At 66.4% G+C, this 114,398-nt stretch carries 97 protein-coding genes, 1 tRNA gene and 1 pseudogene (1 of these 99 only partly in view); 55 read left to right on the top strand and 44 right to left on the bottom strand.

Annotated features, from left to right (window positions below; all coding sequences use genetic code 11):
- Positions 1-161 precede the first annotated feature (161 nt).
- From WFK98_RS24530 to WFK98_RS24510, 5 genes are all read left to right on the top strand, one after another.
- Positions 162-1,625 carry a methyl-accepting chemotaxis protein gene (locus tag WFK98_RS24530; protein ID WP_266337125.1) on the top strand — a complete coding sequence of 488 codons (1,464 nt, stop codon included), beginning with the start codon at positions 162-164 and terminating at the stop codon, positions 1,623-1,625.
- A gap of 56 nt (positions 1,626-1,681) precedes the next feature.
- The gene (locus WFK98_RS24525) at positions 1,682-2,512 is read left to right on the top strand and encodes an OmpA family protein (protein WP_336802118.1); all 831 of its coding nucleotides are present in this window, start codon (positions 1,682-1,684) and stop codon (positions 2,510-2,512) included.
- Between the two features lie 8 nt (positions 2,513-2,520).
- The gene (locus WFK98_RS24520; RefSeq protein WP_266337127.1) at positions 2,521-3,828 is read left to right on the top strand and encodes an EH signature domain-containing protein; all 1,308 of its coding nucleotides are present in this window, start codon (positions 2,521-2,523) and stop codon (positions 3,826-3,828) included.
- A complete protein-coding gene (locus tag WFK98_RS24515) occupies positions 3,825-7,028 on the top strand; it encodes a DEAD/DEAH box helicase (protein WP_336802117.1) in 3,204 nt (1,067 codons plus the stop codon). Before WFK98_RS24520 ends, WFK98_RS24515 begins: the two co-directional genes overlap by 4 nt.
- A 477-nt stretch (positions 7,029-7,505) precedes the next feature.
- Positions 7,506-8,138 carry a tyrosine-type recombinase/integrase gene (locus tag WFK98_RS24510; RefSeq protein WP_336802116.1) on the top strand — a complete coding sequence of 211 codons (633 nt, stop codon included), beginning with the start codon at positions 7,506-7,508 and terminating at the stop codon, positions 8,136-8,138.
- Positions 8,139-8,365: 227 nt separating this feature from the next.
- Here WFK98_RS24510 and WFK98_RS24505 read toward each other — a convergent pair whose 3' ends face one another.
- Together WFK98_RS24505 and WFK98_RS24500 are read right to left on the bottom strand one after the other, a co-directional pair.
- Positions 8,366-9,109 carry an SDR family oxidoreductase gene (locus WFK98_RS24505; RefSeq protein ID WP_336802115.1) on the bottom strand — a complete coding sequence of 248 codons (744 nt, stop codon included), beginning with the start codon at positions 9,107-9,109 and terminating at the stop codon, positions 8,366-8,368.
- Positions 9,110-9,165: 56 nt separating this feature from the next.
- A complete protein-coding gene (locus tag WFK98_RS24500) occupies positions 9,166-10,191 on the bottom strand; it encodes an alpha/beta hydrolase (RefSeq protein WP_336802114.1) in 1,026 nt (341 codons plus the stop codon).
- Positions 10,192-10,507: 316 nt separating this feature from the next.
- Between WFK98_RS24500 and WFK98_RS24495 the strand changes: the two genes are divergently transcribed.
- Positions 10,508-10,753, top strand: a complete 246-nt coding sequence (locus WFK98_RS24495; RefSeq protein WP_336802113.1) for a hypothetical protein — start codon at positions 10,508-10,510, stop codon at positions 10,751-10,753.
- Positions 10,754-11,170: 417 nt separating this feature from the next.
- Here WFK98_RS24495 and WFK98_RS24490 read toward each other — a convergent pair whose 3' ends face one another.
- Positions 11,171-11,482, bottom strand: coding sequence for a hypothetical protein (locus tag WFK98_RS24490; RefSeq protein WP_336802112.1), 312 nt, complete (start codon positions 11,480-11,482; stop codon positions 11,171-11,173).
- 605 nt (positions 11,483-12,087) lie between these two features.
- The gene (locus WFK98_RS24485) at positions 12,088-13,254 is read right to left on the bottom strand and encodes a tyrosine-type recombinase/integrase (protein WP_336802111.1); all 1,167 of its coding nucleotides are present in this window, start codon (positions 13,252-13,254) and stop codon (positions 12,088-12,090) included.
- A gap of 95 nt (positions 13,255-13,349) precedes the next feature.
- On the opposite strand from WFK98_RS24485, the gene WFK98_RS24480 reads away from it, so the two are divergent.
- Positions 13,350-13,438 (top strand) — tRNA-Ser (locus WFK98_RS24480).
- Between the two features lie 55 nt (positions 13,439-13,493).
- On the opposite strand, the gene WFK98_RS24475 is transcribed toward WFK98_RS24480, so the two are convergent.
- The gene (locus tag WFK98_RS24475) at positions 13,494-15,239 is read right to left on the bottom strand and encodes a BTAD domain-containing putative transcriptional regulator (protein WP_336802110.1); all 1,746 of its coding nucleotides are present in this window, start codon (positions 15,237-15,239) and stop codon (positions 13,494-13,496) included.
- 179 nt (positions 15,240-15,418) lie between these two features.
- Between WFK98_RS24475 and WFK98_RS24470 the strand changes: the two genes are divergently transcribed.
- From WFK98_RS24470 to ppk2, 3 genes are all read left to right on the top strand, one after another.
- Complete coding sequence (locus tag WFK98_RS24470) at positions 15,419-15,694, top strand: DUF4242 domain-containing protein (RefSeq protein WP_336802109.1); 276 nt, start codon at positions 15,419-15,421, stop codon at positions 15,692-15,694.
- Between the two features lie 156 nt (positions 15,695-15,850).
- Complete coding sequence (locus tag WFK98_RS24465; protein WP_266337155.1) at positions 15,851-16,306, top strand: hypothetical protein; 456 nt, start codon at positions 15,851-15,853, stop codon at positions 16,304-16,306.
- A gap of 47 nt (positions 16,307-16,353) precedes the next feature.
- Positions 16,354-17,154 (top strand): polyphosphate kinase 2, encoded by an 801-nt coding sequence (ppk2, locus tag WFK98_RS24460; protein WP_336802108.1) that lies wholly within the window; start codon positions 16,354-16,356, stop codon positions 17,152-17,154.
- Positions 17,155-17,176: 22 nt separating this feature from the next.
- Here the strand turns inward: ppk2 and WFK98_RS24455 are convergent, their stop codons facing one another.
- The gene (locus tag WFK98_RS24455) at positions 17,177-18,889 is read right to left on the bottom strand and encodes a SulP family inorganic anion transporter (RefSeq protein WP_336802107.1); all 1,713 of its coding nucleotides are present in this window, start codon (positions 18,887-18,889) and stop codon (positions 17,177-17,179) included.
- A 258-nt stretch (positions 18,890-19,147) separates the two neighbouring features.
- On the opposite strand from WFK98_RS24455, the gene WFK98_RS24450 reads away from it, so the two are divergent.
- Positions 19,148-19,825, top strand: a complete 678-nt coding sequence (locus tag WFK98_RS24450; RefSeq protein ID WP_266337158.1) for a helix-turn-helix domain-containing protein — start codon at positions 19,148-19,150, stop codon at positions 19,823-19,825.
- A gap of 16 nt (positions 19,826-19,841) precedes the next feature.
- Here WFK98_RS24450 and WFK98_RS24445 read toward each other — a convergent pair whose 3' ends face one another.
- From WFK98_RS24445 to WFK98_RS24435, 3 genes are all read right to left on the bottom strand, one after another.
- Positions 19,842-20,972 (bottom strand): AI-2E family transporter, encoded by a 1,131-nt coding sequence (locus WFK98_RS24445; protein ID WP_336802106.1) that lies wholly within the window; start codon positions 20,970-20,972, stop codon positions 19,842-19,844.
- A gap of 146 nt (positions 20,973-21,118) precedes the next feature.
- Positions 21,119-22,549: an aldehyde dehydrogenase family protein gene (locus WFK98_RS24440; protein ID WP_336802105.1), complete on the bottom strand. Its 1,431-nt coding sequence runs from the start codon at positions 22,547-22,549 to the stop codon at positions 21,119-21,121.
- Between the two features lie 97 nt (positions 22,550-22,646).
- Positions 22,647-23,417: a 2-keto-4-pentenoate hydratase gene (locus WFK98_RS24435; protein ID WP_266337161.1), complete on the bottom strand. Its 771-nt coding sequence runs from the start codon at positions 23,415-23,417 to the stop codon at positions 22,647-22,649.
- 264 nt (positions 23,418-23,681) lie between these two features.
- On the opposite strand from WFK98_RS24435, the gene WFK98_RS24430 reads away from it, so the two are divergent.
- From WFK98_RS24430 to ku (WFK98_RS24375), 12 genes are all read left to right on the top strand, one after another.
- Complete coding sequence (locus WFK98_RS24430; protein WP_336802104.1) at positions 23,682-23,903, top strand: hypothetical protein; 222 nt, start codon at positions 23,682-23,684, stop codon at positions 23,901-23,903.
- 373 nt (positions 23,904-24,276) lie between these two features.
- Positions 24,277-24,366, top strand: a complete 90-nt coding sequence (locus WFK98_RS24425; RefSeq protein ID WP_266337163.1) for a K(+)-transporting ATPase subunit F — start codon at positions 24,277-24,279, stop codon at positions 24,364-24,366.
- A gap of 49 nt (positions 24,367-24,415) precedes the next feature.
- A complete protein-coding gene (gene kdpA, locus WFK98_RS24420) occupies positions 24,416-26,119 on the top strand; it encodes a potassium-transporting ATPase subunit KdpA (RefSeq protein ID WP_336802103.1) in 1,704 nt (567 codons plus the stop codon).
- Between the two features lie 7 nt (positions 26,120-26,126).
- Complete coding sequence (locus tag WFK98_RS24415) at positions 26,127-26,315, top strand: hypothetical protein (protein WP_336802102.1); 189 nt, start codon at positions 26,127-26,129, stop codon at positions 26,313-26,315.
- Between the two features lie 43 nt (positions 26,316-26,358).
- Entirely contained in the window at positions 26,359-28,431 is a 2,073-nt protein-coding gene (gene kdpB / locus WFK98_RS24410; protein WP_336802101.1) for a potassium-transporting ATPase subunit KdpB, read from the top strand.
- 11 nt (positions 28,432-28,442) lie between these two features.
- Positions 28,443-29,012, top strand: a complete 570-nt coding sequence (gene kdpC, locus WFK98_RS24405; protein WP_336802100.1) for a potassium-transporting ATPase subunit KdpC — start codon at positions 28,443-28,445, stop codon at positions 29,010-29,012.
- 64 nt (positions 29,013-29,076) lie between these two features.
- Positions 29,077-31,779: a sensor histidine kinase KdpD gene (locus WFK98_RS24400; RefSeq protein ID WP_336802099.1), complete on the top strand. Its 2,703-nt coding sequence runs from the start codon at positions 29,077-29,079 to the stop codon at positions 31,777-31,779.
- On the top strand, positions 31,776-32,468 hold the full coding sequence (locus WFK98_RS24395) for a response regulator transcription factor (protein ID WP_336802098.1): 693 nt from the start codon (positions 31,776-31,778) through the stop codon (positions 32,466-32,468). The genes WFK98_RS24400 and WFK98_RS24395 overlap by 4 nt, the downstream gene beginning before the upstream one ends.
- 62 nt (positions 32,469-32,530) lie before the next feature.
- Entirely contained in the window at positions 32,531-32,983 is a 453-nt protein-coding gene (locus WFK98_RS24390) for a PTS sugar transporter subunit IIA (RefSeq protein WP_336802097.1), read from the top strand.
- Between the two features lie 73 nt (positions 32,984-33,056).
- On the top strand, positions 33,057-33,374 hold the full coding sequence (locus WFK98_RS24385; RefSeq protein ID WP_266337171.1) for a plasmid stabilization protein: 318 nt from the start codon (positions 33,057-33,059) through the stop codon (positions 33,372-33,374).
- 40 nt (positions 33,375-33,414) lie between these two features.
- Positions 33,415-33,564, top strand: a complete 150-nt coding sequence (locus tag WFK98_RS24380; RefSeq protein ID WP_336802096.1) for a hypothetical protein — start codon at positions 33,415-33,417, stop codon at positions 33,562-33,564.
- A gap of 20 nt (positions 33,565-33,584) precedes the next feature.
- Complete coding sequence (ku, locus tag WFK98_RS24375; protein WP_336802095.1) at positions 33,585-34,391, top strand: non-homologous end joining protein Ku; 807 nt, start codon at positions 33,585-33,587, stop codon at positions 34,389-34,391.
- A 69-nt stretch (positions 34,392-34,460) separates the two neighbouring features.
- On the opposite strand, the gene WFK98_RS24370 is transcribed toward ku (WFK98_RS24375), so the two are convergent.
- From WFK98_RS24370 to WFK98_RS24355, 4 genes are all read right to left on the bottom strand, one after another.
- Complete coding sequence (locus WFK98_RS24370) at positions 34,461-35,504, bottom strand: Gfo/Idh/MocA family protein (protein WP_336802094.1); 1,044 nt, start codon at positions 35,502-35,504, stop codon at positions 34,461-34,463.
- 7 nt (positions 35,505-35,511) lie between these two features.
- Complete coding sequence (locus WFK98_RS24365; RefSeq protein WP_266337175.1) at positions 35,512-36,345, bottom strand: carbohydrate ABC transporter permease; 834 nt, start codon at positions 36,343-36,345, stop codon at positions 35,512-35,514.
- A gap of 1 nt (position 36,346) precedes the next feature.
- Positions 36,347-37,261: a carbohydrate ABC transporter permease gene (locus WFK98_RS24360; RefSeq protein WP_266337176.1), complete on the bottom strand. Its 915-nt coding sequence runs from the start codon at positions 37,259-37,261 to the stop codon at positions 36,347-36,349.
- A 144-nt stretch (positions 37,262-37,405) separates the two neighbouring features.
- Entirely contained in the window at positions 37,406-38,845 is a 1,440-nt protein-coding gene (locus WFK98_RS24355; RefSeq protein ID WP_336802093.1) for an extracellular solute-binding protein, read from the bottom strand.
- Between the two features lie 298 nt (positions 38,846-39,143).
- On the opposite strand from WFK98_RS24355, the gene WFK98_RS24350 reads away from it, so the two are divergent.
- From WFK98_RS24350 to WFK98_RS24340, 3 genes are all read left to right on the top strand, one after another.
- Positions 39,144-40,397 (top strand): ROK family protein, encoded by a 1,254-nt coding sequence (locus WFK98_RS24350; protein WP_277614105.1) that lies wholly within the window; start codon positions 39,144-39,146, stop codon positions 40,395-40,397.
- 24 nt (positions 40,398-40,421) lie between these two features.
- Positions 40,422-40,742 (top strand): hypothetical protein, encoded by a 321-nt coding sequence (locus tag WFK98_RS24345; RefSeq protein ID WP_266337178.1) that lies wholly within the window; start codon positions 40,422-40,424, stop codon positions 40,740-40,742.
- A 70-nt stretch (positions 40,743-40,812) separates the two neighbouring features.
- A complete protein-coding gene (locus WFK98_RS24340) occupies positions 40,813-43,074 on the top strand; it encodes a N,N-dimethylformamidase beta subunit family domain-containing protein (protein WP_336802092.1) in 2,262 nt (753 codons plus the stop codon).
- 54 nt (positions 43,075-43,128) lie between these two features.
- On the opposite strand, the gene WFK98_RS24335 is transcribed toward WFK98_RS24340, so the two are convergent.
- The gene (locus tag WFK98_RS24335; protein ID WP_336802091.1) at positions 43,129-43,887 is read right to left on the bottom strand and encodes a hydroxypyruvate isomerase family protein; all 759 of its coding nucleotides are present in this window, start codon (positions 43,885-43,887) and stop codon (positions 43,129-43,131) included.
- A 213-nt stretch (positions 43,888-44,100) separates the two neighbouring features.
- Between WFK98_RS24335 and ku (WFK98_RS24330) the strand changes: the two genes are divergently transcribed.
- Positions 44,101-44,994: a non-homologous end joining protein Ku gene (ku, locus tag WFK98_RS24330; RefSeq protein ID WP_336802090.1), complete on the top strand. Its 894-nt coding sequence runs from the start codon at positions 44,101-44,103 to the stop codon at positions 44,992-44,994.
- A gap of 1 nt (position 44,995) precedes the next feature.
- Entirely contained in the window at positions 44,996-47,623 is a 2,628-nt protein-coding gene (gene ligD / locus WFK98_RS24325; RefSeq protein ID WP_336802089.1) for a DNA ligase D, read from the top strand.
- Positions 47,624-47,789: 166 nt separating this feature from the next.
- Here the strand turns inward: ligD and WFK98_RS24320 are convergent, their stop codons facing one another.
- The 6 genes from WFK98_RS24320 to WFK98_RS24295 all read right to left on the bottom strand — a co-directional run bounded on the left by WFK98_RS24320 (position 47,790) and on the right by WFK98_RS24295 (position 54,553).
- A complete protein-coding gene (locus tag WFK98_RS24320; RefSeq protein ID WP_266337183.1) occupies positions 47,790-48,731 on the bottom strand; it encodes a carbohydrate ABC transporter permease in 942 nt (313 codons plus the stop codon).
- 25 nt (positions 48,732-48,756) lie between these two features.
- Positions 48,757-49,872, bottom strand: coding sequence for a carbohydrate ABC transporter permease (locus WFK98_RS24315; protein WP_336802088.1), 1,116 nt, complete (start codon positions 49,870-49,872; stop codon positions 48,757-48,759).
- A 159-nt stretch (positions 49,873-50,031) separates the two neighbouring features.
- Positions 50,032-51,708, bottom strand: coding sequence for a sugar ABC transporter substrate-binding protein (locus tag WFK98_RS24310; RefSeq protein ID WP_266337185.1), 1,677 nt, complete (start codon positions 51,706-51,708; stop codon positions 50,032-50,034).
- A gap of 384 nt (positions 51,709-52,092) precedes the next feature.
- Positions 52,093-53,031 (bottom strand): ribokinase, encoded by a 939-nt coding sequence (gene rbsK / locus WFK98_RS24305; RefSeq protein WP_336802087.1) that lies wholly within the window; start codon positions 53,029-53,031, stop codon positions 52,093-52,095.
- Between the two features lie 13 nt (positions 53,032-53,044).
- Positions 53,045-53,500, bottom strand: a complete 456-nt coding sequence (locus tag WFK98_RS24300; protein WP_266337187.1) for an RbsD/FucU family protein — start codon at positions 53,498-53,500, stop codon at positions 53,045-53,047.
- Positions 53,501-53,755: 255 nt separating this feature from the next.
- Entirely contained in the window at positions 53,756-54,553 is a 798-nt protein-coding gene (locus tag WFK98_RS24295; protein WP_336802086.1) for an IclR family transcriptional regulator, read from the bottom strand.
- Positions 54,554-54,681: 128 nt separating this feature from the next.
- On the opposite strand from WFK98_RS24295, the gene WFK98_RS24290 reads away from it, so the two are divergent.
- The 6 genes from WFK98_RS24290 (at position 54,682) to WFK98_RS24265 (ending at position 60,313) form a co-directional block, all read left to right on the top strand.
- A complete protein-coding gene (locus tag WFK98_RS24290) occupies positions 54,682-56,043 on the top strand; it encodes an aspartate aminotransferase family protein (protein WP_336802085.1) in 1,362 nt (453 codons plus the stop codon).
- Positions 56,044-56,295: 252 nt separating this feature from the next.
- Positions 56,296-57,141, top strand: a complete 846-nt coding sequence (locus WFK98_RS24285; RefSeq protein ID WP_266337190.1) for a transporter substrate-binding domain-containing protein — start codon at positions 56,296-56,298, stop codon at positions 57,139-57,141.
- Positions 57,142-57,159: 18 nt separating this feature from the next.
- The gene (locus tag WFK98_RS24280) at positions 57,160-57,819 is read left to right on the top strand and encodes an amino acid ABC transporter permease (protein WP_336802084.1); all 660 of its coding nucleotides are present in this window, start codon (positions 57,160-57,162) and stop codon (positions 57,817-57,819) included.
- A 12-nt stretch (positions 57,820-57,831) separates the two neighbouring features.
- Positions 57,832-58,488 carry an amino acid ABC transporter permease gene (locus WFK98_RS24275; protein ID WP_336802083.1) on the top strand — a complete coding sequence of 219 codons (657 nt, stop codon included), beginning with the start codon at positions 57,832-57,834 and terminating at the stop codon, positions 58,486-58,488.
- Complete coding sequence (locus WFK98_RS24270) at positions 58,485-59,267, top strand: amino acid ABC transporter ATP-binding protein (protein WP_336802082.1); 783 nt, start codon at positions 58,485-58,487, stop codon at positions 59,265-59,267. The genes WFK98_RS24275 and WFK98_RS24270 overlap by 4 nt, the downstream gene beginning before the upstream one ends.
- Before the next feature lie 173 nt (positions 59,268-59,440).
- On the top strand, positions 59,441-60,313 hold the full coding sequence (locus WFK98_RS24265; protein WP_336802301.1) for an NAD(P)-dependent oxidoreductase: 873 nt from the start codon (positions 59,441-59,443) through the stop codon (positions 60,311-60,313).
- A gap of 271 nt (positions 60,314-60,584) precedes the next feature.
- Here WFK98_RS24265 and WFK98_RS24260 read toward each other — a convergent pair whose 3' ends face one another.
- Together WFK98_RS24260 and WFK98_RS24255 are read right to left on the bottom strand one after the other, a co-directional pair.
- Positions 60,585-62,015, bottom strand: a complete 1,431-nt coding sequence (locus WFK98_RS24260) for a mannose-1-phosphate guanylyltransferase/mannose-6-phosphate isomerase (RefSeq protein ID WP_336802081.1) — start codon at positions 62,013-62,015, stop codon at positions 60,585-60,587.
- 87 nt (positions 62,016-62,102) lie between these two features.
- Positions 62,103-64,358, bottom strand: coding sequence for a GumC family protein (locus tag WFK98_RS24255; RefSeq protein ID WP_336802080.1), 2,256 nt, complete (start codon positions 64,356-64,358; stop codon positions 62,103-62,105).
- 195 nt (positions 64,359-64,553) lie between these two features.
- Here WFK98_RS24255 and WFK98_RS24250 point away from each other — a divergent pair, with 195 nt between their 5' ends.
- A complete protein-coding gene (locus WFK98_RS24250; protein ID WP_336802079.1) occupies positions 64,554-66,611 on the top strand; it encodes an ATP-dependent helicase in 2,058 nt (685 codons plus the stop codon).
- Positions 66,612-66,923: 312 nt separating this feature from the next.
- Here the strand turns inward: WFK98_RS24250 and WFK98_RS24245 are convergent, their stop codons facing one another.
- From WFK98_RS24245 to WFK98_RS24235, 3 genes are all read right to left on the bottom strand, one after another.
- Positions 66,924-67,301 (bottom strand): VOC family protein, encoded by a 378-nt coding sequence (locus WFK98_RS24245; protein WP_266337197.1) that lies wholly within the window; start codon positions 67,299-67,301, stop codon positions 66,924-66,926.
- Positions 67,302-67,352: 51 nt separating this feature from the next.
- The gene (locus WFK98_RS24240; RefSeq protein ID WP_336802078.1) at positions 67,353-68,051 is read right to left on the bottom strand and encodes a helix-turn-helix transcriptional regulator; all 699 of its coding nucleotides are present in this window, start codon (positions 68,049-68,051) and stop codon (positions 67,353-67,355) included.
- A 197-nt stretch (positions 68,052-68,248) separates the two neighbouring features.
- Complete coding sequence (locus tag WFK98_RS24235) at positions 68,249-70,084, bottom strand: ABC transporter ATP-binding protein (RefSeq protein ID WP_266337199.1); 1,836 nt, start codon at positions 70,082-70,084, stop codon at positions 68,249-68,251.
- A gap of 394 nt (positions 70,085-70,478) precedes the next feature.
- Between WFK98_RS24235 and WFK98_RS24230 the strand changes: the two genes are divergently transcribed.
- The 3 genes from WFK98_RS24230 to WFK98_RS24220 all read left to right on the top strand — a co-directional run bounded on the left by WFK98_RS24230 (position 70,479) and on the right by WFK98_RS24220 (position 76,192).
- A complete protein-coding gene (locus tag WFK98_RS24230; RefSeq protein WP_266337200.1) occupies positions 70,479-71,324 on the top strand; it encodes an ImuA family protein in 846 nt (281 codons plus the stop codon).
- Positions 71,215-72,780 carry a Y-family DNA polymerase gene (locus WFK98_RS24225; protein WP_336802077.1) on the top strand — a complete coding sequence of 522 codons (1,566 nt, stop codon included), beginning with the start codon at positions 71,215-71,217 and terminating at the stop codon, positions 72,778-72,780. The genes WFK98_RS24230 and WFK98_RS24225 overlap by 110 nt, the downstream gene beginning before the upstream one ends.
- Before the next feature lie 157 nt (positions 72,781-72,937).
- Positions 72,938-76,192 (top strand): error-prone DNA polymerase, encoded by a 3,255-nt coding sequence (locus tag WFK98_RS24220; protein WP_336802076.1) that lies wholly within the window; start codon positions 72,938-72,940, stop codon positions 76,190-76,192.
- 265 nt (positions 76,193-76,457) lie between these two features.
- Here WFK98_RS24220 and WFK98_RS24215 read toward each other — a convergent pair whose 3' ends face one another.
- The 4 genes from WFK98_RS24215 to WFK98_RS24200 all read right to left on the bottom strand — a co-directional run bounded on the left by WFK98_RS24215 (position 76,458) and on the right by WFK98_RS24200 (position 82,373).
- The gene (locus WFK98_RS24215; protein ID WP_266337203.1) at positions 76,458-76,766 is read right to left on the bottom strand and encodes a Dabb family protein; all 309 of its coding nucleotides are present in this window, start codon (positions 76,764-76,766) and stop codon (positions 76,458-76,460) included.
- Positions 76,767-77,015: 249 nt separating this feature from the next.
- On the bottom strand, positions 77,016-80,423 hold the full coding sequence (locus WFK98_RS24210) for an efflux RND transporter permease subunit (protein ID WP_336802075.1): 3,408 nt from the start codon (positions 80,421-80,423) through the stop codon (positions 77,016-77,018).
- Complete coding sequence (locus tag WFK98_RS24205) at positions 80,420-81,670, bottom strand: efflux RND transporter periplasmic adaptor subunit (RefSeq protein WP_266337205.1); 1,251 nt, start codon at positions 81,668-81,670, stop codon at positions 80,420-80,422. Before WFK98_RS24205 ends, WFK98_RS24210 begins: the two co-directional genes overlap by 4 nt.
- A 73-nt stretch (positions 81,671-81,743) precedes the next feature.
- Entirely contained in the window at positions 81,744-82,373 is a 630-nt protein-coding gene (locus WFK98_RS24200) for a TetR/AcrR family transcriptional regulator (protein ID WP_336802074.1), read from the bottom strand.
- A 336-nt stretch (positions 82,374-82,709) separates the two neighbouring features.
- Between WFK98_RS24200 and WFK98_RS24195 the strand changes: the two genes are divergently transcribed.
- Together WFK98_RS24195 and eno are read left to right on the top strand one after the other, a co-directional pair.
- Positions 82,710-83,714, top strand: coding sequence for a phosphotransferase family protein (locus tag WFK98_RS24195; protein WP_336802073.1), 1,005 nt, complete (start codon positions 82,710-82,712; stop codon positions 83,712-83,714).
- Positions 83,711-85,003 carry a phosphopyruvate hydratase gene (gene eno / locus WFK98_RS24190; RefSeq protein WP_336802072.1) on the top strand — a complete coding sequence of 431 codons (1,293 nt, stop codon included), beginning with the start codon at positions 83,711-83,713 and terminating at the stop codon, positions 85,001-85,003. The genes WFK98_RS24195 and eno overlap by 4 nt, the downstream gene beginning before the upstream one ends.
- 223 nt (positions 85,004-85,226) lie before the next feature.
- Here the strand turns inward: eno and WFK98_RS24185 are convergent, their stop codons facing one another.
- On the bottom strand, positions 85,227-85,976 hold the full coding sequence (locus WFK98_RS24185; RefSeq protein ID WP_266337209.1) for an SDR family NAD(P)-dependent oxidoreductase: 750 nt from the start codon (positions 85,974-85,976) through the stop codon (positions 85,227-85,229).
- Positions 85,977-86,141: 165 nt separating this feature from the next.
- On the opposite strand from WFK98_RS24185, the gene ribB reads away from it, so the two are divergent.
- Together ribB and WFK98_RS24175 are read left to right on the top strand one after the other, a co-directional pair.
- Positions 86,142-87,245, top strand: coding sequence for a 3,4-dihydroxy-2-butanone-4-phosphate synthase (ribB, locus tag WFK98_RS24180; protein ID WP_266337210.1), 1,104 nt, complete (start codon positions 86,142-86,144; stop codon positions 87,243-87,245).
- Between the two features lie 132 nt (positions 87,246-87,377).
- Positions 87,378-87,542: a DUF1328 domain-containing protein gene (locus WFK98_RS24175; protein ID WP_266337211.1), complete on the top strand. Its 165-nt coding sequence runs from the start codon at positions 87,378-87,380 to the stop codon at positions 87,540-87,542.
- Between the two features lie 85 nt (positions 87,543-87,627).
- Here the strand turns inward: WFK98_RS24175 and WFK98_RS24170 are convergent, their stop codons facing one another.
- Both WFK98_RS24170 and WFK98_RS24165 read right to left on the bottom strand, forming a co-directional pair.
- A complete protein-coding gene (locus WFK98_RS24170; protein WP_336802071.1) occupies positions 87,628-88,173 on the bottom strand; it encodes a sigma-70 family RNA polymerase sigma factor in 546 nt (181 codons plus the stop codon).
- Positions 88,174-88,267: 94 nt separating this feature from the next.
- Positions 88,268-88,513 carry a NepR family anti-sigma factor gene (locus WFK98_RS24165; protein ID WP_266337213.1) on the bottom strand — a complete coding sequence of 82 codons (246 nt, stop codon included), beginning with the start codon at positions 88,511-88,513 and terminating at the stop codon, positions 88,268-88,270.
- Between the two features lie 190 nt (positions 88,514-88,703).
- Between WFK98_RS24165 and WFK98_RS24160 the strand changes: the two are divergent.
- A pseudogene (locus WFK98_RS24160) lies at positions 88,704-89,508 on the top strand (response regulator).
- 216 nt (positions 89,509-89,724) lie between these two features.
- Positions 89,725-91,539, top strand: coding sequence for a sensor histidine kinase (locus tag WFK98_RS24155; protein ID WP_336802070.1), 1,815 nt, complete (start codon positions 89,725-89,727; stop codon positions 91,537-91,539).
- A 78-nt stretch (positions 91,540-91,617) separates the two neighbouring features.
- On the opposite strand, the gene WFK98_RS24150 is transcribed toward WFK98_RS24155, so the two are convergent.
- The 7 genes from WFK98_RS24150 to WFK98_RS24120 all read right to left on the bottom strand — a co-directional run bounded on the left by WFK98_RS24150 (position 91,618) and on the right by WFK98_RS24120 (position 97,049).
- Positions 91,618-91,959 carry a hypothetical protein gene (locus tag WFK98_RS24150; protein WP_266337216.1) on the bottom strand — a complete coding sequence of 114 codons (342 nt, stop codon included), beginning with the start codon at positions 91,957-91,959 and terminating at the stop codon, positions 91,618-91,620.
- On the bottom strand, positions 91,956-92,264 hold the full coding sequence (locus WFK98_RS24145; protein WP_266337217.1) for a DUF883 family protein: 309 nt from the start codon (positions 92,262-92,264) through the stop codon (positions 91,956-91,958). Before WFK98_RS24145 ends, WFK98_RS24150 begins: the two co-directional genes overlap by 4 nt.
- A gap of 21 nt (positions 92,265-92,285) precedes the next feature.
- Positions 92,286-92,549 carry a hypothetical protein gene (locus WFK98_RS24140; protein WP_266337218.1) on the bottom strand — a complete coding sequence of 88 codons (264 nt, stop codon included), beginning with the start codon at positions 92,547-92,549 and terminating at the stop codon, positions 92,286-92,288.
- A gap of 185 nt (positions 92,550-92,734) precedes the next feature.
- Entirely contained in the window at positions 92,735-93,694 is a 960-nt protein-coding gene (locus WFK98_RS24135) for an ABC transporter permease (RefSeq protein WP_266337219.1), read from the bottom strand.
- 2 nt (positions 93,695-93,696) lie between these two features.
- On the bottom strand, positions 93,697-94,578 hold the full coding sequence (locus WFK98_RS24130) for an ABC transporter permease (protein WP_266337220.1): 882 nt from the start codon (positions 94,576-94,578) through the stop codon (positions 93,697-93,699).
- 154 nt (positions 94,579-94,732) lie between these two features.
- A complete protein-coding gene (locus tag WFK98_RS24125) occupies positions 94,733-96,022 on the bottom strand; it encodes an ABC transporter substrate-binding protein (protein ID WP_266337221.1) in 1,290 nt (429 codons plus the stop codon).
- A gap of 37 nt (positions 96,023-96,059) precedes the next feature.
- Positions 96,060-97,049, bottom strand: a complete 990-nt coding sequence (locus WFK98_RS24120) for an ABC transporter ATP-binding protein (RefSeq protein ID WP_266337222.1) — start codon at positions 97,047-97,049, stop codon at positions 96,060-96,062.
- Positions 97,050-97,508: 459 nt separating this feature from the next.
- Here WFK98_RS24120 and WFK98_RS24115 point away from each other — a divergent pair, with 459 nt between their 5' ends.
- Both WFK98_RS24115 and preA read left to right on the top strand, forming a co-directional pair.
- Positions 97,509-98,873: an NAD(P)-dependent oxidoreductase gene (locus WFK98_RS24115; RefSeq protein WP_336802069.1), complete on the top strand. Its 1,365-nt coding sequence runs from the start codon at positions 97,509-97,511 to the stop codon at positions 98,871-98,873.
- A gap of 9 nt (positions 98,874-98,882) precedes the next feature.
- The gene (preA, locus tag WFK98_RS24110) at positions 98,883-100,205 is read left to right on the top strand and encodes an NAD-dependent dihydropyrimidine dehydrogenase subunit PreA (protein WP_336802068.1); all 1,323 of its coding nucleotides are present in this window, start codon (positions 98,883-98,885) and stop codon (positions 100,203-100,205) included.
- Here the strand turns inward: preA and glsA are convergent, their stop codons facing one another.
- Together glsA and WFK98_RS24100 are read right to left on the bottom strand one after the other, a co-directional pair.
- The gene (glsA, locus tag WFK98_RS24105) at positions 100,206-102,074 is read right to left on the bottom strand and encodes a glutaminase A (RefSeq protein WP_336802067.1); all 1,869 of its coding nucleotides are present in this window, start codon (positions 102,072-102,074) and stop codon (positions 100,206-100,208) included.
- A gap of 130 nt (positions 102,075-102,204) precedes the next feature.
- Positions 102,205-103,098 carry a LysR family transcriptional regulator gene (locus WFK98_RS24100; protein WP_336802066.1) on the bottom strand — a complete coding sequence of 298 codons (894 nt, stop codon included), beginning with the start codon at positions 103,096-103,098 and terminating at the stop codon, positions 102,205-102,207.
- A 124-nt stretch (positions 103,099-103,222) separates the two neighbouring features.
- Here WFK98_RS24100 and WFK98_RS24095 point away from each other — a divergent pair, with 124 nt between their 5' ends.
- On the top strand, positions 103,223-103,780 hold the full coding sequence (locus WFK98_RS24095; protein ID WP_336802065.1) for an ester cyclase: 558 nt from the start codon (positions 103,223-103,225) through the stop codon (positions 103,778-103,780).
- Positions 103,781-103,840: 60 nt separating this feature from the next.
- The gene (locus WFK98_RS24090) at positions 103,841-104,494 is read left to right on the top strand and encodes a hypothetical protein (RefSeq protein ID WP_336802064.1); all 654 of its coding nucleotides are present in this window, start codon (positions 103,841-103,843) and stop codon (positions 104,492-104,494) included.
- A 10-nt stretch (positions 104,495-104,504) separates the two neighbouring features.
- Here the strand turns inward: WFK98_RS24090 and WFK98_RS24085 are convergent, their stop codons facing one another.
- Together WFK98_RS24085 and WFK98_RS24080 are read right to left on the bottom strand one after the other, a co-directional pair.
- Positions 104,505-105,155, bottom strand: a complete 651-nt coding sequence (locus WFK98_RS24085; RefSeq protein ID WP_336802063.1) for a TetR family transcriptional regulator C-terminal domain-containing protein — start codon at positions 105,153-105,155, stop codon at positions 104,505-104,507.
- A 123-nt stretch (positions 105,156-105,278) separates the two neighbouring features.
- Entirely contained in the window at positions 105,279-105,842 is a 564-nt protein-coding gene (locus tag WFK98_RS24080) for a cupin domain-containing protein (protein WP_336802062.1), read from the bottom strand.
- Between the two features lie 122 nt (positions 105,843-105,964).
- On the opposite strand from WFK98_RS24080, the gene WFK98_RS24075 reads away from it, so the two are divergent.
- From WFK98_RS24075 to WFK98_RS24055, 5 genes are all read left to right on the top strand, one after another.
- Complete coding sequence (locus WFK98_RS24075; protein WP_336802061.1) at positions 105,965-107,287, top strand: aspartate aminotransferase family protein; 1,323 nt, start codon at positions 105,965-105,967, stop codon at positions 107,285-107,287.
- Between the two features lie 18 nt (positions 107,288-107,305).
- Positions 107,306-108,814: a CoA-acylating methylmalonate-semialdehyde dehydrogenase gene (locus tag WFK98_RS24070; protein WP_277614109.1), complete on the top strand. Its 1,509-nt coding sequence runs from the start codon at positions 107,306-107,308 to the stop codon at positions 108,812-108,814.
- A gap of 158 nt (positions 108,815-108,972) precedes the next feature.
- Positions 108,973-110,223: a Zn-dependent hydrolase gene (locus tag WFK98_RS24065; protein WP_336802060.1), complete on the top strand. Its 1,251-nt coding sequence runs from the start codon at positions 108,973-108,975 to the stop codon at positions 110,221-110,223.
- Positions 110,224-110,282: 59 nt separating this feature from the next.
- Positions 110,283-111,740: a dihydropyrimidinase gene (gene hydA, locus WFK98_RS24060; protein WP_266337233.1), complete on the top strand. Its 1,458-nt coding sequence runs from the start codon at positions 110,283-110,285 to the stop codon at positions 111,738-111,740.
- A 7-nt stretch (positions 111,741-111,747) separates the two neighbouring features.
- Positions 111,748-112,587, top strand: coding sequence for an ABC transporter ATP-binding protein (locus tag WFK98_RS24055; protein WP_336802059.1), 840 nt, complete (start codon positions 111,748-111,750; stop codon positions 112,585-112,587).
- 67 nt (positions 112,588-112,654) lie between these two features.
- Here WFK98_RS24055 and WFK98_RS24050 read toward each other — a convergent pair whose 3' ends face one another.
- Entirely contained in the window at positions 112,655-113,080 is a 426-nt protein-coding gene (locus WFK98_RS24050; RefSeq protein ID WP_266337235.1) for a cupin domain-containing protein, read from the bottom strand.
- A 62-nt stretch (positions 113,081-113,142) separates the two neighbouring features.
- Here WFK98_RS24050 and WFK98_RS24045 point away from each other — a divergent pair, with 62 nt between their 5' ends.
- Together WFK98_RS24045 and WFK98_RS24040 are read left to right on the top strand one after the other, a co-directional pair.
- Entirely contained in the window at positions 113,143-114,078 is a 936-nt protein-coding gene (locus WFK98_RS24045) for an ABC transporter permease (protein ID WP_336802058.1), read from the top strand.
- On the top strand, positions 114,075-114,398 hold the 5' end (the start) of the coding sequence (locus WFK98_RS24040; RefSeq protein WP_266337237.1) for an ABC transporter permease. Its footprint extends 801 nt past the window's final position; 324 of the gene's 1,125 nt are visible here — the first part of the coding sequence; its start codon is at positions 114,075-114,077; its stop codon lies off the right edge, out of view. Before WFK98_RS24045 ends, WFK98_RS24040 begins: the two co-directional genes overlap by 4 nt.

The following is a 114,398-nucleotide window of genomic DNA, read 5'->3' as shown; positions in this document are numbered from 1 at the left end:
GGTAGCGTCTCTTCGTCAGATGCAAACGAAGGCGCGTCGGCCGGCGGAGAATACTAGACCTGCCTTGACGTCTGCCGATGAGCTGGCTGCGATTATAGCCCCTAGCTTGATTGCATCGATATAATCGTCCAATTTCTACGCGTGGACTGCGTGGGGGAGCTATGGACGGAGCCATCTGGGGGACTCGGGTCAAAGACGGCATTCTTTTCGTCGCGCAGCTCATCACCTGGGATTTTGTCCCCGGCCTTATCAGCCTCGTCCTGCTCGCGCTTCTGGTGGTGCTGCTCGGCTTCATGAGCATCGTTGCGTTGCGGCGCTTGAGACTGATTGGCCAAGCGAGGCGGCGTGTCGAGTACGCTGGCGATTCGGCTGGGTTCCAGAGGCAGCTAAATGAGATCCAGCGCGATATCCGGCGTGGCGGTGGGGCCGCCGGCAGGCATCTCGCCGAGAGCTTCGCTGAATATCGCGAGACGCTGATTGAGCCGGCGCATCACGGCGGAGGCCCAGTACGCAATTCCGTGCGGCCTTCCACGTACTTTAATCTGGATGATCTGCATATGGGCCTGGGCGGCTGGCGAATGTGGCCCGGCTTGTTCGTCTCGATAGGCCTGCTCTGCACCTTTCTCGGCCTGATTGCTGCACTTGCCCAGACCCAGGCCAGCTTGCAGGCTGGCGGCGGTGACCAAGCGCAGATGATGGCCGCCCTCGAAGGGTTGCTCCGCACAGCGTCGGCCAAATTCATCATGTCGGTGACAGGGCTGTTCTGCTCCATCCTCTTCACCTTTGCCTACCGCTCGTGGAGCGGTTTTCTCGAGCGGTCCGTTGCAGGTCTTGCACACGAGCTGGAAACGAAGATGGCATTCGTCAGCCTCGAGGCCCTGGCCGATGAGCAGCTGGCTGCAATCAAGGAGCAGACTGCCCAGCAGCAATTGCTGAATACCCAGCTCATCGCTGAATTGAGCAAGCCGCTGGAGCGCATGACGGCGACGGGGACGGAAGCTATCGGGGGTATGGTCCATGAACTCGGACAGACCCTTACCGCCCGCATCGGCGCTTCCCTCGACAAGGTGGCGGAGCGGATCGACGGCGCGGCGGACAAGCTGGCGGAGCTATCTTCCGCCCTTGGCGCGACATCCGAGCAGTTCCGCGCAACGCTTGATCGTTCGGCTTTGAGCCTCGATATGCTCATCCAGCGTGTCGAGGCTGCGGCGGGACAATTGGCGGCCTCGGCTGACAGCATGAACGAAGCGTCCACTCCTGTTCTAGAAAGTGCCCGCGCGACCGCGGACCAGGCCCGCGCGATGGCTGACGGAACACGAAGCCTCGTCGATGCGGCGAAGGGGGCAATCGATGCGGAACGGACAATCGTGGTTGCCTCCGCCCAGTCGATCGAGGAACTGATCCGCACGTTCGAGACCCGTGCCAAAGCCTATGATGGCCAGCTGGAGAAGGCGTTTTCGACTTACGTGGAACAAGTCCAGCGCACTCTAGGCGAGCTGCGGCAGCACAGCGATGGCGTGCACGACCGCTATGCCGACGCACTTCAGGTGCTGCAGGCTGTCATCGATAACGCCCGCACTTTCGTGCCCGAGAGCGATCCGCCGCGAGGACGATTGACGGCATGAGGGCCGCGCGGCGCCCGCGGCGGGCCGAGGAGGAGGAGGAATCCGCCTTCGTCTCGATGACCGACCTGATGGTGAGCTTCCTGTTCATCATCATCATCCTGCTCGCCTTCTTCGCCACCCAGATCGCTCCTAAGTCGCGCGAACGCTTTGAGATACAGGCCAGCAAGCTCACGGAATTGGAAAAGCAGGTGCAGGCGTTGGAGGCGGAAAACCAGCGGCTTCGGCGCCTGGTGAGCGCGCAGGATGGCAACCCGATCGAGCGATACAATTTCCAGTCCGCCGAACTGCGCGGCAAGATGCTCGACCGTATCCAGAAGCGCATCAAGGCGGCCGATACCTCCATCGACGTCTCCATCAGCCGCAACGGCGATGCCCTCGAATTCAAGGGCGACGGTCTGTTCGGATCGGGCAGCGACGCGCCGAGCGTAACGGGCCGCCGCAAGATGGAGATTATCGCCGGAATCCTGAGGGACGAGCTCCGGTGTTTCTCGCTGGGCGAACGCTCGACACTTACGTCCGCCTGCAATCCGGCGGTCGCCTTGATCGACGCTCTCCAGGTCGAAGGTCATACCGACAGCACCGGTACGGATGTCCTGAACATGGACCTCAGCTCGCGACGGGGAACCTCCATCTATGCCATCATGGTGACGGCAAGCCCGGACCTGCTCGGTTTCCGCAACCTCAGGAATCAGCCCATCGTCTCGGTTGCGGGATATGGCAAGGGGCGGCCAATCCGTGACAATGACTCCGACCTCTCTCGCGATGCCAATCGCCGCATCGACCTGCGCTTCATCATGTTCGCGCCGCCGGAGGAGCAGTTCGTGCCGCAGCGGATCGAGGATCTGCCCCGTCTGAGGCAACTCCTTGTTGCCGGTCCCGTGCCATAGGCCTGCCCATGAGCCTCATCGACCGCCTTGCACGCTTGCCCTCCGCACCGTCCTCGCCGGGCTTGCCCGAACGGCTGGTGAAGGCGGCAGAGCGCATCCGGCAGCGTTTCGGCGACCGGCGGCCGGTGAAGCCGGACGCCCTCGATGTGCTCGTCGACCGGTTGACGCAGGCGATCCGGCAGTGGGATTGGAGCCGGCTGACCGAAGGGGAGATCGCGCAGGTCGTGCGGGCCTGGGCGAGCCGCCTTGTTCGTGTCGCGGCGGATGTGGAGGACTTTCTCCTGCGCGAGCTTGGCCGCAGCACGCGTCGGTCCCTACTCGGCGCACTGTGTGACGGCTATTTTATCGGGTGGGTCACGCAAAACGCCCGGACCGCGGAGCTTGCCCATATCATTCAGGACCGCGCGGCCTGGCTGCCGAAATCCTGGCAGATCGTGTTTCGAGCCACCCCTGAGAGCCTCGATACCAATGAGGGAGCTGTCCGCCTCGGCCGCTGGCTGGCCGTACAGTCCGCTCCCTATCGTGCCGTCATCGAACGCGGCATCGTCACCCCTCACGGTCCGGGCTTCATGTCGGAGGTTCACGGCGCCTGGCTGGCAGCGCTGCCGGAACCCAGGGACGAGACGACGATCAGGAGGATGCTGGCCTGGATACACCCGCCCGGCGTTCCCAAGCTGGAGGGGGATCGGGCGACAGCGGTGGTTGCGCGTCTCCTGCGTCCGTGGGCCAATACCATGCCCCCGAAGCCGCTTCGCACGCTTCTGCTCGATGAGCTTATCCGGAATCGCGGCGATCCCCGTCGCGAAAACGAACATTTCTGGGCGCAGGTGGGGGAGGACGGCAAACGGACCATGCTGCGCTGGCTGGCCGGCCAGCGCATGGAAGCCTTCCTCGACGTCGTGTCGCGTTCGGAAGAAAAGCTGGAGGCGGGTGACCAGTGGCCCGCCCGGCGGCGGTTCTGGATGGGGCTCTATGAAGAAGGACGGATCGACGAGGCGTGGCCCTCCTATGGCACCGACGCGCAGGCCATCGCGGACCAACTCGCGCGAACGACGGGCGACCTCACCTATTCGGCCTATGGCCGGCAGCTCTCGCGCAAGAACACGTCATTGCTGATCATGCGGGTTGGACCGCACATCGTGGTCGAGGGTTCGCACAACTTCCGTGTGCATGTCTTCCACCACCGTGAAAACATGCCGCTTGCGCTATACCAGCTCCGATATGACGTCGATAATTTCATGTTGCCCGATCCTCACCCCGATGCGCGACGGCACGTCGGCAACTGGATGAACTGGGTCCGCGAGAAGATACGATGAGCCTGAGCTTCACATGCCTCCCTGATGCGGAGGGCTGCATCCTGTCCGTCGTGCAGCCGAAGCGTGGTCTGCTGTCCTTTCTCGGGTCGCGGCGGCAGTATGACCTCGACGCCCTTCCGCGCGAGGAACGGTCGGTGGCCATGGCTCTGGCGCGGCTGCGCGTGCTCGATCGCGACCGACGCGAACATGCGATCGAGGGCGAGCGCATCCGCTTGTCGCATCGTCTCGTCGCCGCGCTGGACAGTGGCTCAGCGCGGACACTCGGCTTGCCGGGGCTGAATACGAGCTATGCCTTCAAGGCAGCGATGCGCGGATCCCTCGGAAGTTCGGATTTCCGCATCGACTGGTGGTGGGAAAAGGGCGGCCGCCGCGTGCCCCTGCAGAGGACTGGAGCCTTCCTCCGTGATGATACCGGCTTGCTCAGGATCGCGGCGCCGATCTTCGAGGCGATCGAGATTGCGGAGGGCTTCGACCCGGGTGCCTCGCTGCAGGCCCATTGGCTGGCGCTCGGCGCATTCCGTCGCGCACTAGGCGTTGAGGATGCCGGGAATGTGCCGATGGGTCTTGAGGGTGCGCTCGGTCAGATCGAGATCGTCACTTGCGATCGGGTCGGTCTCGATGTCGACGATGCGGACGATAGCCAATTCGTGCCGCTTCCTTTTGTCGGCGCCAGCCTGGCAACAGACTCTCCCGTCGAGGCGGCGCATTCCGCCGTGCAGGCCGGGGAACTGGCTGAATTCCAGCGGCAGGCCATGGCGCGCGGAGCCCAGCCGGCCTACCGGATCGGGGCGACGAAATTCCTTATTTTGGATCGCTCGGCCATGCCGGTGGTGGAAGCGATTGCCGCTGCCGGCCGGCAGGACGCAGAGGGCCGCCGCGCCTTCATTCGCGATGCCGAGCGTGTCATCACTGAAGCCGTCGAACGACAGGCACGAGATGACGGCCGACTGAACGAGTTGATGAGCCCTGCCGGCTATCAGGAGGCGCTGGAGCGGGCCGTATCCGGCGCGTGGACCGAGACCTCCACATGGACGTCACGGGTCATCGCCATCGCGGAATGGGCGCGCCCCGCTCCCGCCATGATGGACGGCTCAGGCACCAACTGGCTACCGGCCACGATGACCGAGGAACTCGGCGAGCGGCTCGGCATGCTGCTCGATGAGGAGGTCGAGCCCCTGCTGCGCGCCCTCGTCGAGGCGAGAGCCGCGAGCCTGGACATCGTGCCGCACCGGGTAGGCCCGATCCCCGCCATCGCCGAGGTGATCGAGGCGTTGGCGCGGCGGCTGGAGATGCTGCGCAACCGCAAGGATGCCCCCGCGCCGGGTGACCCCCAGACGGTGTTTCTGCCGCTCACGCACAGCAATTTCTGGGACAATGATTTCGGGGCCAAGATCACCCCGCGCCGGCCGATCGAGGCGTTCAGCCTCCCGCCGCAAGTCTCGACCACGCTTCGTCCTTATCAGGTTCAGGCCTTCGAATGGCAGGTGGAGGCATGGACGGCCGGATTGCCCGGCATCTTGAACGCGGATGAGCAGGGCCTCGGCAAGACCCTGCAGACATTGAGCTTCCTCACCTGGCTGCGTCAGAGGATGATTGAGGGCGCCATGCCCTCCCAGCCCTTCCTCATCGTCGCGCCGACCTCCCTGTTGCGAAACTGGGAGGCGGAATGTGCAACCCATGTCGATCCGGATTTCTGGGGCGAGCCGGTCCGGCTCTACGGCCAAGGCCTCCAGCGATGGAAGAGCCGGGCGCATCGTGGTCGGGACATCGACGACGGCGTGGCCCGGCTTGACCTCTCCCCGATCGAGAATACGCCCTGTCTCGTGATTGCCACCTACCAGACGGTCGCCAATTATGCCGTCTCCTTCTCGCAGACGCGTTTCGCTGTCGCCGTGTTCGACGAGATCCAGAACCTGAAGAACCCGTTCGCCATGCGCTCGGAGGCGGCTCGGGCGGTCCTTGCCGATTTCCGCATCGGCCTCACCGGGACGCCGGTGGAGAACGCCACCCGCGACATCTGGGCGATCATGGATCAGCTCTTCCCGCTGGCACTCGGCCCGCTCGCCGAATTTCGGCGGGTTTTCGACGAGCCGAGGGAAGAGCGCATGAAACAACTCCATGCCGCGCTTTTCTCGGGTCAATTCGGTCGTTCCCCGCTCGTCCTGCGCCGGCTAAAGAAGGACGCTGCCTCCGACCTGCCGCCCAAGGTTCGCATCCTTCACCCACGCATCATGCCCGAGGTACAGGCGATCCGGTATGACGAGATCCGCGGCAAGGGCGGCGGCATGTTCGCGCTCCTGCACCATATTCGCCGCACCTCGCTTCATCCCGGCCTCGTCGAGGGAGAGGTGCCGGAGACCTTCACGGCGGCATCGGCTCGTCTCGCCGCAGCGATGGATATTCTGGCGCACATCAAATCGCGCCGTGAGCGCGCGCTGGTCTTCCTCGAAAACCGTGATGTTCAGGCTTGGTTCGCTGAACTCATCAAGATCGAGTTCGGGCTGGAGCGGGTTCCCGTCATCAACGGTGACACGTCCATAGACCTGCGAAAGGACATTACGGATCGGTTTCAGCGGCATCTGATCGATGACCAGGGCTTCGATGTGCTCGTGATGGGGCCGCGTGCGGCTGGCACCGGACTTACCCTGACGGCGGCCAATCACGTCATCCACCTGACGCGCTGGTGGAACCCGGCGGTGGAGGAGCAGTGCAATGATCGCACCCATCGCATCGGTCAGGGCAAGCCGGTTACAATCCATATCCCGCTTGCCGTACACCCACGCCTCGGCCCGAACTCCTTCGATTGCCTGCTGCAGCGGCTGATGACCCGCAAGCGCGGAATTGCCGATGCCGTGCTCTGGCCACAGGAGAGCGAGGGACCGGAGCTTCTCGAACTCTATCAAGCCATTTTGTCCGGGAGAGGGGCTAGTGACGATGCTGATCCGCGCCCCTCCAGTCGTCCCGATCTCATTGCTACGGAGCTCGGGTCCAACGTGACGCGCATTGCCATCAAAGGCGGCGGAGCGAGCATCGTCGTGACCCGCGGCACCGGCCTTACGCGCGTCGAAGACAGCCTGACGGCTGGCGATGCGGCACTCATAGCGCTATCCGCGTCAGAGCATCCGCAGTCCGCGACATGGATACCGGTCTCCTTGCTCCCCGACGAGTCTCTTTGGCCGGACTTTATCCTCCCACACTGAGGGATCCATTTCTGGGGCCGTTGTCCACGCAGTTTCCCGAGTGGGTTGCCAGCGCTGAGTTTGGCAATACGCGAGTCAGCGGCATTTGCGTTGGCAACGGGCTATGGTGCGCACAAGTAGATCTTCGGGTCACCCTCTCACGCATGACTTCAAGATCTGGCTTTGAGTTGTGCCAACGAACACGGAGCTAGTTAGCCGCTTTGGTCAGACGTCCTCGCTAAGGTAAATAAGCGCCATGGACCAACACGGGTCGAGACCCGACACCGGGCAATAGCTCGCCGAACAAGAGCTATCATAATTGGGTGGCCAAGAGTGGATGGTCACCTACCGAGCCCGCTGCGTATATCGGCGACGCCTAAACTGCGATGTCAGCTTCTCTTGGGCGGATGCTAGACAGCCGCCATTCCGCTCCCGGCCCCCGAACGGTTGTGAGTCGTGCGTTTCATACTCGGCCAATCAAGGCCGAGGAGAACTCACATGGGCCATTCTCAATATGATGATGCCAGCCGCGAGCGCGCAGCGTGGAACGCTGGCAAGAAAGTGGGGACGAAACGTCCGCTCACGCAGAAGCAGATTTGGGCCGTTCGATTCTTTCTTGATCGTGAGCGCCGCATTCGTGACCGCGCTCTGTTCGATCTTGCGATAGACAGCAAGCTCCGCGGCTGCGACCTAGTCAAAATCACGATCCGTGACGTCGTCGCAGGATCGGAAATCAGAACCCGGGCTATTGTCATTCAGCAGAAGACGGGTCGTCCCGTCCAATTCGAGATCACAAGCGACGTGAGAGCCAGCCTCTTGGCCTGGCTGGAACGGCGAGGCGGCTCAGTCGATGACTATGTATTCCCGAGCCGAGTCGATCACGCAAAGCACATGAGTACGAGGCAGTATGCACGCCTCGTTGACGAGTGGGTGACTGCGATCGGTCTGCACCCTGAGGAATACGGAACTCACTCACTTCGCCGCACGAAGGCATCCATGATCTACAGGGCGACGGGTAATATCCGTGCGATCCAGATATTGCTCGGCCACTCCAAGATAGAGAACACGGTCCGATACCTTGGTGTCGACGTCGAGGATGCGCTGCTCCTGGCGGAGCGAACCGAAATCTGAATTCAAGCGGTTATCCGTCTCATCGCGGATGACCGCTTCGATGTGCAGGCTATACTGCCTGTCTGTCAGTCTTGGGGTGGAAGGCGGACAGTCAGCCTTCACGACGTTGGCTGGAAACAGCAGCCATTGTTGCGATTCACCCCTCGGGGGACCAGCGCGATCAAGGCCATTTGTCGGAAAGGGAGAGCGGCCCAATCCGCTCTCCCTCCCATACCATTGGTCAGGGTTTACCAGGGCTGGTTGGCGGGGCCGACGGTGAACTCATTGATGACAGTGTCTTCGGGCTGGTCGATCGCAAAGTCCACTACGGAAGCGATGCGCTCGGCAGAGATGCCATATTTGTCGTAGATGCCCTGCATCGTATCGGCGACAGCGTGGTCCGAGATGGTGGTGAGCAACTCGGTGTTGATGGCCGCAGGATAGATGGTCGTGGCGCGGATGTTCGTTCCTTCCATCGCAGACTCCATGCGCAGCACTTCCATGAAGTCACGCACGAACCACTTGGTGCCGCCATAGACGGCGCCACCCGGATAGGCCTTCAGGCCGGCCACGGAAGAGGTGGTAATCACATGGCCGGATTTCTGCGCCGTGAAGGTTGGCAAGACTGCGGCAACACCGTTGAGGACGCCTTTGATGTTGACGTCGACCATCTGGTGCCATTCGTCGGTCTTCATCGCCGAGAGCATGGCATTTGGCATGACTCCGGCATTTAGAAAGATGACGTCCACGCGACCGTAGGTGGCCTTGGCCAACTCGACGATCTCGTCGTTGTCCGACTGCTTGGTGACGTCCAGTTCCTGGAAGACGGCATAGCCGCCAGCGCGTTCGATATCGGCGGCGATCCGCTTGAGGTTATCAGTCCGGCGCGCGCCGAGCACGACCTTGGCGCCCTTGGCGGCGAGTGACTTGGCTGAGGCCTCGCCGATGCCCGAGGATGCGCCGGTGATGATGACTACTTTATCCTTGATCATTTCAGTTCTCTCTCCAAAGGGGGATGCGCCCCGCTAGGGCGCATCGTGTCTTGGAATTAGGCGCTGAGGTGCTCTCCGAAGAACGACTGCAGGCGATCGAAGGGGATCTTGTCCATCTGGTCGTATAGGTCGACGTGGTCTGCGTCTGGGATGATCATGATCTCCTTCGGCTCGGCCGCTGCCTTGTAGGCATCTTCGGTGAAGTAGCGCGAATGGGCTTTCTCGCCGGCGATGACCAGCATCGGACGTGGGGAGATTTCCTTGATGTAGGTCAGGATCGGCATGTTCATCAGCGAGAGGGCACTGGTCCTTGCCCAACCCGTCGTCGAGTTCACCGAGCGCTCGTGAAAGCCCCGCTTGGTCCGATAGTAGTGCCAGTACATCTGGACGACCGGGTCATCGATCCCGTCGAGAGTTTCGGGAACACCACCCGCCAGGGCGGCAGTACCGGCTTCGGCATCGGCCCAGCGCTGACGGCTGAGATCCGTCAGCAGGGCGGTGCGCTGCTCAAGCGTCATGGCGTCGTAGTAGCCACGGGCATTCACACGGGACATGTCATACATGCTGGTCGTGGCCACGGCCTTGACGCGCTTGTCAGCGGCCACGGCATTCAGGGCCATGCCGGCAAAGCCGCAAATACCGATAATGCCGATGCGCTCGCGGTCGACGGCCGGGTGCAGACCGAGGAAATCGACGGCAGCACTGAAGTCCTCGGTATTGATGTCCGGCGATGCCACCTTGCGGACTTCGCCACCGCTTTCGCCAGTATAGGACGGGTCAAAGGCCAAGGCGATGAAGCCACGCTCGGCCATCGTCTGGGCATAGAGACCCGAAGACTGCTCCTTGACGGCACCAAAAGGACCGCACACCGCAATCGCGGGCATCCCACGGGCGGCTGCGCCCTCTGGCGTATAGAGGTCGCCGACCAGTGTGACCCCGTAGCGATTGGTGAAGCTGACCTTCTCATGGCCGATGGCGTCATTGCGCGGGAAGACTTTGTCCCATTCCGAAGAGGGCTGAGCGGAAGCGGATGTTCCGGAAACAGAGGCCAGGCCGAGCGCTGTCGCGCCGATCCCAGCCATTTTAAGGAGGTCGCGGCGGTTTGCGCCTGCCGTCGTGTCGTTTTGGTTCTAGTCGCTCATGACTTTTACCTCATGGTTGATGATGGCCATGAAGTAGGACGCAACCGGAGATGCGATTAGATCCACAATCCCGTATGCGCTTATGGAGATTCCGGCATAATATTCGCCCGAAAGCGCCAAGCAGAGCCCGGATTATGAGCAATACGCCATAAGTCCATGCGGATATTTTGCAAAGTCACCCCACACTCGACGGCTTAAGTTTCCCGTTCGCTGGCAGCGAGCATTCGCGCCGCAATCCCAATTGAAAGATCAGTTCATGGACTTCCCTGCAACCTCGGGAACCGGCACGCGTGCGCCAACTGGATCCAGCTGGAGCACCGTCTTCTGTCTCAGCCTCTTGTGCTTTGCCTTGGTGGCCTCAGAATTTATGCCGGTCATCCTGCTTGGACCGGCCGCAATTGGCTTCATTGCCCAGCATTCCAATATCGGCGTGGGTTTTGCGATCATCGCTGCAGGTCTTTTGCTCGTGGGGTTGGCTGGGCCATTGGTCTATCGGCGCTAGATCGAGCCAAGCCTTTCCGCCAGATTTATGGAGTTGGCGCCGCTGGTCACACATCAGCGGCGCTTCGTTTTGCAAGACTCATCCGAATGTGGCTGCTTGTCACCCGGGATATTTAGTGCCCAAAATTCGAGAACGGTCCTCGATAGGCATCGAAGACTCTTTCCCCCGGTGCAGCCCGGTCCGGCGAGACGAGGCATGCCGATCGGCTGGGCGCCTTGGCGCTAAGCTCGACGGAAAGGTATTGGTTCGTCTCCGCTGGTGTAGTCGACCTAGTCTAGGAGGCACGCCGAGCACTACCGCCGCCACCGGTAGCTAGGAGGTGGGCGGGTTGAACAACGGTGATACTGGTGTAGGTCCGATGCGAAGGCTCGCCGCCGTCTTTGGGCCGCGAGCCTCGCAAGTGGTGTCAGTAGCTGCTCACACTGTATGGTCGCCTGACCGGCCGGACCGCCAGCGGGGTAGGAGACCAAGAAGCAGAAACGCTGCTCCTAGCTGGAAGCCGTAGAGTTTCCACAGCGGACCACTCACCATGTAGCTCAACTCAAGCCATGGGGAGAGTAGCACCACAACGATCCAAGCAAGCAGAAATGCAGCAAGGCAGTGCTTCCAGCTGGCTCTCGGCTTTGGGAGAACGAGTGACGAGAGCCATGCGATAAAGAACGTCACGATCAGGCTCGGCAGCGAAAATGCGGCCATGCCGATAGCAAAGCGGAGTGATTGTTCATCCATGTCTTTCCCCATGCCAAAGCCCGGCTGGCGCCGGGCGGTTGATCACGCGCAGACACGGGGTTGCACGCCCCACCTGTTTCCCAAAGGGTATTGTATTCGGTAGGCCGCCCGACATAGCGGGGACCCGTGTCTTCGCGCGATTGCGCATCGCATCCAGTGATCAAGCCGAACTGCGACGACCGAATTATTGCATGCGCCCCTGCGTGGGGGCAATGCAGTGCCAAACCCGCCTACAGGAAAGGTTGGATTGAGGGTGGGGGCCGGAAGACCTAGAAGGGAGGCAGAATGTCGAGACCAGCTGAACACTTCTTCCGTGGATGGCGACGATACATCATGCGAAGCTCCTGCTCGTCCCGTACCGTCAGATTCGTCCGAACCAGCCCCTGCATTCGGGGTATTGGTGTCCGTGAAGATCGTTATGGACGAGACCAAACGCGGATCGCTCTGAGTGGGCAACGATGGAGAGGCTGTTGTCAGCAACGACCATCACGCGCGATTTCAATATCTTGGTGCGAGAGAATAGCGAATGGCGGAGGGTTCAGAATTTCCGTGAGGCGACGCCACGGCAAACCCGTCTTCTCGCTTTCGTAGGCAGGGATCGGCGGCTACAGAGCCAGTGCTGCCAACGCCTGCTCGGCGGCAGATTTGTTCAAGTGTCCATAGTGTCTTTCGATCATCTCCACGCTGGTGTCGCTCAGTTGTGCGACTGTCAGGATCGGGAGGCCGCTGTCCACTAGGTCCGTTAACACGGAGTGACGGAATACATAGGCTGTTACAGCAGGGTTGAGATCGGCGCCAATCGCGGCCTGACGGATTGGATCGTTCCAATCATTCTTGGTCCAGCGCTTGCCGTTTCCTCGCATGAACATGGGGCTCAATGGCAGCTTATTTCTGATTTGCTCGGCGAGGAACTCGGCCAATGCAAAGGGCACGGCAATGCGACGCGGCTTGCCCGTCTTGTCCTTTCCGATGGTCAATTCTCGCGTGCGCTTGTCGAAGTCACAGGCGTTGAGGCCCGCCACGGCCCCAGGGCGAAGAGGCATCATGGCAATCGCCTTCACGAATGGCATGGCCTCGGCCTCGATCTTGTCCAACAGTCTGCGACGCTCGCCGATGTCGAGATACAGTGTCCGTTGACGGTCTGCGTTCTTGAATGGCTTCAGCGCTTCTTGCCACGCGGCGGGTGTGTTTGGAGTACCGTGTGCAAGATGCTTGGAGAGTGCCGCGCGGAGTGGCACAAGATCGCGGTTAACCGTGGATGGTGCCCGAGCGCGCGTTACCTTTTTGCCCTCCTTGCGCCGACTCACCAAGGCTGGGACGGCCTCAATCCTAGCGCGCCACGCATCGAGGTGGTGCTTGCGGAGTTTGTCGAGCCTCACGTGAGCAATCGGGTCGCCATAGACTGTGCGCTTCAGGCGATCAGCTTCGTTGGCATGCGTTTTGGCATAGTCCTCGCACGCATCCTTCACGGTCACGATCTTCACTCTGGCCTTGGCGATGCCGCCAGACTCGACTTGGTCGGCGAACGCCTCCGCCTCTTTCTTTGCGGCGGCAAACTGCTCGTTTCCTGGCAGCGCACCAAAATCGCCCAGCGACCTCATTTTGTACTTGCCCGCATCGGGATCATAGGTGCGCGCAATCCACGTGCCTGGACCGCCACGTTGCGACGGACGGAAACCGAGAAAAGCCCCTGCCCGGAGTCGCTGCCAATGCGGTTCACGCTGGGGCTTTAGCTCCCCCCGCCTCCCGACCTTGCTCAAGTCGATCGCCAATAGGACACCTCTGCTCAAGTTCGTACGGAAAAAATACGGAAAACATCGGTGAACGTCAATGTGCAGTCATTGCCAAAAATATAATGATTTCAATGGCAGATGTGTTTGCTGGCGTTCGCTTGTGTACGTTATTTCTGCCCTCCGAAGGCAGAGGCCAGGGGTTCGAATCCCTTCGGGTGCGCCAATTTTCTCTTTCCGGACGATATCGCCGCACGGACGCTGTTTGGTCAGCCCGCGCTTCAGCCGTTCCGTGCTTCTGGTGGGCTCGATTCCCCAGCGGCGTTCGTCGCCAGCAGGGCTGTGGCGCGCTGGAGGTGGTGGTCCATGTGGGCACGGGCGGCGAGGCTGATCCATTCCCGCGTCAACGCGGCCGCCACCTCGGGAATGTCGAGCCTGCGGCTCATCTCGACCCGGGCCGCGACGATCTCCACCCGCAGCGCGACATAGGGGTCCGTCACACGGATGCAGCGCCGGTCGGCCTCTTCCAGCCATTGCGACGCCGCCACGAATTCGCGTTCGGCCATGTAGGTCAGGGCAAGCGAGCGCGCATTCGCCGCCTCCCAGCACGGGTCGCGCAGCTGGCAGCTGAGGGCGAAGCCTTCCTCGAGGGCGGCGCGCAGCGGCGCTGGCTTGTCTTGCTGGCGAAGCCGCGCCTCGCCGAGCAGGGCGATCGGCCAGGGGCGGAAGGCGACCCAGTGCAGCGTGTCGATCCGCTCGAGGCAGTCGCGCAGCCATGCCTCGGCCTCGTCGAGGCGGTCGGCGGCGAGCGGGCCCCAGGCGCCGAGGCCGAGCGACCAGATCTCGCTGCGCCGGTTGCCGGAGCTGCGCGCGTGCTCCAGCGCCGTCTCATAGTGTTCCAGGCCGCGCGTGAACTGCCCCCAGTCGACCAGGTTGAAGGCGATGACGGCATGGATTCCGGCCAGGTCGCTGCCGTCCTCGGCGAAGTGCAGCGCGTCGCGCAGATGCGCGTCGGCGCCGGGTCGGCGGCCGGCGAGGGCCTCGACATAGCCGAGTTCGCGATAGCCGGCGGCGGCGATGCGTGCATAGCCTTGCGACCGGGCGATCTCGACGCCTTGCTGCAACAGCACGGAGCCCTCGTCGTCGAAGCCGCGCACCGAATGGACGAGGCCCTTGCCGAGTTCCAGCAGCGCCTCGGCCTGGAGGCGCGGATCGCCTGCTTTCTCGGCCCGGGCGACAGCCTGGCGCAGCGTCTCGATGCCGGCATCCGTCGCCCCGGCGCCAAGCGCCGCCGTGCCGGAGCGGATCATCGATTTCACATGCGCCTCGAGCGAGACGCCGCCCGGCGGCGCCGCGACCGACAGCCGGGCGGCGCTGCGCAGGGCCAGTGACGGCGCCGCGCCCAGCTCGTCGTCGAACAGGCGCTCGGTCGCCTCGACATGGGCCAGCGCCGCCTCCGTCCGCCCCGCAAGCGCAAGCGCCTTGACGAGCAGGATGTGGGCACTTTCGTCATAGCCATCGCGGCCGACGGCCGTTTCGGCCAGGCGGATGGCGCGCGCGTAGTCGCCGACGGCGAGTGCCTGCATGGTCTCGCGCCGGATCCTTCCGTCGATTACGGCCCGGATCCGCTCGCGCTCGACGAGCAGCCAGGTCGCGAATTCGGGGCTGCTTTGCGGTTCGGTTCCCGCCAAGAGCGGCTCCATATCGGCGATTGGAAGCGTGTCGCGGTCGAGATGCCACAAATCGACTTCGGTCTCCGGCGGCAGCCGCAGTTCGATCGGGTCGCCGACGAGGCTGTCGGCGCTGTCGAGCGCCTTGCGGAGCGCCGCGAGGCACCAGCGCAGCGCCCCGAGCGGATCGCTGCTTTCGGCGAAGAGCTCCGCCGCAAGCGTCCGCCGTTCGAGCGGGCGCGGCGCCAGCACGACGCGCGCCAGCACCGCCCACGCCTGGTGGCCGCGCACGGCCTGGCTTTCGCCGGCCTCATTGAAGATGGCCGGCCTGCCGAGCAGTCTTATCCGTCCTGCCACAATCGGGAGCTCCTGCGAGGTTTCCGCCTCGGACCGGGTCTAGACCCGCGGCATTGCCGTACCGGACCGTGTGACCAGGCGTTGGATGCCGTTGCGGCAGTTTTCGGCCTGCTTCCGCTTCGCGTCAAACGGCATGGCTGCAGAAACGTGGCGCATCCTGCAAACGGAAGGAGAAAAGCATGAAGACCTTCGTGATCGAGCGCGAGATTCCAGGCGCCAGCAAGCTGACGGCGGACGAGCTCAAGGGCATCTCCTCGAAGTCCTGCGACGTGGTGGCGGGTCTGGGGGAGCCCTACAAATGGGTCCAGAGCTATGTCGCCGGCGACAAGATCTATTGCGTCCATGAGGCGGAGAGCGCCGACGTCATCTACCGGCATGCCCGCGAGGGCGGCTTTCCGGCCGACCGGGTGACCGAGGTCGCCGCGATTATCGGACCACAGACCGCGGCCGGCTGATCCGCCGCCAAGGCCCCGGCGGACGCGGATCCGCATCCGCCGGGACACCCGCCCGGACGCATCGCGCGCTGGATTTCCTTGATCTGAATCAAGCGCGAGCGGCCTTCCTCAGCGTAATATTCGGGACAGTGTGCGGGCCTTCTAGGAGCGTGGCAAATGTCCGGAAGCATCGACGACCTCATCCCCAGCGCGGCGCATATCCGTGAGGAAGCCGCCCGCAAGGAGGCCGAGAAGGCGGCGGAATATGCAAGCCTCGCCGCGGCAGCCCAGGCGGAGAAGAATGCGCTCGTCGAGCAGCTGAGCCGGCCTTCCGGCAAGACCGAGGATGAGAAGGTCCAGTTGGCCGCGACGGTGATCCAGCGCGCGGTGCGCAACGGCCTGACGGAAGTGCAGGTCTACCGCTTTCCCAATTCGATGTGCACGGATAATGGCCGCGCCATCAACCAGCAGGAGGAGGGTTGGGAGAAGACCCTGACCGGTATTCCGAAGGAGATCTTCCAGCTCTGGTCCGATTATCTGAAGCCGCGCGGCTATCACATCCGCTACCAGATCATCGATTTTCCCGGCGGCATGCCGGGTGACATCGCCATCACGATCTCCTGGAGCAATTGAGGGTTGAGGGCGCCGCCTGACCGGCGGCGAAGCCGGGGACGACGATCATGGCACGCGATGAGCCGGACGGACGGATGAAGCGCAGGGACTATGAGGCGGAGCTGGAAAAGCTCCAGGTCGAGCTCTGCCATTTGCAGCAATGGGTGCAGGAATACGGGGCGCGCGTGATCATCCTGTTCGAGGGGCGCGACGCGGCCGGCAAGGGCGGCACGATCAAGGCGATCACCGAGAAGGTCAGCTCGCGCGTTTTCCGCGTGGTGGCGCTGCCGGCGCCGTCGGATCGCGAGCGGACGCAGCTCTTCATGCAGCGCTACATGCAGAATTTCCCGGCCGGCGGCGAGATCGTGATTTTCGATCGCAGCTGGTACAACCGCGCCGGCGTCGAATATGTGATGGGCTTTTGCAGCCCCGATGAGCACCAGCGCTTTCTGTCGCTCTGCCCGCAGATCGAGAAATACATCATCGATGGCGGCATTATCCTGATCAAGCTCTGGCTCGAGGTCGGGATGGAGGAGCAGGAGCGCCGCTTCAAGGCGCGCATCCATGATCCGCTGCGGCAATGGAAGCTGAGCCCGATGGATACGGAGTCCTACCGGCGCTGGTACGAATATTCGCGGGCGCGCGACATGATGTTCGCGGCGACCAGCACGGAGCATGCGCCGTGGCGGATCGTCCGCTCCGACGACAAGCGCCGGGCGCGGCTGAACTGCATCGCGCATATCCTGGAGCGGATTCCCTATGCCCGCGTGAAGCGGGAAGAGGTCAAGCTGCCAAAGCGCTCCGGCAAGGGCCATTACGACGATCAGGAGTCGCTGCGCGGCATGGAGTTCGTGGCGGAGCGCTACTGACGGCCGGCACAGGTCGCTGGGGTCACGGCTCGCCAGCCGGCGCAGGGCGCGGCCACTCCTTCCCCAGTACGCCGTCGAGCGTCTGCGGCCATTCGCTGCTGTCCGTCTTCTCGGCCAGCCCCTCCGCCTGCAGCAGGTCGCGCACCTGCGCATGCGCGCCGACGATGTGGAAGGCGATGCGGCGGGTTTCGAGCATCTCCTGGAGATCCAGCAGCATACGCGCGCCGGCCAGGTCGATATAGGGCGAGGCGGAGAGGTCGCAGGCGACAGCCCGGATGTCCTTCGCGTCGTCGAGTGAGCCCGCGACTGTCGAAAACACCTTCTCGGAATTGATGTAGAGCAGCGAGGCCTCGGGCCGGAAGGCGATGATGCCGCCGAGCGCCTCGATATCGGCGTGGCGGGCGCGGTCGGCGTAGCGTCCGGAGCCGGGGAGCCGGCCGAGGAAGGCGACGTTGGGCCGTGACGCGCGCGCCAGGAGCAGCAGGACCGAGGCGATCGCCGCCAGCAACACGCCCTGCAGGATCCCGAGCAGCAGCACGGCGAAAAGGGCGATCGCCGCCGCATAGAAATCGAGCCGGCTCACCTGCCACATCCGCGCCAGCGAGGCGATGTCGACCAGCTTGTAGACGGCGGTGAAGACGATGGCGGCTAGAACCGCCTTCGGCAGGTTGGTCAGCAAGCCGGTGAAGAAGAGCAGGCATAGCGCGAGCGCCACGGAGCAGAAGACGAGGGCGAGCGGCGTGCGCGCGCCGGCATTGTCGTTGACGGCGGATTGCGACAGGCCGCCGGCGACGGGATAGGCGCCTCCGAACGCCGCGGCGAGGTTGGCGGCGCCGAGCCCCAGGAACTCCCGTCGCACGTCGAGGCTGTAGCCGTGCTTGGCGGCGAAGCCGCGGGCGGCCGAGACGCCTTCGATATAGGCGAGCAGCAGGCAGCCGGCCGCGATCGGGAAGAGATCGTCCGCCGCGAGCAGGCCGAACGCCGGCACAGCAATGGCCGGCAGTCCCTCGGGGATCGTGCCGGTGACCGGAACGCCGAGCGCTGGCAAACCGAACAGCGTGGCGACGACGATGGCGACCGCCATCACCGTGAGGCCGACCGGCCGGCCGGGCAGCAGCCTTTCGCCGGCGAGAAGGAGCGCCATCGCCGCGAGACCGATGAGGAGGACGAGCCACTGCGTTCCGCCGAGTTCGCCGGCGAAGCGGATGGCGCGATCGAAGAAATTGTGGCCACCGCCGGCGATGCCGAACAGGCTCGGCAGCTGGCTCATGATGATCGTCAGCCCGGCGCCGGCCTTGAAGCCGACGAGGATGCTGTCGCTGACCAGGCGGACGAGGATGCTGAGCCGGAAGAGCCAGGCGATCAGGCAGAGCAGCGCGACGGCGCAGGCGGCGAGGCTGGCGATCGCCGCGTAGCGGGCGGCGTCGCCGCCGGCCAGCGCGCCGACGGAGCCGGCGATCATCAGCGAGATCGCCGATGTCGGGCCGACCGCCAGCTGTCGCGACGAGCCGAGCAGGGCGTAGCCGATACCGCCGAGCATGTAGCCGTATATGCCGACCTGCGGCGGCAGCCCGGCCAGCGCCGCATAGGCGAGCGACACGGGAATCGCGTAGGCGGCGAGCGTCACGCCCGCGACGAGGTCGACCGGAAGCCAGGCGCCGTGATAGGCGCCGAGCCAGCGGGCCGGGGGAAAGAGGTCTTTCCAGCCTGTCTGGAGCAAGGAGCGGATCTGCATGACCGTCGCCGTCGTTCCGCCGTCGCCCCGACAATTCCGCGGCATGCCGGCTGTTCCGATCTTCCGCCCATTGGCAGCCCCCATGGCGGGGCCGGATTGATCTGGATCAAGTCCCGGAAGCCGACTGGAAGCTGCGCTGCGCGCCGCGCGCCGGCGGGGCCGTCAAATTCCCCTTTGCTGCAATCGACAAATGTGGAAAATCGGCGATATGCCTGAAGGTCAGTACGTCGTGTCCATGTCCAGTTCGGGAGTGGGTCCATGTTCGTCCGCGCCAGCACCGATCCGGTGTTTCGCCTGAGTTCGCTCGGCGTGCTGGGAATGGAGAGCGACTCCAACCCGGTCGTCAGCCTGAACGAGTTCACCTATCGAAAGGGCATGGAGATCTACGGCGAGAAAGAGCCGGCGGACTATGTCTACCGGGTCAAGAGCGGCGCAGTGCGAAGCTACAAGCTGCTTTCGGACGGGCGACGCCAGATCGGCGCCTTCCACCTGCTCGGCGACATTTTCGGACTCGAAAGCGGCGGCGAGCACCAGTTTACCACCGAGGCGATCGTCGATACCACCGTGCGGCTGATCAAGCGGCACAGCCTCGACAGCCTCGCCGCGAACGATGCGCTGGTCGCGCGGAACCTGCTCAGCATGACGATGGACAATCTACGGCACGCCGAGAACCACATGCTGCTGCTCGGCCGCAAGACCTCGCAGGAGCGCGTCGCCGCCTTCCTGCTCGAGATGGACAAGCGGCTGACGGCGGCCGGCGTCATGGTGCTGCCGATGTCGCGGCGCGATATCGCCGACTATCTCGGCCTGACGCTGGAGACCGTGTCCCGGGTGCTGTCGCGGTTGCACGAGCTCGGCATTCTCGGCTTCGTCGGGCACAACCAGCGCCAGATCGCGCTGCTGGATCGGCGGCAACTGGCCGGCCTTGACCGCTAGGGTCCGCAGTCCATCGTCATGGCGGCCCCTGGTCGGGCTCGGCATCCTGGGATCTCTGCCGGCGCGCGTGGCCGGAGCGGATCCAGGCCCCCGTCAGCTCCCAGACGACCGCCAGGATGACCGGTCCGATGAAGAGGCCGAGCATGCCATGCGCCAGCGTTCCGCCGATCACGCCGATGAGGATGACCAGCGTCGGGGTCGTCAGGCCGCGCCCCATCATCAGCGGCTTCAGCACGTTGTCGAGCAGCCCGACGATGGTGAGATAGATGGTGAGCAGCAGCGCCGTCGTGACGTCCTTGGTCATCCAGATCCAGACGAACACGGGCAGAAGCACGAGGAAGGCGCCGATCTGGACGATCGACAGCAGCAGAACCGCGAAGGCGAGCAGGCCGGCGGCCGGCAGGCCCGCCAGCTTGAAGCCGATGCCGGCCAGGAGCGCCTGGATGATCGCGACGCCGATGATGCCCTGCGAGACCGCGCGGATGGTGGCGCCGGTCAGCTCGACGAAATGCTCGCTCTGGTCGGGGACCAGCTTGAACAGGAAATCCCGGCTCGCCGAGACGAGTTGCGGTCCGTGCAGCAGGAGGAAGCCGACCAGCGTCACGGAGACCAGGAACTGGAGCGTCGCGAGGCCGGCGTCGCCGGCCAGGCCGAGGATCGTGGTGGCGATCGGCTTCAGGCTCGGCAGCACTTCTTGCAGGATGGCGCTGAAGTTGACGGAGGCCTTGTCCCACCATTCATAGAGTTGCACCCCGAACAGCGGCCAGTCCTTGATGCTCTGGGGCGGCGACGGGATGACCAGGCCGCCCGAGCTGACCCAGTTCGATAGATCCCTGAAGCCGTCCACCGCGCTCAGGCCGAGCCAGGCGGCCGGGCCGATGACGATCCCGAAGCCGATCGCGGTCAGGATCACCGCCGCGAGTTTCCGCCGTCCGCCGAGGAGCCGGGCGAGTTCGCGGTAGAGCGGATTGAAGGCGACCGCGAGCACGACGCTCCAGGTCAGGATCGGGATGAAGGGCTGGATCAGCACCAGCGTCCAGTAAAGGAGGAGGGCGAGCAATCCGAGGCGGATCGCAAGCTGAATGACGTCCTCGCCGGACAGCGACGATCGGGAAAGCTTCAAAGGCGCGCCTTCATCCTGAAACATGCCGGACGATCAGGATAGAAACCGGCCCGGGCCCGATCTTGATCCAGATCAAGCGGCTTCGATGGCGCCTCGGGCGGTGGCTCGGGCGATCGGGGCCGCGCGGATGGAAGGGCGGGAGCCGGTCGAGCCGCCTCCCGCCGCGAAAATCAGGCGGCCTCGTAGCCGAGGATGCCCTTCATCTCCAGGAAGTCCTCGAGGCCGTATTCGGCATATTCGCGGCCATTGCCGGACTGCTTGTAGCCGCCGAACGGGATGCTCGAATCCCAGGCCGGATAGTTGATGTGGACGGCGCCGGCCCGCATCTTCGTGGCGGCGTCGCGCGCCGTCTGCAGATCGGCCGACTGGATGTAGGCGGCGAGGCCGTAGACGGTGTTGTTCGCCTCCTCGATCGCTTCCTCGACGCTGTCATAGGGCAGGATCGAGAGCACCGGCCCGAAGATCTCTTCCTTGGCGATGCGCATGTCCGGCGTCACGTTGGCGAAGACGGTCGGGCGGATGTAGTAGCCGCGGTTCAGATCGGCCGGGCGGCCCGGGCCGCCGGCGACCAGTGTGGCGCCCTCGGCGATGCCGCTCTCGATCAGGCCCTGGATCTTGTCGTACTGCACCTGGCTGACGACCGGACCCAGCTTGGTGTTCGGCGCATCGGCCGGGCCGACGACGAAGCTGTCGGCGGCGGCGCGGGCATAGCCGATCACTTCGTCCTGGCGCTCGCGCGGCACGAACATGCGGGTGGGCGCATTGCAGGACTGGCCGCTATTGCCGAAGCAGTTGGCGACGCCCTTCGGCACGGCGACGGAGAAGTCGACGTCCGGGAACAGGATGTTGGCCGACTTGCCGCCCAGTTCCTGCGCAACGCGCTTCACCGTGTCGGCGGCCGCCTTTGCCACCAGGATGCCGGCGCGGGTCGAGCCGGTGAACGACATCATGTCGATGTCGGGATGGCTCGAAAGCGCCTCGCCGACGGTCGGGCCGTCGCCATTGACGAGGTTGAAAACGCCGGCCGGGACGCCGGCCTCGTCGAGGATCTCGGCGAAGATGACGGCGTCGAGCGGCGCGATCTCGCTCGGCTTCAGCACCATGGTGCAGCCGGCGGCAAGCGCGGGGCCGACCTTGCAGGTGATCTGGTTCAGCGGCCAGTTCCACGGCGTGATCAGGCCGACGACGCCGATCGGCTCCTTGACCACCAGCGAGGTGCCCTTGGCGTGCTGGAACTGAAAGTCCTTCAGCACCTCGATGATCTTCTCGAGATGGGCGCGGCCGATGCCGATCTGGCTGTCGAGCGCGAACGGAAGCGGCGCCCCCATCTCGCGCGAGACGGCATAGGCGAGGTCGTCGGCGCGCTTGTTGTAGACGCTGAGGATGCTGCGCAGCAGTTCGAGCCGCTCGGCCGGCTTGGTGAAGCCGAAGGTCGCGAAGGCGCGCTTGGCGGCGGCAACCGCCTTGTCGACATCGGCCTTCGAGCCCAGCGAGATCTGCGCGAAGGCGTCCTCGGTCGACGGGTCGATCACGTCGATGACTTTCGGCACGACCGGGTCGACCCAGGCGCCGTCGATGTAGAATTGCAGATTGTGCGACATGAAATCCTCCCGTCGATCCGTTTCCCCTAGATTGGCGTCGGATTGCCGGATGTTCAACCGCGATCCGCAGCGATGGCGTCGGAGGCGGGGTTGACGGTCAGAGGAAGCCGGCGCGGGCCTGGCCGAGCGGGCCGAAATCGGCTTCCAGATGCTGTCCCGGCAGCACCTGCAGGATCGGCGTGCAGGCCCCCGTGGCGACGAGATCGCCGGCATTGAGCCGCTCTCCCTGCGCGGCGAGCTCGCCGGCCAGCCAGGCGACGGCGTCGAGCGGATGGCCGAGGGTCGCCGCCGCCGTCGCGCGCGCGACCTCCTGGCCGTCGATCCGCGCCACGACGGGGACGCGGTCGAGGGCGGCGAGATCCGGCGCGGCGGCGTGCGGACCGCACAGCGTGAAGACATGCAGCGCGAAATCGGCCAAGGCGCCGAGATCGTTGCGGGGAGGATGGATCGTGCGCCGGCCGAGCAGGCCGATCGCCGGCTGCACGGCAACGATCGCGTCGGCGGCTGCCGCCCGGTCGATCGCCTCGCCATCGGCGGGAAAGACGCGCCCGAGCCGGAAGACGAGCTCGCATTGCGCGCCGAGGATGCCCTTTGGCAGGGGGAACAGGCCGCGATCCGGCCCATGCGCGCTGTCGGCGATCGGCCCGAAGATCGGCCGTTCGAGCCCGAGGTTGCGGCGGCAGGCCGGGTTGGCGCCGACCAGCGCATAGCCGTCGAGGTCGCTGCAGAAGGCTTCGAGCGCGGCGCGCTGCACCGCCCGCGCCTCGGCGGCGTCGCCGAGCCCGTCGAGCGGGATGTCCTGCACGATTCCGAGCGCCCGATTGGCCGCGAGCGCGGCGGCCAGCTTTCCGAGTTCGCCTGACTTCATGATTTCACCTCTCCCAAGGTGTGATCAGGCAGACATGCACTCCATTTCAAGTCGAATCCGTCTGGATCGATGTAATTTTCCAAAAGCGAATCACTTTTAATATGATATTTTAATACCGTTGCTGTGCTCTCTCCATCGAGAACCTATACGGCTCGGCCTACCTTGCCGTGTCGCAGCGACGCGCCGCCGATTTCCGGTACGGGTCATCCCGGCCGCATTCGGCGCGAAGCGCTTCCGCGTGCCGACCGGACAAGGATTGGAACCATGCCGCTTCGCAGCCCCTTCGATGCCATCGCCGCCGCCGCCCGGGACGGGCGCGGCGCTTCCGCCGCGGGATCGCCTTATGCCCGGAGTAGCCGGGACCGCTACCGGGCCGTGGCGATGGCGCGCAAGCATCCGGAAGAACTCGGCGTCGTCCTGCGCCTGGTCGCCGTGATGGCCTTCTTCGCTGCCATGGCGACGCTGCTGTTCTGGCTCGCCCGCTGATCCCGACGGCCTTGGCCGCACTGCCCGGCGCGGCGGCGCGGAAGGCTCGGGGGCAGGCCGCGAGCGACAGCAGCGGCGTCCTTTTCCTATAGGATTTTTATATCTTTCCCTCCCGGCCTCTCTCGAACGCCTATGCGGTTCGGGGCCATATTCCCTGCAGATTTTCAATCGGATCCGGCGAACGGCGCGTCTTCGACGCAGGGCCGAACGATCTCATTCGCGGTCTTGTCGCCGACACTCGCAACGTTGGATCGCCCAGATTTCAAGGAGTGATGCAAATGGACTTCATCGTCGTCGGAATAGGCGTTCTGTTCTTCGCCTTTTCATGGGCCTACATCGAAATATGCCAGAAACTATAGGGCGGGGGCGGATCATGCTGGTCGATTATCTTCTGGGCGGCGCCGTGACGGCGTTCCTCCTCGTTTACCTGACCTACGCGCTGGTGCGCCCGGAGCGGTTCTGATCGCCACGGCGATCCCCGTCCGCGCCACCTTTCCTGGAAAGCACGTCACATGACCGTCAACGGTTGGATACAGATCCTCGTCTTCTGCGGGATCATCCTTGCGCTGGTGAAGCCGCTCGGGGGCTACATGACCCGCGTCTTCAACGGCGAGCGCACGATCCTGTCCCTTATCTTCGGGCCGCTGGAGCGCGGGCTCTACCGGCTCGCCGGCACCAGCGACCGAGAGGAGCAGCACTGGACGACCTATGCGGGAGCCATGCTGCTGTTCAATCTCGCGGGCTTCCTGCTGCTCTACGTCCTGCAGCGCGTGCAGGGATCGCTGCCCTATAACCCTGCCGGCATGGGCGCCGTCCCGCCCGAGCTCGCCTTCAACACCGCCGCCAGCTTCGTCACCAACACCAACTGGCAGAACTACGGCGGCGAAAGCACGATGTCCTATCTCACGCAGATGGCGGGCATGAACGTGCAGAACTTCGTCTCGGCCGCGACGGGAATCGCCATCGCCATCGTGCTGATCCGCGCCTTCGCGCGGAAATCGGCGCGGACGCTCGGCAATTTCTGGGTCGATATCGTCCGCGCCACGCTCTACGTGCTGCTGCCGATCTGCGTCGTCGGCACGCTGGTGCTCGTCTGGCAGGGCGTGCCGCAGAACCTGAACCCCTACACCGTCGCGACCACGCTGGAAGGCGCGCAGCAGACGATCGCCCAGGGGCCGGTCGCCTCGCAGATGATGATCAAGCATCTCGGCACAAACGGCGGCGGCTTCTTCAACGCCAACGCCGCGCATCCGTTCGAGAACCCGACCGCGCTGGTCAACCTGATCCACATGGTGATGATCTTCGCCATCGGCGCGGCGCTGACCAATGTTTTCGGCCGCATGGTCGGCAGCGAGAAGCAGGGCTGGGCTATCCTGGCCGCCATGGGCGTGCTGTTCCTGGCCGGCGTGGTCGTCTGCTACTGGGCGGAAGCGCAGGGCAATCCGCTCGTGCATGCGCTCGGCATCGACGGCGGCAACATGGAGGGCAAGGAGACCCGCTTCGGCATCGTGCTGTCGGCGCTGTTCGCCGTGGTGACGACGGCCGCCTCCTGCGGCGCGGTCAACGCCATGCATGACAGCTTCATGGCGCTCGGCGGCATGATCCCGATGATCAACATGATGCTCGGCGAGATCATCGTCGGCGGCGTCGGCGCCGGCTTCTACGGCATCCTGCTCTTCATCGTCATCGCCATCTTCGTCGCCGGGCTGATGGTCGGCCGCACGCCGGAATATCTCGGCAAGAAGATCGAGGCCAAGGAGGTCAAGATGGCGATGCTCGCCGTGCTTTGCCTGCCCCTGACCATGCTCGGCTTCACGGCGATCGCCATCGTGCTGCCGACCGGCCTGTCGTCGATCGCCAATCCCGGCCCGCACGGCTTCTCCGAGGTGCTCTACGCCTATACCTCGGCCGCCGCCAACAACGGCTCGGCCTTCGGCGGCCTGTCCGGCAACACGCCCTGGTACAACCTGACCATCGGCCTCGCCATGCTGATGGGCCGCTTCCTGGTCATCATCCCGGCCATGGCGATCGCCGGCTCGCTGGTGACGAAGAAGGTGGTGCCGGCTTCGGCGGGCACCTTCCCGACGCACGGGCCGCTCTTCGTCGGCCTTCTGGTCGGCGTCATCGTGATCGTCGGCGGCCTGACCTTCTTCCCGGCGCTGGCGCTCGGCCCGATCGTCGAGCACCTCGCCATGGTCCAGGCGCCGGGGCTGTGAGGCGATCATGAGCTACCGATCCTGGCTGGGCTGCCCGCATATCGCCCTCTCGACCCTTCGTCCCCGCGCCGGATCGGCGCGGGGAGAGGCGGGACCTGTGCCGCGTGCGTCGACCCTCATCCTCGGCCTGACCGTGGCGATATCGGCCCTCGTGCTGGCCGTCGATCTTCTCATCCGGCTGGCCGCGGCGACCTGAAGGTCGGACCGCCCGTCACCCGAGTTTCACGCTGGAGTCTCTGATGAGCCAGTCCAAATCCGCGAGCATCCTGGACGCTCGCATCCTCGTCCCCGCCATCGGCGGCGCGTTCAAAAAGCTCGATCCGCGCAGCCTGGCGCGCAATCCGGTGATGTTCGTCGTCGCGGTCGTCTCGGCCCTGACCACCGTCCTGTTCCTGCGCGACCTCCTCACCGGCGGCGCCAATCTCGGCTTCTCGCTGCAGATCGTCATCTGGCTGTGGTTCACGGTGCTGTTCGCCAATTTCGCCGAGGCCGTCGCCGAGGGGCGCGGCAAGGCGCAGGCGGAATCGCTCCGCCGCACCCGCACCGAGACGCAGGCGAAGCTGCTTGCCGACGGCGACCGCGACGATTTCCGGCTTGTGCCCGGCACCAGCCTGAAGGTTGGAGACGTCGTCCTGGTCGAGGCCGGCGACATCATTCCCTCCGATGGCGAGGTCATCGAGGGCGTCGCCTCGGTCAACGAGGCGGCGATCACGGGCGAATCCGCGCCGGTGATCCGTGAATCCGGCGGCGACCGCTCGGCCGTTACCGGCGGCACGCAGGTGCTGTCGGACTGGATCCGGGTTCGCATCACTGCCGCGGCCGGCTCGACCTTCATCGATCGCATGATCGCTCTGGTCGAGGGCGCCGAGCGGCAGAAGACGCCGAACGAGATCGCCCTCAACATCCTGCTCGCCGGCATGACGCTGATCTTCGTGCTGGCCGTCGTCACCATTCCGAGCTTCGCCAGCTATGCCGGCGGCTATATCCCGGTCGTCGTGCTGGTGGCTCTGTTCGTGACGCTGATCCCGACGACTATCGGCGCGCTGCTTTCGGCGATCGGCATCGCCGGCATGGACCGGCTGGTGCGCTTCAACGTGCTCGCCATGTCGGGCCGCGCCGTCGAGGCGGCAGGCGACGTCGACACGCTGCTGCTCGACAAGACCGGCACGATCACGCTCGGCAACCGCCAGGCGACCGAGCTTCGCCCGGTGCGCGGCGTCAGCGAGCAGGAACTGGCCGACGCGGCGCAGCTCGCCTCGCTCGCCGACGAGACGCCGGAGGGCCGCTCGATCGTCGTGCTCGCCAAGGAGAAATACGGCATCCGCGCCCGCGACATGCAGACCCTGCACGCGACCTTCGTGCCGTTCACGGCGCAGACCCGCATGAGCGGCGTCGATTTCGACGGCGCCTCTATCCGCAAGGGCGCCGTCGACGCGGTGCTCCGATATGTCGACCAGGCCGGCTCCGCGACCGCCGCCGACCGGCCCGGCGCCGGCACGGTGCGCGAGCTGCAGGCGATCGCCGACGAGATCGCCAAGGCGGGCGGCACGCCGCTCGCCGTGGTCAAGGATGGCCGCCTGCTCGGCGTCGTCCACCTGAAGGACATCGTCAAGGGCGGCATCCAGGAACGCTTCGCCGAACTCCGCCGCATGGGCATCCGCACGGTGATGATCACCGGCGACAACCCGATGACGGCGGCGGCGATCGCGGCCGAGGCCGGCGTCGACGACTTCCTCGCCCAGGCGACGCCGGAGATGAAGCTGGCGCTGATCCGCGAGGAGCAGGCCAAGGGCAAGCTGGTGGCGATGTGCGGCGACGGCACTAACGACGCCCCGGCGCTGGCGCAATCCGATGTCGGCGTGGCGATGAATACGGGTACCGTCGCGGCGCGAGAAGCCGGCAACATGGTCGACCTCGACAGCGATCCGACCAAGCTCATCGAGATCGTCGAGATCGGCAAGCAGTTGCTGATGACGCGCGGCGCGCTGACGACGTTCTCGATCGCCAACGACGTCGCCAAGTATTTCGCCATCATCCCGGCGATGTTCCTGGCCTTCTACCCGCAGCTCGGCGCGCTCAACGTCATGAACCTCTCGACCCCGCAGAGCGCGATCCTGTCGGCGATCATCTTCAACGCGCTGATCATCGTCGCCCTGATCCCGCTGTCGCTCCGGGGCGTCAAGTACCGGGCCGTCGGCGCCGGCGCGCTGCTGTCGCGCAACCTGCTGATCTATGGCGTCGGCGGCCTGATCGTGCCGTTCGCCGGCATCAAGGCCATCGACATGGCCATCACGGCCCTTGGCCTCGCCTGAAGGATAGTCCCATGCTGAAACAGCTTCGCCCCGCAATCTTCATGATCGTCGCGCTCACCGTGATCACAGGCCTGGTCTATCCGCTCGGCATGACCGGCATCGCCCAGGCGCTGTTCCCGCGCCAGGCCAATGGCAGCCTGGTCGAGCGCGACGGCAAGGTGGTCGGCTCCGAGCTCATCGGCCAGGCCTTCGCCTCCGACCGCTATTTCCACGGCCGTCCTTCGGCCGCCGGCAAGGGCTATGACGCATCGGCGTCCGGCGGTTCCAATCTCGGCCCGAGCAATCCGGCCCTGATCGAACGCATCACGGCCGATGCGGAAAGGCTGAAGGCGGAGAACCCCGGCGCCGCCGTGCCGATCGACCTCGTCACCACCTCGGGCAGCGGCCTCGACCCCGACATCTCGCCGGAGGCGGCCTATTTCCAGGTGCCGCGCGTCGCCAAGGCGCGCGGGCTCGACGAGGTCACGGTGAAGGCGCTGGTGACGGCGCATGTCGAGGACCGGCAGCTCGGCTTCCTGGGTGAGCCGGTCGTCAACGTGCTCGCCTTGAACCTTGCGCTGGACGCGGCCGGCGCGCAATGACAGGAAGTGCCGGAACCTGCGCCCTGGCGCCGGTTCCGGCCGTTTGGACAGAGGTCACGATTGGATGCCTGACGACAGTCGAGACGCACCGGGCCGGCCATCGCCGGACGCGCTGCTGGAGCGGGCGACGCGCGAGACGCGCGGCCGGCTGAAGATCTTCCTCGGCGCGGCGCCCGGCGTCGGCAAGACCTACGAGATGCTGATGTCCGGCCGCGCCCGCAAGGCCGACGGCGTCGACGTCGTCATCGGCGTGGTCGAGACGCATGGCCGCGAGGAGACGGCGGCGCTGGTCGAGGGTTTTGAAGTCGTCCCGCGCAGAATCGTCGACTATCGCGGCCGGGTGCTGGAGGAGATGGACCTCGACGCCATCCTCGCCCGGCGGCCGGCGCTGGTTCTCGTCGACGAACTGGCGCACACCAATGCCGAAGGCAGCCGCCATCCGAAGCGCTATCTCGACGTCGAGGAGATCCTGGCGCGCGGCATCGACGTCTACACCACGCTCAACATCCAGCATGTCGAAAGCCTGAACGACGTCGTCGCCCAGATCACCAGGATCCGGGTGCGCGAGACGGTGCCGGATTCGATCATCGACCGCGCCGACGATGTCGAGGTGATCGACCTGACGCCGGACGACCTGATCAAGCGCCTGCACGAGGGCAAGGTCTATTTCGCCGGCACCGCCAAGCGGGCGATCGAGAACTATTTTTCGCCAGGCAACCTGACCGCGCTGCGCGAGTTGGCGCTCAGGCGCACGGCGCAGCGGGTCGACGAGCAGCTCGTCAGCCACATGCAGGCGCACGCGATTTCCGGCCCGTGGGCGGCCGGCGACCGGGTGCTCGTCTGCATCGACGAGCAGCCGCGCAGCGCCTCGCTGGTGCGCTATGCAAGGCGGCAGGCGGACCGTCTGCGGGCGCCCTGGGCAGCGCTGCACATCGAGACGGCGCGTTCGGCCGGCCTGCCGGAGGCCGGCAAGGATCGGATCGCGGCGACGCTCCGCCTCGCCGAGCAGCTGGGCGGCGAGGCGATCACGCTGCCCGGCCAGGACGTCGCCCGCGACATCGTCCGCCACGCCATGGCGAACAACGTCACCCACGTCATCATCGGCAAGCCGGCGAAGCCGCGCTGGCGCGAGATGTTCGAAGGCTCCGTGTCGCACGAACTGATCCGGCTCGCCGGCGACATCAGTGTCCACGTCATCTCCGGCAATGACCGCGACGCGCCGCCGGCCCGCGAGGTGGCGCTGGCGACGCCGACCCGGCTGAAGCTGCGGCCCTATGCGCTCGGCGTCGCCTATACCGGCGTCGCGCTCGCCTTCGCCATGCTGCTGCTGCGCGTGCTCGACGTGCGCAATCTGGCGCTGGTGTTCCTGATGGCGGTGCTGACTTCGGCCGTCACCGCCGGGCTGTGGCCGGCGCTGTTCACCTCGGCGGTCGCCGCGCTCGCCTTCAATTTCTTCTTCCTGCCGCCGCTCTACACGCTCGATATCGGCGACCCGGAGAGCGCGCTCGCCTTCGTCTTCTTCCTCTGCGTGGCCGTGATCGCCAGCAATCTGACCGCGCGCGTCCAGCGCCAGGCGGCGGCGGCGCGCCAGCGCGCCCGCACCACCGAGGGGCTCTATCTGTTCAGCAGGAAGCTGGCCGGCGCCGGCACGCTCGAGGACGTGCTGTGGGCGACCGTCTACCAGATCGCCTCGATGCTGAAGGTCCGCGTCGTGGTGCTGCTGCCGGAGAACGGCACCATCGCGGTGCGCGCCGGCTATCCGCCGGACGACACGCTGGTCGACGCCGACATCGCCGCGGCGCGCTGGGCCTGGGAGCACAACCGCCCGGCCGGGCGCGGAGCCGATACGCTGCCCGGTGCCAGGCGGCTCTATCTGCCGCTGCGCACCGGCCGCACCGCGGTCGGCGTCGTTGGCCTCGACGATGACGGGCAGGGACCGCTTCTGACGCCGGAGGAGCAGCGCCTGTTCGACTCGCTCGCCGACCAGGCGGCGCTCGCCATCGAGCGGATCGAGCTGGTGGCGGATGTCGACCGGGCGCGGCTGGCGGCCGAGGCGGACCGACTGCGCTCGGCGCTCCTGACGTCGATATCGCACGACCTGCGCACCCCGCTTGCCGCCATCATGGGGGCGGCCGAGGCGCTGCGTGACTATCCCGACGCGATCGCTGCGGGCGACCGGGTCGAGCTGCTCTCGACCGTCATCGACGAGTCGGAGCGTCTGCATCGCTTCATCGCCAACCTGCTCGACATGACACGGATCGAATCCGGCGCCATGCAGCCGAATGCTTCGCTGCACTATGTCGGCGACGTCGTCGGCACCGCGCTGCGCCGGGCCGCCAAGATCCTTGCCGAGCACAGGGTCGAGGTCGGCATTCCGCCGGAGCTGCCGATGATCCGGCTCGATCCGGTGCTGTTCGAGCAGGTACTGTTCAACCTGCTCGACAACGCCGCCAAATACGCGCCGCAGGGCACGGCGATCCGGATCGAGGGATGGGCGGATGGCGGTTCCGTGGTGTTGCAGGTATTGGACGAGGGGCCAGGCATTCCGCCCGCCGACCTTGAACGCGTCTTCGATAGCTTCTATCGCGTGCGCAAGGCCGATCACGTGCGGGCCGGAACCGGGCTCGGGCTGTCGATCTGCCGCGGCTTCGTCGAGGCGATGGGCGGCACGATCCGGGCCGGCAACCGCACCGATCGGTCCGGCGCGGTCTTCACCATCAAGATGCCGGCCTCCGCCGACGTCGCCATGCTGGAAGATCTGCCATGACCAGTCCGACCGTGAAGATCCTGATCGTCGATGACGAGCCGCCGATCCGGCGCCTGCTGCGGGTGGGGCTGGCCTCGGAAGGTTTCGCCATCGACGAGGCGACCAATGCCCGCGACGCGATCGAGCATGTGGCGGCCGAGCGGCCGGATCTGATCCTGCTCGATCTTGGCCTGCCGGACATGCCGGGCCACGATCTTCTGGGGCGCTGGCGCGCCGAACTGCTGGAAGTGCCGATCATTGTCCTTTCCAGCCGCACCGACGAGGCCGGCATCGTCCGGGCGCTGGATCTCGGCGCCGACGACTATGTCACCAAGCCGTTCGGCATGAAGGAGCTGGTGGCGCGGATCCGCGTCGCGCTCCGCCACCGGCTGCAGCAGCAGGGCGAGAAGCCGGTCTTCCAGACGGGCGATCTGTCGGTCGACCTGGTCAAGCGGATCGTCAAGGTTGGGGGGCGCGAGATCAAGCTCTCGCCGAAGGAATACGACATCCTCCGGGTTCTGGTGCAGCACGCCGGCAAGGTGCTGACGCATCAGCATCTGTTGAACCAGGTCTGGGGCGGCTCGACGGATGTGCAATACCTGCGCGTCTATGTCCGCCAGCTCCGCCAGAAGATCGAGCGACAGCCCGATCAGCCGGAATACATCACCACGGAGACGGGGGTCGGCTATCGCTTGCGCGACGTCGAGTGATACAGAGCTGGCACGCCGCTGCCGAAATCCGATGCGCTGCAGGCGCCGATACGAGTGAGACCATGATCCTTTCTGAATTCATCAAGCCCGAAAGCGTGATGATCGACCTTGCCGCCCCTTCGAAAAACAAGCTGCTCGCCAGCTTGTCCGAGCAGGCGGGGCTGGCGCTCGGCCTGCCGGTCGAGGACATCTATCAGGCGATTCACAATCGCGAGAAGCTCGGCTCGACCGGCGTTGGCGACGGCATCGCCATTCCGCATGCGCCGGTGCCGGGCCTCGAGGTTCCGTTCGGCATGGTCGCGCGGCTGAAGAAGCCGGTCGATTTTGAATCTGTCGACGACGTCCCGGTCGATATCGTCTGTCTGCTGCTGATGCCGGGACAGGGCTCGTCGCCCTATCTCAACGTGCTCGCCTGCATGGCGCGCAAGCTGCGTTCGCCGAAGGTGGTGAAGTCGATCCGTGTCGCGGTCCTTCCCGACCAGGTCTACACGGCGCTGTGCGAGGAGCCGGCCTGACGCGGGGACCCGGGCCGGAACCCTCCGTCGCCATGGGACGTTGACCTCCCGTTGAAGCGAACGGAGGTGCATCATGCCCCGGGGCGACAAGTCGAAATATACTGACAAGCAGGAACGCAAGGCCGGCCACATCGCCGAGAGCTATGAGGAGCGCGGCGTTTCCGAGAAGGAGGCCGAGCGGCGCGCCTGGGCCACCGTCAACAAGGACGATGGCGGCGGCAAGAAATCCGGCTCCGGCCGCGGCGCCCATACCGGCCATCCGGCCGCCCACAAGGGCGGCGAACTGGGCGGCGCCGCGTCCGCGGCCCGTCCCGCCGCCGAGCGATCGGCCGCAGCGAAGAAGGCCGCCGCCACCCGCAAGCGTAACACGGAGCACCGGGCGCATGGCTGAAGCCAGGCGGCCCGAGTCTTCGACGGCAGAGGAGGCGATCATGGACCAGCGCGTGGAACTCTCCCGGCACGACCTGACGACCACCGAGGTGCGGCAGGCGATCGCGCCCCATCGGCTGCGCTACATGCTGCTGGCGGGCACCGTCGCTGTCGTTCTGGGCTTTGTCGCCGTTTATTTCCTGGTCCAGTAAACCGATGAAGGGCGATCGATATGGCGCCGCGTTCATTCTGGAAGGGCTATCTGAAGCTGTCGCTCGTCACCTGCCCCGTGGCGATGATGCCGGCGACGACCGACAACGAGAAGGTGCGCTTTCATACCCTGAACCGCGCCACCGGCCATCGGGTCCTCAGCCAGTATGTCGACGCCGAGACCGGGGAGGCGGTCGAGGACGACGAGCAGGTCAAGGGCTACGAGCGCGGCGAGGACGAGTATCTGATGCTCGAGGACGACGAGATCGCTTCCGTCGCGCTCGAAAGCACGCGGACCATCGACATCGAGATGTTCGTGCCCGCCGATGACATCGGCTGGATCTGGTACGACAAGCCCCACTACCTCGTGCCCGACGATCCGGTCGGCGAGGAGGCGTTCTCCGTCATCCGCGATGCCATGGCCGCCACCGGGACGGTCGGGATCTCCCGGCTGGTCCTTTATCGCCGCGAGCGCGCCGTCATGCTGAAGCCGCGCGAGAACGGGATCGAGCTCTGGACGCTGCGCTATGGCGACGAGATCCGCGACGAGGCCCTCTACTTCGAGGGTGTCGGCGACGCCAAGGCGGATCCGAAGCTCACCGAGATGATGGAGACGCTGATCCGCGAGCGGACCCGGCCATGGTCGCCGGCCCTTGTCACCGATCCGGTGCAGGAGCGCCTGCTCGAGATCATCGCCGCGAAGAAGAAGGGCCGGAAGCCGCCGGCACGGAAGGAAGCGCCGGCGAAGGAGGGCAACGTGGTCAGCATCATGGATGCGCTCCGGCGAAGCATTGCCTCGGAGAGCAAGCCGGCGTCCAAAGGCCGGTAAGCGAAGGGGCGGTGAGGGCTCGAAGAAGACGGCGCGGCTGCACCGCGCCGCCGTCTTGTTCGGGAATGGCTAGACGCCGTCGGCGAGCGTGATGATCTTGCCGGTGGCGGCGGCTTCCTCGATCGCCGTCAGCACCCGCGTCACGCGCAGGCCGTCCTGCGCGTCGGCGAGCAGCGGCGCGCCATCGGCGACGGAATCGATGAAGCGGGCGATCGCCTCCATGACGAAGCCGCCGATGCGGCCGCCCGCCGCCGGGGTCACTCCGAGCAGGTCATGCGCGCGCCGGCCGGCGCCGGTGTACTTGCTGAAGGCGCTGTTCTGCGCCGTGTCGGTCTGGATCGCGCCCTTCTCGCCGATGAATTCCATCCGGAAATCGACGACGCCCGGCATGTCGCGCGGCAGCACCCAGCTGTTCTCCATCTGGGCGATGGCGCCATTGTCGAATTCGAGGATGGAGAGATGCACATCGGCCGTGTCGACGCCGTTCGACTTCAGGTAGCCGCGCCGCACCATCGCCTGCACGCGCTTGACCTCGGCGCCCATGATGAAGCGGAGCGCATCGAGCGAATGGCTGCCGAGGAACCACAGCGCCGAGGAACGGCCGGCCCAGGACAGGAGGTCGTAGGGCACGAACACCGTGTTCGACAGCTTGGCCGAGGCATGCAGCGGCGTGCCGATCTCGCCGGCGGCGATCGCCTCACGGGCGGCGACGATGGCCGGGTTCACGCGGTTGTGGAAGTCGACCATCACCTTGACGCCGGCCTTGTCGGCCGCCGCGGCGATCGCCTCGACCTCGCGAAGCGTGGTCGCCAGCGGCTTCTCGCTCATCACATGCTTGCCGGCCTGGATCGCCGCCAGCACGATGTCGCCATGGGCGAAATCGGGCGTCGCCACGGTCACGGCGTCGATATCGGGATCGGCCAGAAGCTGCTTGTAGTCGGTGTAGGTCTTGCCGGCGCCGAACTGCTTCTGCATGTCGGCGACGCGGGCCGGGTCGAGATCGCACACGGCGGCGAGCTCGGCGCCCTCGATGGCGCTCAGCGTCTTGCAATGGAACGAGCCCCAGAGGCCCGCTCCGACCACGCCGAAGCGAACTTTGCGCGATGACGTCATTTCCAGTTCATCCTTTCACGGAACCAAAGGTCAGGCCTCGGACGACGTAGCGGTCGAGCACGAGGAAGATCAGCATGGGCGGGATCATGGCGGCGACGGCGGCCGAGGCGATGAAGCCCCAGGTGACGCCGGCGGTGCCGAAATATTGCAGCGTGCCGACCGGCAGCGTCGTCGTGCTGCGATTGGCGAGCACCAGCGGGAAGGCCGCGTTGTTCCACGAGAACACGAAGGCGAACATCGAGGTGACGATCAGGCCCGGCATCACCATCGGAAGGATGAACTTCAGCAGGATCGTCGTCGTGCCGGCGCCGTCGATGCGGGCTGCCTCCTCGATCTCGATCGGCACCTCGTCGATGAACGAGCGCATCAGCCAGACCGAGAACGGAATGGTCAGGGTCTGCGAGATCAGGATCATCGAGAAATAGGTCCCCTTCACGCCGGCCATGCTGGCGAGGATCGAATAGGGGATCAGGAAGGCTACCGGCGGCGCCATCAGCAGGCCGAGATACCAGAGCATGATGTTCTTGCGGCCGCGGATCTTGTAGCGCGACAGCGCATAGGCCGCCGGAAACGAGAACGGCAGGTTGAGGGCGACGGCGCCGATGGCGACGATCAGGCTGTTCGCCAGCTGCGGCGCGTTGTTGCCGGGATCGAAGAAGGTGTAGCGGATCGATTCCCAGTTGGGCGTGAACGACAGCACCGGTGGCATGGCGAAATAGGTTTCCGCCGGCCGGATCGCGAGCAGCACGAACCAGAGGATCGGGCCGATGAAAACCAGGAGCAGAAGCCCCATCGCGGCATAGCCGAACAGGCGGCCGGCGACGCTTTCCGAACCTTGCATCTCAATCCCAATCCTTGAACGCGAAGAAGACGAACAGGCCGATGATCGCGTTGACGATGATCACCATCATCCAGGTCATGGCGCTGGAGAGGCCGATGTTGAAGTCGACCATGCCGGCTTGATAGAGGCTGTAGCCGAGCGTGCGGCTGGAGGTTCCGGGGCCGCCCTTGGTCAGCACCACCACCAGGTCGAACGTGTTGAAGATCTGCATGAAGCGCAGCATGACCACGATCAGCGCTGTCTTGCGGATCAGCGGCAGCTTGATGTGCAGCAGCTGCTTCCAGGGCGAGACGCCGTCGATCTTCGCCGCCTCGACGATCTCGTCGGGCACGGCGAGCAGCGCGGCATAGAGCACGATCGCGAAGAACGGCGTCCACTGCCAGATATCGGCGAACAGCACCGCCCAGAGCGCCGTCGACGGCGAGCCGAGCAGGCCGGCGGCGGGAAGGGGAATGCCGGCCGAGGTCAGCAGCCACGGGATCAGGCCGCCATTCGGATCGTACATGTAGCGGAACAGGAAGCCGACGACGATCGGCGCGATGGTGGTCGGCATGATCAGCAGCACGCGGGTCATCTTGATGCCGCGGAGCCGGCGCATCAGCAGCAGCGCGATGGCAAGGCCGAGCGTGAATTCGACCGCCGTGCCGACGAGCGTCATCATCAGCGTCGTCTTCAGCGAGTCGAGGAACATGCCGTTCGACAACGCCATTCTGTAGTTGTCGAAGCCGATGAAGCCCATCGGCGAGGGGCCCATCTGCAGGTTCCAGAAATAGAAGCTGTTCTTGAGCGCGAAGAGGAGCGGGAAGGCGATCAGCGCGACCAAAAGCAGGATCGACGGGCTGATCAGGAGCCACGGCGTATAGTCGGGCAGGCGACGCCGCGCGCGCGGCGGCGCGGCGATGGAAACAGCGGACATGGACGCTCCAATCGAAAAGAGAGCGGACGGGGGCCGGGAGGTACACCCGCCCGCTCCAGTGGAGCAAAGATCTTGGGGCTCTTTGCTCGGATCGGGATCTGCTTGGGCGGGTCTTCGTCAGCGAAGACCCGCCGCGGGCCAGGCTCAGGCGAGCGACTTGAGCAGGCTCTTGGTGGCGTCGAGCGTGTCGTTGAACGACGCCTGCTGATACGGGATCAGGAAGTTGCCCTTGAGGATCGTCTCGAAAAAGGTCGAGGTCTCCGACAGGCAGGCTTCCGGCGTCAGCTGGCCGGTCAGGACCTTGTTGAGGTTCAGGCCGTAGATGCCTTCGAGCGTCGTGTAGACCGGCACCGGCGGACGGACGATCTTGCCGTTGCCGCGTTCCAGGTCGCCGAGCTGGGCGGTCAGGTGCGGGTAGATCTTCAGCAGCTCCGCGTCCTTGTAGAGCGACGGCCGGGCGAAGTCGGAGAACTGGTAGCCATACTTGTTGTAGAGGCCCATCGCCTTCTGCGTCTTGGCCGAGGTCGCCCATTTGACGAACTGCCAGGCGGCGTCGCGATTGGCGGTGTTGGCGGTGATGCCGAGGCTGTGGCCGCCGAGCGACACGACCTGCTCGCCGGGGCCCTTGGGCAGGCGGGCCATGCCGAGCTTGTCGGCGACGACCGAGTCCTTGCCGCTCATGTAGCCGTCCTTCTTGCAAAGGTAGGCATAGGGCGTCCACCAGTAGAACATGCCGACGTCGCCCTTGGCGAAGCGCATGCCGGCGTCGAACCAGTTGTAGCCGACCGATTCAGCCGGGGCGTTCTTGTAGAGCTCGGAGAAGATCTTCAGCGCGGCAAGGTTTTCCGGGCTGTTGATGGTCGGCTGGAAGTCCCAGGCGGACGAGGCCGGGAAGTCCTTGAACCAGCGCGTGCCCATGCTGGCGGCGAGCTGCGAATACATGTGCACGACGGGGGCGGGCTGCTGGCCGGCCAGCACGGTGCCGCTCATCTTCTTGCCGTCGAAGTCCTGGCCGTTCATCTTCTGGATGGCGGCGAGGTACTGCTCCCAGGTCCAGCTGCCGTCTTCCGGCACGGCGATGCCGGCCTTCTCGGCGAAGTCCTTGCGGTAGAGCACCATCTGGCCATAGGCGGCCACCGGCAGCGTGCCGATCTGCCCGCGCCAGGTGTTCAGCGAGTAGAGCACCTCGGGGATATAGTCCTCGATATGGGTGTCGCTGTCCGCCTTGATGAACTCGTTGAGCGGGGTGATCCACTTGCTCTCGAGATACTGGCCGAGCCACATCTGGTCGACCGAGATGACGTCGGCGTCCGGTTCGTTGCTGATGAAGGACGAGGTCAGTCGCGCCTGCAGCGCCTCGAGCGAGATCGCCTCGATCTGGACCTTGACGCCGGTCTCCTGCTCGAACTGGTCCTTCAGGCCCTCGATCGCATAGTAGAACGGGTCGCCCGCCAGCAGGATGCGCAAGGTCTTGTCGGCCGCCATCGCCCGGCGCGGCAGCATGCCGCCGCCGACGGCGGCCGTCCCGGCCAGCGCCGCGCCGCCCTTCAGCAGGCTGCGCCGTGACAGATTGAAATCAGTCATGTTCCCACTCTCCTCTTGGAAGCATCGTCTGGCGCCCGGTCCCCGCCGTGCGCTCCTTGATTACCGCTCACGCCGCTTGTTGCTGCATCGCACACTTCGGTTCCCATCGAAGTCTGTCGCGGCGTGTCGATCGTCTTGTTAGTATGAGGCTCGCACAAACATTTTAACTCGTCAACGACCCCTTGTTCCGCTAAGAATTAATTCGGAGGTCGGACTGGCGGCGCGCGCATCGGGCCGGGTTTCCGTATAGGAAGCGGGGCCTGGCCGACGGGTCGCCGGCGAGCAGCACGAGGACAGATTGGAGCGCGAACCTTCCCCCCAGCGTTGGCCGATCGACGAGGAGGAGCTGTCCGGCGACGTCCGGATCGTCCCGCCCGGCCGGACGCTGCTTTCCTCCTCGATGGTCGGTTCGGCCAATCGCGGTCGCGTGCTGCAGACGCTGTTCGACCTCGGGCCGACCAGCCGGGCGGAGCTGGCGCGGCTCGCCGGCGTCAACCGCACCACGATCTCCGGCATCGTCCAGCCGCTGCTCGACCAGCAGGTGCTGGTGGAGGGCGACCCGATCCGGCCGAGCGAGGCCGGCGGCAAGCCGGCGCGACCTTTGTGGTTCTCGCCCGAAGCGCGGCCGATCTGCGGCATGATGCTGATGCCCGACGCTGTCCATACCTGCCTTGTGACGCTCGCCGGCACGATCTCGGCCGAGCACAGCGTGGCGTTTCCTCCCGACAATCCGAAGATCGGCGAGATCGAGCGGGCGATTGAGCTCTGCACGTCGCGGACGCTCGCCTCAGCCCGGCGCGAGCCGCTTGGCATCGGCGTTGCCGTCGGCGGCATGGTCGATACCGACCGTCGCGCCATCATCGCCGTCAACCTGGCGCCGGTGCTGAACGGTTTCGAACTCGGCGACATGCTGACGAGGCGCTATGGCCTGCCGGCGCTGCTCGATCACCATCCGCGCGCGCTGCTCGTCGGCGACCGCTGGTTCGGCAAGGGGCGCGGCATGCAGAATTTCGCCGCCGTCTATACCGGCGAGGTGCTGGGTTGCGCGCTCTATCTCGGCGGCCACCTCTATCGCGGCCGCAACGGGGCCGGCGGCGAACTCGGCCACACCTTCGTGCAGGTCGACGGCGCGCTCTGCGCCTGCGGCCGGCGCGGCTGCTGGGAAACGATCGCGACCGTCGGCTGGCTGCGCCGCCAGGCGCGCGCGATCGGCATCGACGCGCCCGACGAGATCAATTCGCGCCGCCTGGTGGCGCTTGCCGGCGCCGGCGTCCCCGGTGCGCGCGACCTGCTCGATCTCTATGCCCGCAACGTCGCCGTTGGCATTGCCAATTTGCAGCAGACGGTGGCGCCGAATTTCTACGTTCTGCACGGCGACGTCGTCGGCGGCGGGGAAATCATGGCGGAAGCGATTGCGGGACATGTCCGCGCCCTCGTACCATCGCGCAGCGGGGGGGAGATCAGCTTCGCGATCGGAGAGACGGAAGACCGCGCGGCATTGCTGGGCGCGGCCGGTCTTGTCCTGTCGGAGCTGCTTCAGTTTCCATTGTAGGGTTCGACGCAGGGGGAGTGCTTCATGGTCTACAAGATCGATCCGGAGATTGATCGACACTACATCGAGGAGTTCCGGCAGAAGCCGATCGGGGCGCACAGCCCCGGCCTGCAGCGCCTCCTCAACACCATGCGCCATGATCCTTCGGGCCGGCAGGTGGTGCTGGTCTGCAAGCGCCCGTTCCAGGAATGGGTGCTCGGCCTGATGCCGGCCGACCGGCGCGAGCCGATCGCGATCGAGGACGGGCCCGTCTTCACCGACATCGAAGAGGCGGAATGGGAAGTCTTCCGTCGCCGCTGGCGCCTTTTGACAGGCGAAAGCATCAATCGGCCGCTGCGCGACTGATCCTCCCCGTTCGAACAGCCGGTCGCTGCCACAGCGATCCCGTTTCATGCGCCAATCTGGACTTCATTCCATGCTCAAGATCGTCGGCTATCCGGACCGTTACAGCGTCGCCCCGGGCGAGGAGATCGCTTTCAAGATTTCGCTCGAGGAGGGCGACACGTTCGAGGCCCGGCTGGTCCGCGTCGTCAATGGCGACTGCAATCCCGCCGGCCCCGGCCTGAAGTTTCCCCATATCCCGACCGAGATCGACGGTGTTCACGCCGGCAAGCCGCAGCGCATCGACGCCGGCTCCTACATGATCGCATCCGACCTGCCGGCGATTGCTTCGCGGACCTTCTCCTTTCTCGGCTTCGTCTGGCCGACGCTGCCGAAGCGCGGCGAGCAGGTGATCGCGGCGCAGTGGGACCCGGCGACGCAGGCCGGCTTCCAGATCGGCATCGGCGATGAAGGTCGGTTGTCGCTCACGGTCGGCGATGGCGCCGGCGGCACGGAAACGGTCCGCGTCGATCATCCGATGCTGGAGCGGCAGTGGTACCAGATCGCCGTCACCTTCGATCCCGCCAGCGGCGAGGTCACGCTCGACCAGCGTCCGCTCATCCCCTTCGCGGTGATCCGCGACCACGGCCAGTATCGTGGCCGCATCCGCCTCGCGGTGCAGGCGCCGGCGACAGCGTTCCTGCTCGCCGGACGGCCGGAGGCCGATGGCACCGTCGGCCATCATTTTGATGGCAAGATCGATGGGCCGATCCTGCTTTCCGGCATCCGCACCCATGCCGATCATGACGGCCTGCTCGCAGGCACCGCGCCGCACGACGTCGAGGTCGCGCGCATCGCGCATTGGGATTTCTCACGCGAGATCGAGAGCGTCACCGCCGTCGATGTCGGCCCGTTCGGCCGCCATGGCCGGCTGATGCAGATGCCGGCCCGCGCCATGAAGGGCCACAACTGGACCGGCGAGGAACAGGCATGGCCGAGGAAGCCCGAGCATTACGGTGCGGTGCATTTCCACCATGATGACGTCTATGACGCGGCCTGGGAGACCTCGGTCTCGCTGACGATCCCGGACGATCTGAGGAGCGGCGCCTATGCGCTGCACGCCTGGTCCGGCGACAGCGACGAGACCGCGACCCGCGAGGCCTATATTCCGTTCTTCGTCCGCCCACCGCGCGACAAGGCGAAGCGCGGCAAGCGTCCGCCCGTACTCGTGCTGGCGCCGACCATGTCCTACCTGTCCTATTGCAACCACGCCGAACACATTACCGCGCGGGGAGCTGAACGGCAGATGGGCCGGCTGCTCACCTTCGGCCATACCGACCTCTACATGTATGACCATCCCGAGCTCGGCGGCTCGCATTACGACACCCATGCCGATGGCTCGGGCGTCTGCTATTCGAGCCGTCTCCGGCCGAACCTCAACTTCTCGCCGCGCTATCATTCCTGGCTCGGCGGTCCCGGCTCGGCGCTCTACCAGTACAATGCCGACACGCACCTGTTCGACTGGCTCGAGCACAAGGGCGTCGACTACGACCTGATCACCGACGAGGACCTGCACGAAGAGGGCTACGACCTCCTCGCCGATTATCGCATCGTCATCACCGGCACCCACCCCGAATACCATTCGACGGCGATGTGGGACGGCATGAAGGCATGGATCGATCGCGGCGGCCGGCTCATGTATATGGGCGGCAATGGCTGGTACTGGCGTATCGGCTTCCACAAGACAGAGCCGGGCGTCATCGAGGTCCGCCGCGCCGAGGACGGCATCCGCACCTGGGCGGCCGAGCCCGGCGAATATTACCAGTCGTTCAATGGCGAGTTCGGCGGCCTCTGGCGGCGCATCGGCCGTGCGCCGAACGTCATGGCCGGCGTCGGCTTCATCGCCCAGGGCTTCGACATCTCGACCTTCTACCGGCGCGCGCCGGACGCGGACAATCCGCGCGCGGCCTTCATCTTCAAGGACGTTCCGGACGAGATCATCGGCGATTTCGGCCTGGTCGGCGGCGGTGCGGCCGGCATCGAGCTCGACTGCATCACCCCCAATCTCGGCGGTCCACCCAACATGCTGCGGCTCGCCTCGTCGGACGGCCACAGCGCCATGATGATGCTGGTGAACGAGGAGTTTGGCGTGGTGCCGCCCAATCTCGGCGGCGACCAGAACGAGCGCGTCCACGCCGACCTCGCCTTCGGCGAGACGCCCTCGGGCGGCGCGCTGTTCGCCACCTCGTCGATCGCCTGGTGCGGCTCGCTCTCGCACAATGACTATGACAACAACGTCTCGCGCATTACCTGGAACGTGTTGGAGCGCTTCCTCGACGAGACGCCGTTCGTCTAGGCGACACAGCGCGACGGCGGCGGAATATTGCCCCGCCGTCGCGCCGCATTCCGCTCAGCCGGCGAGCACCTGCTTCAGGCTGGCGAGCGTGTCGGTCGTCGGCTTGTATTCGAGGCCGACGAGGCCCGGATAGCCGTTCGCTTCAAGCCAGGCGACGCGGGCCTGCCAGTCGAGCTTGCCGGTGCCCGGCTCGTGCCGGCCCGGCGTGTCGGCGAGATGCACATGCGCCACCCGGTCGATCCGGCCGGCGAGCACCTCGGCGATTGCTTCCGACATCACGGCCGAATGGTAGATGTCGTAGAGGATCTTGATTTCGGGCCGGCCGATCTCGTCGACGATGTCGAGCCCTTCGACGGTCGAGGGCAGGAAATAGCCGACATGGTCGACCAGCGTGTTGAGCGGCTCGACCGCGAGCGTCACGCCGGAATCGGCGAGGATCTCGGCTGAACGGGCAAGTCCCTCCGTCAGCGCCACCCGCTGTTCGGCGCGCGTCCGGCCCGGCAGGTCGGCGCCCGCCTGCACGATCAGCACGGGCGCGCCGAGCCGCCTCGCGACATCGATCGACGCCTTCAGGCCTTCGAGGAATTCGCCATGCTTGGCCGGGTCCGTGAGCGGCACCATCGGTTCGGCGACGAAACCGGCGACCTTCATCCCGGTTTCGTCGAGCGCGGCGGCGATGGCGTCGATATCCTTGTTGCGCCAGTGCCAGAACTCGACGGCGGCAAGGCCGGCCTGGCTGGCGAGACGGATTCGGTCGGCGAAATCGGGCGCTTCGGCTTTGAAGAGCCATTCGAGGCAGGCTGAATATTTCATGGACCTGTCAATCGGGATGGAGAGGGCAGGGCGGGCCGGCTCTTGCCGGTTCGAACGCCGCCGACGATAGCCGCGCGGTCCTGCCGGCTCAATCGCCCTCCGGGCAAATCGCTGCCGTAGCGGAACGGAATCGCGCTCCCGTCGTTGGACTCCTCGTTCGTGCCCGCCCGGCCGCGGGCGCGATCGTGTCGGTGTGGCGTGGGAGTGCGGAAAATGGCTCCGAGGGCGGTATGGAAGGGCTATCTCAAGGTCTCCGAGATCATCTGCCCGGTGGCGCTGCACACCGCCGCCTCGACCTCGGAGCGCATCGCCTTCCACACGCTGAACCGCGCCACCGGAAACCGCATCCGCCGGCAGTTCGTCGACGAGGCGAGCGGCAAGCCGGTCGAGAGCGACGACCAGATCAAGGGCTATGAGATCGCGCCGGGCGACTATGTCGAGATCGACCCGGAGGAGATCGCCGCGGCGCAGCCGGACAGCGACAAGACGCTCGACGTCGAGGCCTTCGTCAGGCTGGACGACGTTGACGATGTCTATTTCGACCGGCCCTACTACCTGACACCCGGCGACCGGGCGGCGCTGGAGGCTTTCGTGCTGATCCGCGACGGTATGCGCGGGAGCGGCGCGGCGGCGATCGCCCGCGCGGTGCTGTTCCGGAAGATGCGTAGCGTGCTGATCCGGCCCGACGCGGAAGGGCTGGTCGCGACGACGCTCAGCTTCGACTACGCCATCCGCCCGGCGCGCGAGGCCTTCGACCCGATACCGAAGCTGAAGATCGAAGGCGAGATGCTGCAACTCGCCAAGCACATCATCGACACCAAGCGCGGAACCTTCGAACCCGCCGCCTTTCAGGACCGCTACGAGGCGGCGCTGGCCGAGCTTGTGAAGGCCAAGCTCGAGGGCAGGACCTTCGTGGCGCCACAGCCGCGCAAGGCCGCCAAGGTGGTCGATCTGATGGCGGCGCTGCGCGAGAGCGCCGGGGTGGCGAAGCCTGCCGCCAAGGTCGCTAAACCGGCCGCCAAATCGGATTCGACCAAGCCGGTGACCGCCCGGTCTGGCAAGCCGGCACGGGGCAAGGCGGCGGTGCCGCACCGCAAGGCGAGCTGAGATGGCCGCACCGCTCGAGGCCTATCGCAGCAAGCGCGATTTCAAGGTCACGCCGGAACCGGCCGGACGCAAGGCAACCGGGACGCCCGACAAGTCCAGGACCGCCAAGGCGGCGACGCCCGCGCTGAGCTTCGTCATCCAGAAGCACGACGCGACGCGGCTGCACTACGATTTCCGCCTGGAGATGGACGGAGTCCTGAAGAGCTGGGCCGTCACTCGGGGGCCGAGCCTCGACCCGGCCGAAAAGCGCCTCGCCGTGCATGTCGAGGACCATCCGCTCGAGTATGGCGGCTTCGAGGGCACGATCCCCAAGGGCGAGTATGGCGGCGGCACGGTCATTCTCTGGGATCGTGGCACCTGGGTGCCGGTCGGCGATCCACACCGGGGCTATGCCAAGGGCCATCTCGAATTCGAGCTGAAGGGCGAGAAGCTGCATGGCCGCTGGCATCTGGTGAAGATGCAGGGAAGGCCGCGCGAGAAGCGCGAGAACTGGCTGCTGATCAAGGCCGAGGACGACGCCGCCCGGCCGCCCGGCGCGCCGGATATTCTCGACGAGATGCCGGATTCGGTGAAGACCGGCCGCGCCATCGCCGATGTCGAGGACGAGGCGCCCGGCTGGTCGTCGAGAACCGGCAGGATCGACAGGAAGCGGGCGAAGCCCGCCGCCAGGACGAAACCGGAGCCTGTCGCCGAGGCGGCGCACCCGCCACCGCTGACCGATCCCGCGACGCTGAAGGGCGCGAAGAAGGCGGCGATGCCGGCTTTCGTCGAGCCGGCGCTGGCGTCGCCGGCCGATGTCCCGCCGGCCGGAAGGCGCTGGATCCATGAGATCAAGTTCGACGGCTACCGCCTGCAGGCGCATGTCGCGGCCGGCCGCGTCAAGCTCCTGACCCGGACGGGGCTCGACTGGACGAAGAAGTTCGGCAAGGAGATCGTCGCGGCCCTGCAGGCGCTCCCGATCGGCACGGCGCTGCTCGATGGCGAACTGGTGGTCGAGACGGCGAACGGCGCGTCGGACTTCTCCGCCCTGCAGGCCGATCTGAGCGAGGGGCGTTCCGATCGGTTCGTCTTCTACGCCTTCGACCTCCTCTATCTCGATGGCTATGACCTGCGTGAGCTGCCGCTTTCCGAGCGCAAGCAGCTTCTGGCGCAGGTCGTGGCGCAGGCGGCGCCGCTCATCCGCCTGAGCCAGCATTTCGAGGAGGACGGCGCGGTGGTGTTTCGCCATGCGAGCCGGCTCGGGCTGGAGGGCATCGTCTCGAAGGTCCTGGATTCCCCCTATCGCTCCGGTCGCGGCAAGAGCTGGCTCAAGGTGAAGGGTTCGGCGCGGCAGGAATTCGTCATCGGCGGCTATGTGCCGTCCACCACCTCGCGCCGCGCCATCGGTTCGCTGGTGCTCGGCGTGCAGGCGGATGGCGCGTTGCAGCCCGTCGGCCGCGTCGGCACCGGCTTTTCCGCCCGGGTGGCGGAGGATCTGTTCCAGACGCTCGAACGGATGCGGATTTCCGCCAGCCCGTTCGGACGCGCCCTGACGGCGGAGGAGGGGCGGCAGGTGCGCTTCGTCCGGCCCGAACTGGTGGCCGAGGTCGAGTTCCGCGCCTGGACGGCGGATGGTCATCTCCGCCATGCGTCGTTCCGCGGACTGCGCGAGGACAAGCCGGCCGGCGAGATCACCCGGGAGAGGGCTGATATGGACAAGAAGCCGGCAAGGAAGACGCCTGCGACGGCCGAGCCTCCGCCCGCAAGCGTCAAGCTTACCCACCCCGACCGGGTCTACTGGCCGGACGCCGGCGTCACCAAGCAGGGTCTCGCCGACTATTATGCCGAGGTCTGGCCGCACATCGCGCCCTTCATCACCCACCGGCCGCTGTCGCTGCTGCGCTGCCCGAGCGGCATCACCGGCGAGCAGTTCTTCCAGAAGAATGCCTGGAAGGGGCTGAACGAGGCGATCGTGCTGGTCGACGATCCCGCGACGAAGGCGGTCGAGCAGTTGATCAGCATCGAGACCCTCGACGGGCTGATCGCGCTGGTGCAATCGGCGGTGCTGGAAATCCACCCCTGGGGCTCGACCGTCGACGCCTGGGAAAAGCCGGACATGATCATCATGGACCTCGACCCGGGCGAGGGCGTCGGCTGGGAGCGGGTGATCGAGGCGGCGCAGGAGGTGCGGCAGCGGCTCGCCGATGCCGGGCTCGCCGCCTTCGTCAAGACATCCGGCGGCAAGGGGCTGCACGTGGTGGCGCCGCTGAAGCCGAAGGCGGAATGGCCGGAGATCAAGGCCTTCACCAAGGGGCTCGCCGACGCGATGGCTTCCGACAGTCCCGACCACTATGTCGCGACGATCACCAAGGCGAAGCGGCCGGGCAAGATCCTGATCGACTATCTGCGCAACCAGCGCGGCCAGACGGCGGTGGCGCCCTATTCGACGCGGGCCCGCGCCGGCGCGCCCGTCTCGGCGCCGCTTGCCTGGGAGGAACTGAGCCCGGCGATCGGCCCGGCCTATTTCACCGTGCTCAACCTGCCGACCCGGCTCGCCTCGCTCGGGTCGGACCCCTGGGCCGATTTCCGCACGGCGGCGAAGCCGCTGGAACTTGGCGCGGCGGCGAAGAAGAAGGGCGGCGGCAAGTAACGCCGGTCGCCTGGCTCATGGCAGAAAGACTCTCACCCTAACCCTCTCCCGCCCGCGGGAGAGGGGACCAGGTGCGTATACGGACGCGCTGTTGATGAGGGGCAAGGCAAAAAAAAAGCCCTCTCCCGCGGGCGGGAGAGGGTTGGGTGAGAGGCTGCTTGAAGGCTTACTTCACCGCGCCGGCGGTGAGGCCCTTGACGATGTAGCGCTCGAGGAAGATGCCGACGATGGCGAGCGGGGCGATCGCCGCCGTCGAGAGCGCCGCCATCGACCACCAGTTGATGCCCTGCGAGCCGGTCTGGCTCGCCACCATCACGGGCAGCGTATTGGCGTTGGTCGAGGTCAAAAGCGCCGCGAAGAAATACTCGTTCCAGCAAAGCACCACCGACAGGATGAAGGCGGCGACCATGCCGGGCAGCGAGATCGGCAGCACGATGCGCAGGAACGCGCCCCAGGTCGAGCAGCCGTCGACCAGCGCCGCCTGCTCGAGTTCGACCGGGATGCCGCGGAACTGGTCGCGCATGATCCAGATCACGATCGGCAGCACCATTAGCGTATAGACGACGATCAGGCCGATGCGGGTGTCGAGCAGCGCCAGCTCCTTGTAGAGAACGAGGAACGGCATGGCGAGCACGACCGGCGGCAGGATCAGCTGCGACAGGAAGAAGAACGAGATGTCGCGGTTGCGCCAGATCGCGAACTTGTAGTCGAAGCGGACCAGGCCATAGGCGGCGAGCGAGCCGAGGATGACGGCCAGCAGCGAGGCGCCGATCGACATGATGGCCGAGTTCATGAAGCGCTTCATGAACTCCTCGCGCACCGTCGAGGTGTTGAAGATCGTGTCCGGCGACAGGCCGATCGAGCGCCAGCCGCGCCAGTCGGGCGTGTAGTCGACGAAGGGGATCAGATGGCCCTGGGTGACGTCGACGGCGACCTTGAAGGAGGTCGTGATCGTCCAGTAGATCGGGAACAGCGCGATGAAGGTCCACAGCAGCAGCAGGCCGTAGATCGCCACCTTGCCGGCGATGCGCTTGGTGTTGCTGGCGAACTCGCTCGGCGGCTCGCGATAGGCCTGGTAGCGGGTGGCCATGGCGGTTTGTGCTTTCATGCTCATGCTTTCACACCCTTGGCCACTATCCGGTCACCCGCTTCATCCAGCGGCTCGAACCCCAGAGCAGCAGGGCGATGAAGATGGCGATCAGGATGAAGTAGAACTCGGCCACCATGGTGCCGTAGCCGACGTTCGAACGGTCGCGATATTCGCGGAAGATGAAGCTCGACACCGTGTCGGTCGAGCCGCCGGGGCCGCCGGAGGTCACGGTGATGACGATGTCGGCGAGCTTCAGCTGGAAGATGATGCGGATGATGACGGCGGTGATCGAGACCGGCAGCATCAGCGGGAAGATGATCTGCCAGAAGGTGCGCCAGCCATTGGCGCCGTCGACCTTGGCCGCCTCGAGGATCTCCTTCGGCAGGGCCTGAAGGCCGGCGAGGAGGAGGATCATCACGAACGGAATCCAGACCCAGGCGTCCATCGCCATGATCGAGAAGCGGGCGATCCAGGGCGAGGCGAAGAAGGCCGGGTTCTCCCAGCCGAGATGGCGGGCGAGCGTCGCGGCCGGGCCGAAGCGGTATTCCATCAGCGACTTGCCGACCATCCAGCCGACGGCGACCGGGCTCAGCATGAACGGCATCAGGAAGGCGACGCGGAAGAACTTTCGCGCGCGGATTTCGGCGTTGAGGAGCAAAGCGAGGCCGAAGGCGATCGCATACTGGACCAGCACGGCGAGGACGTAAAAGCCCATGTTGCGCAGCGCGTTCCAGAAATAGCCGTCATGCATCAGCGCCCAGAAATTGGCGAGGCCGTTGAACGAGCGGCCCTCGAACGAGGCGAGGTTCCAGTCGGTGAAGGCGATGTAGAGACCGGCGACGGTCGGGAAGATCACCACCGCGACCGTGAACAGGATCGCCGGCAGCACGAACAGGGCGCGCTTTCCCCCTTCGCCGCGGATCATCACCTGGCCGACGCCGAGCGCCACGCCCCAGGCGAGATAGGCGTAGAGGACCGGCCGCCAGTTGGCGAAACCGGATTCCGTCTGGCCGGCGGCATAGAGGCCTTGGTAGAGGGCGATGGCGCCAAGCGCGATCGTCGCCAGCGTGATCAGCCATTTTCCGGCCGTGCGGCGTCCCTCGGGAATGTCATGCGCAGCAACGAGATCCTGCGGCGCGGCCACTGTCGACGTCTGCATTGTTGTCCGCTTCGTCAAGGAGCGTCGCGACGACGCTCATAGAAATAAACCGGCTGGCGACGCGTGCGCCGCCAGCCCTGAAGGATCCACAGGCCAGGCCCTCGATGCGAAGGCCCGGGCAGGACCGGCCAGCCCGAAGACTGGCCGGGTTCCATTGGCTCAGAGGCCGAGCGAGGCCTTGTAGAGTTCGATCTGCTTCTCGCGGCCGATCTGGTCGGTCAGCTTCTCCCAGGCGGCGGCGATCTTGTCGGCGCCTTCCTGGGCGGTGTTCTGGCCGGCGAAGGTCTTGGCCAGTTCGTCCTCGGCGATCGAGTAGTACTGGAAGATGCCCGGGATGCGCGGCTCGATCGCCGCGTTCGGGTGGTTGTAGCTGTCCTTGTTGGCGTTCAGGTATGCGGTGATGAACGCCTCGTCGTAGCCGGCGGCGACCCACTCCGGGATGTTGAACTGGCTGTTCCGGTAGGGCTGGAAGCCCGACGGGTAGGCCGACATCCAGAGCGCGATGTCCTTGCCGCCGAGATGGGCGGCGGCGGACCAGGCCGCCTTCTTCTTCTTCTCGTCAGCGTCGACACGCGACATCACGTAGACGCCCCAGCCGAGGAAGGCCATGTTCGGCGCGTAGTTCGGGCCGGAGGCGAGCTTGTCCCACTGACCGGTCTTGGCGTTGTAGACGTCGTCCGAGCCCGGCAGGATCGAGAAGCCGGTGACGTCGCCGACGACCGAGGTGTCGCTGGTCTTGGCGTTGGAGCCGACGTCGCCCCACCAGGAGACCATCGAACCGGTGCCGCCCAGGAACTGCTGGAAGGCGGTGGTGTTCGGGTCGGCGTTGATCTGGTCGGCCGGCTCCGACGGCAGCGCGTCGATCACGTCCTGGATGGCGCGCACCCAGGCCGGATTGTTGACGCGCGGCTTCATCGTGTCGGCGTCGAACAGCCAGGCCTTGTCGTCGGGATGCTTGGCATAGGCGGTGGCGCGGCTGCCGAGGAAGTAGAAGCCGAAACCGCCCCAGGCCTTCGGCGCATCCAGGTAGCCATAGGCGTCCTGGCCGTTGATCTTCTTGCCCTTGAGGAACTTGGTGGCGGCCTGAACCTGCTGCCAGGTCTTCGGCACGCCCCATTCGCCCTCGTGGCCCTCGTCCTTCCAGGCCTTGGCCAGGTCGGCGTCGGAGAAGACGTCGGTGCGGTGGTTGAAGGTATGGCAGTCGCCGTCGATCGAGACGCGGTAGGTCTTGCCGTTCCAGGTGCCGACCGGCGCCTTGAGGTAGCCGACATAGTCGTCCATGTCGATCTGGGCCTTGACCCAGTCCGGCATCTCGGAAGCGAGGCCCTTGCCGCAGACGTCGCCCTCGAAGGGAGCGCCCATCTCGATCACGTCGAAGTCGACGGTGCCGGTGGCGATCGACTGCTGCAGGCGGGCGTTGTAGTCGGCCTGGGCGAGATCGATCCAGTTGATCTTGGCGCCGGTATAGGCCTCCCACGGCTTCAGGAAGCCGCGGAACAGCATGTTGTGCAGGTTCTGGTTGTTGAGGCCCATGAAGGTCAGCTCAACGCCGGCGAACTCGCCTTCCTTGACGTTCTTCTTGGTGGCGTCGAGCACGAGCTCGCCGACCTTCTGCCAGTCGGCATCGGTGGGCGAACCGGCGCCGACGCCCGGGATCTGCAGCAGCTTGGCGCGGAAATCGGCGTCCTGCGCCATCGCCGGCGTCGCGAACAGGCTGGAACCGCTCATGCCGAGCGCGCCGGTGGCGGCGAGCGCGCCGAGACCCGCGGCGCCCTTCAGCAGGCCGCGGCGGCTGGTCTGCCACTTCTGGTACCGATCGTAATCCTGCGTCTTCATGAAAATCCTCCCGATTTCAATGATGCTACGGTGCTAGCCGCTGCCGGCGCCGGACCGTCTGACGGTTCGTCCGGCGAGCGCGCCCATGCACCCGGATGCGCGAACGATTGCGTATCCACTCCCTCCGCACCGCTTTCCGCGGTGCAAACCCCTCTCCGCCGAGGTCGCTTGCTCCCTGCGCCCGTCTGCGGTGCAACAACAAAAGCGACAATTCCCGGCGCCGTCAACGGATAAGTTTTTCTTCCCTGCATTTGATGTTTCACAGATGAAAAATCTTAAAGCCACGGAAGATCGACTATCTAGGTCCATGATTTTATGGTCCGGACCCGGATCCGCAGTGTTTCGGCCCGGCGCCGGCCAAGGCCGGCACCGGAACTTTCGTCGTCAGGCGCCGGTCGCCTCGAGCAGGGCCTCCGCCTCCGCCCGCGACGGCATGGACGGCGCCGTGCCCGGCCGCGTCACCGAGATGCCGGCGACGGCGCAGCCGAAGCGGGCCGCCTCGACCGGGTCGGCCCCGCGCGCCAGCGCCGCCGCGAAGCCGCCGTTGAACGCGTCGCCGGCGCCGGCCGTCTCGACCACGGGGCCGGCATTGACCGCCGGGATGTGGATGGACGCGTCGCGGCCGTGCAGCAGCACGCCGGCCTCGCCGAGCGTGATCAGCGCCGTGCCGACGCCCTTGGCGAGCAGCGCGTCGCCGGCCTTGCGGGCGCTGGCGAGGTCGGTGACGGCGATGCCGGTCAGCAGCGCCGCCTCGCTCTCGTTGGGTGTGACATAGTCGCAGAGCGCGTAGATCGCGTCGTCGAACTCTTCTGCCGGCGCCGGGTTGAAGATGGTCGTCACCCCCGCCGCCCGCGCGATTTCCAGTCCGCGCCGCGCGGCGGGAACCGGCTGTTCGAGCTGGGTGATGAAGACGGCGGCCGAGCGGATCGTATCCGCCGACGCCTCGACATCCTCGGCGCTGATGGTCGCGGCAGCGCCCGGCACGACGATGATGGCGTTTTCGCCGGACGTCTCGTTCACATAGATGAAGGCGGCGCCGGTCGGCTGTTCCTCCATCTGGGTGACTTCAGCCGTGATGCCTTCTGCCCGCCAGGTGTCGAGCGCGATGGCGCCAAAGGCGTCCTTGCCGATCTTGGACAGGAAGGTGACGGGCGTCCCGGCCCGGGCCGCCGCGACGGCCTGGTTGGAGCCCTTGCCGCCCGGGCCCATCTTGAAGCCGGCACCGGCGATCGTCTCGCCGATGCCGGGCATCCGGCCGGCGCGAAAGGCGAGGTCCGCCACGAAGATACCGAGAATGGCGACGCCGCGCCTCGTATCCGCCATGTCCTGCCTCCGCTCAGCGAGCGTCGGGCGGAATGACGCCCTTTTTCAGGATGAAGCAGCCATAGAACCGGCGCTCTCCAGTCTGGATGACGCAATAGGCGTTGCGGGCGCGCTCGTAGAAATCGAAGCGCTCGATCGAGCCCATCGGCCAGGAGCGGCCTTCGGCGGCGTCGATCTCGGCCTGCACTTCCTTCTGCACGTCGGGAAGCTGGTCGGGGCTGCCGACGATCTCCATCCGTAGCGCCGGCTGCTCGACGAAGCTGTCGAGCGGCAGCACGGAAAGGATGGCGCGGGCCGCCTCGGCGGCCGAGACATTGTCGATGCGCAGCAATTCGCCCAGCACGGTCTCGCGCGCCACGGCATCGGCCGGGAAGTTGGTGTCGCAGATGACGAGGTCGTCGCCATGTCCCATCGCCCTCAGGGCATAGAGCACGTCCGCGTTCAGAAGCGGGTTGATCGATTTCAGCATCAAGTTCCTCCTGCACGGCCGTCCGCTGCTGCGGATCCTCCTCCGGCCGTCTCTCCGATCGTCCCGGCAGTCTAGCGTGACATTGGCGGTGGCGGGAATGGGGCGAGCGCCATTTCGGGACCGACTCAGGGCCCCGAAACACAAAAAAATCGGCAGCTTCCGTGGCTTCGCAGCACGTTCGAGCGCAGGTCTTGGAACGGGCCACAAAGGTGCGCCGGCTGTCGGCGCGACCTTCCGGGGCGCGGTCGCTTGCCCTCAGTCGCCGGCGAGACGCTGCCAGGGCGACGAGGCGAGCTTCTGCGAGATCTCCGCGGTCGCCTCTTTCAGCCGCTCGATCAGGCGCGGGCGGATCTCCGCCGTCACGCGCCGCTCCGGCGCCGAGATGCTGATCGCCGCGACGGGGTAGCCGCTCTCGTCGAGGATGGCGACGCCCATGCACATCGTGCCTTCCTCGTTTTCGCCGATCTCGATGGCGACGCCGGTCGCCGCCGCCTCGACCAACTGCTTCTCGATCGTCTTCAGCTGGGTGATGGTCCGGAGCGTGCGCTGCGGCAGCGCGTCGGAGAGAAGCTGCGTCCGCTCGTCCAGTGGCAGTTGCGCCAGGATCGCCTTGCCGAGCGCCGTCGAATGGACCGGATCGCGGCTGCCGATCCGCGCCTGCATGCGCAGCGCCCGCGTCGATTCGATGATGTCGATATAGACGACGTGGTTGTCGGCCAGCACCGCGAGATTGGTCGTCTCGTTGAACTCGCGGTTGATCTCTGTCAGCGCCGGCAGCGCGCATTCGCGCAGCCGCTGGATGCTCTTGTCGGCGGTGGCGAGGGCCCGGAAGCGGATGCCGACGCTGTAGCGGTCGCGATTGGCGTCATAGGTCAGGAAGCCGGCGGCGCTCAGCGTGCGCAGGTAGCGGAACACGCTGGTCTTCGGCAGGCCCAGCTCGCTGGCGATCGTCGTCAGCGAGGCCGGGTGACCCTTCTGGGCGATGGCGTCGAGCACCTTCAGCGCCTTCAGGACCGGGCCGACAATGTAGCGGTCGTCCTGTTCCATGCTCATGGCCTGCCCCTCCGTCCTCGCTTGCGTCGGCCGGAAGCTAGCTTTTTTCCGCCCCGCGAAACAAGCGCTCGTTTACATGAAACGGGGCTTCTGGCTTGGTGCTGCGATACCAAGCAGAGGAGCTAGCGTTGACCATCCACAACCAGGCGGCCAGTACTGCCACCGCGACCGCCGAGGCCTCGGCGCCGTTGCGTTTCGAGCGTTCGGTCGAGGAAATCCGCCGCAATTCGCAGTGGATCGCCGGCGGCGTCAACAGCAATTTCCGTATGAACATCTCGCCGACGCCGCTCGTCTTCGAGAAGGCGGAAGGTCCTTACCTGTTCGATGTCGATGGCAACCGGCTGATCGACTACTACCTCGGCATGGGGCCGATGATCCTCGGCCACAATCCGCAGGCGCTGACCGACGCCGTCACCGAGCAGATGAAGCACGGCATCCTGTTCGGCGGCCAGTCGCCGGTCGAGGCCGAGGCCGCCCGCCTGGTCTGCGAGCTGGTTCCCTGCGCCGAGCGCATGCGCTTTGCCTCGTCGGGCTCCGAGGCCGACCAGGCCGCGCTGCGGCTCGCCCGCGCCGCCACCGGCCGCGAGGTGATCATCAAGTTCGAAGGCCATTACCATGGCTGGTTCGACAACGTGCTGTGGTCGACGGCGCCGCCGCTCGACGCCGCCGGCCCGGCCGACAAGCCGGTGCCCTTCGCCGGCAGCAAGGGCCAGCTGCCGCAGTCGATCGCCGGTCTCGAGGTCCTGCCCTGGAACAATCTCGAGCTGCTGCAGCAACGGCTCGCCAAGGGCGATGTCGCCGGCGTCATCATGGAAGCGACCATGTGCAACGCGGGCGCCATCCATCCGGCCCCCGGCTATCTGGAAGGCGTGCGCGAGGCCTGCACCAGGGCCGGCACCATCCTGATCTTCGACGAGGTGATCACCGGCTTCCGCCTCGGCGCCGGCGGCGCGCAGGCGCATTTCGGCGTCACGCCGGACCTCGCCACCTTCGGCAAGGCAATCGCCAACGGCTTCCCGGTCGCTGCGATCGCCGGCCGGGCCGACCTGCTCGACATGTTCGTGACGGGCGGCGTCGTGCATGGCGGCACCTATAATTCGCAGCCGCTGTCGATGGCCGCCACCGTCGCCTCGCTGAAGTCGCTGACGCCGGAGCTCTACGCCACCATCGACCGCAACGGCACGCGCCTGATGGAGGGCATGCGCGCCGTCTTCGCCAGGGCCGGCGTCAAGGCGGTCGTTACCGGCTATCCGCAGATCTTCCATGTCGCCTTCGGCCTCGACGCGCCGGCGAAGGACTATCGCGATCTCGCCCGCTCCGACAAGAAGGCCTATGTCGCCTTCACCACCGCCCTCTTGCAGCGCGGCGTCCGCGCGCTGGAACGCGGCGCCTGGTTCATGTCGGTCACGCATGATGAGTCGGTCGTGGACGCGACGCTTGCCGCCGTCGAGGGCGCCGTCGGCGAGCTCAAGGGAAGGGGCATTCTCTAAGCCGCTGGGGGCGTTCCGAAAATTCCACCAGGCGAAACGCGGCGCCATTGCTTTGCATCGGCCCGCAAGGGACGCTGTGTTCCACACCATAGGATCCGCGGGGCGGAGAAGCCGGAATCTACCGGTCTCGCACCGCGGAATCCTGAGGCCTTCCGGGCAGGCGGAGCGCAATCCGCCGCCCGGCTTTGTTCCAACGTGGTGCGGCCGGGAAAATCCGTGGATTGGCCGCGCCACCTCAAAGAGGGGAAGTAGATGCGTTCTTCTGCATGGAAGGTTGTCGCCGGACTGGGCGCCGTTTCTGTGGCTCTGGCCTTCACCCAGGCGGCGCAGGCCGCCGGCAAGCTCCAGGAAGTCCTGAGCCGTGGCAAGCTGGTGGTTGGCACCGGCAGCACCAATCCGCCGTGGCATTTCCGCGACGAGAACGGCGAATTGGTCGGCTTTGACATCGACATCGCCAAGATCATCGCCAAGGGCCTGTTCGACGACGACACCAAGATCGAGTTCGTCAACCAGGCGTCGGATGCCCGCATCCCGAACATCGTCACCGACAAGGTCGACATCTCGTGCCAGTTCATCACCGTGACGGCCGCCCGCGCCCAGCAGGTCGCCTTCACCGTTCCCTACTATCGCGAGGGCGTCAGCCTGATGATGGTTTCGGGCGGCAAATATCCGGATTATGCGGCGCTGAAGGCCGCCGGCAACGCGGTGACCGTCTCCGTGCTGCAGAACGTGTTCGCCGAGGACATGGTCCACGCCGCCCTGCCGGAAGCGAAGGTCGACCAGTTCGAGAGCGTCGATCTCATGTACCAGGCGCTGAATTCCGGTCGCGCCGATGCTGCCGCCACCGACACCTCGTCGCTCGCCTACTATATGAAGCAGAACGAGGGCCGCTACGTCGACTCGGGCTTCAGCTGGAACCCGCAGACCTATTCCTGCATCGTCAAGCAGGGCGATCCGGACTGGCTGAACTTCGTCAACATCGCGCTGCGCGAGTCGATGACCGGCACGACGTTCCCGACATACAAGGCGGCGTTCGAGCGCTGGTTCGGCGTGTCGCCGCCCGCGCCGACGATCGGTTTCCCGGCTGAATTCCGCTAAGTCCGGACCGTTCACGTCGTGAACTACACGCTGCACTTCGGTGCCGTCTGGGCGAGCTTCGACCATTTGTTGTCGGGGCTCGCCATCGGACTGGCTCTGGCCGTCGCCGCCGTGGCGGTCGGCGTCGTCATCGGACTGCTGTCGGCCTTTGCCAGCGTGTCCAGGTCGCGTCTGCTGCGCGCGATCAGCGGGACCTATGTCCTGCTGATCCGCAACATTCCGTTGCTGGTCCTGGTGCTGCTCGTCTATTTCGCGCTGCCCGCCACCGGCATCCGGCTCGATAAATATGAGAGCTTCATCGGCTCGCTGGCGCTCTATGCCGGCGCCTATCTGACCGAGGTGTTCCGAGCGGGCCTCCTTTCCGTGCCGAAGGGGATCGTCGAGGCGGGTCGGGCGATCGGCCTGACGCGGATGCAGACCAATCTCTCGGTCGTCATGCCGGTGATGCTGCGCAATTCGCTGCCCTCGCTCGGCAACACCTTCATCGGCATGTTCAAGGACAGCTCGATCGCCGCCGCGATCGCCATTCCCGAGCTCACCTTCGAAGCGCGCAAGATCAATGTCGATACGTTCCGCGTCGTCGAGACATGGACGGTCGCGAGCGGCCTCTACATCGTCGCCTGCTTCACGATTGCCGCCCTGCTGCGCCGGCTCGAACGCCGCTTCCCCAAGTTCTGACCGGGGCATCCGATGGACGCTTTTCTCGCCCAGCTCTGGATCGCCCGATGGCCGCTCTTCGACGGCTTCCTGATGACATTGGGCATTTCGGTCGGCTCGATCGTGCTTGGCACGATCCTCGGCTGCATCGTCGGCATCCAGCTCGTCTTCGCGCCGCTCTGGCTGCGCTTTCCGTTCCGCATCTATGTCGACCTGATGCGCGGCACGCCGCTTCTGGTCCTCATCCTCGCCGCCTTCTATGTGCCGGCCGTGCTGGGGCTCTCGCTCTCGGCGGCGCAGGCCGGCACGCTGGCGCTCGGCCTCTTCGCCGGTGCCCACATCGGCGAACTGGTGCGCGGCTCGCTGCAGGCGATCCCGCCCGGCCAGATCGAGGCGGGTCGCTCCATCGGCCTCACCTTCCCGCAGATTCTTGGCAGCGTGCTGCTGCCGCAGGCGCTGCGCACGTCGCTGCCGCCCTGGATCAACACCGGCGTCGAGCTGATCAAGGGCTCCAGCCTGCTTTCGATGATCGGAGTCGGCGAGCTGCTCTTGAAGACGCAGGAAGTGATCGGCCGCAACTTCATGACCATTCAATTCTATGTCTTTGCCGGCATCGTCTACCTGGTCGTCAATATCGCCCTGGACATGCTCGGCAAGTCGATGGAACGCCGCCTCGGAGCCCGCCTATGACCCAGACTGAAACCCAGCGGCCTCTGCTCGACATCCGGGGCCTCAGGAAGAATTTCGGCGCCGTGGAAATCCTCAAGGGCGTCGACCTCAGCCTGCGCCCCAGGGACGTCGTCTCGATCATCGGCTCCAGCGGCTCCGGCAAGACGACTCTGCTGCGCTGCGTCAACCTGCTGGAGGAGTTCCAGGGCGGCGACATCGTGCTCGACGGCGAGACGATCGGCTACAAGACGGTCGGTGGCAAGCGCGTCCGCCTGCGCGACGCCGAGCTGTCGCGCCAGCGCGCCATGACCGGCATGGTGTTCCAGAGCTTCAACCTGTTTCCGCACCTCTCCGCTGCCGGCAATGTCATGCTCGGCCTGCGCAAGGTGAAGAGGCTCGGCAAGGACGAAGCCTTCGCCATCGCGGAGAAATGGCTCTCCCGCGTCGGCCTCGGCGCCCGGCTCAACCACTATCCGAGCCAGCTTTCCGGCGGCCAGCAGCAACGCGTGGCGATCGCCCGCGCGCTTGCCATGAACCCGAAGCTGGTGCTGCTCGACGAGGTGACTTCCGCGCTCGATCCGGAACTGGTGCAGGAAGTGCTGACCACCATCAAGGGCATCGCCGACGACGGCGCCACGCTGCTGATCGTCACGCACGAGATGCGCTTCGCCCGCGAGGTTTCCAGCCGCATCGTCTTCATGGAGCAGGGCCGGATCGCCGAGGAGGGCACGCCGGAGGAGATCTTTGGCGCAGGCCGCAGCCAGCGCCTGAACGAATTCCTGAAGAGCTCGCGCCACTGAGCGGCCGAGTGCTTCAACGCCGGGACAATCGAAGCGGGTGCCCCTTGGGGCGCCCGCTTTTTTCATGAGCCGCCGCAAGGCGTTGGTGGCTGTGGGGTGTCAGGACGCCGCCGTCGTGATAGGCCTTGGCCGGGTGTCGCCGGCCGCAGCCGGCGCGATGGATTTGGACGGAGATCGAGATGACGAAGGTAGCGTTCCTGGGCCTCGGCGTGATGGGCTATCCGATGGCGCGGCATCTGCAGGCGAAGGGCCACGAGGTGACCGTCTACAATCGCAACGCCGCCAAGTCCGCCAAGTGGGTCGCCGAGTTCGGCGGCCGCGCCGCCGCGACGCCGAAGGAGGCGGCGGAGGGCCAGGACATCGTGTTCGCCTGCGTCGGCAACGACAATGACCTGCGCGCTGTCACCATCGGAGCGGACGGCGCCTTTGCCGGACTGGCCGCCGGCGCCGTCTTCGTCGATCACACCACCGCTTCCGCCGAAGTCGCGCGCGAACTGCACGCGGAAGCCGAGAAGCGCGGCTTCGCCTTCATCGACGCGCCGGTCTCGGGCGGCCAGGCGGGCGCCGAGAACGGCGTTCTGACGGTGATGTGCGGCGGCGATTCCGAGCCCTTCGCCCGCGTCGAACCGGTCATCCGCAGCTATGCCCGCGCCTGCCAGTTGCTCGGCCCCGTCGGCTCCGGCCAGCTCGCCAAGATGATGAACCAGATCTGCATCGCCGGCATCGTCCAGGGCCTGGCCGAGGCGCTGCATTTCGGCAAGCGCGCCGGCCTCGACGTCGAGGCGGTGGTCGAGGTGATCTCGAAGGGCGCGGCGCAGTCCTGGCAGATGGAGAACCGCTACAAGACGATGAATGCCGGCCAGTTCGAGTTCGGCTTCGCCGTCGACTGGATGCGCAAGGACCTCGGCATCTGCCTCGACGAGGCGCGCAACAATGGCGCGAAGCTGCCGCTGACGGCGCTGGTCGACCAGTTCTATGGCGACGTCCAGGCCATGGGCGGCAATCGCTGGGACACGTCGAGCTTGATTGCCCGGCTCGAGAAGTAGTCGTCTCCGAGGCCGGCTTGGCTCGCTTGGGTTAACCGCCCGTTATCCTTGTGCGGACGCGTGCGGTGTTCCCGTTTTGGTCGCTGCTCGTGCTCTCTGCTCTGGCGTCATCCCCGCGAAGGCGGGGATCCATGCAGCCGAGAATTTGGGAGTTTCGCGCTCCGGGCAACCCGGCGGCATGGATCCCGGGTCTTCGCCCGGGATGACGGCGAGGGTGGGGAGGCGTGGGCGCCGCGCTCCCGACCAAGCAGACGAATGGAAGAGCCAGCCCTCAAACGCGGGCGTAAATGTCCTCGATGCGGACGATGTCGTCCTCGCCGAGATAGGAGCCCGTCTGCACCTCGATCAGTTCGAGGGGGATCTTGCCGGGGTTGGCGACGCGGTGGATGGCGCCGAGCGGCAGGTAGATCGACTCGTTCTCGTTCACCGTGCGGACGGTGTCGTTCAGCGTCACCTCGGCGGTGCCGCGCACCACGACCCAGTGCTCGGCGCGGTGGTGGTGCTTCTGCAGCGAGAGCTTGGCGCCCGGCTCCACGACGATCTTCTTCACATGGAAGCGGTCCCCCCGGCAGATCGTCTGGTAGGTGCCCCACGGGCGGTGGATCTTGATGTGCTCGTTGGCCTCGTTGCGCTTTTCCGCCTTGAGGCTGGCGACCAGGTGCTTGACGTCCTGGGCGCGGTCGGAAGGCATGATCAGGATCGCGTCCTCGGAGGCGACGACGGTCATGTTGTCGAGGCCGATGCCGGTGACGAGCGGGCCCTCGGAATGGATGAAGGCGTTCTGGCTGTCGATCAGCGCGACCGGGCCGGTGGTGACGTTGCCGTGCTCGCCGGGCGAGCGGCTGTCGCGCACCGCGTCCCAGCTGCCGATGTCGGACCACGAGAAGCGGCCCTCGATCACGGCGGCGCGGTCGGTGCGCTCCAGCACGGCGTAGTCGATCGACTTCGCCGGCATGGCGACGAAGCTCTTCTCCTCGAGACGGATGAAGCCGAGGTCTTCATGCGCGCCGGCGATCGTTTTATCGGCGCCGGCGGCGATCTCGGGCTCGAACTTCGCCGCTTCCGCCAGCATCAGCGCCGCCGGGAAGATGAAATTGCCGGAGTTCCACAGATAGCCCTCGGCAACGTAGCGCCCGGCGGTCTCTCGGTCGGGCTTCTCGACGAAGGAGGTGACGGCGAAGGCGCCCGGCGTGCCGAGCGGCTTGCCCGGCTTGATGTAGCCATAGCTGGTGCGCGGCTCGGTCGGCGTGATGCCGAAGGTGACGATATGGCCTTCCTCTGCGGCGGCCGCGCCATCGAGGCAGGCCTGCTGGAACAGCGCGACGTCCGGCACGAGATGGTCGGCGGCGAGCGCCAGCACGAGGCAGTCGTCGCCATAGAGCTTCTGCGCATAGCGGGCGGCGACGATCAGCGCGGCGGCGGAATCGCGTCGCGCCGGCTCAAGGATGATGGTCGGGTTGACGCCGATCTCGGCCGCCTGGCGGCGGGCGAAGAAGCGGAAGGCATCGGCGGTGATGACGATCGGATCGGTGCCGCCGGCGCTCTTCGGCGGCAGTCGCAGCAGCGTGTCCTGGTAGAAGGTGCGCTCGGAACCGAGGGCGAGGAATTGCTTCGGCATGCTGTCGCGCGAAATCGGCCAGAGGCGTGTTCCCGATCCTCCCGCCAGAATCACCGGAACAATCTTGGAAACTGCCATAGTCATAGCCTCTTGGACGCTGCGCGCGTTTCGTGCGCTTCTGCCGGGGGGACCCGCCGAGTTGCAGGATCTTGCATGGCGGGGGTTACCAATTCAACGCGCGGCCCGCTCCGGAGTTCGGTCCGGCCCGGCCGATTGGGAATATTCTTTCCGAATGGTTGCGGTGGCGGCAGGTGGCCCGCCGCGCGGGAGGCGGGCGGACTGGCGGCCTGCGGCGCGATTGAGGGCGAGCCAGAGATGAGCGGTGCCGCGTCCGCCGCGCGCCAGCGCCCGCAGCCCGGCATGGATGTCGTGCGGCGAGGTGGTGGCGTCGATCACCATCAGGATGTCGTCGGCATGGCGGACCCAGAACAGCGTGTCGACCGTCGGCAGCAGGGCCGGGCTGTCGATCACGACATGGTCGTAGTTCTGCCGAGCCGTTTGCAGCAGCCCGGACAGCGAGCCCGATTCGAGCAGCGCGTCGACATTGCAGCGCGGATCGCCGGGGCCGGCGGCGACGGCAAGATGGGGCGTGAGCTCGTCGACGACGAGCCTGTCCGGGCCGCGGCTGGCGAGCAGGTCGGCGAGTCCGTGCCGGCGTTCGAGATCGAGCGCGGCATGCACCTCCGGCTGGCGGAGATTGCCGTCGATCAGCAGCGTCCTGCGGCCGGAAAGCGCCAGGCAGCGGGCCAGCGAGATCGCCGTTTGCGTCGCGCCCTCGCCGGGCAGCGCCGCGGTGACGAGTACGACCCGAGCCGAGCCGAGCGCCAGCCGGCCGCCGGAAGGCGCGAGGTCGAGCGCCAACCGCAATCGCCGGATCGCCACGGCATAGGCGGAGCCGGGATGGTCGAGAACCTCGGTCGCCGGCTTCTCGCCGGGGCGGTCGGCGCGCGGGGCGATCGGCGGCAGGGCGGCGAGCACGGGGACGCCGGCGAAATCCTCGAGGGCTGCCTCGTCGGCGAAGCCGCCGGCGAGCCGGTCGCGCAGGATCGCCGCCGCCGCGCCAAGCATCAACGACAGGGCCAGCGCCAGCGTGGCGATCAGCGGTTCGTCGGGCGATGCCGGTGTGGAGGGCGGCAGGGCGGGCGAGACGATGCGGCTGTCGGGAAGCTGGAGGTCGATTTCGGCGGTCGCGGCGGTCGAGGAGGTGGTGAGCTTGTCGACGACGAGGCGCAGCGCGGCCGCGTCGCCCTCGACCTCCCGGAAATGCTGCACGATCTCGGCCGGAATGTCAGGGTCGGCGAGCCGCTGGCTGAGCCGGGCGCGCAGTTCCGCCTCGTTTTGTTGCGCGGCCCCGGCTTCCGCCGCGATGCGGGCGATGACGGACTGGGCTTCCTTGTCGATCTGGCGGTCGAGCTGGGCGAGCTTCGCCGCCGTCTCGGCGCTGTCGGCAGGCTCCGGCCCCTGCCGGAGCGCTGCGGCCTGCGCGTTGAGGCGCACCATGCGGTCGGAATTCAGTTCGGCGATCAGCGCGTCCCACTCGCGCTTGCGGGCGCGCTCGCGCGAGCGGCCGGCGAGCGCGTCATAGCGCAGGCGGTTCGCCTCCTGCTCCTTGATGGCCGCGCGGATCTCCGAGAGCTCCGTGCGCAGTTCCGCATCCTCGATGGTGCCGATGCTGTCGTCGAGGAAGCTGTCGAGCTTGCGGTCCATCTCGCGCAGTGCGGCGCGGGCGCTTTCGAGCTGCTGGGCCAGCCGCTTCTGGACGTCGGCGGCGAAATCGACCTTGGCGCGGATCTGCGCGTCGATATAGGCGGCGGCCAGCGCATTGGCGATCCGTGCCGCCTTGGCGGGATCCTGCGAGCGGGCGGCCACCTCGATGACATAGGTGGCGCCGCGCCGCGAGATGGCGATGGCGGGGCCGAGGCGTCGCAGCGTCTGCCGTGCCGCCTGCTCGGCAGAAGGCGGCGGTGTCTCCATGCCGGCGAGGCTCCTGAGGCGGATCGCCCAGCCCGGCCGTGGCGTGAATTCGGGATCGCGCGCGAGATCCAGCTTTTCGACTACCGCAAGCAGCACGCCGGGCGAGCGGAGGATCTCCACCTCGCTTTCGACCCGCGCGGCATCTGCCGGCCGGCCGGCGCCGCTGCGGTCGGCGTCGAGGACGCTATGCTGCCATGGGTCCACGATGACGAGCGCCGAAGCCTTGTAGGTCGGCGTGACCCAAAAGAGGACGAGAGCGGTCAGGAGGTTGATGGTGACGACGACGGCGAGGAAAGTCCACCATTGTCGGCGCAGCAGGCGGAGCAGGCGCCAGGGATCGAACCCATCCGCCCGGAATGCCGGCGCGGAGGCCGGTCCGGCTGCAGGCGTTGCCAAGGCGGCCTGCTCGTCTTCGAAGGCGAGGCGCGGGCCCCTGCCGTCCAGCATGCTCATGCCCCCCAATCCTGGCCATCTCATCCGGAGGCGCCTTGGCGCGCAAATGGATCGGCTGCCGAATTTAAGGTGACGTAACGGAAACATTGAGTCAACGAGGACGGATGCGACGGAGGCCCGCATTGCGAACAAAACGGGAAACATGCTCCAATCCGGGACGATCCCGCCTTTGATTCGACGGAACCACCGATTTCCATGACGGCTGCCCATCTCGCCCGGCTGAACGACGACCAGCGCCGCGCCGTCGAATTCGGCGTCACCACGCCGGAACGCGGGCCGCTGCTGGTGATCGCCGGCGCAGGTTCCGGCAAGACCAACACGCTCGCGCACCGGGTCGCGCATCTGATCCTGAACGGCGCCGACCCGCGCCGCATCCTGCTGATGACCTTTTCGCGCCGCGCGGCGAGCGAGATGGCGAAGCGGGTCGAGCGCATCGCGGCCGGGGTGATGGGATCGAAGGGCGGTGTGCTCACCGACGCGCTCGCCTGGTCCGGCACGTTCCATGGCATCGGCGCGAAGATCCTGCGCGAGCATGCGCAGTGGATCGGCCTCGATCCGGCCTTCACCATCCATGACCGCGAGGATTCGGCCGACCTCATGAACCTGGTCCGGCACGAGCGCGGCCTGTCGAAGAAGGAGAGCCGCTTTCCCGCCAAGGGCACCTGCCTCGCCATCTATTCGCGCGTCGTCAATGCCGAGACGACGCTCGACGAGGTACTGGTCAAGGTCTTCCCCTGCGCCATGTGGAAGGACGAGCTGAAGGCGCTGTTCGCCGCCTATGTCGAGGCGAAGCAGGCGCAGAATGTGCTCGATTACGACGACCTGCTGCTCTACTGGGCCTATCTGATGGCCGAGCCGTCGATCTCGGGCGAGATCGCCGCCCGCTTCGACCATGTGCTGGTCGACGAATACCAGGACACCAATCGGCTCCAGGCCTCCGTGCTGCTTGGGCTGAAGCCGAAGGGGGAGGGGCTGACGGTCGTCGGCGACGACGCCCAGTCGATCTATTCGTTTCGGGCCGCCACGGTGCGCAACATCCTCGATTTTCCCGGCCACTTTTCGCCGGCGGCCGAGATCGTCACGCTGGAGCGGAACTATCGCTCGACCCAGCCGATCCTCGCCGCCGCCAACGGCGTCATCGGGCTGGCGACGGAGCGCTTCACCAAGAACCTCTGGACCGAGCGGGCGAGCGGCGACAAGCCCCAGCTCGTCACCGTGCGCGGCGAGGCAGAGCAGGCGCGCTATGTCGTCGAGACGGTGCTGGAGGCGCGCGAGCGCGGCGTGGCGCTGAAGGAGCAGGCGGTGATGTTCCGCGCCGCGCACCATTCCGGCCCGCTCGAATTCGAGCTGACCCGGCGCAACATCCCGTTCGTCAAGTTCGGCGGACTGAAGTTCCTGGACGCGGCGCATGTGAAGGACCTGCTCGCGGTCTTACGCTTCGTCGAGAACCCGCGCGACCGCGTCGCCGGATTTCGCGTCGCGCAATTGCTGCCGGGCGTCGGGCCGGGCACGGCCGGCAAGATGCTCGACGCCATGACGGGCGCGGTCGATCCGGTTGCGGCGCTTGTCGAGTTCAAGCCGCCGCAGAAGACGGCGGCCGACTGGCCGGCCTTCGTCGAGATGGTTGGCGCGCTGCGCGGACGGGGCATGGGCTGGCCGGCCGAGATCGAGGCGGTGCGCAACTGGTACGAGCCGCATCTGGAGCGCATCCACGAGGACGCGACGGTGCGGCTTGCCGATCTCGTGCAACTGGAGCAGATCGCTGCCGGTTTTTCCTCGCGCGAGCGTTTCCTGACCGAGCTGACGCTCGATCCGCCGGATGCCACCAGCGGCGAGGCCGGCGTGCCGCTGCTCGACGAGGATTATCTTGTCCTCTCCACCATCCATTCGGCCAAGGGGCAGGAATGGAAATCGGTGTTCGTGCTGAACGTCGTTGACGGCTGCATGCCGATCGACCTCTCGACCGGCACGGCGGAGGAGATTGAGGAGGAGCGGCGGCTGCTCTATGTCGCGATGACACGGGCGAAGGACGAACTGCACCTCGTCATGCCGCAGCGCTTTTTCGTCACGCAGCAGACGCGCGGCGGCGACCGCCATGTCTATGCGACGCGCACCCGCTTCATCCCGTCCGCCATCATCGGTCTGTTCCAGCAGGTGATCTGGCCGCCGGCGCCAAGCGAGGCGCCCGGCGCCGCCGCCCAGCCGCGCGTGCCGGTCGACATCGCCGCCAAGATGCGCGGCATGTGGAAGTAGGGGCTCCTATGCCGGTGCAAGGCACCGCCCCTCATCATCCTGAGGAGGCCCGAAGGGCCGTCTCGAAGGACGCAGTGCGGCAGCGCCACGGCCCTTCACCTCTCCCATGGGGAGAGGTCGGAGCGAAGCTCCGGGTGAGGGGGTAGGGAAACACCCGGAGAGGCCGTAAACCCTCACCCGCCGCACTGCGTGCGTCGACCTCTCCCTTAGGGAGAGGTGAAGGACAGCGCCCCTCCTTTGGGCGAAGCGCCGTCGGCTCCCTCTCCCGCACGCGGGAGAGGGCTGGGGTGAGGGCCTTACTGTCGCTCGATTTCACGCGTCCGGCAGGCAGACGCGCAGGCGGTGGCCGTCGGGATCGAGGGCGACGAAGGTCGGGCCAAAGTCGAGTTCGGTCAGTTCCTGCTCGATCCGGAGCCCGCGCTGCCGCCAGTCGGCATAGAGCGTGTCGATCTTCGCCTTGTTCTCGACCATGAAGACGATCTCGCCATTGGCGCCGTTCGCCGTCGCGCTGGTGGCGGGCTTCGCCTGGGCGCGGCCCCAGAGGCCGAGCGTCATGCCGTTGTCGAGCGGCAGGGCGGCGAAATTGGGCGACGCGTTCATCGCCGGCTGGCCGAGCAGGTCGCCATAGAAGGCGGCGCTGGCCGCAGTGTCCTTCACATAGAGCAGGATCATGTTCGGGGTCGTCGTCATGGTGTTGCCTCCGTTGTCGATGGAGGCAGGTTACGCGATCCTGCTGTCAGTTTATGGCAGCATGGATGGGTGATTGATGCCCTCGGCGATCTTCCACTCCTTCAGCAGGACCTGCCGCCGGCGCGGGTAGCGCGTTTCCGTGACGACGAGTTCGGCCATCCGCTCGGTGCGGAAATGGCGAAAATCCTGACGGGTCTCGCACCAGGCGACGAGCACGCGGACCTTCTCGAAGAAGCCGAGCGCGAAGGGCCAGACCGTGCGCCGCGACCCGGCGCCAACGGCGTCGGTATAGGCGAAGGAAAGTTTGCGCTCTCGGCGGATCGCGGCGCGGATGTCGGCAAGATCGACGCCGGGCGTCTCGGCCGAACTCGTCCCCACCAGCAGCGCCGAACTGTCGAGATCCTCGCGCAGATCCTGAGGCAACACGGCGGCGATCTTGGCGAGCGCATTGCCGGCGGCGAGCGCCAGGCGTGGATCGGCGCGCTTCGAGACCCAGCGCGAGCCGAGCACCAGCGCCTCGATCTCGTCCTCCGAAAACATCAGCGGCGGCAGCATGAAGCCGGGCTTCAGGATGTAGCCGATGCCGGCCTCGCCCTCGATCGAGGCGCCTTGCGCCTGCAGCGTGGCGATGTCGCGATAGAGGGTGCGCAGGCTGACGCCGAGTTCGCCGGCCAGAACCTGTCCGCTCACCGGCCGGCGATGCCGGCGCAGGATCTGGATCAGGTCAAGCAGGCGTTGCGAACGGGACATGAAAGGCTCCTCGCACGCCATGATGCCACATATTGGCAGCATTGGCGCGGGCGGGCAGCCCACTGCTCAAGCAAGACCCTCACCCAAGCCTCTCCCGCAAGCGGGCGAGGGCTTTGGCCGGCGGGCTGCATCAGCCGCAGAGGCACTTGCGGAGGACCGAGGGGCTTTCGCCCCGTCAGGCCGGATTGCCGACGCGACTAGGCCGCTTCCTCGGCCAGGAAGCCGCCCGACTGACGCCGCCAGAGCGAGGCGTAGTGGCCGTTCAGCGCCAAGAGTTCCTCATGCGTGCCGCTCTCGATGATGCGGCCCTTGTCGAGGATGATCAGCCGGTCCATCCGCGCGATCGTCGACAGCCGGTGCGCGATGGCGATCACCGTCTTGTCGGCCATCAGGCTCTCGAACTGCTCCTGGATCGCGGCCTCGACCTCCGAGTCGAGCGCCGAGGTCGCCTCGTCGAGGATCAGGATCGGCGCGTTCTTCAGGATGACGCGGGCGATCGCGATGCGCTGGCGCTGGCCGCCGGAAAGCTTGATGCCGCGCTCGCCGACATGCGCCTCATAGCCAGTGCGCCCGCGCCAGTCCTCCAGATTGCCGATGAACTCGTGCGCATGCGCCCGCCGCGCCGCTTCCTCGACGCCGTTCAGCGTGACATGCGGCTGGCCGTAACGGATGTTATCGAGGATCGAGCGGTGCAGCAGCGACGTGTCCTGCGTCACGACGGAGATCTGCTCGCGCAGGCTCTCCTGGGTGACGCGGGCGATGTCCTGGCCGTCGATCAGGATACGGCCGCCCTCGAGGTCGAAGAAGCGTAGCAGCAGGTTGACCAGCGTCGACTTGCCAGCGCCGGAGCGACCGACCAGGCCGATCTTCTCGCCCGGTTTGATGGTGAGCGACAGGTCGTCGATGATGCCGCCGGAGCGGCCATAGTTGAAGTTGATGTGGTCGAAGACGATGCCGCCCTTGGCGACCTTCAGTTCCTCGGCGCCGGGGCGGTCGGTCAGGCGCAACGGCTTGGCGATCGACATCATGCCTTCCTGCACGGCGCCGATGTTCTCGAAGATCGCGGTGACCTGCTGGGCGACGAAGCCGGCGATGTTGGCGATCTGCCAGGTCAAGGGCAGCACCATGGCGACGATGCCGACCTCGATCAGCCCGATCGACCAGAGCCGCACGGCGATGGCGCCGGTGGAAACGACGAGGACGGCGTTGTTGAGCGCCAGGGCCAGGCCGAACAGGGTGATCAGTCGCAGCTGTCCGCGGAAGACGCTGGTGTGATAGTCGACCGCCTCGCGGACATAGTCGTCCTCCTCGCGGGCGCGGCCGAACAGCTTGACCGTGATGATATTCGTGTAGCTGTCGACGATGCGGCCGGTGATCAGCGAGCGCGCCTCCGACATCTCGACCGAGCGTCCCTTCAGGCGCGGCACGAAGATCCGGAGCAGCGTCACATAGCAGGCGAACCAGACGATCGTCGGCAGCATCAGCCAGGGATTGTTGTGGCCGAGCAGCACCAGGGCGCTGGTGCCGTAGACGGCGATGTACCAGACGGCGTTGATCGAGGAGACGGCGCTGTCGCGCACGGAAACGCCGGTCTGCATGACGCGGGTGGCGATGCGGCCGGCGAAATCATGCTGGAAGAACGACCAGCTCTGCCGCACCACGTGCCAGTGGCTCTGCCAGCGGATCAGGTTGGTGAAGCCCGACGCGATGATCTGGTTGGTGATCAGGTTCTGCACGAAGATTGCGACCGGGCGCACCAGCAGCATGAACAGCGCCATGCCGGCGAGCACGTGCCAGTGCTCGTTGACGAGCGCGGCCGGCGAGACCTGGCTCAGAAGCGTCACCAGCCGGCCGATGAAGAACGGGATGGTGGCGTCGAGCAGCGCGACGGTCAGCCCGGCGAGCAGCAGGGCGACGAAATACCAGCGCACCTGGCGGATGAAGAACCAGTAGAAGGCGACAAGGCGATCCGGCGGCTCTCCGGGCATGCCATGGGCAGTGGCCGGAATCCGTTCTTCGAAATAGCGGAACATGATGATCTCGACGGCAGGCGTGTGGGTGCAAGCGGGGCGAACGTCGCGGCGCAGAAGCGGGGCGATGAACGCGTCCGGGCATGGGGAAACGGACCCGGGCGTCGTTGGGGAAGGATGCTAGCCTGATTTGTGGCGATTCTTAAGCCATATTGCCCTTCTATTGTCCGCCGAAGACTAAATTCGATCGCAGCGGGCTGCCGGAAATAATCCGGCTCGACGGCGCGCTTCTCTCGCCGTGGCCCGCGCTCGGCGCCTACGGCTTCAGGGTGCACGGCTTCATGGCGCAAGCCTGGGAAGTTCGCCTGTCGCGCGATTGACTCTTGCCCGGTTTGGAGTCGTATTAGATAGAACAAAACAGGAACAATACGATTGGGCAGGACAGCGACGGACGACGATGAGCACGGCGAAGGCGACCCTTTCCGCATTGCGACAGCGCATTGCCGCGATCGAGACGACGGCGAGATCCGCGCCGCCGGGCGAGATCGCGCAGGACGTCTGCACGCCAGTCATGTCGTCGCGCGCCGGCCGTATCACGCTCGACCGGGACGAGGTCGACGCCGCGCTGGGAGGAGGGCTGGCGCGCGGCGCGCTGCATGAAATCCTCGCCGCCTCGGGCGCCGACAATATTGCCGCCTCCGGCTTCTCGCTGGCCCTGGCGCTGGCCGCCGCCCCGGCCGGGCGGCCGATTGTCTGGGTGCGGCAGGATTATGCGGCAAGGGAGGGCGGCGAGCTTCATGCCGATGGCTTGCAGGCGCTCGGTCTCGATCCGGCAGCCCTGATTCTCGTGCAGTTGCGCGATCCCCTCGCCGTGCTGCGCGCCGGCGGTGAGGCGGCGCGCTGCGGCGCGCTTGGCGCTGTCATCCTCGAGCCCTGGGGCGAGCCGAAGGCGCTCGACCTGACGACGCAGCGCCGCTTCGCGCTGGCGGCGGAGGCGTCCGGCGTCACTGTCCTGCTGCTTCGCCCCGGCGCGCGGCCGATGCCGGGTGCTGCGGAAACCCGCTGGCTTGTGCGCTCCGGGCCGGCGATGCCGATGGCGATGAACGCGCCCGGCCATCCGACTTTCGACCTGACCTTGTTGCGCCATCGCCATGGCCCGCCCGGCGGGCCCTGGCGGCTGGAGTGGAACCGCGATGACAAACTCTTCAAGCGACCGGCGCTATTGCGCGATCCGGCTGCCCTTTCTCGCATCGAACCGGCTCCGCACCCTGCCGAACGCGCCCCATTCCGGCTTGCCGGCTGATCAGCCGCTTCTGATCGTCGACAAGGTGAAGGGCGCGCTCGCCCTCGCGGCCCCCGACCCGGCGGCGTTGCGGCAGGGGCTTGCCCCCGGCCTGACGCTGGCCGAGGCGCGGGCGCGCGTCTCCGGCCTGGTGGTGGCCGAGCACGATCCGGTGGCCGATGACGATCTGGTCGAGCGGATCGCCGACTGGTGCGATCGCTACACGCCGCTGGTCGCCCGCCATGGCGAGCGCGGGCTGATGCTCGACATCACCGGCGTCGCCCATCTCTTCAGGGGCGAGGCGGCGCTGCTCGACGACCTGCTGACGCGGCTCTCCGGGTTGGGGTTGACCGCGCTTGGCGCGATCGCCGGGGCGCCGGCCACGGCGCGGGCGCTCGCCCGCTCGGAAGCGCGCGTGGTCATTCCGCCCGGCCGCGAGGCCGAGGCCGTGCGGCCCCTGCCGATCACCGCGCTCGGGCTCGATCCGGCGCGGCTGCAGGCGCTGGCCCGCGCCGGCCTGAAGACGGTCGCCGACCTGATCGACCGGCCGCGCGCGCCGCTTGCCGCCCGCTTCGGCGCCGATTGCGTCGAGCGACTGGAACGGCTCGCCGGCATCGCCGAGCATCCGATCTCGCCGCGCCGGCCGGTGCCGGTGGCGCTGGCCGAGCGCATCTTCTTCCAGCCGATCGCCCATGCCGACGATATCGAGGCGACGCTTGCCCGCCTCGCCGTCGATGTCGCCTCGCTGCTGGAGGCGCGGGGCGAGGGCGGCCGCAGCTTCGAGGCGAGCTTCTATCGCGTCGATGGCGTCGTGCGGCGGATCGAGGTCGCGACCGCCCGTCCGAACCGGGCGCCGAAGGCGATCGCGCGACTGTTTCACGAGAAACTCGATGCGCTGTCCGATCCGCTCGATGCCGGCTTCGGCTTCGACCTGATCCGGCTCGGCGCCTTTCGCACCGAGCCTTTCGGGGCGGTGCAGGCGAGCCTCGACGGCCATGCGCTCGACGACGAGGTGGTCGCCGATCTCATCGACCGGCTCGGCGCACGCTTTGGGCCGGAACGGGTGCAGGGTTTCGTGCCCGCCGATACGCATATTCCGGAGCAGCGGGCGCGGCGGGTGCCGGTCTTCACCATGGGCGCCAACACCGCCCAGTGGGAGGAAGCGCCGGAGGTGGGCGAGCCGCCCTTGCGGCCGCTCAGCCTGTTCGATCCGCCCGAGCCGGTCGAGGCGCTGGGCGAGGTGCCGGACGGACCGCCGCTCTCCTTCCGCTGGCGCCGCGTGCTGCATCAGGTGGCCCGCGCCGAAGGGCCGGAGCGGATCGCGCCGGAATGGTGGCGCGATGGCGAAAGCACGTCCGACCGCGACTATTTTCGCGTCGAGGACAGGAACGGTTGCCGCTTCTGGCTCTATCGCGAGGGGTTTTACGCCGCCGACCGGCCGCAGCCGCGCTGGTTCCTGCACGGGCTGTTCGCATGAGAAAGGAAGCAAGCCCCTCACCCAACCCTCTCCCGCTCGCGGGAGAGGGCCTTGTCGCACACAGCGGGGCGACAAGCGCAGACGATCCCCCTCTCCCGCGAGCGGGAGAGGGCTGGGGTGAGGGCTCTTCAAGCCACACACAGACGGCAAAGACCCCATGAGCGCCTATGCCGAACTCGCGACCATGTCGAACTTCTCCTTCCTGGAAGGCGGCTCGCATGCGGCCGAGTTGATCATCCAGGCGCATGGACTGGGGCTGAAGGGGATCGGCATCGCCGACCGCAACACCTTCGCCGGCATCGTCCGCGCCCATGACGCCTGGGGCAGCGAGGACTATGGCAATGTGCGCGCCGCCGGCTTTCGCCTCGTTGTCGGCGTCCGCCTCGTCTTCCGCGATGGCACGCCGGATATCCTTGCCTATCCCAGGGATCTCGCCGCCTATGGCCGGCTCTGCCAGTTACTCAGCTTCGGCAAGCGCCGGGCGCCGAAGGGTGAATGCCACCTCGATTTCGGGGATCTCGCGGCGCATGCGGAGGGTTCGCTTTTCATCCTGATGCCGCCCGCCAGGCTGGCCGGCGACCTCGGCGCGGCGCTCGGCCGGCTCGCCGTCCTGGCGCCGGGTCGGACCTGGCTCGCCGCCGTGCTCTATCGCGGCGGCTCCGACCGGCGCCGCCTCGCCACGCTTTCCGCGCTCGCCTGGGACCACCGCGTCCGCCTGATCGCCGTCAACGACGTGCTCTATCACGCTCCGGAACGGCGGCCGCTGCAGGATATCCTGACCTGCATCCGCGAGAAGACGACGATCGAGAAGGCGGGGCGGCGGCTCGCGATGAATGCCGAGCGACACCTGAAGCCGGGCGTCGAGATCGAACGCCTGTTTCGCGACTTTCCCGGCGCCGTGGCGGAGGCGGCGCGCTTTCTCGGCCAGATCCGCTTCACCCTCGACGAGATAGAATACGAGTATCCGCACGAGACGGTGCCGGAGGGGATGACGCCGCAGGCGCATCTGGAGGCACTGGCGCGGGAGGGCGCGCGAAAGCGCTATCCGGACGGCGTTCCGGCGTCGGTCACGGCGACCCTCGACAAGGAACTCGCCATGATCGGGTCGCTCGGCTACGCGCCCTATTTCCTGACCGTGCACGACATCGTGGCGTTCGCGACCGGGCGCGGCATCCTCTGCCAGGGGCGGGGTTCCGCCGCCAATTCCGCCGTCTGCTATTGCCTCGGCGTCACCTCGGTCGACCCGAGCCAGTACCAGCTGCTGTTCGAGCGCTTCCTTTCGCCCGAGCGCAAGGAGCCGCCCGACATCGACGTCGATTTCGAGCATGAGCGGCGCGAGGAGGTGATCCAGTACATCTATGGGCGCTATGGCCGCGACCGCGCCGCCATCTGCGGCACGGTGATCGCCTACCGGACGAAGAGCGCGATCCGCGAGGTCGGCAAGGCGATGGGCCTGTCGGAGGACGTCATCCTGGCGCTCGGCGGCACGGTCTGGGGCGGCGGCTGGGGTTCGGCCGTGCAGGACAAGCACATTCGCGACGCCGGCCTCGACCCGCGAAACCCGATGATCGAGCGCGTGGTCAAGCTGGCGATGGAGCTGCGCGGCTTTCCGCGCCATCTTTCGCAGCATGTCGGCGGCTTCGTGCTGACGGAAAAGCTCCTGAACGACCTCGTGCCGAGCGGCCCGGCGGTGATGAAGGACCGAAGCTTCATCGAATGGGACAAGGACGACATCGACACCGTCAGGATGATGAAGGTCGATATCCTCGCGCTCGGTATGCTGACCTGCATCCGCAAGGCGTTCGATCTGATCGAGGAGGCGGGCGGAGCGCGCCATGCGCTGCACACCATCCCCTGGGAGGATCCGGCCGTCTACGACATGCTCTGCACGGGCGACTCGATCGGCGTCTTCCAGGTCGAGAGCCGGGCGCAGATGAACATGCTGCCGCGTCTTCGCCCGCGCGAGTTCTACGACCTCGTCATCCAGGTTGCGATCGTACGCCCCGGGCCGATCCAGGGCGACATGGTGCATCCCTATCTGCGCCGCCGGCAGGGGATCGAGGACGTCACTTTCCCGTCGCCGTCGCCCGAGCACGGCCCGGCCGATGAGCTGAAGCAGGTGCTGGGGCGGACGCTCGGCGTGCCGCTGTTCCAGGAGCAGGCGATGAGCCTCGCCATGGTGGCGGCGCGCTTCTCGCCCTCCGACGCCAACGGGCTGCGCCGCGCCATGGCGACGTTCCGCCATCTCGGCACCATGCACAAATACGAGACCATGATGGTCGAGGGCATGGTCCGGCGCGGCTATGAGCGCGAATTCGCCGAGCGCTGCTTCAATCAGATCAAGGGCTTCGGCGAATATGGCTTTCCCGAAAGCCATGCCGCGAGCTTCGCTCGCCTCGTCTATGTCTCGGCCTGGATCAAGTGCCACCACCCGGCCGCCTTCGCCGCGGCGCTGCTGAACTCGCAGCCGATGGGCTTTTATGCGCCGGCGCAGATTGTTCGCGATGCCGCCGATCACGGCGTGCCGATCCGGCCGGTCGATGTCAATGCGAGTCTCTGGGACAACACGCTGGAGCCGACGGAGGCGGGGCTGGCGCTCAGGCTCGGCTTCCGCCAGATCGACGGCTTTCGCGAGGCGTGGGCGGAGGCGATCGCGGCGCGGCGTGGCGCGGGCTTCGTGGCGATGGACGATCTCGTGCGTCATACCGGGCTGGAGCGGCGTGCCTATGAAAAGCTCGCCGATGCTGACGCGCTGCGTTCGCTCGGGCTCGACCGGCGGCAGGGGCTCTGGGAAGTGCGCCGCCTGCCGAGTTCCGAAATCCTGCCGCTCTTCGCCGCCGCCGACGCGGCCGAGCTCGGCCGCGAGCAGGATGCGCCGCTGCCGGTCATGCCGCTTTCCGAGCATGTCGTCGCCGATTACCAGACGCTGCGGCTGTCGCTGAAGGCGCATCCGATGAGCTTCTTGCGCGAGCGCTACACCCGTGAACGGATCCTGTCCGCGGCGGCGATCACGGCGCTCCGGGATGGCGATTTTGCGCAAACGGCCGGCGTCGTTCTGGTGCGCCAGCGGCCGGGCAAGGGCAATGTCGTGTTCATGACGCTGGAGGACGAGACCGGCATCGTCAATGTCGTCGTCTGGACGCGGCTGTTCGACACCTTCCGCCGCACCATCATCGGCGCCAAGCTGGTTCTGGTCGAGGGCAACATCCAGAAAAGCCCGGAGGGCATCGTCCATCTGGTGGCGAAGCGGCTGGTCGATCGCACCGCCGACCTGGACCAGCTCGCCGAGGACCGCCGGCCGCGGCTTGATCCCGGCCGCGCCGACGAATTCGCCCACCCGAGTCGCCCGAGCCACCCCGGCAGCCACCCGCGCAACGTCCGCATCATCCCGAAATCGCGGGATTTTCACTGAGGGCGGCGGGGCGTTGGACAATATTTCCTGCGCGCCGGTGGCAGCCACAAGCTCCCGGCATCCCTGCGAAAGCAGGGATCCACCCAGCCGGATTATATGCCGCGCGGAGCTCTCCAGCGCGCATCGACATGGATCCCTGCTTTCACAGGGATGACGGCCGAGTGTGGTCTCACATGGCGCCAAGGCGGTCGTGTCGACCGTCTGCCTCGTCGCCTCTCCCTCGGGGAGAGGTGATCCAAGGGGATCCCGAGACCGCCGGCGCGCCTCAGTGCTCCAGGTCGTAGACGAAGATGCCGTCAACGCCGCCTTCGGCCGCGGCGACGATCGCCGCGCCGACCTTGGCGTGTTCCTCGTCGGCCAGATACTGGTCGCGTGCCGCAGCGTCGCGGAAGGTGACGATGAAGCCTTCCGAAAACCCCTTGTCGAGGCCTTCCGGGCTCATGTTGTTGCCGACGAAGATGTTGATCAGGCCGTCGATCCGGGGCCGGAGCGCCAGCAGCCCGTCGAGGATCGCGACCTTGGTCGCGGCGGTGGTGTCGGCGCGGTAGTGGATGAAGACGCAGTGGGTGATCATGATTCTTGGTTTCCTCCGTTGGTCGTAGGATAGGCAGCGCCGGGGATGAACGTCACCTGTCGTGAACGCCGCATCGGAGCAAGGCCCGCGCCGAACCCTCTCCTGCAAGCGGCGAGGGGAGGCGGCCGGCGATCGTCGCGGGCAGCGCGATCCGGTCCGCCGGCTCGTCCGGCTGCCGCGCCGCTGAAAAAAAGCCCCTCCCACGCGTGCGGGAGGGGCTAGGCGGTGGGGGCTTCCTGACCCGGGAGCCTATTCGGCGGCGATCCGCAATTCCTTGTGCAGCGCCGGCGTGGTGTTCGACGGCTCGTGGCCGTCGGTCGGCTCGTCGGTCTCGTTCGGCGCGAACGCCTTGTGGAACAGGCGGCCGACGAGATGCGAGAGGTCGTCCATGATCGTGTAGACGGACGGGATGAAGACGAGCGACAGGATCGTCGACAGGAACAGTCCGCCCATCACCGCGATTGCCATCGGCGCGCGGAATTCGCCGCCCTCGCCGAGCGCCAGCGCCGCCGGCATCATGCCAGCGCCCATGGCGATGGTCGTCATCACGATCGGCCGGGCGCGCTTGCGGCCGGCGTCGATGATCGCCTCCTTGCGGCTCATGCCGTGCTTGACCTGCTCGACCGCGAAATCGACCAGCATGATCGCATTCTTGGTGACGATGCCCATCAGCATCAGCATGCCGATGATGACCGGCATCGAGAAGGCGTTGTTGGTGAGCAGCAGCGCCGCCACCACGCCGCCGATCGACAGCGGCAGCGAGGCGAGGATGGTCAGCGGCTGGAACACGCTGTTGAACAGGATGATCAGCACGACGAAGACCAGCAGGATGCCGGAGCCCATGGCGACGCCGAAGGCGGAGAATACCTCGGCCTGCGCCTCGGCATCGCCGGTCTCCTGCAGGTGGACGCCATCGGGGAAGTTCTTGACGACGTCCATCGTCTTGATCCGCTCCGTGCCCTGGCCCGAGGTGAAGCCGTGCGCCATGTCGGTGCCGACCTTGACCAGACGTTCGCGGTCGTAGCGCTCGATCGTCGCCGGGCCCTGGCCGAAGCCGACATCGGCGACGGTCGCGAGCGGCACCGAGCCGCCGGCGGGCAGCGGCACGCGCAGCGCCGACAGCACAGACAGATCGGAGCGGGCGACGCGGTCGAGCTCCACCCGGATCGGGACCTGGCGGCCGTCGACCGTGAACTTGGCGAGGTTGGCGTCGGCATCGCCCGTGGTGGCGACGCGGATCGTCTCCGAGATCCGGTCGGGCGCGATGCCGAGCGCCGAGGCTTCGTCGAGCTTCGGCACGATGCGGATTTCCGGACGCGCGAAGGAGGAGAGCGCGACCGGGTTCAGGAACATCGGATCGGCCTTCATCGCCGCCTCGAGATCGCTCGAGGCGGTCGCGACGGCGTCGCCGTTCGGGCCGGTGACGGCGATCGTCGTTTCGCGGTCGCCGCGTTCGTTGACGACGTAGAAGCGGATGTCGGGGATGCCGGAAAGGACGGAAGCGATCACCGGCTTCATGTCCTTCTGGCTGATGGTGCGTTCCGCCTTCGGCACCAGTTCGACGATGACGGCGGCGCGGCGGGTCTCCAGCGTGCCGGTCGGCGAGGTGCCGCCCATGACGAAGACGCTGCGGATCTGGGGCAACTGCCCGAGCGCGGCGGCGATCCTGTCGGTGGTGACGGTGGTCTCGTCGAGCCCGGTGCCCGGCGGCAGCTCGACCGAGACCATCAGCCGGCCTTCGTCGCCCTCCGGGATGAACTCGGACGGCAGCAGGCCGGTGGCCCAGATCGACACGGCGAAGGTGGCGATGCCGATCGCGAGCGTCACCCAGCGCATGCCGCGGGCAAGCGTGCCGCGCAGTAGCGCCGTATACATCCGCATCACCAGCCCGTCATGCTCCTCGGCCGGATGCGGCTGGCCGAGCCAGGCGCGCAGCAGGGCGAAGCCGGCGGCGAAGGCGAGCGCGCCGAGCGCGATCTTGGTCCAGCCGGTGGCGGCGATCCGTTCGGACAGGGTGCCGAGTAGCGGCACGCCGACGAGCGCCTCGCCGGAGATCTGCAGCACGAGCGCGCCGAGGCCGACGACCACGGCGACGGGGATGACCGCGCGCAGCCGGCGGCCGAGATCGTTCAGGAAGCCGCCATAGACGGGCTGGCCGTCCGAACCGTCGCCAACATAGGGCGCGCGCATGAAATAGGCGGCCATCATCGGCGTGATCAGGCGGGCGACGAGCAGCGAGAAGAACACCGCAATCGCCACCGTCAGGCCGAACTGCTTGAAGTACTGGCCGGCGATGCCACCCATGAACGACACCGGCGCGAAGATCGCCATGATCGTCGTCGAGATGGCGATGACGGCGAGGCCGATCTCGTCGGCCGCTTCCAGCGCCGCGCGATAGGGCTTCTTGCCCATGCGGGTATGGCGGACGATGTTCTCGATCTCGACGATGGCGTCGTCGACGAGGATGCCCGTCACCAGCGTGATGCCGAGAAGGCTGACGAGGTTGAGCGAGAAGCCCAGCATCGACAGCGCCCAGAAGGTCGGGATCGCCGAAAGCGGCAGGGCGACCGCCGCGACCAGCGTCGCGCGCCAGTCGCGCAGGAACAGCAGCACGACGAGGATGGCGAGGATCGATCCCTCATAGAGGGTATCCATCGCGCTTTCGTAGTTGCCGTAGGTGTAGTGGACGGTGTTGTCGATGATCGAGAAGGTGACGTCGGGATGCGCCTTGCCGATCTCGGCGATCTTGGCGCCGACGACATCGGCGACCGAGGCATCGCTGGCGCCCTTGGCGCGATAGACGGCGAGCGCCACGACCGGCTTGCCGTCCAGGCGGGCGAAAGACTTCGGCTCTTCCCAATGGTCCGCGACGGTGCCGAGATTGCCGAGCCGGACCTCGCGGCCGCCGGAGATGACGATCCGCGCATTGGCGAGATCCTCTATCGACTTGGCGCCGGCGAGCGTGCGGATGGTCTGTTCCTGGCTGCCGACTTCGCCCTTGCCGCCGGCGAGATCGACATTGGTGATCTGGAGCTGGCGGTTGACGTCGGCGGCCGTGACGCCGAGCGCCATCAGCCGGTCCGGATCGAGGCGGATCTGGATCTCGCGGGTGACGCCGCCCATGCGCTCGACGCGGCCGACGCCCTTCAGCGCCTGCAGGTCGCGGATGACCTGGTCGTCGATGAACCAGGAAAGCTGCTCCGGCGACATGGTGGGCGCCAGCGCGCCATAGGTGAGGATCGACTGGCTCTCGACGTCGATGCGCTGGACGATCGGCTCGTCGACCGTGCGGGGCAGGTCGCCACGGATCTTGGCGATCGCGTCCTTCACGTCGTTCAGCGCCCGGTCGGTATTGACCTCGAGGCGGAACTCGATCGCCGTCGTGGACTGGCCGTCGGTGATGGTCGAGGAGACGTGCTTGACGCCGGTTATGGACGCGACCGCGTCCTCGACCTTCTTGGTGACCTGCGTCTCCAGCTCGGCCGGCGCCGTGCCGGCGTCGGTGACGGTGACGGAGACCAGCGGCACGTCGATGTTGGGGAAGCGCGTGATCGGCAGCCCCATGAAGGAGACGATGCCGAAGGCGCAGAGTACGACGAAGAGAAGGATGGGCGGAACCGGATTGCGGATCGCCCAGGCGGAGAAGTTCCAGCTCATCCCTTCGCTCCCTCGCTCTGGGTCTCGTGCTTGGCCTCGCCCTTGGTTTCGTCCTGGGCCTCGACCGGGGTGACGGCGTCGCCGTCGCGCACGAAGGTGCCGGCGCGCAGCACGACGGCCTCGCCGGCGACGACGCCGTCGACCACCTCGACCAGGCCGCGACCGGAAATGCCGGTCTTGATCGGCCGCGTCTGGATCTTGCCGTCGACGACGACCTGCGTCGTGGCCTCGCCGGCCGTGGTGACGACGGCCGACACCGGGATCGCCACGACCTCGCGGCGGGCCAGCTCGACCGTGCCGCGCGCGAAGGCGCCGGCATTGACCTTGACGTCGGCCGGCAGCGCGACGCGCAGGCGGCCGAGGCGGCTGGTATTGTCGATGCGTGGCGCCACGAGGCGGACGGAACCCTGGATGCCTTCCGGCGCGCCCTGCACGGTGACCTTGACCGGCTGGCCGACGGCGATCTGCGCCAGCTCGGCTTCCGGCACCTGGGCTTCGAGCTCGATGGCGCCATCCTCGGCGAGGCGGAACAGCGGCTCGCCGCCGCCGGAAACGATGGCGCCGATGCGGGCCGAGCGCGACAGCACCAGGCCGTCGGTCGGCGCCTTGATCTCGGTCTTGGCGACGCGCAGCTGCAATTCGCGCCGCTGCGCCTCGGTCAGCGCCTTGTCGGCCTCGGCCAGCGCCAGGCCCTGGGCGGCGGCGTCGCGGCGGGCGGCCGCTGTCTTGGCGGTCGATTCCCGGAGGTCGAGCGCGTCCTGGGCGACGATGCCCTTGGTCTTCAGCGACTGGCCGCGATCGAAGGCGGCGTTGGCCTGCGCCTCGACGGCGGTCGCCTCGGCGATCTGGCTCTTCGCCTGGGCGATCGCCGCGTCGTTGCGCGCGAGCGACGACGCGTTCTGCGCGAGCTGGACGTCCAGCATGTCGGTCGAAAGCCGCGCCAGCACCTGGCCCGCTTTGACGTGGTCGCCTTCCTCGGCCGAAAGGTCGGTCAGCCGGTAGCCGTCGAGATCGACGCCGACCAGCACCTCTTCGCGCGGCACCAGCGAGCCGACGACGATGGCGGTCTGGACGACCTCCTTACGCGCGGCCGGGATGACCGTGATCGCCGGCGGCTTGGGGGCTTCCGCAGCGGGCTTCGGTTCGTTCGCCGAGGCCGAGAACATCGATTCCGGCAAGGCGAGCGCGCCTGCGGCGATGGCGGCGACGAAGGCGGCGGAGGCCGCGAGACGGGTCATGCGCTTCATGGTTCGTTCGGCCGCTTCTGGCGGCCCCTCTGGTCAGGCTGGCACGGGCGGTCTCACGCCGCCGTCATGCCGCTCAGGCTTTCATTCCCAAAACGCCGGCGACGAGCCGCCGCAGCAGCGGCTCCACCCGGGCGAGCGATAGGTCTGGGTCATTGATCTGGCGCAGGGCGATGCCGTCCACGGCCGCCTGCAGCATGCTGATCGTGGCGTCTAGATCCTCGATCGGCGGCATCTCGCCCTTCTCGATCGCCTCCTCGAAGACTTCGCGCATGATGTCGCGCACGCTGTCGTCGATCTGCGCGAAGCGTTTGCCGATCTCGGAATTGCGCAGGCTTTCGGCGCTGATCTCTGCCATCAGCTCGCAGGCGCCGGGATCTCGCATATAGCCGAAATAGCCCATGGCGCAGCCGATCAGCCGGTCGAGAAGCGGGCCGGGGCCGCGCATGGCCTGGACGATCTCCGCCGCCCCGCAACGTTCGTCCTGGGCGATCGCCTCGATGATCGCTTCCTTGGACGGGAAGTAGCGATAGAGCCCGCCGGGGCTCATCTTCGCTTCGAGGCAGATCTCCTGCATCGAGGCGCCGCGAAACCCGGAACGCGCGAAACAGGTGCGCGCCGCGTCGAGGATCTGCGCGCGGCGGGCATCCTGCGCGGCTTCGCGCGGTGCGGAGGCGGTCGTGTCCGGTTGGGCGAGGACGGTCATGGGCACCCGAAAAATACTGCGAATGAATGTTCGCTCGCAGCAAGTGCGGTTGGTCTGCCCCTAAGTCAAGGAGCGGGCAACGGTGCCTATTCGATTTTTCCGGGAGCCGGCGATTCTGCGGCAATTCCGTCACAGCCGGCGGCGGTGGGTCTCGCACCGGCTGAAGAGAGCAGGCGAATGCGTCCGATCTGAGGCTGTCACCTGGCTGTTGTTCTTGGCCGCCGGATGCGGTCGGCTCCGGGCGGTCCGATGCATTTTCCGCTGAAATCACCTAGACAGAATGCTCCGCCACGGCCGAAGGCCGGGCGGGAGGGAGAGATGCCTGGGGAGGCAAGGGTGGAGACAATCGACCGCGAACTGGCGGCGTGGCTGGTGCGCGCCGGTCTGGTGGAGGACGGGGCCGATATCGTCGTGGAGCCGCTCACCGGCGGCGTGGCGTCCGACATCTGGCAGGTGCGGGCGCGGGGACGCAGCTTCGCCATCAAGCGGGCGCTGGCGAAGCTTCGCGTGGCGCGGGACTGGCGGGCGCCGGTATCGCGCAATGGCAACGAGGTGGAATGGCTGCTGGAGGCCGGCCGCATCGTGCCGGATGCCGTGCCGCATGTGCTGGCGCATGACGCCACCGTCGGCGCCTTCGCCATGGATTATCTGGAGCCGGAGGATCATCCGGTCTGGAAGGCCGAACTGCGGGCAGGGCGGGTCGATCCGGTCTTTGCCGCCGCCGTCGGCCGTGCCATCGCCGCCATCCATGGCGCGACGGCGCATTCGCCGGAGATCGCCGCCCGCTTCGATACCGATTCGATCTTCCATTCGATCCGGCTCGAGCCCTATCTCGAGGCGACGGCCGAGGCGCATCCCGATCTCGCGCCGCAATTGATGTCGCTGTCGCGCGACACGCTCGCGACCAAGATCGCGCTGGTGCATGGCGACGTCAGCCCGAAGAACATTCTGGTCGGTCCGAACGGGCCGGTCTTCCTCGACGCCGAATGCGCCTGGTATGGTGACCCGGCCTTCGACCTCGCCTTCTGCCTGAACCACATGCTGTTGAAATGCCTCTGGGTTCCGGCCAGCCGCGCCGGCTATCTCGCCTCGTTCGATGCGCTTGCTGGCGCCTATCTCGCCGCCGTCGGCTGGGAGCCGCGGGAACAGATCGAGGCGCGCGCCGCGCGCCTGCTGCCGGGCCTGTTCCTGGCGCGCGTCGACGGCAAGTCGCCGGCCGAATACGTCACCACGGAAGCCGACAAGGATCGCGTGCGCCGCGTCGCCCGTCCCCGGATCGCCAACCCGCCGCCGACGCTCGCCACCATTCGCGACGCCTGGGAAGAGGAACTTACGAAGTGAACGACACGACGATTCGCAAGGTCATCGGCCGCCGCGTCTGGGATTCGCGCGGCCGGCCCACGGTCGAGGCCGAGGTCCAGCTCGCCTCCGGCGCCATCGGTCGCGCCATCGCGCCGGCCGGCGCTTCGACCGGCACCGGCGAGGCGGTCGATCTCCGCGATGGCGGCGACCGTTTCGGCGGTCATGACGTCACCCGCGCCGTCGCGTCCGTCCAGGGCGAGATCGCCCGCGCCCTTGCCGGCAGGGACGCTTTCGACCAGGCCGCCGTCGACGCCGCGCTGATCGCCCTCGACGGCACGCCCAACAAGGGCCGCCTTGGCGGCAACGCGCTGATCGCAACCTCGATGGCGGTGTTGCATGCCGCCGCCGCCGGTGCCGGCCAGCCGCTCTGGCGCTATCTCGCCGGTGGCAGGAGGGTCCGAATCCCGGTGCCGGAGATCCAGATCTTTGGCGGCGGCGCGCATGCGGCGCGGCGCGTCGACGTGCAGGATTTCATGCTCATCTGCCCCGGCGCTTCCTCCTTCGCCGAGGCGCTCGACTGGACCGCCGAGGTCTATCGCGCCGCCGGCCTGCGGATGAAGAAGGCAGGCAAGCTGCAGGGAGTCGCCGATGAGGGCGGCTTCTGGCCGGCCTTCAACTCCAATGAAGAGGCGCTCGACGAACTGGTAGGGGCGATCGCCGATGCCGGCTTCACGCCCGGTCCGGATGTCGGAATCTCGCTCGACATCGCCGCGTCCGAGTTTGGCCGCGACGGCCGCTACAAGCTGGCGCTCGACGATAGCGAGCTCGATACCGGCGGCATGATAGACCTGCTCGGCCGCTGGCTCGACGCCTATCCGATCCTGTCGATCGAGGATCCCGTCGCCGAGGACGACGAGGCCGGCTTCCTCGCCTTCACCGAGCGCTATGGCGACCGCTGCCAGGTGATCGGCGACGACTTCCTGGTGACGAACGCGGCCCGCGTCGACACTGCGGCGGCGAGGGGCTCGGCGACTGCCGTGCTGGTCAAGCCGAACCAGGCGGGCACCGTCACCGAGACCAAGGCGGCGCTGGATGCTGGTAAGAGGGCGGGCTTCGGCACCATCGTCTCGGCCCGCTCGGGCGAGACCGAGGATGTCACCATCGTGCATCTCGCCGTCGGCTGGGATGCCGGCCAGTTCAAGGTCGGCTCGTTCTCCCGCTCGGAGCGGATGGCGAAATGGAACGAGATGCTGCGCGTCGAGGAAGCACTCGGCGCCGATGCGGTCTATGCCGGCAAAGCGGCGCTTGGCCTGCGTAAGGCGGTGTGAGCAGATCCCTCACGATCGGGCCTCGCCTTCACCTCTCCCGTGGGGGGGCGCAGGCCGGCGGGTGAGGGCGTAGGGAACCATCCGGAGAGGCCGTAGGCTCCTCACCCGGAGCTTCGCTCCGACCTCTCCCTCAGGGAGAGGTGAAGGATAGCGGCAGCGTTCATACAAAAAGGGCCTCCGGCCGCATATGCGGCCGGAGGCCCGCTTTGAAGAGAAGCTTTAATCAGTACGTCGCGCGGCCGCCCGAAAGGTCGAACACGGCGCCGGTGGTGAACGAGCATTCCTCGCTGGCGAGCCAGGTCAGGATGGCGGCGGCCTCCTCGACCTTGCCGAAGCGGCCCATCGGGATCTTCGACAGCATGTAGTCGATATGCGCCTGGCTGACCTGCTGCAGGATCGGCGTGTCGATCGTCGCCGGGGTGATGGCGTTGACCGTGATGTTGTCCTTGGCGAGTTCCTTGCCGAGCGACTTGGTGAAGCCGATCACGGCCGCCTTGGACGCGGAATACGCCGACGCGGTCGGGTTGCCTTCCTTGCCGGCGATCGAGGCGACGTTGACGATGCGGCCATAGCCGTTCTTCTGCATGCGCGGAGCGACGAAGCGGTTGCAGTAGAATAGGCCGTGGACGTTGATGTCGAAGACACGCTGCCATTCGTCGATCGGATAGTCGACGACGAGCGCGTTCTTGCCGGCGACGCCGGCCGAGCAGATCAGGATGTCGATCTTGCCGAGATGGCCCTCAGCGGTCTGCACGGCGGCCTCGACCTGGTCCGCCTTGGAAATGTCGAGCTGGACACCATGCGCGTTCGGTCCGAGCGCGGCCTTGGCGGCGTCGATGCGGGCTGCGTCCACGTCCCAGATACAGACTGTTCCGCCCTCGGAGACAATGCGCTCGGCGGTCTTGAACCCGATGCCCGAAGCACCGCCGGTAACGATCGCTCCCCGACCGGAAAAACGCTTGATATCTGCCATTCGTCTTCTCTTCCTCTGTTCGCGCGCGAACAACGCCGCTCCTACGGTGGCGATACTGGTAAGGCCCATACGGTCATCAGACAACCGTTTTAACAGCTTCCTGAGTAGCACTCCGCGGACGATTGCTTATAAGGACAGGATCTTATCCGCATACGGACATGGTTCATGGCCCTCAATACGATTGAAGAAGCCGTCGCCGCGATCGCTGCCGGCGAACTGATCGTCGTCGTCGACGACACGGATCGCGAGAACGAGGGCGATCTGATCATGGCCGCGTCCAAGGCGACCGCAGACAAGGTCGCGTTCATGATCCGCCATACCAGCGGCATCATCTGCGTGCCCGTCAGCGCCGACCGCGCCGAGGCCCTGCACCTGCCGCCGATGGTTGCGAACAACCGCGATCCGATGCGCACCGCCTTCACCGTGACGGTCGACTACAAGGTCGGGCTCACCACGGGCATTTCGGCCGAGGAGCGCGCCAACACCATCCAGGCGCTCGCCAACGACAATTGCACCGCCTCGGACTTTCTGCGTCCCGGCCATATCTTCCCGCTGATCTCGCGCGAGGGCGGCGTGCTGATCCGTTCCGGCCACACCGAGGCCGCGACCGATCTCGCCCGCCTGGCCGGGCTGGAACCCGCCGGCGTGCTGGCCGAGGTCGTCAATGACGACGGCACCGTCAAGCGGCTGCCGGAACTGCTGGAATTCGCCAAGGAGCACGCCCTCAAGATCATCTCGATCGAGGACCTGATCGCCTATCGCGCCCGCACCGAGAACTTCGTCAAGGTCGTCGACAGCTTCCAGGTTCCGGTCGGCGGCCGCACGGCGACGGCCTTCGTCTACGAGACGCCGTTCGATCCGCTGCAGCATCTCGCCATCGTCTTCGGCGACGTCGCCGAGCAGCCGGACGTGCTGGTCCGCATCCATCGCGCCAACCCGATTTCCGATTTGATCTCGCGCGGGCCGGATTCGAAGGGCTGGCTCGAGACGACGCTCCGCAAGGTCGGCGCCGCCGATCGCGGCGTGTTCGTGCTGATCCGCGACCCGGCCGTCGTGCGGCCGGATGGTTCCGCCGCCGGCGACGGCGAGGAGCGTCACATGTCGGCGCGGCAGCGCAAGGAGCGCTGGCGCGAGATCGGCGTCGGCGCGCAGATCCTCCGGGATCTGAAGGTGCGCTCGATCCGCCTGCTGTCGTCGCAGGAACGGCAATATGTCGGCCTGCAGGGCTTCGGTATCGCGATCACCGGCCGCGAGCCTTCGGGCGAGTAATCGGGGGCGCTGACGCCGGGATGCATGTCGTTGACGGTGTCGCCAGACCATCCGTGAAGACGGGAACTCGCGGGCTCTGTCCGCATTGAATGTTCGAGCGGCCCGATGCCGCAGACATTCATGGAGGACCTGATGCTGAGCTGGGCGATCTTCTTTCTCGTCGTAGCGCTTGTGGCTGCCATTCTTGGCTTTGGCGGCATCGCCGGCACGGCGATCGGCATCGCGAAGATCATCTTCGTCGTCGCGATCGTTCTTTTCCTGATCTCCGGTGTCATGCATTTGATGCGGAGGGCCTGACGCCCGATCGGCACCGGAACAAGCAAAAGCCCCGCGATCGAGCGATCGCGGGGCTTTTTTGTTGGGCCTCGATACACGGAAAAACTCAGCCGGTGCGCAGCGCCATCGCCTGCTGGATCTCGTCGGCCGAGCGTTTCGCCGTTTCGGCGGGGGGCAGGGGCACGCCGCCGCTCATGATCTCTTCCAGGCGGACGCGGGCGCGCGAGACGCGGCTCTTCACCGTACCGACCTTCACTTCGCAGATGTCGGCAGCTTCCTCGTAGGAAAAGCCGCTCGCGCCGATCAGCACAAGCGCCTCGCGCTGCTCGTCGGGGAGAAGCTGCATGGCGCGCAGGAAGTCGTCGAGCTCGAGATGGCCGTGCTGGCCACCGATGTCGGCGAGGCGGGCCGCATGCGCCCCCTCCGAGTCCTCGACCTCGCGCCGGCGCTTGCGGCCTTCCGAGTAATACTGGTTGCGCAGGATGGTCACCAGCCAGGCGTGCAGATTGGTGCCGGCCTGGAACTTGTCCTTGTTGGCCAGCGCGCGCATGACGGTTTCCTGCACGAGGTCATCGGCGCGGTCGCGATTGCCGCTCAGAGAGCGGGCGAAGGCGCGCAGCATGGGCAGGGCGTCGACCAGTTCATTCTTCATGTCTGACTCCGTGGCAATCACTGCCTTGGGCAGTTCCCATATAGGGCGGTCGCGGGCTTCGGGCTCACGCGTTCGGGAATCGCGGGCCTGGGGCTCAGGCGCCGCCCTTCGGGGATTTCTGGTCGTCCGGGGCCGGTTCGTCGTCGATCCGGTTCAGAAGGGACATGATGTCGTCCGGCAGAGGCTCGTTCAGCGCATTGTCGAAGACACGGCGCAATTGCCGCCCGATCCAGTCCTCTTTTTCTTCCTGGCTGTTGGGAGCGGGAAGTGGCGAGCGAAACTCGGCGCTTTTCGCATTGCTGTCGTTATTTTCCACGTTTCTTGTCCTGGCTGTGCCCAAGCTGCGCTCCGTAACGATCGCGGCGCGTCTTTGTCGGGATGGAAATGCCGTACCTCGAGAATGATTCCTATGAATTTGACACCTAAAAAATGGTTGCCGGAAAAGTCGTCACGAAACTTGTCCTGAATCGGGAACCGATCGGCCCGCGCCGCGTTCTGCATCAAAGAGTGATCACTACGGAGGGGAATTCATGCCCGAGAGTCTTTCGCAGGCACTTGCGCCGCATCTGCCGTTTCTGCGGCGTTATGCGCGTGCGTTGACCGGCGGCCAAACCAGCGGCGACGCCTATGTCCGCGCCTGCCTGCATGCGATCGTCAATTCGCCAGCCGTCATCGATCGCAGCGTCCATCCCAAGATTGCCCTCTATCGCCTGTTCCACGCGATCTGGTCCGGCACTCAGCTTGGCGCCGACGCGACAATCGACGGATTGAGCCGGCAGGAAGCGACGGCGCAGCAGCGTCTCGCGGCCATGACGCCGGAAAGCCGGCAGGCCCTGCTCCTGACTGCCATGGAGGGGGTTCTCCGATGCCGATACGGCTGCCGTCATGGGCATTCCGGGCGAGCGCATCCAGCCCCTTCTGACCGAGGCGCTGGCAGAGATCGACCGCCAGACACGCACGCGCGTTCTCGTCATCGAGGATGAGCCGCTGATCGCGATGGACCTGACCGGCATCGTGCAGGAACTCGGCCACGAGGTCGCCGCTGTGGCGCGGACCCGTGCCGATGCCGTCGAGGCGGCCATCCGCGAGAAGCCCGGTCTGGTCCTTGCCGATATTCATCTGGCGGACGGCTCGTCGGGCATCGACGCGGTCAAGGACATCCTGGCGAGCTTCACGCTGCCGGTGATCTTCATCACCGCCTTCCCGCAGCGCCTGCTCACCGGCGAGCGGCCGGAGCCCACCTTCCTGCTTACCAAGCCGTTCGACCCGCGCACGGTGAAGGCGGCTATCAGCCAGGCCCTGTTCTTCAACTCGACGGCGTCGATGGCGGCCTAGGCGGATCCGGAAGCGCCGCGCGGCGATCGGCCAGGCGATGCGGCGCTGTCGCGTCGCGGCTGTTGCGGCCGCCCGTTGCCGGCGCTCTTTCGGCATCGCTTTCACCGGCCTGGATTGCCTTGCGGTCCCCCGTCGATCTCCTCCTTCCGGCCGATTGCGGGATTCCCACGCCGGCCGGCTTGCCGCCTTGGTTTCGTAGCGCAGAAGGACCATCCGATGGATTGGCTGCTCAACGTCCTTTCGCAGGGGGCGGACGTGATGGGCGATGACTTGCTGCGCGCGCTGCCGCGGCTGGTCGTCTCCGTCAGTACCTTCGCGATCGCGGTGGCGGCGCTGTCCTTCCTGTGGCAGCGGCGCGATCTTCCCGCCGTCTATCGGCGGGTGGCGCTGGCGCTCGTCCTGCTGCTGCTCGGCATCGCGGTCTCCTTCGCGATGGCCGCGATGCAGATCATGCAGCCCTCCAGCTATGCACGGTTGATCGAGGCTGTCGCGGCGCTGAGCGCGGTGGTGGCAGTCTTCCTTATCCGCTTCGTCCTGCCCGAATTGCTGGCCCTGCCGTCGCCGCGGCTGCTGGAGCGCAACAACCGGCACCTGAAATCCGAGATCGACGCCCATATCGACACGATGCGGGAGCTGACCGATATCCGAAGCGATCTCGAGGAAAAGGTCAGGGTCCGAACCCGCGAACTGACGGCGGCCAAGCAGCGCTTCGAAGCAGCGCTGACCGGCTCGGACATCGCCGTCTTCAGCCAGGATACCAACCTCATCTTCACCTGGGCCTATGATCCTCGGCGCGGCCTGACCGCCGAGGAGGTCGTCGGCAAGACGGACGCCGACCTGTTTCCGACCGATGTCGCGCCCGCGGTGACCGAGGCGAAGCGCAACGTCGTCGCGAACGGTAAGGGCACGTCGATGAACGTCGTCGTCAAGGCTGCGGACGGCGCGTCGCAATATCTGCGCCTGTCGATCGAGCCCCTGCGCGACAGCGCCGGCGAGATCGTCGGCCTGACTTCGGCGGTCGTCGACCTGACCGAGCGCCATGACTACGAGACGCGGCTTTCGGCGCTGACCTCGGGCCTCGCCCAGGCCAATGCCCGCTTCGACATGGCGCTGCGCGGTTCCCCGATCATGGTGTTCAGCCATGATCGCGAACTCCGCTACAACTGGGTCTACAACCCGGCCGCCGGCCTCAGCGGCGACGAGATGCTCGGCCGCACGGACGAGGAATTCTGGCAGGACGAGACCCGGCTGCCGATCGTCATCATGAAGAAGGCCGCCATCGCTTCGGGCGAGGCGCAGCATGGCGAGATCGTCATGACGCTCGATGGCGACAGGCGCTTCTTCCAGTTGCGGCTCGAACCGATCCTCGGGGCCGACCGCGCCGTCCAGGGCCTGGCCGGCGTGGCCGTCGACGTGACCGAGTCGCATCGGCAGGAGGAGCATCTGCGACTTGTCATGCGCGAGCTCACGCACCGGTCGAAGAATTTGCTCGCCGTCATCCAGGCGATGGCGCGGCAGACCGCCGCCCGCTCGGACGATCTGCAGACCTTTGTCTCCCGCTTCTCCGCCCGCTTGCAGGCGATGGCCGCTTCGCACGACCTGCTGGTGGCGCGCGAATGGCATGGTGCCATCCTGAGGGACCTCGTCAACGCGCAGCTCGGCCAGGCGATCGATCCCGGCTCGGATCAGTTGCGGATCGAAGGGCCGACGCTGAGTCTGCGGCCGGATGCGGCGCAGAATATCGGCCTCGCCCTGCACGAGCTCACGACGAATGCCGCGAAGTATGGCGCGCTTTCGGTGCCGGGCGGGCAGATCGCTTTGAACTGGGGCATCCGCGACGGCGACCGCCTGCATCTGCATTGGGCGGAGACCAATGGTCCCCCGGTGCAGCTGCCGGAGCGCACCGGCTTCGGCATCACGCTTCTGGAGCGCGGCGTCGGCCAGGCGCTGGACGGCACCGTGACCTTGAACTTCATGCCCGGCGGGCTGGTCTGCGAGATCGACATTCCCCTGAGCCATGCCCTCGATTGAGGGGCGCGTGGAGGGAGCGGACAGCAAAAGAGGCCCTGAAGGGCCTCCGGCATTCTCGTTTTTCGCTGGCGGCCGACGCTAGCGCTTCCGCGACAGCCCGCCGAGCAGGCCCATGGCGAAGGCGAGGGCCACGCTGGTTGTGCCGACTTCCTGCTGCTGGCGCCGGCCGCTGCGCCAATTGGCGACGAGCAGCAGGATCAGGCCGATGACGAGGAACGCCCCGCCGACGACGAGCTTCGCCACCAGCGAGCCATAGCTGAGTGCGAGCGCCTGGTAGCCGGCGGCGACGCCGAAGCAGACGCCGACGATCAGGAACACGCCGGCGACCGCGAGCAGCCCGACCCGCTTCAGGGTGCGGACGGTGGTCTGCGTGGCGGCGGCGGCCGCCACGCTGGTCAGGGCCTGGAACAGGCCGCTCATCGCCGGCCTATCAGCGCGCCGATGAACAGGCCGATGCCGGCGGCGATCAGCACGGCCGGGACGGGATTCTTGGTGATGTGGCCTTCGATGTCCTCGGCAGCCTGGTAGCCGCGGCGGCGCGCTTCCTCGGCCGAGGCGCGGAACGTCTCGCTCGCCCGACCGGCGGCGTTGTGCAGCGCATCGGCGCCTGCGCTCGCATGTTCCGAGCCGAACTTGCGGATCGTCTCCGTGAGTGACGCCAATTCGGCCTGGATGGCCTTGACCTGGTCCGCGATGTCGGAACCGTCCGTGCTCTTGGTCACCATGTTGGCACTCCTGTGCGTTGCTCAAGCTTGCGAAGACTTGAGAGATCTATCGGGAAGTATATGCGGCGTGGATGCTGCGTTGTCGATACGGGCCAGCGCAATTGCCAGTTCCATGGTTAGCTTTTGATAAGCCGCGCGCTCTTCTTCAGGCGCGAGCCTTGCCAGAAGCGTTGCCGACCTTTGCCAGTGCAGCAGTGTTTCCGCCTTCTCGCTTCGGGTGAGGACCTTGTCGTTGACGATGTCCCCGGGCCGTCCGAAACCGGCATATCCCTGATTGGCTGTCATCTGCCTTCATCCTCGGTTCACACCAGGCGACCCTTGGTGAGAACGGGCCAAATCGGCAGGGGTTCCAAGGGCATCGCGGCCGCCTCCGCGAGTTGCCGTGCGCCGTGGCCAAAATGCAACCGCCGCGCCCGGAGGGTCCGGACGCGGCGGGATGTCGATCGCTGGCCGGGAAGGCCGCTTGTCGGTCAGGTGGTGCCCTTGCCGGCGTCGGAGCCATGGCGCCTGCGGCGATGCTGGACGATCAGCATGCCGAGGATCGCCATCGCGATCACCGCGAAGGAGACCGCCGTCGTCACCGTGCCCAGCGCATAGATGACGGGCGTGGTGACCGTGGTGGTGAGGCCGCGCAGCGTCAGCGGCAGCGTGTTGACGGCGCCGACCGTCTGCGAGGAGCGGGCGATCTCATCCCAGGAGAGCGTGAAGCCGAACAGCGCCACGCCGACGAGCGAGGGGGCGATCATCGGTAGCACGACATGGCGGAAGGTCTGCCAGGACGAGGCGCCGAGATCGCGCGCCGCCTCCTCATAGGCAGGGTTGAAGCGGTTGAAGACGGCGAACATGATGAGGAGGCCGAAGGGCAGCGTCCAGGTCAGGTGGGCGCCGATGCCGGAGGTGAACAGCCCCATCAGCGTCTGGAAATTGTCCTGGATCAGGATGCCGGTATTGCCGAGGAAGTTCGTCCACATCGTCGCGTTGTCGAGATCGGCATAGTTGTCGACCAGGAAGTCGCCAAAACTCTTGATGCCCTGGTTGAACAGCTGGAATTCGAGCGCGATGCCGAGCGAGACGACGATCGAGGGCAGGATCAGGCTGGCGATCGCCGTGAAGAACAGCAGGTCAGCGCCCTTGAACTTGCGGCGGAAGGCGTAGCCCGCCATCACCGAGATGACCACGGTGACCAGCGTCACCACCAGGCCGAGCTTCAGCGAGTTGATCAGCGCGTCGACGACGTTGGGCACGCCGATGCCGGCCCACAGATTGTGGAACCAGTGCAGCGAGAGCCCGTTCATCGGGAAGGTCATGCCGCCGTTCGGGCCCTGGAAGGACAGCACCAGGATGGTGAGGGTCGGGCCATAGAGGAACAGCACGTAGAGGGCGAAAACCGCCGACAGCACGTAGAATGCGCGGGAGCGTCCTTCCGTCATGCTCAGAGCTCCTTGCGAATGTCGACGAAGCGCAGCAGCGTCCAGATGATCATCAGCACGATGGCCAGCAGGACGACGGCGTTGGCGGCGGCGATGGGGAATTGCAGCGCGTTGATCTGGCTTTCGATCACCTTGCCGGCAGAAGCGATCTGCTGGCCGCCCATCAGGCCGATCGAGATGAAGTCGCCCATCACCACGGTGATGACGAAGATCGAGCCGATGGCGATGCCGGTCTTCGACAGCGGGATGATGACGTTCCAGAGCGTCTGCCAGCCCGAGGCGCCGGTGTCATAGGCGGCCTCGACCAGCGATTTGTCGATGCGCGACATCGAGTTCAGAATCGGCACGATCATGAACACAGTGTTCAGGTGGACGAGCGCCAGCACGACGGAAAAATCGGAATAGAGCAGCCAGTCGAGCGGTTCGGAGGTGATGCCGATCGACATCAGCGTCTGGTTGACGACGCCGTTGCGCCCGAGCAGCGGGATCCACGAGATCATGCGGATGACGTTCGAGGTCCAGAACGGGATCGTCGTGACCAGCGCCAGGATCAGGCGGACATTGTTCGACTTGATCTCGAAGACGAGGAAATAGGCGATCGTGAAGCCGAGCACGAGCGTGATCAGCCAGACCGTCAGGCAGAATTTCAGCGTCGACAGATAGGTGCGGAAGGTGGTGCAGAGGTCGGGCAGCGAGGCGAGGCACTTGTCAAAGGCCGTGGCGTAGTTGTCGCCGACGAAGGCCGGTTCGATCGAATAGCCCGTATAGGTCCAGAAGCTGACGGCGAGCGTGACCAGGAGCGGCAGCACGAAGAAGATCAGGAATACGATCGCGAGCGGCGCCGCCTGCCAGTAGGGGGCCCAGCGCGATTTCATTTCCAGCATGTCGGGCAGGCTCCGTTTCGATGGAAGAGGGCGACAAGGGGGGAAGCGGCTCGCCTCCGGGGCGTCACGGGCGGGATGGCGCGGTCCCGGTCCGGCGCGGTCTCGCCTGCGGGCGGGGGTTGGCGTACCCACCCGCAGGCGATGTCATGGCCGATCAGGCGGCGATGAACTCGTTCCACTTCTGGATCATGTAGGCGTTCTCATCCATGATCGAGTTCCAGCAGGCCACGGCGCCCATGCGGGTGTTGTAGGAACCGCCGTCACGGACCGAACCGGCCTTTTCGAGCAGGCCGCCATCCGGGCCGAGGATGTCCTTCTCGGCCGGCTTGCCTTCCATCCAGAACGCCCACTCGTAGGGCTCCATGCTCTTCTGGGCGGTTTCGAGCACGGCGGCGTAGTAGCCCTGCCGGTTCAGGTAGGCGCCGGCCCAGCCGTCGAGGAACCAGTTGATGAACTCGTAGGCGGCGTCGAGCTTCTTGCCCTTCAGCGTCTTCGGCAGGCCGAAGCCCGATGCCCAGGCGCGATAGCCCTCCTTGAGCGGCTGGAAGGTGCAGGGGATGCCCTTCAGGCGGACGGCGGTGACAGCCGGCGACCACATCGACTGGATGACCGTCTCGCCCGAGGCCATCAGGTTGACGCTCTCGTTGAAGTCCGACCAGAAGGCTCGGAACTGGCCGGCCTTCTTGGCCTCGATCAGGGTGGCGATCGTCTTGTCGATCTCTTCCTTGGTCATGTTGCCCTTGTCGCCGTACTTCACGGTGCCGAGGGCTTCGTTGACCATCGCGGCGTCCATGATGCCGATCGACGGGATGTTGAGGATCGAGGTCTTGCCCTTGAATTCGGGGTTGAGCAGCTCGGCCCAGCTTTCGATCGGGCGCTTGATCAGGTCGGGACGGATGCCGAGCGTGTCCGCGTTGTAGGTGGTCGGGATCAGGGTGATCCACTCGGTCTGGCCCTTGGCGAACTCCTTGCCGCGCTGCTTCTCGAGATACATCACCTTGTGCGGCGCCGTGCCCTGGTCGCCGATCTTCTTGCCGTCGATCTCGCCCTTGGTGATCGCCGTCGCCAGCTTGTCGACGAGCTTCACCTTCTTGGCGTCGATCGCCTGGAAGTTGCCAGACGGGATCAGGTTGCGGAGCGAGAAGTATTCGGTGTCGACGAGGTCGAACGAATCCGGCTGGGTGATGATGCGCTTGGTGACGTCATCGGTGGTGACGGTGACGTATTCGATGTCGATGCCGGTGACTTCCTTGGCCTTGGCGGCGATGGCCGGCGACTGGTTGGTGGCGGTCGACAGGTAGCGCAGCTTGATCGGCTCGTCGGCGTGGACGGCCGGGAAGCCGGTCACGGCGGTGGTGCCGAGGAAGCCCGCGGTGATGGCGGAGCCCTTCAGCAGCGTGCGGCGGGAAATGCCGCCCTTGATGCCCTTGGTCTTGTCGTTCACGTCATTGTCTCCTCTGGCTTGTTGTCGAATGCCGCGTTCAACTGGCGGCGGAGAGCTCGTGGATGTCGTTCGGATCCCAGTGCACCGTGACGGTGTCGCCGGTCTCGAAGGGACGTTGGTAGAAGGCGCGCTCGGGCACGATGGCGGTCATTTCCAGCCCGGCCTCGGTGGCGAGGCTGACGTAGACGGCGGTGCCCTGGTATTCGACCTCGCGCACCGAGGCGGCGACGCCCTCGCCGCCCTCGGCCGTGACGGTGAGGCGGTCGGCCCGCACGCTCACCATGCGGCCGTCGATCGGCATGACGTTGTGGCCGCCGATGAAGCGGGCGACGAACTCGGTCGCCGGCGCGTTGAAGATCTCGCGCGGCGTGCCGGCCTGCTCGATCTTGCCGTTGTTCATGATGACGATCAGGTCGGCGAGGGCCATCGCCTCTTCCTGGCTGTGCGTCACATGGATGAACGAGATGCCGAGCTCGCGCTGGAAGCGCTTCAGCTCGGCGCGCACCTTGATCTTGAGGAAGGGATCGAGGGCCGAGAGCGGTTCGTCGAGCAGCAGGATCTGCGGGTCGGTGACGAGGGCGCGAGCGAGGGCGACGCGCTGCTGCTGGCCGCCGGAGAGCTGGCTCGGCAGGCGCTCGGCATAGCGCTCCATGTCGACCAGCTTCAGCGCCTCCGTCGCCTTGATCGAGCGCTCGACCTTGCCGACGCCCTTCATCTTCAGCGAGAAGGCGACGTTGTCGCGCACCGAGAGATGCGGGAACAGCGCATAGGACTGGAACATCATCGCCGTGCCGCGCTTGGCCGGCGGCAGCTTGTTGACGATCTCGTTGCCGAGCGCGATGTCGCCGTCGGAGACGGCCTCGTGGCCGGCAATCATCCGGAGCGTCGAGGATTTGCCGCAGCCGGACGGGCCGAGCAGGCAGCAATAGGTGCCAGCCTTGATCTTGAGATTGATCGCGTCCACGGCAACCGTGCCGCCATAGCTCTTGGTCACGGATGCCAGTTCAAGATCTGCGGGTCGTGCCATCGTCGTCTCCGGTTGAACCTGCGGAGAGAGTGGCAATTCGCGTGCCAGAGGCGGAAATCTGCGGAGTCCCACGTTGGCAAGCGATGCCGGCGACGCTGCGGCAAGCCGTTTCCGCTGCGCAAACAACGTGCTTGCCTAATAATTGATCATATCGAAGGTGAGGATCTGCTGGCGCGGAGGCGAATGCCTCGTATGGCGTCAATCGACTCCGAGGGCGGCACCGCGGTTTCGCTGGGCTTCACGATGCTGGCGCGAACTTGTGCATCCGGCAGATTGGAATGGCTCAAATCAAGCCTTGACGAGCTTTCGAGAATTTGTCCAGATGATCAAGCTTTTGAACCGCAGCCCCGACAACCAGAAAAACGAGGGGTGGGCCGCGGGACAGCGTCGACCGGCGGGCGGACGCCTGCCGTACCATGGGAACCCGGGGCCATGTGGCCGGTAGGGAGGGATCAGCGTATGCCGTCGCATCTGCCGGACATCGCATCGGGCCGTCTGTCGCCCGACGAATATGCCGCCAACTTTCTCGACATCCACCCGCCGCTCGACCATCACCAGGCCGTCGTCGAGGCGGATCGCTGCTATTTCTGCTACGACGCGCCCTGCGTGAAGGCGTGTCCGACCTCGATCGACATTCCGCTCTTCATCCGCCAGATCCTGACCGACAATCCCGAAGGCTCGGCCGAGACGATCCTGTCGCAGAATATCCTTGGCGGCATGTGCGCCCGCGTCTGCCCGACCGAGACGCTGTGCGAAGAGGCCTGCGTCCGCGAGGAAGCGGAGGGCAAGCCGGTCAAGATCGGCCTGCTGCAGCGTTATGCGACCGATGTCCTGATGGAAGAGCGCGGCGAGCAGCCTTTTGCGCGCGCTCCCTCGACCGGCAAGCGCGTCGCCGTGGTCGGCGCCGGTCCCGCCGGGCTTGCCGCCGCCCATCGCCTCGCCATGCATGGCCATGACGTCGTCATCTACGACGCGCGGCCGAAGGCCGGCGGCCTCAACGAATACGGCATCGCCGCCTACAAGGCTCCCGACGACTTCGCGCAGAAGGAAGTCGACTTCGTGCTGTCGATCGGCGGCATCGCCGTCGAGCACGGCAAGGCGATCGGCCGTGACGTCAGCCTGGCCGAGTTGCGCGGCAGCTTCGATGCCGTCTTCCTCGGCATGGGGCTTGCCGGCGTCAACGCGCTCGGCCTCGACGGCGAGGATCTCGCCGGCGTCGCCGACGCGGTCGACTATATCGCCGAACTGCGCCAGGCCTCGGACCTCTCGACCCTGCCGGTCGGCGCCCGTGTCGTCGTGGTCGGCGGCGGCATGACGGCGATCGACGTCGCCGTGCAGTCGAAGCGCCTCGGCGCAAGGGAAGTCACCGTCGTCTACCGGCGCGGCCAGGAGAAGATGGGCGCTTCGGAATATGAGCAGGACCTCGCCCAGACGGATGGCGTCGTCATCCGCCACAACGCCAGGCCGAAGCGCCTCCTCACCGAGGCGGGCCGGCTCGCGGCGATCGAGTTCGAGGAAACGCGCGACGAGGGCGGCAGGCTGGTAGGCACGGGCGCCACCTTCACGCTCGCCGCCGACACGGTGTTCAAGGCCATCGGCCAGACCCTCGTTCCCGCAGCTTTGAACGGATCGGCCGAGACGATCGCGCTCGATGGTGGCAAGATCCGTGTCGACGAGGAAAGGCGCACGACGCTTCCCGGCGTCTGGGCTGGCGGTGATTGCGCCGCAACCGGAGAGGATCTGACGGTCGCCGCCGTCGCCGACGGCCGGATCGCCGCCGAATCCATTCATCTCGCGCTCTCGACCCCGTCCGTCGCGGCCTAGGAGGAACCCATGGCCAATCTCGCGTCCAGTTTCGTCGGCATCAAGTCGCCCAATCCGTTCTGGCTGGCCTCCGCGCCGCCGACCGACAAGGCCTACAACGTCGTCCGCGCCTTCAAGGATGGCTGGGGCGGCGTCGTCTGGAAGACGCTCGGCACCGATCCGCCGGTCGTCAATGTCTCCGGCCCGCGCTATGGCGCGATCCATTCGAATGATCGCCGCCTGATCGGCCTCAACAATATCGAGCTGATCACCGACCGGCCGCTCGAGGTGAACCTGCGCGAGATCAAGGAGGTCAAGCGCGACTGGCCGGACCGGGCGCTGGTCGTCTCGCTGATGGTTCCCTGCGAGGAGCACTACTGGAAGGACATCCTCGCCAAGGTCGAGGAAACCGAGGCGGACGGCGTCGAGCTCAATTTCGGCTGCCCGCATGGCATGAGCGAACGCGGCATGGGCGCCGCCGTCGGCCAGGTGCCGGAATACATCGAGATGGTGACGCGCTGGTGCAAGCAGCACACGCGCATGCCGGTGATCGTCAAGCTGACGCCCAACATCACCGACATCCGCCAGCCGGCCCGCGCCGCGCATCGGGGCGGCGCCGACGCGGTGTCGCTGATCAACACCATCAACTCGATCATCGGCGTCGACATCGACAATTTCGCGCCGATCCCGACAGTCGACGGCAAGGGCAGCCATGGCGGCTATTGCGGCCCGGCGGTGAAGCCGATCGCGCTCAACATGACGGCCGAGATCGCCCGAGACGCGCAGACGCGCGGCCTGCCGATCTCCGGCATCGGCGGCATCACCACCTGGCGCGACGCGGTCGAGTTCATGACGCTCGGCGCCGGCAACGTCCAGGTCTGCACCGCCGCCATGACCTATGGCTTCCGCATCGTGCAGGAGATGATCTCGGGCCTGTCGAGCTACATGGACAAGCACGGCTTCACCTCGATCGACGACATCGTCGGCCGGGCGGTCGGCAATGTCACCGACTGGCAGTATCTGAACCTGAATTACGTGGCGAAGGCGAAGATCGACCAGGACGCCTGCATCAAGTGCGGCCGCTGCCACATCGCCTGCGAGGACACTTCGCACCAGGCGATTACGTCGATGGTCGACGGCGCCCGGCATTTCGAGGTGATCGACGCCGAATGCGTCGGCTGCAATCTCTGCGTCAATGTCTGCCCGGTCGAGAACTGCATCACGATGGAACCGATGCTTTCGGGCGTCGATCCGCGTACCGGCTTCCCGATCACCGGTGAATACGCCAACTGGACGACGCACAAGAACAACCCGATGGCGAAGGCTTTCGTGCCGGCCGAGCCGGCGGAATGATCACTGCTCCAGCGCGCGGATCTCGTCATTCGCGCGCCGGAGGCGTTCCGAGAAGTCGCGCATCATATTGGCGTAGATCGTCGTGAGTACATGCGGGTGGGTGCGGCCCAGCTCATGGATCGCGTCGACGGAAAAGCCGTAGCAGACCACCCGCTCGTTCGCGACGACATCGGCCGAGCGGGTGCCGCCGTCGAGCAGCGCCATTTCACCGAAGGACAGGCCCGGGCCCATCGAGGCGATGCGGAGGTTCTGGTGCGTCGCCTGCACGGCGTCGGCCAGTTCGACCGTGACCGTGCCGCGCGCGATGACGAAGAAGAGCCGTGCCGGGTCGCCGGTGCGGATGATGCGGTCGCCGGCCTCGAAGATCATCGGCCGCGCCAGCGCCTCCAGCAGCCTGAGGTCGTCGCGCGCCAGCGATTTGAAGATGTGCAGCTCCGAGAGCGAGAAGCGGGTGGCGTCGAACTGGATTCCCGCCTCGGCGATGACGGCGTTCTCGCACCATTCGAGCGCCGCGTCGCGATGCTCGAAGATCTGTTCGGGCAGCGCCTGCTCCATCGCCTCGTGCAGCGTGGCCAGCGCGGGCTGGTGGGCGAGGTGGGAAATCAGCAGCTTGCGGCCGGTTTCGTTGAACGCGCCCGCCAGCCGCGCCAGCAATTGCGACGCCGCCTCGTCGGCGCTCGGCACGCGGCGGAAATCGAGGATCACGTGGCTGGTCGTCGACTGGACGTCGCCGATCCGGCGGATCAGCCGCTCGGCCGAGCCGAAGAACAGGGGGCCCTGCACCTCGATGATGCAGATCCGGCGCCCGGTCTCGCTGAGCAGCCGCCGCTCCAGCGGGTTGCGGGCGCGCTTCGAATGGATGATGTCGCCATAGAGTTCGCGCCGGATCACCGTGCTGGTCGAGACATGGCTGCGGAAGATGTTGAGGCGGAAATCCTGGGCGATTTCCTTGCAGGCGGCGACGCCGCGCACGCTGTTGCCGTGCTGGTCGATCGGCGGCGAGAACACGGCGATGCCGAGCTGGCCCGGAATGACGGCGAGGATCGAACCGGCGACGCCGCTCTTGGCCGGGATGCCGACGTCGTAGGACCATTGGCCGGCATAGTTGTACATACCGCACGTGTTCATCACGGTCAGGATATCCGAGACATATTCGGTCGCGATCACGCGCTCGCCGCTCAGCGGGTTGACGCCGTCATTCGCCAGCGTCGCCGCCATCACCGCGAGGTCGCGGGCGGTGACGCGCACGGCGCACTGGCGGAAATAGACGTCGAGTATGTCCTCCGGCGCGCGGCGGATCATGCCCGAGTTCAGCATCATATAGGCGATGGCCCGGTTGCGGTGCCCCGTCTCCAGCTCGGAGCGGTAGACCTGTTCGTCGATCGACAGCCGCCTGCCGGCGAGGCGCGAGAACAGGGTCAGCATATTCTGCGCGCGCTCCGTCGGGGTGGCGCCCTTGATCGTCTCGGCAATGGCGATCGCCCCGGCATTGACCATCGGGTTGAAGGGGCGGTTATGGACCTCGTCCAGCACGATCGAGTTGAAGGCTTCGCCGGTCGGCTCGACGCCGACGCGTTGCAGGATGGCCTCGCGGCCATGCCGCTCCAGCGCATAACCATAGACGAACGGCTTCGACACCGACTGGATCGTGAACTCGACATCCGCATCGCCAGCCGAATAGGTCTTGCCGTCAATCGTCGCGATGGCGATGCCGCAGAGTTTCGGATCGGCCTTGGCAAGTTCCGGTATGTAGGACGCCACGGCGCCGCCGGAGAGATGGCTGATGCGGAAATGAAGTTCGGCGAGATAGTCGGATACGAGGCCGCTGGAGGGTATTTCGCCTTCACCGGACACAAACGTACGAAGCATCAGCACTCTCCCCGCGATAATGTCGCCGCTGGATCATGCAATTCGTGCGCCAGTACTTGGGGGCGAATTGGCGGACACTTTGGCAGGCGCCTCGGCCCGGACGAGGCTGATGGAAACCAGACGGAGAGTCTCAGTCCGCGGGCGACAAGCTTTTGCTTCCGGCCCGGATCGCGGCGACCAGGACATCCAGCGTCGCGCGGATGCGCGGGGTGCGGCGCAGGTCCTCGTGCACGCCAAGCCAGATCCCCCGCGCCGGCGGCGGCGTCGGGGGACGCAGCCGCTTCAGATTGGCGTGGCGGTCGGCAAGATAGCGCGGCAGGCAGGCGAGGCCCAATCCGGCGCAGCAGGCCTGCAACTGGACATAGCGGCTGTCGGCCAGCAGCCCCGGCGTCGCGGCATTCGCCGTCGCGCGCAGCCAGAGCGCCTCCGGCACGTTCGCGAGGTCGTCCTGCAACGTGATCAGCCGGTGCCCCGCCGCGCCGTCGGCCCAGTCGGGCATCGCCCGCTCCGCCAGATAGCGAGTCGAGGCATAGAGCCCGAAAGCCATGTCGGCGACCCGCTGCACCACGGCCCGGTGTTGTTCGAACGTCGCCAGGCGGATGGCGATGTCCGCTTCGCGCCGCGCCAGGCTCAGCGCCCGGTTGTCGGTGATCAGTTCGACCGCGATGCCGGGAAAGCGCTCCTGCAACTGCGCGAGCGCCGGCGCGATCATCTCCGAGCCGAAGGCCTCGACCGTCGTGATGCGCACCAGTCCCTCGAGGCGGATGTCCTCGCCGCCGATCGTCCGCTCGATCGCCAGCGCCTCGGCCTCCATGCGTTCGACGGTCGGGAGGATGGCCTCGCCGGCGGATGTCAGCACGAAGCCGGCCGGCGTGCGCTGCAGCAGCTTGGCGCCGATCCGCTCATGCAAGGCCTCGAGCCGTCGGCCCATCGTGGTCTGGCTGACCCCGAGCGCGCGAGCGCCGGCGGAGAGATTGCCTTCCCTCGCTATGGCGAGAAAGGTCTTCAGGTCTTCCCAGTCCATGCGGATGCCTCAACGTTTTTGCAGGATCGATCTGCTTCATTTGGCAATATCGCAGAGGTCCGTCCGGGTGCAACCTCCTGCCGTGGCCTGGCCAGTACGGCCGCCGCCCAACAGGAGATCGATGATGCCCCTCACGACCAACCGCCGCATGGCTGCCCTCGTGCTTGGCCTCGGCCTCGCCCTCGGCGCCGCCGCTCCCGCCATTGCGGCTTCGGATGATGCCGAGGCGCTCGCGCGCTACCGCACGGCAGAGAAGATCGCCAAGGCCCATCTGGCGACGTTCGACACGCTCGATTTCGACGTGTTCTCGAACCAGGAATGGGACCGGCTCAAGGACAGCCATAGCGCCGACGTGCTGGTCCATTGGCCGGACGGTCACACCACCAAGGGAATCGACCGGCACATCGCCGATCTCAAGGCGATGTTCGTCTATGCTCCCGACACCCGCATCAAGGAGCATCCCGTGCGGGTTGGGGACGGCGAATGGACGGCCGTCACAGGCATCATGGAGGGCACCTTCACCAGGCCGATGCCGACGCCCAATGGCGAGATCGCGCCGACCGGAAAGAGCTTCAAGCTGCCGATGGCGACCGTCAGCCACTGGAAGAACGGCACGATGGACGAAGAGTACCTGTTCTGGGACAACCAGACCTACATGACGCAGCTCGGTCTCGCGAAGTAGCGCCGGCCGGTCCGCTGAATTCCATTCCGACAATCGGCCCGTCCCGCTGGAGACCAGAACATGTCCGTCACGCGTCATCCCCTCGATCCGCTAGCGCTCCGGATCGGCGCCGCGGCGCCACGCCATCTCGTCGTGCTGCTGCACGGGGTCGGCGCGATGGCGGACGATCTGCTCCCGGTCGCGCAGATGCTCTGCGCGACCGACGAAAGCCGCGCCTGCATCCTCCTGGGCGGGCCGGACCCGTTCAGCGGTGGCGGACCCGGCCGCCAGTGGTTCTCGATCGTTGGTGTTACCGAGGCCAATCGCGGGCCGCGCGTCGCCGAGGCCCTGTCGTCGTTGACGCCGCGCCTCGCGGCGCTCGCCGCTGCCGAGGGAATAGCGCCGGCCGACCTGGCGCTGCTCGGCTTCAGCCAGGGCGCCATCCTGACACTGGCGATGGCGGCGGCCGGCCAAGCCTTCGGTCACGGCATCGCGCTTGCCGGACGTTTTGGCGGGCCGGTCGGCGCCGCGACGGCGCAATCGCCGCGCCTGCTGCTGAGCCATGGCGCCGACGACCGGGTGATCCCGATCGCCGAGGGCAGGGACGCCGCGGCGCGGTTCCAGGCGGCCGGATTCGATACGGCCTTTCTTCCTCTCGGTGGGCTCGGCCACAGCATCGCGCGCGAGCAGGTCGACGCGGCGGTCGCCTTCCTGGCGCGCGGGGCGGCCGCCTGAGGTTGCCGCCTCAGGCTTTCGGCAGCAGGCCGCTCAGGAAGATATCCTCCAGCGTTCGCGTCGCCGTGTCGAAATGGCGGTTGTCGTCGGCGGCGTCGCCCAGCATCGCCCGCACCTGGACCTCGAAATCGGCATAGTGCTGCGTCGTCGCCCAGATCATGAAGATCAGGTGATAGGGGTCGATCGGGGCGAGGCGTCCCTCGTCGACCCAGCGCCGGATCACAGCCGCCTTGCTGTCGACCAGAGTCTTCAGGCGGTTGTTCAGCAGCGTGCCGATGACGGGCGCGCCCTGCAGCACCTCGATCGCGTAGAGCCGCGAGGCCTTGGGATTGTCGCGCGAGATCTCCAGCTTGCGGTCGATATAGGCGCGGATCTCGGTGATCGGGTCGTCGCCTTCGCCCAGCGTCTCCAGCGGCTGCAGCCATAGTTCCAGCGTGCGGCTCAGGATGGCGAGGTAGATGTCGTCCTTGCGGCGGAAATAGTAGAGCAGGTTCGGCTTGGTCATGCCGGCGAGCTCGGCGATCTGGTCGACGGTGGCGCCGCGCAGGCCGTAGGTCGAGAAGATCTCCAGAGCCGCGTCGAGAATGCGCTCCTCGTTCTCTTCCTGGATGCGCGTCCGCTTCTTGGTCTGGCTGGCGCGCGCGGTGTTCGCAGGTGTCATGACGGTGGTCGAGTCTCCCGTTCGTTCCCCATGGCGCGCCTGTCATCCGGTCCCTCTGCCATTCGAGTGGGACTTTCGGTCGATTCCGGCTCGATTTCAATGGCTTCGCCGCGCGTCGGCGGCTCAGAAGCTTGGCGGCGTGCAGGCGGAGACGAGTTCCAGGTCGTCCTCGCCGATATTCTTGAAGGCGTGCGGCTTGCGGCTGTCGAAGAAGTAGGCGTCGCCGGGGTTGAGCTCGTAGCGCCGGCCGTCGACTTCCAGCAGCATGCGGCCGCGGATAATCAGGCCCGCTTCCTCGCCCTGGTGCGACAGCATCGCCTTGCCGGAGACCGCGCCCGGCTTGTAGCGCTCATGCAGCATCTGCAGCGAGCGTCCCTCGAGATTGCCGCCGACCTGGCGGAACGAGATCTTGCCGCCGGCGATCTCCTTGAGTTCCGAGGCGCGGAACACCACCGGCTCCACCGCCGGCTTCGCCTCGGCGAAGAACTCGGAAAGGCTGAGCGGGATGCCGGCCAGGATCTGCCGCAGTCCCGAGACGGAGGGGCTGATCCGGTTCGCCTCGACCATCGACACGGTCGCGTTCGACACGCCCGCGCGCTTGGCGAGCGCGCGCTGCGACAGGCCGTGGCGGATCCGCAGTTCGCGCAGTCGCGCGCCGACATCGATATCGAAATTCGAGGCGTTCATGTGTTCAATATAAAGAACAGTATTAACGGTTGCAACGAATTGACCGGCCTAGACCCTGCGGCTACGTTCATAAAAATGACCGGCCCCGCCAGGAAGACGGCCGCATGAGGACCCCCGAAAAAATGACAAGCGCGCAGTATTCGAACAACCTCGAAGCCTTCTGGATGCCGTTCACGGCGAACCGCCAGTTCAAGCAGAACCCGCGCATGCTGGTCGGCGCCAGGGACATGCACTACACCTCGGCGGACGGTCGCCAGATCCTCGACGGCACGGCCGGCCTCTGGTGCGTCAATGCCGGCCACGGCCGGACCAAGATCGTCGAGGCGGTGTCGAAGCAGGTTGCCGAGCTCGACTATGCGCCGGCCTTCCAGATGGGCCATCCGAAGGCGTTCGAACTGGCCGCGCGTCTCGCGGCGATGATGCCGAAGCCGCTCGACCACGTCTTCTTCACGAATTCGGGCTCGGAATCGGTCGATACGGCGCTGAAGATCGCGCTCGCCTATCACCGCGCCAAGGGCAACGGCACCAAGTACCGCCTGCTCGGGCGTGAGCGCGGCTATCACGGCGTCGGCTTCGGCGGCATCTCGGTCGGCGGCATCTCCGGCAACCGCAAGACCTTCGGCACCATGCTGACCGGCGTCGACCACATCCGCCATACGCATGACCCCGCCCGCAACGCCTTCTCGCGCGGCCAGCCGGAGTTCGGCGCCGAATTCGCCGACGACCTGGAAAAGGTCATCGCGCTGCATGACGCCTCCAATATCGCCGCCCTGATCGTCGAGCCGGTCGCCTGCTCGACCGGCGTGCTGGTGCCGCCGAAGGGCTATCTGAAGCGCCTGCGCGAGATCTGCGACAAGCATGACATCCTGCTGATCTTCGACGAGGTCATCACCGGCTTCGGCCGTCTCGGCACGCCGTTCGCCGTCGATTATTTCGACGTCATCCCCGATCTCGTCACCACCGCCAAGGGCCTGACCAGCGGCGTCGTGCCGATGGGCGCCGTGTTCTGCTCGTCCAAGATCTACGACGCGTTCATGGATGCGCCGGAGAACACGATCGAGCTGTTCCACGGCTACACCTATTCGGCCCATCCGGTTGCCTGCGCCGCCTCGCTCGCCACCCTCGACGTCTATGCCGAGGAAGGCCTGCTGACGCGTGTTTCCGAGATTGCCCAATATTGGGAAGACGCGCTGCACAGCCTGAAGGGCCTGCCGCATGTCATCGACATCCGCAATCTCGGCCTGATCGGCGCGATCGAGCTGGAATCGATCCCTGGCGCCCCGACGAAACGCGCCTTCCAGGCTTTCCTGAAGGCCTATGAGCGCAATCTATTGATCCGCACGACCGGCGACATCATCGCGCTGTCGCCGCCGCTGGTCATCGAGAAGAGCCAGATCGACGAAATCTTCGACACGCTTTCGGGCGTGCTGAAGGAAATCGACTGAGAAGCGCGGGAGGAAACCATGGACGCGATCAGTCTGAACACCATCCCCAATCTGGTTGACGGCAAGCCGTCGCTTTCGGCGTCGACGCGCAGCCAGCCGGTCTACAACCCCGCCACCGGCGAGCCGGTGGCGACGTTGCCGCTCTCGACCTCGGCCGAGCTCGATGCCGCCGTCGCCTCGGCCAAGGCGGCGTTCCCGGCTTGGGCCGATACGCCGCCGATGAAGCGCGCACGCGTGATGTTCAAGTTCAAGGACCTGCTTGAACAGAACGCCGACCGCATCGCCCGCGCCATCTCGGCCGAGCACGGCAAGACCCATGACGACGCGCTCGGCGAAGTGCAGCGCGGCCTCGAGGTCGTCGAGTTCGCCTGCGGAATCCCGCATCTGCTGAAGGGCGAATATTCGAAGAATGTCGGCCCGGCGATCGACACCTATTCCGACCGCCAGGCGCTCGGCGTCGTCGCCGGCATCACGCCGTTCAACTTCCCCTGCATGGTGCCGCTCTGGATGTATCCGGTGGCGATCGCCTGCGGCAACACCTTCATCCTGAAGCCGTCGGAGCGTGATCCCGGCGCGGCGATGCTGACGGCCGAGTTGCTGCACGAGGCCGGCCTGCCGCCGGGCGTGCTGAATGTCGTGCATGGCGACAAGGAGGTCGTCGACGCGATCCTGCATCATCCCGACATCAAGGCGGTTTCCTTCGTCGGTTCGACGCCGATCGCGCAATATGTCTATGCGACGGGAACGGCGGCCGGAAAGCGGGTTCAGGCGCTCGGCGGCGCCAAGAACCATCTGGTGGTGATGCCGGATGCCGATATGGACAAGGTCGCCGATGCGCTGATGGGGGCGGGCTACGGTTCGGCCGGCGAGCGCTGCATGGCGGTCTCGGTGGCGGTGCCTGTCGGCCAGAAGACGGCCGACGCGCTGATCGAAACGCTGGCGCCGCGCGTCCGCGCGCTGAAGATCGGCCCGGCGACGGATCGCGACGCCGAGATGGGGCCGCTGGTCACCAAGCAGCACATGGAGAAGGTACTCGGTTATATCGACAAGGGCGTCGCCGAGGGAGCCAGGCTCGTGGTCGACGGCCGCGGCTTCAAGCTGCAGGGCTACGAAAACGGCTACTTCGTCGGTGGCACGCTTTTTGATCATGTGGACAAGGATATGACGATCTACCGCGAGGAGATCTTCGGTCCCGTGCTCTCCGTGCTCCGCGCCAACTCCTATGCCGATGCCCTCGAACTCATCAATGCCCACGAATATGGCAACGGCACCGCGATCTTCACCCGCGACGGCGACGCCGCGCGCTCCTTCGCCGACAAGGTCGAGGCGGGCATGGTGGGCGTCAACGTGCCGATTCCGGTTCCGGTCGCCTATCATTCGTTCGGCGGCTGGAAGCGGTCGATCTTTGGCGATCACGCCATCTACGGACCGGAGGGCGTGCATTTCTATACGCGCCTGAAGACGGTGACGACCCGCTGGCCGGACGGGATCAAGTCCGGCGCGGTCTTCAACTTCCCGACGATGTGACTAAGGTGTCGTCGGGACGGTTCTCACGAGTTCGCATCGCCGCTTCGGCGGCGATGCTTTCGGCCGCGTCGCGCCTCTGCGCCGCGGATGACTGCGAGTTTTCTCCCGCCCCGGCCGGAAGAAACGGCCGGGAGCCCTAACGACGAAAGACGACATGCATGACGGCCCCGACCGATAATCTCCGCATCAATGGCGAACGCCTCTGGGACAGCTTGATGGAGATGGCCAAGGTCGGGCCGGGCATCGCGGGCGGCAACAACCGCCAGACGCTGACCGATGCCGACGCCGAGGGACGCAAGCTGTTCCAGGCATGGTGCGAGGCGGCGGGCATGACGCTCGGCGTCGACAAGATGGGCACCATGTTCGCGACGCGGCCGGGCACCGACCCGGAGGCGCTGCCCGTCTATATCGGCAGCCATCTCGATACCCAGCCGACCGGCGGCAAGTATGACGGCGTTCTCGGCGTGCTGGCGGGTCTCGAGGTGATCCGAAGCCTGAACGACCTCGGCATCAAGACGAAGCATCCGGTCGTCGTCACCAACTGGACCAATGAAGAGGGCGCCCGCTTCGCCCCGGCCATGCTCGCTTCCGGCGTCTTCGCCGGCGCCATTCCGATCGACTACGCCTATTCCCGTAGGGATCCCGAGGGCCTCGCCTTCGGCGATGAACTGAAGCGGATCGGCTGGGTCGGCGACGAGGAAGTCGGCGCCCGCAAGATGCACGCCTATTTCGAGTATCACATCGAGCAGGGCCCGATCCTCGAGGCCGAGCAGAAGCAGATCGGCGTCGTCACGCATTGCCAGGGCCTTTGGTGGCTCGAGGTGACGCTGACCGGCCGCGAGGCGCATACCGGCTCGACGCCGATGAATCTCCGCGTCAATGCCGGCCTCGCCATGGCGCGCATCTTCGAGATGGTGCAGGCGGTCGCGATGGAGAACCAGCCGGGCGCCGTCGGCGGCGTCGGCCAGGTGTTCTTCACCCCCAATTCCCGAAACGTGCTCCCGGGCAAGGTCGTCTTCACGATCGACATCCGTACGCCCGAGCTTGCTAAGCTGAACGCCATGCGCGCACGGATCGAGAAGGAAGCCGCCGCGATCGCCGAGGCGCTCGGCGTCGGCTGTGCGATCGAGGCGGTCGGCCATTTCGATCCCGTCACCTTCGACCCGACCCTGGTCGGCCGCGTGCGCGGCGCGGCCGAGCGGCTCGGCTACAGCCACATGGATATCATCTCCGGCGCGGGCCATGATGCCTGTTGGACGGCCAAGGTGGCGCCGACGACGATGATCATGTGCCCATGCGTCGGCGGATTGTCGCATAATGAGGCAGAGGAGATCAGCCCGGAATGGGCGGCGGCCGGAGCCGACGTGCTGCTGCACGCCGTGCTGGAGACCGCGGAAATCGCCGACTGAGCCGGACCTAAAAACAATGGGCTGGCAAAGCCGGCCACGAGACCAGAGGGAATTTCACCATGTCGACGGTAATCAAGGGCGGAACCATCGTAGCGGCGGACCGCAGCTACGAGGCTGACATCCTCATCGAAGGCGAGACCATCAAGGCGATCGGGCCGGACCTCGCCGGCGACACGGTCGTCGATGCGTCGGGCGCCTACATCATCCCCGGCGGCATCGACCCGCACACCCATCTGGAAATGCCCTTCATGGGCACGACGGCGGCCGAGACCTGGGAAAGTGGCACTTTCGCCGCCCTTTCCGGTGGCACCACGACTGTGGTCGATTTCGTCATTCCCGGCGAGGCCGGCATGCTGGCCGCGCTGGAGGAATGGGAAGGCCGCGCCACGCGCCAGGCCTCGTCCGACTATTCCTACCATATGTGCGTCACCGGCTGGTCGGAGAAGCACTTCGACGACATGGCCAAGGTGGTCGACCGCGGCATCAACACCTTCAAGCACTTCATGGCCTACAAGGGCGCGCTGATGGTGAACGACGACGAGATGTTCGCGTCGTTCCAGCGCTGCGCCGCGCTCGGCGCGCTGCCGCTCGTCCATGCCGAGAACGGTGACATCGTCGCGGCGCTGCAGCAGAAATATCTCGCCGAGGGCACGACCGGGCCGGAGGGCCACGCCTTCTCGCGGCCGCCGGAAGTCGAGGGCGAGGCGACCAACCGCGCCATCATGATCGCCGACGCCGCCGGCGTGCCGGTCTATATCGTCCATGTCTCCTGCGAGCAGAGCCACGAGGCGATCCGCCGGGCCCGGCAGAAGGGCATGCGCGTCTATGGCGAGCCGCTGATCCAGCACCTGACGCTGGACGAGAGCGAATATTTCAACCGCGACTGGGATTATGCCGCCCGCCGCGTGATGTCGCCGCCCTTCCGCAACAAGCTGCACCAGGACAGCCTCTGGGCCGGTCTCGCGGCCGGTTCGCTGCAGGTGGTCGCCACCGACCACTGCGCCTTCACCACCGAGCAGAAGCGCTTCGGCCTCGGCAATTTCGCCAAGATCCCGAACGGCACCGGCGGTGTCGAGGACCGGCTCTCCGTGCTCTGGACCAAGGGAGTCGAGACCGGCCGGCTGACGCCGAACGAGTTCGTCGCCGCGACCTCGACCAACATCGCGCAGATCCTCAACATCTACCCGCAGAAGGGCGCGATCCTGCCCGGATCGGATGCCGACCTCGTCGTCTGGGATCCGAAGCTCTCGAAGACGATTTCCGCCGCCAACCAGAAATCCATCATCGATTACAATGTCTTCGAGGGATTCCAGGTCAACGGACTGCCGCGCTACACGCTGTCGCGCGGCGAGATCGTCTGGGCCGATGGCCAGAACTCGCAGCCGCAGCCCGGCCGCGGCAAGTTCATCCGGCGCAAGCCGTTCCCGGCCGTCAACGCGGCGCTGTCGAAGTGGAAGGAAGTGACGGCGCCGCGCGCGGTCAACCGCTCGCCCGAGCATATGCCGATCGGCGTTTGAGGGCGGGATGAGCGCCGTGTTCAAGCCTTTCGAGGAAAGAGCCGACGGTCAGCAAAACGCCGCGAACGCCGCATCCGTCATCGATATTCGTGGGCTTTCGCTCACCTTCGAGACGAATGACGGGCCGGTTCAGGCGCTGTCCAACATCGACCTGGACGTGAAGCGGGGCGATTTCGTCTCCTTCATCGGTCCTTCGGGTTGCGGCAAGACCACGCTGCTCCGGGTCATCGCCGATCTCGAGCAGCCGACCGGCGGGTCGATCACCGTCAACGGCGTCTCGCCGGAGGAGGCGCGGCTCGCCCGCGCCTATGGCTATGTGTTTCAGGCTGCAGCGCTTTATCCCTGGCGGACGATCGCCAGGAACGTCGCGCTGCCGCTCGAGATCATGGGATTGCCCAAGGCCGAGCGCGAGCGGCGGATCGCCGACAATCTGGCGCTGGTCAATCTCGCCGGCTTCGAGAAGAAATATCCTTGGCAGCTTTCCGGCGGCATGCAGCAGCGTGCCTCGATCGCTCGCGCGCTTGCGGTCGAGCCCGAGCTGCTGCTCATGGACGAACCCTTTGGCGCGCTTGACGAAATCGTCCGCGACCATCTTAACGAGCAGCTCCTGAAGCTCTGGGCGAAGACGCAGAAGACCGTCGTCTTCGTCACCCATTCGATCCCGGAAGCCGTCTTCCTCTCCACCAAGATCGTCGTGATGTCGCCGCGGCCGGGCCGCGTCACCGACGTGATCGATTGCGGCTTTCCGCGCGACCGCACGCTCGACATCCGCGAGACGCCGGAATTCCTGGAGGTCGCCGCCCGCGTCCGCAACGGCCTGAGGGCGGGACACTCCTATGAGGACTGACGCGCGCCGCCGTCGCCGTGCGAGGGTTAACACGCCTCTTGCGTGTAAACCCTCCGTTAGCCTTGCGTCAGCGCGGCACCAGGCTTTCGAGCTCCGGCAGCAGGACGACGCTTTCCTGCTCGTTCGGATCGGTGCGGGCGATGATCGCGACGCAGGGTTCTGTGCCGCGATTGGCGGGCAGATGCGGCATGTCGGCGGGGATGTAGAACATCTCGCCGGCCTTGACGACGACATGGTGCTCCAGCCGCTCCCCATACCAGGTGTCGGCCTCGCCGGCGATCATGTAGATCGCCGTCTCGTGATGCTCATGCTTGTGGGCGCTGGCGCGGCCGCCGGGCGGGATGGTCAGGAGGTTCATGCAGATGCCGGTCGAGCCGACCGACTCCGCCGTGATCCCCTCGATGTAGTCGAAGCCCTGCTTGCCGGCGTAGCTCTCGTTCGGCCGGATGATCCGGCAGGTCGGCCTGCTCGTCTCTTTGGTGGTCGCGCTCATTTCGTTTCCCCTCCACTGGCGTCGCCTTCCGCGTGCGGAAGATATGGCACGGGGAGGGCAGCATGACCACGCTCGCCATTTCCGCCCGGCCGCGCTCGCTGAAGAAGCCGGGTCAGATCTTTCCGGTGACGGTGGTCGTCCTCGCCATCCTCGTCATCTGGTATGTCGGCGCCTTCTTCCTGAACGCCCAGCTCGCGCGCGACGCCTTCGCCCGTCAGAAGGTCGAGCCGACCATCAGCCAGCTCGCCGAGGCGACCTTCTCGATGGACCGGCCGCTGCTGCCGGCGCCGCACCAGGTTGCGACCGAGCTCTGGAAGAGCACGGTCGACCAGCCGGTCACCTCGAAGCGCAGCCTCGTCTATCACGGCTGGGTGACGCTCTCGGCGACGCTCGCCGGCTTCGGCATCGGCACGCTGCTCGGCCTGCTGCTCGCCATCGGCATCGTGCATGTCTCGAGCCTCGACAAGAGCCTGATGCCCTGGGTCGTCGCCTCGCAGACGATCCCGATCGTCGCCATCGCGCCGATGATCGTCGTCGTCGGCTACAACCTGATGAACGGCAAGCTCGGTCTCTCGACCGACACGTCGCGCTTCCTCGCCAAGGCGATGATCTCGACCTACCTGTCGTTCTTCCCGGTCACGGTCGGCATGGTGAAGGGGCTGCGCTCGCCCGAACTGATGCATCTCGACCTGATGCGGACCTATTCGGCCTCCGGCTGGCAGGCGTTCTGGAAGCTGCGCTTCCCGGCGTCGCTGCCTTTTCTCTTCACCTCGATGCAGATCGCCATCGCCATCAGCCTCGTCGGCGCCATCGTCGGCGAACTGCCGACCGGCGCTTCGGCCGGGCTTGGCGCCCGCCTTCTGGCCGGCTCCTATTACGGGCAGACGGTACAGATCTGGGCGGCGCTGCTGGCGGCGTCGATCCTCGCGGCCGTGCTGGTCGCGATCGTCGGCTTCGCCAACCGCATCGTCCTCAAGCGGATGGGGATGGCAAGATGAGTTCGCGTGGACATCTGCAGCCCTGGATCGCCTTCCTCGGCCTGTTCGCCGCCGTCGCCCTGCCGCTCGATGCCGCCGATGCCTGGCGGCTGCTGCCGCGCGAGGGCGTCCCGGGCTGGATCGTCATCCTGGCGCTCGCGGTCGCCGCCTATGCCTCCGTCCGGGCGGAGAAGAGCGCGCTCACCGCCATCCTGCTCGCCTTCGCCTCCAGCGCCGGCGCTTGGGCGGCGCTCGACCTGCTGCCCGGCCTTGCCGGCCACACCGGCCCCGGTTTCTGGGCGCTGCTCTTCACGTCCTGGCTGCTCGCCTGGGCGCTGGTG

This window comes from Kaistia sp. MMO-174, assembly GCF_037147815.1.
Lineage (GTDB): Bacteria > Pseudomonadota > Alphaproteobacteria > Rhizobiales > Kaistiaceae > Kaistia > Kaistia nematophila.
Note: the sequence above shows the minus strand (reverse complement) of the source record. Positions and strands in the feature narration are given on the sequence as shown.

Bases quoted from the DNA above. Each gene is read 5' to 3' on its own strand.
- WFK98_RS24530 (WP_266337125.1), top strand. From the start codon at position 162: ATGGACGGAGCCATCTGGGGGACTCGGGTCAAAGACGGCATTCTTTTC.
- WFK98_RS24525 (WP_336802118.1), top strand. From the start codon at position 1,682: ATGACCGACCTGATGGTGAGCTTCCTGTTCATCATCATCATCCTGCTC.
- WFK98_RS24520 (WP_266337127.1), top strand. From the start codon at position 2,521: ATGAGCCTCATCGACCGCCTTGCACGCTTGCCCTCCGCACCGTCCTCG.
- WFK98_RS24515 (WP_336802117.1), top strand. From the start codon at position 3,825: ATGAGCCTGAGCTTCACATGCCTCCCTGATGCGGAGGGCTGCATCCTG.
- WFK98_RS24510 (WP_336802116.1), top strand. From the start codon at position 7,506: ATGGGCCATTCTCAATATGATGATGCCAGCCGCGAGCGCGCAGCGTGG.
- WFK98_RS24505 (WP_336802115.1), bottom strand. From the start codon at position 9,109: ATGATCAAGGATAAAGTAGTCATCATCACCGGCGCATCCTCGGGCATC.
- WFK98_RS24500 (WP_336802114.1), bottom strand. From the start codon at position 10,191: ATGGCTGGGATCGGCGCGACAGCGCTCGGCCTGGCCTCTGTTTCCGGA.
- WFK98_RS24495 (WP_336802113.1), top strand. From the start codon at position 10,508: ATGGACTTCCCTGCAACCTCGGGAACCGGCACGCGTGCGCCAACTGGA.
- WFK98_RS24490 (WP_336802112.1), bottom strand. From the start codon at position 11,482: ATGGATGAACAATCACTCCGCTTTGCTATCGGCATGGCCGCATTTTCG.
- WFK98_RS24470 (WP_336802109.1), top strand. From the start codon at position 15,419: ATGAAGACCTTCGTGATCGAGCGCGAGATTCCAGGCGCCAGCAAGCTG.
- WFK98_RS24465 (WP_266337155.1), top strand. From the start codon at position 15,851: ATGTCCGGAAGCATCGACGACCTCATCCCCAGCGCGGCGCATATCCGT.
- ppk2 (WP_336802108.1), top strand. From the start codon at position 16,354: ATGGCACGCGATGAGCCGGACGGACGGATGAAGCGCAGGGACTATGAG.
- WFK98_RS24455 (WP_336802107.1), bottom strand. From the start codon at position 18,889: ATGCAGATCCGCTCCTTGCTCCAGACAGGCTGGAAAGACCTCTTTCCC.
- WFK98_RS24450 (WP_266337158.1), top strand. From the start codon at position 19,148: ATGTTCGTCCGCGCCAGCACCGATCCGGTGTTTCGCCTGAGTTCGCTC.
- WFK98_RS24445 (WP_336802106.1), bottom strand. From the start codon at position 20,972: ATGTTTCAGGATGAAGGCGCGCCTTTGAAGCTTTCCCGATCGTCGCTG.
- WFK98_RS24440 (WP_336802105.1), bottom strand. From the start codon at position 22,549: ATGTCGCACAATCTGCAATTCTACATCGACGGCGCCTGGGTCGACCCG.
- WFK98_RS24435 (WP_266337161.1), bottom strand. From the start codon at position 23,417: ATGAAGTCAGGCGAACTCGGAAAGCTGGCCGCCGCGCTCGCGGCCAAT.
- WFK98_RS24430 (WP_336802104.1), top strand. From the start codon at position 23,682: ATGCCGCTTCGCAGCCCCTTCGATGCCATCGCCGCCGCCGCCCGGGAC.
- WFK98_RS24425 (WP_266337163.1), top strand. From the start codon at position 24,277: ATGCTGGTCGATTATCTTCTGGGCGGCGCCGTGACGGCGTTCCTCCTC.
- kdpA (WP_336802103.1), top strand. From the start codon at position 24,416: ATGACCGTCAACGGTTGGATACAGATCCTCGTCTTCTGCGGGATCATC.
- WFK98_RS24415 (WP_336802102.1), top strand. From the start codon at position 26,127: ATGAGCTACCGATCCTGGCTGGGCTGCCCGCATATCGCCCTCTCGACC.
- kdpB (WP_336802101.1), top strand. From the start codon at position 26,359: ATGAGCCAGTCCAAATCCGCGAGCATCCTGGACGCTCGCATCCTCGTC.
- kdpC (WP_336802100.1), top strand. From the start codon at position 28,443: ATGCTGAAACAGCTTCGCCCCGCAATCTTCATGATCGTCGCGCTCACC.
- WFK98_RS24400 (WP_336802099.1), top strand. From the start codon at position 29,077: ATGCCTGACGACAGTCGAGACGCACCGGGCCGGCCATCGCCGGACGCG.
- WFK98_RS24395 (WP_336802098.1), top strand. From the start codon at position 31,776: ATGACCAGTCCGACCGTGAAGATCCTGATCGTCGATGACGAGCCGCCG.
- WFK98_RS24390 (WP_336802097.1), top strand. From the start codon at position 32,531: ATGATCCTTTCTGAATTCATCAAGCCCGAAAGCGTGATGATCGACCTT.
- WFK98_RS24385 (WP_266337171.1), top strand. From the start codon at position 33,057: ATGCCCCGGGGCGACAAGTCGAAATATACTGACAAGCAGGAACGCAAG.
- WFK98_RS24380 (WP_336802096.1), top strand. From the start codon at position 33,415: ATGGACCAGCGCGTGGAACTCTCCCGGCACGACCTGACGACCACCGAG.
- ku (WP_336802095.1), top strand. From the start codon at position 33,585: ATGGCGCCGCGTTCATTCTGGAAGGGCTATCTGAAGCTGTCGCTCGTC.
- WFK98_RS24370 (WP_336802094.1), bottom strand. From the start codon at position 35,504: ATGACGTCATCGCGCAAAGTTCGCTTCGGCGTGGTCGGAGCGGGCCTC.
- WFK98_RS24365 (WP_266337175.1), bottom strand. From the start codon at position 36,345: ATGCAAGGTTCGGAAAGCGTCGCCGGCCGCCTGTTCGGCTATGCCGCG.
- WFK98_RS24360 (WP_266337176.1), bottom strand. From the start codon at position 37,261: ATGTCCGCTGTTTCCATCGCCGCGCCGCCGCGCGCGCGGCGTCGCCTG.
- WFK98_RS24355 (WP_336802093.1), bottom strand. From the start codon at position 38,845: ATGACTGATTTCAATCTGTCACGGCGCAGCCTGCTGAAGGGCGGCGCG.
- WFK98_RS24345 (WP_266337178.1), top strand. From the start codon at position 40,422: ATGGTCTACAAGATCGATCCGGAGATTGATCGACACTACATCGAGGAG.
- WFK98_RS24340 (WP_336802092.1), top strand. From the start codon at position 40,813: ATGCTCAAGATCGTCGGCTATCCGGACCGTTACAGCGTCGCCCCGGGC.
- WFK98_RS24335 (WP_336802091.1), bottom strand. From the start codon at position 43,887: ATGAAATATTCAGCCTGCCTCGAATGGCTCTTCAAAGCCGAAGCGCCC.
- ku (WP_336802090.1), top strand. From the start codon at position 44,101: ATGGCTCCGAGGGCGGTATGGAAGGGCTATCTCAAGGTCTCCGAGATC.
- ligD (WP_336802089.1), top strand. From the start codon at position 44,996: ATGGCCGCACCGCTCGAGGCCTATCGCAGCAAGCGCGATTTCAAGGTC.
- WFK98_RS24320 (WP_266337183.1), bottom strand. From the start codon at position 48,731: ATGAAAGCACAAACCGCCATGGCCACCCGCTACCAGGCCTATCGCGAG.
- WFK98_RS24315 (WP_336802088.1), bottom strand. From the start codon at position 49,872: ATGCAGACGTCGACAGTGGCCGCGCCGCAGGATCTCGTTGCTGCGCAT.
- WFK98_RS24310 (WP_266337185.1), bottom strand. From the start codon at position 51,708: ATGAAGACGCAGGATTACGATCGGTACCAGAAGTGGCAGACCAGCCGC.
- rbsK (WP_336802087.1), bottom strand. From the start codon at position 53,031: ATGGCGGATACGAGGCGCGGCGTCGCCATTCTCGGTATCTTCGTGGCG.
- WFK98_RS24300 (WP_266337187.1), bottom strand. From the start codon at position 53,500: ATGCTGAAATCGATCAACCCGCTTCTGAACGCGGACGTGCTCTATGCC.
- WFK98_RS24295 (WP_336802086.1), bottom strand. From the start codon at position 54,553: ATGAGCATGGAACAGGACGACCGCTACATTGTCGGCCCGGTCCTGAAG.
- WFK98_RS24285 (WP_266337190.1), top strand. From the start codon at position 56,296: ATGCGTTCTTCTGCATGGAAGGTTGTCGCCGGACTGGGCGCCGTTTCT.
- WFK98_RS24275 (WP_336802083.1), top strand. From the start codon at position 57,832: ATGGACGCTTTTCTCGCCCAGCTCTGGATCGCCCGATGGCCGCTCTTC.
- WFK98_RS24270 (WP_336802082.1), top strand. From the start codon at position 58,485: ATGACCCAGACTGAAACCCAGCGGCCTCTGCTCGACATCCGGGGCCTC.
- WFK98_RS24260 (WP_336802081.1), bottom strand. From the start codon at position 62,015: ATGACTATGGCAGTTTCCAAGATTGTTCCGGTGATTCTGGCGGGAGGA.
- WFK98_RS24255 (WP_336802080.1), bottom strand. From the start codon at position 64,358: ATGAGCATGCTGGACGGCAGGGGCCCGCGCCTCGCCTTCGAAGACGAG.
- WFK98_RS24250 (WP_336802079.1), top strand. From the start codon at position 64,554: ATGACGGCTGCCCATCTCGCCCGGCTGAACGACGACCAGCGCCGCGCC.
- WFK98_RS24245 (WP_266337197.1), bottom strand. From the start codon at position 67,301: ATGACGACGACCCCGAACATGATCCTGCTCTATGTGAAGGACACTGCG.
- WFK98_RS24240 (WP_336802078.1), bottom strand. From the start codon at position 68,051: ATGTCCCGTTCGCAACGCCTGCTTGACCTGATCCAGATCCTGCGCCGG.
- WFK98_RS24235 (WP_266337199.1), bottom strand. From the start codon at position 70,084: ATGTTCCGCTATTTCGAAGAACGGATTCCGGCCACTGCCCATGGCATG.
- WFK98_RS24230 (WP_266337200.1), top strand. From the start codon at position 70,479: ATGAGCACGGCGAAGGCGACCCTTTCCGCATTGCGACAGCGCATTGCC.
- WFK98_RS24225 (WP_336802077.1), top strand. From the start codon at position 71,215: ATGACAAACTCTTCAAGCGACCGGCGCTATTGCGCGATCCGGCTGCCC.
- WFK98_RS24220 (WP_336802076.1), top strand. From the start codon at position 72,938: ATGAGCGCCTATGCCGAACTCGCGACCATGTCGAACTTCTCCTTCCTG.
- WFK98_RS24215 (WP_266337203.1), bottom strand. From the start codon at position 76,766: ATGATCACCCACTGCGTCTTCATCCACTACCGCGCCGACACCACCGCC.
- WFK98_RS24210 (WP_336802075.1), bottom strand. From the start codon at position 80,423: ATGAGCTGGAACTTCTCCGCCTGGGCGATCCGCAATCCGGTTCCGCCC.
- WFK98_RS24205 (WP_266337205.1), bottom strand. From the start codon at position 81,670: ATGAAGCGCATGACCCGTCTCGCGGCCTCCGCCGCCTTCGTCGCCGCC.
- WFK98_RS24200 (WP_336802074.1), bottom strand. From the start codon at position 82,373: ATGACCGTCCTCGCCCAACCGGACACGACCGCCTCCGCACCGCGCGAA.
- WFK98_RS24185 (WP_266337209.1), bottom strand. From the start codon at position 85,976: ATGGCAGATATCAAGCGTTTTTCCGGTCGGGGAGCGATCGTTACCGGC.
- ribB (WP_266337210.1), top strand. From the start codon at position 86,142: ATGGCCCTCAATACGATTGAAGAAGCCGTCGCCGCGATCGCTGCCGGC.
- WFK98_RS24175 (WP_266337211.1), top strand. From the start codon at position 87,378: ATGCTGAGCTGGGCGATCTTCTTTCTCGTCGTAGCGCTTGTGGCTGCC.
- WFK98_RS24170 (WP_336802071.1), bottom strand. From the start codon at position 88,173: ATGAAGAATGAACTGGTCGACGCCCTGCCCATGCTGCGCGCCTTCGCC.
- WFK98_RS24155 (WP_336802070.1), top strand. From the start codon at position 89,725: ATGGATTGGCTGCTCAACGTCCTTTCGCAGGGGGCGGACGTGATGGGC.
- WFK98_RS24150 (WP_266337216.1), bottom strand. From the start codon at position 91,959: ATGAGCGGCCTGTTCCAGGCCCTGACCAGCGTGGCGGCCGCCGCCGCC.
- WFK98_RS24145 (WP_266337217.1), bottom strand. From the start codon at position 92,264: ATGGTGACCAAGAGCACGGACGGTTCCGACATCGCGGACCAGGTCAAG.
- WFK98_RS24140 (WP_266337218.1), bottom strand. From the start codon at position 92,549: ATGACAGCCAATCAGGGATATGCCGGTTTCGGACGGCCCGGGGACATC.
- WFK98_RS24135 (WP_266337219.1), bottom strand. From the start codon at position 93,694: ATGACGGAAGGACGCTCCCGCGCATTCTACGTGCTGTCGGCGGTTTTC.
- WFK98_RS24130 (WP_266337220.1), bottom strand. From the start codon at position 94,578: ATGCTGGAAATGAAATCGCGCTGGGCCCCCTACTGGCAGGCGGCGCCG.
- WFK98_RS24120 (WP_266337222.1), bottom strand. From the start codon at position 97,049: ATGGCACGACCCGCAGATCTTGAACTGGCATCCGTGACCAAGAGCTAT.
- WFK98_RS24115 (WP_336802069.1), top strand. From the start codon at position 97,509: ATGCCGTCGCATCTGCCGGACATCGCATCGGGCCGTCTGTCGCCCGAC.
- preA (WP_336802068.1), top strand. From the start codon at position 98,883: ATGGCCAATCTCGCGTCCAGTTTCGTCGGCATCAAGTCGCCCAATCCG.
- glsA (WP_336802067.1), bottom strand. From the start codon at position 102,074: ATGCTTCGTACGTTTGTGTCCGGTGAAGGCGAAATACCCTCCAGCGGC.
- WFK98_RS24100 (WP_336802066.1), bottom strand. From the start codon at position 103,098: ATGGACTGGGAAGACCTGAAGACCTTTCTCGCCATAGCGAGGGAAGGC.
- WFK98_RS24095 (WP_336802065.1), top strand. From the start codon at position 103,223: ATGCCCCTCACGACCAACCGCCGCATGGCTGCCCTCGTGCTTGGCCTC.
- WFK98_RS24090 (WP_336802064.1), top strand. From the start codon at position 103,841: ATGTCCGTCACGCGTCATCCCCTCGATCCGCTAGCGCTCCGGATCGGC.
- WFK98_RS24085 (WP_336802063.1), bottom strand. From the start codon at position 105,155: ATGACACCTGCGAACACCGCGCGCGCCAGCCAGACCAAGAAGCGGACG.
- WFK98_RS24080 (WP_336802062.1), bottom strand. From the start codon at position 105,842: ATGAACGCCTCGAATTTCGATATCGATGTCGGCGCGCGACTGCGCGAA.
- WFK98_RS24075 (WP_336802061.1), top strand. From the start codon at position 105,965: ATGACAAGCGCGCAGTATTCGAACAACCTCGAAGCCTTCTGGATGCCG.
- WFK98_RS24070 (WP_277614109.1), top strand. From the start codon at position 107,306: ATGGACGCGATCAGTCTGAACACCATCCCCAATCTGGTTGACGGCAAG.
- WFK98_RS24065 (WP_336802060.1), top strand. From the start codon at position 108,973: ATGACGGCCCCGACCGATAATCTCCGCATCAATGGCGAACGCCTCTGG.
- hydA (WP_266337233.1), top strand. From the start codon at position 110,283: ATGTCGACGGTAATCAAGGGCGGAACCATCGTAGCGGCGGACCGCAGC.
- WFK98_RS24055 (WP_336802059.1), top strand. From the start codon at position 111,748: ATGAGCGCCGTGTTCAAGCCTTTCGAGGAAAGAGCCGACGGTCAGCAA.
- WFK98_RS24050 (WP_266337235.1), bottom strand. From the start codon at position 113,080: ATGAGCGCGACCACCAAAGAGACGAGCAGGCCGACCTGCCGGATCATC.
- WFK98_RS24045 (WP_336802058.1), top strand. From the start codon at position 113,143: ATGACCACGCTCGCCATTTCCGCCCGGCCGCGCTCGCTGAAGAAGCCG.